Raw genomic sequence first — 110692 nt, 5'->3', positions numbered from 1 at the left:
CAGGGCCTTCGGCGGCGCCAGGGCCTAAGGCCGAGTGCGAGCCCGGGCCCGGGGCAGAATCCGGACCTGTGCCCGCCACGGTGGTGGCCGCCGGGAAGCAGCCCACGCCTGAGCCGCCCAGCCTGGTCAAGCCCGCCGGTGAACGCGATGCCCCGGCCGCGCCCGAGCCACCGGCCGGGCCGCAGAAGCCGGCCGTACCAAACCGGCCGGACGCACCGCAGGCGCCGGGCATGTCGGAAGCACCGAAGGAACACGCTCCCCGGCCCGAACCGTCCGCCGTTTCGGCACCGGCCTCCGCTGCCACCCCGGCCGCCAAGGTCACCGGAACCGGCGGAACCGGCGGAACCGGCGGAACCGGCGGAACCGGCGAAGCCGCCGAAGCCGCCGAAACCGGTGAGTCCGCGCCCCGACCGCCGTCCCCGCGACGGCCGTCCCCGCGCACGGCCTCCCAGCACCAACAGCCGTACCCCGTCCCGCACATCGGCGAGCGCCCGCCCACCTACGGGCCCGAGCCGACCACCCTGCCCGTTGCGGAGCCGGACGGCCTCGCCGCCCTCGCCCCGGACACGGTCATCGAGGGCGCGCAGTACGGCCCGGCGACGCTTCGGGCCGTCTCCGCACGCGGGGACTCCGGCCGCTACCGGGGCGAACCCCGGCGGGACTCGCTCCTGGTCACCCGTTTCGGCGAGGGCGAGGAGGGCCTGCTGCTGGCGGTACTCGCCGCGCCCGGTCGTGGGCGGCCGCAGTCCGCGGCGGCAGCGGCCGAGGCATGCCGTCAGCTCGCCGCCGCGATCGGCCGCAGTCGGCCCGAACTCGCCGCCGACCTCCGGACCGGTGCCCGCGATCGCCTCCGGTACGGCCTGCAGCGCCTCACCGCCCGTGCGGCCGCGCCGCTCCGAGCCGGCGAGCCGTCAGCCGGGCCGGCCGCCGCGGTGGACTCCGGAGCCGCTGCCCCCGCCGGCCCGGCAGCCCCGCACACCGCCGGATCGCTGCACTGCCTGCTGCTCTCGCTGGACCCGGAGGCCACCCACCGGGCCGCGTTCGGTACCGGACCGGGCGGCCTCTACCTGCTGCGCTCCGGCCACTGGATCGACGCGTACGGAGCCAGGCTGCTGCACCACCCCGACGGCAGCCAGCCCGTACCGCCGCCCTCGGTGGCGCCCCCGCGCCCGTTCCGTTTCAGGCTCGTCCCGGCCACCCCGGGCGACATCCTGCTGCTCTGCTCACCGGGTCTGGCCGAACCGATCGCCGAGGAACCAGCCGTAGCACGCTTCCTGTCGAGCCACTGGGCCCACCCACACCCGCCGGGAACGGTCGACTTCCTCCGCCAGGTCCAGGTGCGTGCCAAGGGCTACACCGACGACCGTACGGCGGCCGCCCTCTGGACGGAGTAGGGACGGAGCAGCCGGGCGGCAGCCCCGGCGCTGGTTCAGCGCGGGCCCAGCGCGGGCTCAGCGCGGGCTCAGCGCTTCGGCCCCAGCAACGCCGCCGTGACGGACATGACCTGTGCGGCGGCCTCGTCCCGGCTCGCCCCCGGGAGCCCGATCGCGATCGGCACCGAGAAACCGTCCAGCAGCGCGCGGATCTGGACGGCCCGGTCGTGCGCCCCGCCTGCCGTGAACTCGCCTTCCGCCACGCCCTCCTCGATCAGCGCGACCAGGTCGGCCTGCCAGGGCGCCTCGATCTCCAGCTGTCCCTGCCGGATCTCAGCGCTCGACGGTGAACGCCCCCACACCTCGACCCAGAGGATCCAGCGCGGATCCCCGGGCCCTTCGGGCAGGTACAGCTCCGTGTACGCCGCGAGCCGCGCCCACACGTCACCGCCGGCGCTCTCGCCACCACCGCCTTGACCGCCGCCGCGCTCCAGCGCGGCGCGGCGGCGTACGCCCAGTTGCTCCTCGCTCCAGCGCAGGGTCTCCAGCAACAACTGGTCCTTGCTGCCGAAGTAGTAGAGGAGGTGCCCGGCGCTCATCTGGAGCTGTTTGCCGAGCCCGGCCATCGTCAGCTTGGCGACACCGTGTTCCGCGATCGCGGCCCGAGCGGCGGCGAACACCTCCTCGCGCGGCCGCGCAGCCCGGCGCGCCCGTGCCTGCGCCATCTGCTCTTCCTCCTCCTGACCCGCTCCGACCGGCCTTCCACGATAAGGCTTCGACGACCTCGGGCCCTGGTTGGCCGGGGCCGGGGCCGACGCGGTTCGGGGCTCGTCCGGGATGGTGTGCCGTCAGAGCTGCCCGACCGCGCGAACACGGCACCCACTTCGCCGTCGCACGGTCGCCGGCGGTGATCAACGGTACCGGTGGAAACGCGCTCTCAAGGATGAGTTGAGGTGCGTCGCGGTTGACGTGCGCCCGCAGGGGATGTCGCCGCCCATGGCCCCTGCCGACCTGCGCTCGCCGCCCGGCCGTGGCCGCGACTCCCACGGGACAGTCGGCCGGTTCGTCGGTACCTACCGCCCTGAGCAGCACTGACCGGTTGCGGAGTGCCCGTCGACATAGGACGCGCCGTATCCCTTCAGCCGGACCGGTAGCGGCGGAGCGGGGCCGGCCGGGCACGGTCGCGGTCATGTCCGTGGCAGAACTCCGGTCGGCCGCAATGGAGTTAGGTTATGCAGGTGAAAGGTCAGCGATACGGTGGATGTCCAGAGCCGACCGCACCGAACTGGAGCTCAACCACCATGCCGAATCCGAACGACTCGACCGCCCCGGGGCCCCGCGAGGTCCTGACCCGCTTTCGGCAGGCGATAGTCGACAAGTCCGCCGACGCTCTGGCCGAGTTGTACGCCCTCGACGCCGTCCACGAATTCCCGTTCCTCTTCCCGGGCATGCCCGACAGCTACCAGGGCCGGGAGGAGATCCGGGCCGGCTACCGGGCAGCCTGGGGAGCGAGCCCCGCGCAGCCGACCGAAGTTCGCGAGGTCGCCGTGCACGAGAGTGCCGACGGCGAGGTGATCGTCACCGAGCAGATCGTCCTCGGGACGCTGGCCACAACCGGCCGCCCCTTCAGCCTCCCCGGCCTTCTGGTGCTCAGAATCCGCAACGGCCAGATCGTGCACGCCCGCGACTACATGGACGGCCTCGGTGTCGCGCACACGATGGGCCGGCTGACCGGCGTGGCCGCCCAACTCGACGGGACGGCCGCAGCGCTCCAGGCGTGACCGCTGGCCGGCGGCTGACAGGCAGGGCGGACCTGGCTCGTGGGGCTCAGGAAGTGCCGGTCCGCTCCCGAATGCCTGCGGAGTGGACCGGCCGGTTCGTGGCGTGCGCCGGAGCATGCCGAATCGACCGCGTGCTGCACGGGTGATCGGAGCGGCGGCGTGCGGCGAGGCAAGGCGGAGCAACTGCTCGCACTGCTCGGCTGTTGATCAAGTCCGTGCACCGATGGACATCCCGTTGTGCGGCTTCGTGCATCCAACTACCTTGATCTAAAAGAAATATGAGTTTTCATCCGCTTTTAATCCCCTAGGTGCAACCGATGGTCGAGTTACTCAAGTCCGTATGGGCACGCCAATGACCCGTTTGAGAGACAGGCAGCATGCGCAAGCTGTTCCGATTCGTTGACTGGACCCTGACGCCCGACCGCGAGCCGGACGCGCCCCCGATCCTCCACATGTACCGCTGCCTGGGGGAGGACGAGGACGGCAAGCCGTGCGGCGCCGAGGGGCCGGTCTGCGAGGACTTCGAGACCGCGCAGAAGTGGCCGTTCGAGCACATCAAGGAGCAGCAGGAGCACCGTAGTTACACCCATGTGGCGATCACGCCCTGGCTCATGGTGCCGGGGGAGGAGCCCAACTGAGAGACCCCGGCCTAGGGGGCTCGACGTGCCTTCTCAGCGGCCGAGCTGCTCGCGCTCCAGGTCGGCCGGTTTCGGGTGACCGTCCCGCCCCAGGGGCCCGGGGCGGGACGGGATGCCGAACGCCCGCTGCGGCCACGTAGGCACAATGGCGTGACCGGCCCAGCGCGCGACTGGCTGGAGCGGGGTCGTTGGCCGCTGGTGGCAGTTGCTGTGCTGACCGGTCTCGGTGCCCTGGTCGTCTCTGCCGTCGCCCTCGTGCGCCCCTGAACACGCTGCCCCCGCTCGGCTCCGGCCGGGCGGGGGCGACCTGCGTTTTGCACTGGTCCAGCTTCTTCGGAACCGGTAGCCAACTTCGTGTCGGCTGGTACGTTGAGAACAGCCTCCGCTGTGGGGGCTTTTGTTTCGCTCAGGCTGCCTTCAAGCGCGCCACCTCGGCCGCCCGCTGGTCGAGCTGCTGCACCGCTCGCAGGCCCGCGTACGGGGCGATCTCAGGCCGGAGCGTCCGGAAGTGTTCATCTCCCCGGGCCGAGCTGATCGTCACGTAGTCGTCGAGGAATGCGTTCCACGTCTCCGCAGCAGCTTCGACGTGCCGCATCTTCATCTGGCGGCGCGCGAGCAGCCCGTTCGCGTGCACCCTGCCCTGCTTCTCGTTCGTCGGTCGGGCCCGGTTCGACGCGCGAAGCGCCCTGACCGAACCGGCCTGGTCTCCGAGCTCCCACGGCACGTGGGATACGTGGAAGTGGTATGCCGCCTGGTCGTAGCCGCCTACGGCGTCATTCCGACCGTCGGCCCTCGACAGGGCGTCTTCGGTCTCGCGCAGGCGGGCGAACGCCTGCCGCTGGTCCTTCACCATCGCTGCCCCGTGGGCCTGCTGGCCGCGCAGGAACGCTGTCAGACGCGGGCCGGCGGCCGGGGCAGCCTCGGCGGCGCTGTCGGCCAGCTCCAGCGCCTTCGGACCGTGCCCAAGGCTGGAGGCTTGCAACGCCATCCCGCGCAGGGTCCGGCAGTAGGTGATGTGGTCACCAGCTGCAGCCGCCATTTCGAGCGCTCGTAGGTAGTAGCTCTGCCCGAGGCCGTGCGCGGTCTCGTACATCGCCATCCACCGGGAGACTGCGTCGTGTTCGACGGCGCGCTCACGCCGCACGGCCGGACGCCCCTCAGCGCCGGGGAGAGCGTCGTCCTCATCAGCTTCGGCTTCCGCGCGCGTGACCAGGCTCCGCGTACGGTCACCCACCTCCCTCCGGTCCCGCGCTGAGGGCGACGTGCAGCTGAACATCTTCCACCGCCCTTGAGAGAGCAGCATGCCCCGCAAACTCTTCCGCTTCCTCGACTGGACCCTGACGCTGGGCCGCGAGCCGGACGCGCCCCCGATCCAGCACCTGTACCGGTGCCTCGGCGAGGACGAGGACGGCAAGCCGTGCGGCGCCGAAGGGCCCGTCCACGAGGCCTTCGCGACGGCACAGAAGTGGCCGTTCGATCACCTCAAGGTGCAGCAGGAGCACCGGTCGTACGCCCACGTCGCGGTCACACCCTGGCTCATGGTTCCGCAGGAAGAGCCGTCGTGATGCCCGCCGACGAGTTGCAGGCCGAGTACCGCGAGGTCGCCGAGCGCCGGCGCCGCGGACTCCCGGACCCGATCGCCTCGATGGTGGCCTACGTGCTGTCCAGCGGCTGCATCGCCGGCCTGGCCACCCTCCTGCTCGTGTCCGCCCGGCGGCACTGAGTCCCCAGTCGCAGACCCGCGCGTTCCGGCGGCTCCTCCCTTCCATGTGGCTGGGCCCGTGCGCACCCTCCCGCCCTGCCGACCGGTCGGCAGGGCGGGGGTAACTCGCCCGTACGCCGGTCCAGCGCCAGACTCAGTGCGGGCTACAGAGAGGTTGTTGCAGATGAGTCGCACACCGCCGCTTGGCGCCAAAGGCCCGTCCTGGCCTGGTGGACGACGCGGAACCCGCGGCCCCGGAAAGGGCCCACGTCTCCCGTTCCACGGACCTGAAGATCCGACCGAGGAGGAGCAAGCTATGAACCCACAGCGCCCGCCGAGCAGTCCCCCGGCACCCGGCAGCCCGCCGTCGCCTCCGCCCGGGCCGAGCACCCCGCCCCCGCCGCTCCCGCCAAACGATCCCCCGAAGAGCTAGCAGGACCCCAGACTCCCGCTGCAGCCCCGTCAGCACACCGGCACAGCGGGACCAGCCCCGGCCAGCCGCACACCCCCGAAGCGGCCGGCCGGGGCACCGGACGAACCGGCCGTGTGCTCTCACCGGCTCACGGCAGCTGCTAGATCTTGCTAGGAGCTGCTAGCTCCTCCCAGGTCCGTTCGATGTAAATCCCTAGGTCAGCGCCATGGCCTCGAACGGCGTCAGCCCTTCGGCTGCTGCTGCGTGATGCAGTGGATGCCGCCGCCGTTGGCGAAGATCTCGCGGGCGTCGACCAGTTCGACCTTGCGGTCGGGGTAGGCGTCGCCGAGGATCGAGGCGGCGACCTGGTCGCGGGGGTCGTTGAAGCCGCAGAGGATGACGGCGCCGTTGGCGACGTAGTGGTTGATGTAGGAGTAGTCGACCGGCTCGCCGTCCTCGTCGGTCAGGACGGTGGGGGCGGGGAGTTCGATGACCTCCAGCTGGCGGCCGGCGGCGTCGGTGGAGGTGCGCAGGACGGTGAGGATCTCCTTGCAGACCTCGTGGTCGGGGTGGGCGGGGTCGGGCTGGACGTGGGCGAGTACGACGCCCGGGCGGACGAAGGAGGCGACGATGTCGATGTGGCCGCGGGTGCCGAACTCGTCGTAGTCGCGGGTGAGTCCGCGCGGGACCCAGATGGCCTTGGTGGTGCCGAGTTGGGCGTGCAGCTCGGCCTCGACGGCCTCCTTGGTCCAGTCGAAGTTGCGACCTTCGCCGAGCTGGACGGTCTCGGTCACCAGGACGGTGCCCTCGCCGTCGACGTGGATGCCGCCGCCCTCGTTGATCAGCTTCGAGACGAAGCGCCGGACACCGGTCAGTTCGGTGATCTTCTCGGCGATGTGCTGGTCGTTGTCCCAGCTGGCCCAGGACTGTGCGCCCCAGCCGTTGAACACCCAGTCGGTGGCGGCGACTTCTCCCTTGCCGTCGATCAGGAAGGTGGGGCCGATGTCGCGCATCCAGGCGTCGTCCAGCGGGCGCTCGACCAGCTCGACCTCGGCGGAGACGTAGCGGCGGGCGGCCTCGGCCTCGCCGATGTTGACGATCATCGTGACCGGCTCGTACCGGACGATGGTGTTGGCGACCTTGGCCCAGGCCTCACGGCCGGCGTGCAGGTGCTCCGGGGTGTCGAAGGTCTGGTTGGCGGTCGGGAACGCCATCCAGGTGCGCTCGTGGGGGTGCCACTCGGCGGGCATCCGGAAACCGAGGGAAGCGGGAGTCGTCATCAGGGGGATGTCCTAAGTCCGCGGCGGTGTGGGGGAATCGGGGGTTCGGGGGATTCGGCGGGGTCAGAGGAAGTACAGGCGGCTCAGCGAGACGCTGTCGGCGGGTGCGGAGCGCAGCGGCGAGCCGTCCAGGGAGACCAGTCCGGTGTCGGCCTCGACGTCGACACGGCCGATCCGGGCGTTGCGGACCATGTCGCGCGGACCGATGCCGCGGGTGTTCCGGACGCCCACGCGCCGCCTGCGGGTGGGGAGTTGGTCGGCGGCGACGTCCAGGTAGGAGGCCTCGGCCGCGGCCTGGGCGACGAAGGCGACCGAGATGTCCGCGGCCGTGGCGCCGTGGGCGCCGAACTGCGGTCCCAGTACCAGGGGTTCGCAGCGGTCGGTGGAGGCGTTGGGGTCGCCGACCACTCCGTACGCGGGGAACCCGGCCTTGAGTACCAGCTGCGGCTTGGCGCCGAAGTGGTCGGGTCGCCAGAGCACGATGTCCGCCAGCTTGCCGACCTCCAGCGAGCCGACCTCGTGGGCGAGGCCGTGCGCGATGGCGGGGTTGATGGTGAGCTTGGCGATGTAGCGCAGCACGCGCTCGTTGTCGTCGCCGCTCGCGCTGGTGCCGTACGAGCCGGTGCCGTCCAGCGGGCCGAGTTCGGCCTTCATCTTGCCGGCCATCGCGAAGGTGCGGCGCACCGTCTCTCCGGCCCGGCCCATGCCCTGGGCGTCGGAGGAGGTGATGCCGATGACCCCGAGGTCGTGCAGCACGTCCTCGGCGCCCATCGTGCCGGCCCGGATGCGGTCGCGGGCCATCTTGGCGTCGCCGGGCAGGTCGACCTTCAGGTCGTGGGCGGAGACGATCATGTCGAAGTGCTCGCCCAGTGCGTCCCGGCCGAACGGCAGGGTCGGGTTGGTGGAGGAGCCGATCACGTTCTCGACGCCGGCCATCTTCAGCACGTTGGGGACGTGTCCGCCGCCGCAGCCCTCGATGTGGAAGGCGTGGATGGTGCGGCCCTCCAGCACGGCGAGGGTGTCCTCGACCGACAGGCACTCGTTCAACCCGTCGGTGTGCAGGGCGACCTGGACGTCGTACTCCTCGGCGACCCGCAGCGCGGTGTCCAGGGCGCGGGTGTGTGCGCCCATGTCCTCGTGCACCTTGAAGCCGGAGGCGCCGCCCTCGGCCAGCGCCTCGACGAGCGGGGCGGCGTCGGAGGACGAACCGCGGCCCAGGAAGCCGATGTTGACCGGCCAGGCGTCGAAGGCGTTGAAGGCGTGCCGCAGCGCCCAGGGGGAGTTGACCCCGACGCCCCAGACCGGGCCGAACTCCTGGCCGATGATCGTGGTCACTCCGGAGGCCAGCGAGGCCTCCATGATCCGCGGGGACAGCAGGTGGACGTGGGTGTCGATGGCGCCGGCGGTGGCGATCATCCCCTCACCGGAGACGATCGTGGTGCCGGTGCCGACGACCACCTCGACGCCGTCGAGGGTGTCGGGGTTGCCCGCCCGGCCGATCGAGACGATCCGGCCGTCCCGGATGCCGATCGAGGTCTTGCGGATGCCCTGGACCGCGTCGATCACCAGCACATTGCTGATCACCACGTCGCAGGTGTCGCGGACGGCGGCGGCCTTGAGGTGCAGTCCGTCGCGCGCGGTCTTGCCGAAGCCGGCCAGGAACTCCTCGCCGGGCGCCTGCGAGTCGGACTCCACCCGGATGATCAGACCGCTGTCGCCGAGGCGGATCCGGTCGCCCGCGCGGGGGCCGTGGACGGAGATGTAGTCGTGCGGAGTGATCGCGGTCATGCTCCCGCCTCCGGGCAGTCGTGCGGGGTTCGGGCTGGGGTTGCGGGGGTCGTCCCCCGCGGGGCGGCTGCGTCGTGGGGGGTGATCGCGGTCACGACTCGATCTCCGCGTCGTCGAACTTGGTCAGGTAGCCGGTGGCACGGGCCTTGGCGAGGGCGGCCTCGCGGGCGCCGGGGGCGTCCAGCGGGCCGTCGACCAGGCCGGCGAAGCCGATGGCGACGCGCTCGCCGCCGATCGGGACCAGGCCGACTTCCACGGTGGCGCCCGCGTCGAAGCGGACGGAGGAGCCCGCCGGTACCGCGAGGTGGGTGCCGTAGGCGGCCTCCCGATCGAAGGCCAGGCGCGGGTTGGCCTCGAAGAAGTGGAAGTGCGAGGTGACGGAGATCGGCACCGGTGAGGTGTTGTGCACCAGCAGCACGACCGTCTCCTCGATCGGGTCGTAGCCCCTGCCCTCGCCGAGCAGGGTGGTGCCGGGTGCCTCCTCGCCGAGCGAGCCCGCGCCCTTGAACGGATCGTTGACCACCGCGAGGCGGGTGCCGTCGTCGAACACGGCCTCGACCTGGATGACGGTCACCACGTCCGGGACGCCCGGCAGCACGTCGTCGGCGGTGAGCACACTGCGGCCGGCCTCGATGGCCTCGGCGAGCCGGAGGCCGTCGCGGGCCGCCTCGCAGACGGTGTCGGCGATCAGGGCGGTGGCCTCGGGGACGTTGAGGCGGACGCCTCGGGCGCGCCGGGCGCGGGCCAGTTCGGCCGCTGTGAAGATCAGCAGCCGGTCCCGTTCGGTGGGGGTCAGTCGCACGGTTCCTCGCTCGCGGGATGCCGGTGGAGCCGGTGTCAGGGGCGGTCGGGGTGGGGGTTCTCGGACTGGTTAGAACGTCGTTCAAACAGCTCTCCGGTCATTGAACCCGGGCCGGGCCGCCATGTCCAGCGTTGCCCGTGGCGGGGCGATCGGCGCGCCGGATGTCGCAATCGAGTATTCGGCTACCCATGAATATCAGGGGCCTGATATAAACAAGGTGCCTTGCAATCATGAAGAGGCGCCTTGTAAACCGACCCCTGCAGGGTCGAGTACGTCCGAGTCGTGAGGAGCGCAGCCGTGCGCGCTGTCCGTTACACCCGTACTGGTGGCCCCGAGGTCCTGGAGATCGCCGAGGTGCCGGCCCCGCGGCCGGGAGAGGGCGAGGTCGCCATCGACGTCAGCCATGCGGGTGTCCACTTCGCCGACGTGATGTTCCGGCGCGGCCAGTTCCCGCTGCCGCTGCCCGCCGTCCCGGGGCTGGAGGTGGCCGGTACGGTCGCCGAGCTCGGCCCGGGCGTCACTGCGCTGCGGGTCGGCCAGCCGGTGGTGGCGGTGCCGACGGGCTTCGGCGGCAACGCCGAGCGGGTCATCGCGAGCGCCGTCACCACCATCCCGCTGGAGGGCGAACTCGCCGGTCTCGACCCGGCGTTGGCCGCCGGTGCGGCCTGCAACGCGGCCACCGCCGTCGGCACCCTGCGCAGCGCGGCCCGGGTCGAGAAGGGGGACCGGGTCCTGGTCCTCGGCGCCTCGGGCGCCCTGGGTCTGCTGCTCGGCCGGCTCGCCCGCACCCTGGGCGCCGCCCTGGTGGTCGGCGCCGCGAGCACCCCGGAGCGTGCCGCCCGGGCGGTCCGGGCGGGCTACGACCACGCCCTGACCTACGGCGAACTCGCCGCGAAGATCGATGAGTTGACCGACGGGCAGGGGTACGACGTGGTGATCGACTCGGTCGGAGGTGAGCCGCGCGAGCAGGTCAGGGGGCTGCTCGCGGTGTTCGGCCGGCACGTGGTGATCGGCAACGCCGCCGACCGGGACATCACGATGGACGCCAACCAGGTCTGGTACGAGAGCTTCACGCTCGCCGGCTACAACCTCGGCGGCGTCCTGGGGCGCCGCCCCGACCTGCTGCGCGCGCACCTGGAGGAGGGCCTGCGCCTGGTCGCCGACGGCACCCTGCTGCTGGACGTCGAGGAGATCGGCTGGGACGGCGTCGCCGAGGCGCACCGCAGGCTGGAGGGCCGCACGGCGATCGGCAAGTACGTGCTGCGGGTGCGCTGAACCTCCCCGGCCCGGGCGGCGATACTGGTCGGGGCCCGTCCGGGCCCCGACCGGTGCCGCAGTCGGCACCGGCGGAAGCGAGCGCAAGCTGAGGAGAGGCTGCGGCCCATGACCACCGACCCCGCCGAACTGCTCGCCGGACCTCAGGGCGCCCAGCTGCGCCTCGGGCTCGCGATCAAGCAGGCCGAGCAGGCCATGATGGCGGCCAAGGCCGACGCACTGCGCGAACTCGACCTGACCGTCCCGCAGTACGCCGTGCTACTGCAGCTGACCGAGCGGCCCGAGATGTCGGGTGCCCAACTGGCGCGCGGGGCGGCCGTCACACCGCAGACCATGGCGGGCGTGCTGGCCAATCTGGAGGCCAAGGGGCTGATCGAGCGTGAACCCTCCGAACTGCACGGGAAGGTCCTGGTGACCAGGCTCAGCGAGGCCGGCCGGGCAGTGGTGGCAGAGGCCGACGCTCGCGCGGTCGGGATCGAGTCTGCGCTCTGGACGGCCTTCGACGAGTCCGAACGTGACCTCTTCCGTGGCTTTCTCCGACGGGTAACTTCCGTACTGCACAAGTGAATGAAGCACCTGCCGGGGCCCGGTAGAGTGGCCGTCACCCATCTGGACGTCGCCGGGGCCCACGCTCGACACCGGCGTGGTGACGTTCGCGCCGCCGGAGCGTCATGCCTCCACCGGTTAAGCGGTGACGATCCTGCGGTGAAATAAGTGGTGACGCCCAGGTCGTCGGAGTGGTGACGGATCGGGGGGATGGTGCTCAATCGGCCGCTCGCGGAAGCGGCTTTCCAGCGAACCGAACGGTGGTCGAGAACCGTGTGCGGCGCGCGCAAACCTCCGACAGGCCCTGAAAAGGATCACTCGGGAGCCTCCGAGCTCCGCTTTCACACCATGTGACCGCCTACGCACTGTTGCGAACGTCGATGACTGGGCATGAGGATGGTCGGCAGAACGTTGGACGGACCGACCGATGGGGGACGCGGTGGCCGGCCGTCCGGACAAAGTGGGGGCGTACGGTGATGGATGGTCAGGCGAGGTTTCCGCGCCAGCGGACGGCTTCGAGCAGTGACACGGTCACACCCGTCGCAAGGAGCGGCGAGAACCTGCCGCCGGTGCACGAGCCGGGCTGCGCCCTGCACCGCAGGCTGCACGCCGCACTGGACCCGGCCGATCTGGTCGCGGTCAGCGCGGTACGGCACCGGCTGCGCGCCGCGCTGAACCGCTGGGGGGTGCCGGAGCTCGCCGACACCGCGGAGCTGCTCACCTCCGAGCTGGTCACCAACGCGCTGGTGCACACCGGCAGAGGAGCGGTCTTCGACGCCGTCCTCACGTCCGAGACCTCGGAGCGGCGGCTGCGCATCGAGGTCCAGGACGGTACCGCCCGGTTGCCGGGCCGCCGGACCCCGGCCGAGTTCGCCACCTCGGGCCGGGGTCTGCTGTTGGTGGAGGCGCTCGCCGACGACTGGGGCGTGCAGCTGCGGGGAGACGGCAAGGTCACCTGGTTCGAACTCGCCACTCCTTGACCGGCCGCTCTAGGCCGGGCAGCGATCCGCGGGGGCGAGGGCGAGCGATCCGGGCGCGGAGCTCCGTGCGACCGGCTGCAGGTGCGGCCGACTCGGCACCTGCGTGGATGCCCGCACCTGCGTAGACGCACCTTCGTAGGGTCTGCGCGCCCATAGGGCCTGTGCGTACGCAGGGCCTGCACCTTCGTAGTACCGCTCGGTGAACCCGAGCCCGCACTCGTCGCGGGCGAGCGGAGGACCGCGCCCTGGGCACTGCCGCGCCGGTCGACCCACTGGCTCCGGGCATTGCCGCCTTGCCGAACATTCGACAGGATAGTGAGAATGTGTGTCCGGGAAGGCAGCGGGGAGAGCCGAGCCTCGACTGACCGCCACCACCCGTGACACCGTCCCACGACCCCACGGCCATCGCAGTCCGCCCGGACGGCATGCCACGGCAGCGGCAGGAGAACCATGGCGACTGAGCCGGAGCCGCAAGGGCCCGCGCGCCGCACCCCACCGGCGCAGACCTCCCGCAGCACCGCGCCGAGCAGCGTGCTGCGCACCGCACCCGGTCTTCCGGCCGGCCGGATCGCGCCCGCGGCAGCCCGGGGGTTGCCCACCCGCACCGGCGACTCCACCCCGGACTGGCTCGAACCGGCGATGGCCGCGAACGGCATCGGCTCGTTCGACTGGGACATCCGCCGCGACGTCCTGGAGGGGGACCACCGGGCCTGCGCCATCCTCGGCCTGGACCCCAAGCGCTTCGACCGCAGCTCCGCAGCCTTCCTGGCCCTGCTCCACCCCGAGGACGCCCCGGTCCTCCGCCGCCGGGTCGAACGCGCCATCGCCGAACTCGGCCAGTGCGGCGCCTACTACCGCACGGTCTTCCCCGGCGGCGGGATGCACGCGGTGCGCTTCCGCGGGCGGGTGCTCGCGGACGCCTTCGGCCGCCCGTCCCGGATGGTCGGGTTCGTCTGGGACGCCACCGTAGAGCTGCACAAGCGGGAGCGGGCCGGCGAGCTGGCCGCGCTGCGCGAGGAGCGCTCACGCTTCATCAAGGAGGCCGCCCGCGCCCTCTCCGAGGCCGTCACGGTCCGTGACGTGGCGCGGGTGTTCACCGAACTGCCGCTGCCCGGACTGCCGCCGGACGGACTGCTGCTCGCCTCCCTGGAGGCCGGCCGCCTCCAGATCCTCGGCGCCACCGGCTACACCCCCGACAGCGTCCGCCCCTACGACCGCTCGCTGCTCGACCTGACCCACCCGGCGTCCGAGGCGATCCGCAACCGCGCCCCGGTCTTCATCGCCAGCCGGGACGAGTACCGCGAGCGCTACCCCGAGGCCTGGGCGCGGATCTCGCCCGACAACCCGCGCAGTTCCTGGGCCTTCCTGCCGCTGGTCGCCAGCGGCAGAGCCATCGGCGTCTGCCTGGTCTCGTTCGACGACGACCGGGAGCTGGACGCGGACGAGCGCACCCTGCTCTCCACCCTCGGCGGCCTGGTCGCCCAATCGCTGGCCCGGGCCCGGCTGCACGACGCCGAGCACGAACTCGCCGCCGGCCTCCAGCGCGTGATGCTGCCGCGCACGGTGCCGTCGATCTCCGGCGTCACCACCGCCGTGCGCTACCTGGCGGCCGGGTCCGGCCTGCAGATCGGCGGTGACTGGTACGACGTGGTGCCGCTCCCCGGCGGCCATGTCGGCCTGGTGATCGGCGACGTCCAGGGCCACGACGTGCACGCCGCCGGAATCATGGGCCAGTTGCGGATCGCGCTGCGCGCCTACGCCGCCGAGGGCCACCCGCCCGCCGCCGTGATGGCCCGGGCCTCCCGCTTCCTGGCCGACCTCGACACCGACCACTTCGCCACCTGCACCTATGCCGAGGTGAACGTGGACTACGGCGTGGTCTACGCGGTCCGGGCCGGCCATCTGGATCCGGTGGTCCGCCGCGCCGACGGCAGTGCCTCGCCCGTCCCGGTCGCGGGCGGGCTGCCGCTGGGCGTCGACCCGGACGAGGAGTACCGGGTCACCCGGTTCAGCCTGGACCCGGGCGAGACCGTCGTGCTCTGCACCGACGGCCTGGTCGAGGCCCGGGGCATGGACCTGGACACCGGCTTCGCCCGGTTCTGCGCCGCGGTCTGCGGTGACCTCCCCGCCCGGAGCGAATCGCCTTACGATCCACTGGAGTTGCTGGCCGACCGGATCACCTCGCAGGCGGCGGACTTCACCGAGCGCGAGGACGACATAGCACTGCTGCTGCTCCGCTGGGACGGTCCGGCCGGGGGACTCGCCGCTCAGCAACTGCGCCGCCGGATCGGACAGGCGGACCTGGCACGGATCTCCGAACTGCGCGGTGAGCTGCGGGACGCGCTGCGCCGCTGGGGCGTCGTCGAACTGGTGGACACCGCAGAGCTGCTGGCCTCCGAGCTGGTCACCAACGCGATCCGGCACACCGACCGGGACGCGATGTTCACCGCCCGGCTCTACCGGGAGGCCTCCCGGGACGGTGGGGCGACCGGCCGTGCCAGGCTGCGAGTCGAGGTAGAGGACGAGTCGGACCTGTGGCCGACCCGCCGCACACCCGGGGAGCAGGCATCCTCCGGACGCGGGCTGATGCTGGTCGAGGCACTCGCCGACGGCTGGGGTGTGGAGCCCCGCGGCACCGGGAAGCGGATGTGGTTCGAGCTCTCCGCCGAGAACTGATCACCGGCCGGGGTTTGAGAGCCGCCCGGAACTTTCACCTCGGCCGAGGCTCTCAGAACCGCCCGGGGCGAGGATGATCGGGCCGGATCCGTGCGGAGGCCCCCAGCGGATCCGGCCCCGAACCGTCCAGGGGCTGCGGCGGTCAGCCGAACTGCTGCTCCAGGTCCTTGAGTTTCTGCTCCAGGGTGTCCAGGCGCGGCAGGGTCATGGTGTCCTCGTCCGGGGTGAGGTCGATGGTGCGGCGGTCCGTCCGGGCCGGCAGGCCGGCGAAGCTGACCGCCCCCTCCGCGGGCCGGGCGGCGTCGGCCGCCGCTATGACGGGCTCCGATCCGCCGGACTCCAGCTGCGGTGCCAGCCGGCGGGCGTCGCGTGAGCGCCAGGCCCCGCCGTGTCGGCGGCCCAGGGCTCTGATCTCGGCCCGCTGCCGCCGGTTGGCGAGCCGCTGCCGCTCCCGGTTCCGGGCGGCCTCGCGCCTGTCGTCCCGGACCTCCTCGACCGCCTCGTCCAGGGTGCGGACGCCCTCCAGGAGCATCAACGACCAAGCGGCGTACGTCTCGCGGGGCGCGCGCAGCCAGCGGACGATCCGGATCTGCGGCAGTGGCCGGGGCACCAGGCCCTGCTCCCGGAGCGCGGCCACCCGGGTCTGCTTGAGGGCGCGGTCGAACAGGACCGCGGCCGACAGGGACATCCCCGCGAAGAACTGGGGTGCCCCGGCGTGGCCCCAACCGCGCGGCGCGTGCACCCAGTTGAACCAGGCGGAGGCCCCGGCGAACAGCCAGACCAGCAGCCGCGAGCCGAGTGCGGCGTCGCCGTGGCTGGCCTCCCGGACGGCGAGGACGGAGCAGAACATGGCCGCGCCGTCGAGGCCGAACGGGACCAGGTACTCCCAGCCGTCGGCGAGTCCGAGGTTCTGCACCCCGAAGCCGACCAGGCCGTGGAACGAGAGCGCGGCCGCGACGGCGGCGCAACAGAACAACAGGCCGTACGATGCCGCCCCGTACAGGGACTCCTTTCGGCGGCGGCGTTCCTCGGCGCGCTCCCAGGAATCCGGGCTCCCGACCGAGACGTTGGCCCTGGTGCGGACGAAGGCCACCAGCACGGCGGTCACCACCAGCGCGACCCCGCCCGCGACGGCCCAGCCCAGAGGTATGTCGGACAATTTCATGGCCGGAAACAGCCTCGCTTTCCTCCGCATTGACGGTGATGGACATCATGGCGGAACCGTGCGCGGGTTTTGGCTGGTTTGCCGTCAAAGCACCGAGGAGAGGGAATTCAGGGAAAAATCACGGCGGATGATATGACGAATATTTGGCGGGTATTCCGATGTCAGTTCTGATTCGAGCACGTGCGAGGGCAGCTGAAGCAGGCCTCCGCCGGCCGGACGGTGTAGAACAGGCAGCAGCTCACCCGGGCGCGCATCCAGGTGCTCGGGGAGTCCGGCCGTTTCGCCGGGCGGAAGCCGGCGCCACCGACGAACGGCGGACGGCGCTCGTCGTCCGGAAGCAGCAGTTCCAGGGCGGCCACCGCCCCGGCCTCTTCATCCAGCAGGCTGCCGATGTACCAGAGGCCCTCGACGACGTCGTCGGTGGCCATGCCCCAGAGGGTGCGCGGGCCGCGCCGCAGTTCCGGGCGGAACGCGGCCAGCACCGGGGCCAGATGCTCGGCCAGCGCGGCCAACAGCCCGTCCCGCAGCGCCTGTTCGTCCGGCACCACCCGGGCGCCGGGCAGGACGGCCGCCGGATCGTCCGGCAGGCAGGCGAACCCGTCCGGCTGGACGGTCAGTTCTCCCGAGCTGCGGCGGACCGACACCCGCTCCACCGGGATCCGGGGCACCCGCCGCTCCAGCAGCCACGGCAGCGTGAACAGCAGCGCGACCGGCCAGTTGTAGCGGTGCAGGCAGAACCCGGCCGCGACGTCCGGGCGCAGCGGCCGGCCGTACTCGGCCAGACCGAGCGCGGCGTCATGGGCGATCAGCTTCCCGAGGGCGTCCGGGTGCCGGACGAAGTCGGCGGTGCGGGCCCAGCCGTGACCGGTGCGCGGCGGGCCGGCGTGCACCCGCAGTCCGGGGAAGACCTGGCCCAGCCGGGCGTAGCTGCCGAGCAGCGGGGGCGGGGCCTGCGGGACGGGCACTGCCTGTGCGGCGGCCGCGGTGCTGCTCACGGTCATGGTCGGGCCCCATCGGGTGGACCGGAGCCCGGTGAGCTCCGCTACGGCAGGACTGAACCTGCCCGAGGCGCTGCTCCCCTCGGGCAGGTTAGGCTCACCTTAGCTGATGGAAGCTTAGCCTTCCCGCACGACGGACCCGTTCGGTGGAGCGGCGGGTGCGGGAACGGCGCCCAACCGGCGCGCGAGCCACACCGGAACCCCGCCCAGTGCCTGCACCAGCCGGGCCGCCTCGGCGCGCAGCCGCGCCGCCTCGACCGGCTCCGACACCTCCGCCAGCGCGGCCAGCGCGGGTGCCACACCCACCGTGAAGCCCAGGTCCTCCCGCAGCCGCAGGGAGGCCCGGAACCCCTCCCGGGCCCGCTCCACATCGCCCGCCGCCAGGGCCAGCGCGGCCAGGTGCCCCCAGGTGTACGAGCGCAGCAGTTCGTCACCGCGCTCCGTGGCGCCGTCGTGCGCCCGCCGGTAGGCGATCCAGGCGGCGGTCCGGTCGTGCAGCAGGTTCTCCGCGACCAGGCCGCGCCGGAAGTCCAGCAGCGGCCGTCCGGGGGCGCCCGGCGGCAGCAGGGCGGACGTCCGGCCCAGTGCGGCCTGGGCCTCGTCCAGCCGGTCGCGAGGCCCGAGCACGCTGGCCACGTACGCCAGGAAGCCGCGTGCGCAGGCGGCGGCCGCCCGCTGGTCGGGGGCGGCGGCCCCGGCCTCGGCGAGGCGCAGCGCGTGCTCCGCCTCCTGCCAGTGGTGCCCGGTGAACAGGCTCTGCTCGATGAGGAGTTCGGCCCGGCGCAGGGCGACGTCCGGATCCTGCGCCGCGGTCGGTGCGAGCAGCTCGGCAGCCTCCCGCCAGCAGCCGCGCGAGCGTAACCGCCACACCGTGTCGGCGCTTCCCCCCAGGTCCGTACCGTGCTCCGACAACGCCACCTCCTTGTGTGCGGTGTCCAGAAAACGGGACTCTGTGGCCGCAATTCAACACGGGGGCGAGCTTGTGCACCAGATCACGAGCGCCGGAGATTGCGGAAATCCGTGATCGATCTCACGGCGCCCTGATACCTGGGTTGACTGTGGGTCAGGTAGGGATTGACGGGTGCGTCAGCGGCGGTTGACGGCTGATCGGGCCGGGACGGGTGAGGCCGGGCCGGCGGCAGCGGGGCCGGTCAGGACGTCCAGCCGGTCTCCGCCAGAGCCTCCGCCGCGCCGTTGGCGGGCTGCGGGAGTCCCGCCTCGTCCAGTTGGAACAGGGCCACCAGCAGCTGCTCGCCGCGCACCGTCGCCTGGTGCGAGTACCCGCCGACGGTGAACATCGCGGCGGCGATCTCCTCGGCGTGCAGGGTCTGCAGCCAGAGGCACTCGACGGCCTTGACGTCCGCCGGCTCGATACCCGCGTCAACCTGGGCGACCATCCGGCTGCCCAGCATGGTGACGGCCGGCCCCTCCTGCTCCTCCGTCAACTCCAGGTCCTCGAAGCCCAGCCATTGGAGGTAGCGGGCCGCCGTGATCACCGCGTCCTCCTGGCCCTGCACCGGCTGCGGGCGGAACGGCGCCCGACCCGCGCCCGGCCCTCGGCCGCCCCGGTCGCGGAACTCGGAGCCGTACCCCTGCGGCGGCACCATCGGCACCGGACCGTGCGACCGTGCCCCGTACGGGCGGGGGCGCGGCGAGAACGGGGCGCTCTGGCCCGGCAGCGCCGCCGGTCCGGGCAGGGCGGTGCTCTGCGCCCGGGGCGAACGGTCCACCGGCAGACGGACGGTGGCGCCGCAGTTGCAGGTGAACTCCGGCTGCGGCCACTGGTCGCTGCGGCTGCAGTGCGGGCAGCGCATGCTCAGCCAGGAGTCCTCCCAGGAGCGGAACCGCACCTGCACCGGCACGCCGCCGCGCAGCAGCGGCACCCGCAGCTGCGCCCCGCACGGGCAGGGCAGGCTCGGCGGCTCGTACATGTGCTCGCGGCGGCAGGCCGGGCAGCGGATCGCGCCGGCGCCCGAGCCCGTGCTGGCGGCCCCCGATTCGGCCGGCGACCCGCTGAAGCCGGGGCCGTCGGCGGGCTCGGGCAGGGCGTCTGGGCCGAACCAGGCCGGATCGCTGAAGTCGTCGGGCAGCGGCACTGAGGCCATGGCGTGCACCGTCCGTTCGGGTCGGCTGGGCAGGTTCGCCCTCCATCGTCCCTGATCCGCAGGGGGCTTGGCGCCGAATGCGGCAATAGTTCAGGGGGACTTCAGGGGCGCGGGGGTGTTTCGGCGGAGGCGTTCCAGCGCGCGAGATCCGCCGGGGTGTCGAGGTCGTCCGGCACGGCGACGTCGCCGCACTCGACCAGGACGATCTCGGCGGCGTGCGCGGTGAGCAGCGCGCGGGCTCCGACGTCGCCGGTGGCACCGGCCGCGGCCTCGACGAAGTGGCGGGCGCTGATCAGCACCGGGTGGCCGCGCCTGCCGGCGTACGCGGCGGCCGCGAGCTCGGCGCCCGCACGGTGGGCGGCCAGCAGGCGGGCGACGGCGCACGGGGTCACCCCCGGGGTGTCCACCAGCATCACCAGTACGGCGCGTGCGCCCGGCGGCAGAGCTGTGAGCCCGGCGCGCAGTGAGGAGCCCATACCGCTCTCCCACTCGGGGTTGTCGACCAGCCGGCAGTCGCCGACGTCGGCGGTGGCCCTGACCCGTTCGGCCGCCGCGCCCAGCACCGCGACCGTCTCGGTGCAGCCCCCCGCCCGCACCACCGCCAGGGCGTGCTCGATCAGCGGCCGGCCGGCGTGCTCGATCAGCGCCTTGGGCCGCCCGCCGAGCCGCCGGCCGCCGCCGGCGGCCAGGACCAGGGCCACGGGGGTGGGGAGCGGTGGGGGGTGATCTGCCATGCGGCCAGTCTGGCGGTTCTCGCCGGGACCGGGCAGTTGGATGATCGGACAAGGCGGCGGTACGGCCGGCAGCGGTCCACCGACTCTTCCACCGCTGGTACTCCGCTCGGGAGGCCCCGTACTTGGTGGATGGCGCCTCGTAGTACGGAGCCGACGTACGGCGAGCGGCCGGCCCGCCCGCTGGTCGACCGGTCGGCGGCGCCCTCGGCGTGGCTGTTGCGAAACTATCTAGTTATTTACTTGTCTGCGTGCTGCCGCCGCACTACTTCCGGGGCTGCCGACTCCGTCGCACCCCTCGCTCGCTCTCGACCGGGGTGGACAGGTGCCCACCCTCGTCGACCAGGCGCAGCAGTGCGGCGGCGAAGATTTCGCGCTCCCCGGCGGGCAGGGAGGCCAGGGCCTCGCGGTGCACCCAGTCGGCGATCTTCGCGCCCCTGGCGACGGCCTGCTCGCCGGCCGGGGTGACCGAGACGATCCGGGCGCGGCGGTCGGTGGCCGACGGGCGGCGCTCGGCCAGGCCCGCCTTCTCCAGCTCGTCCACCGTCACCACCATGGTGGTCTTGTCGAGGTCGGCGATCTCGGCCAGCTGGATCTGGGTCCGCTCGGCCTCCAGGGCGTGGAACAGGACGCAGAACGCGCGCGGGGTGATGTCGATCTCGGCGAAGGCGGCGGCCATCCGGGTCGCCAGGACATGGCTGGCGTGCGCCAACTGGGCGGAGAGGTCCACGACGTGGCGCTTGGGGGCTGGGTTCGGCATGACGCCAGCCTAACAACTGGAAAGTTACTGGATTATCCGAATGTGGACGACTTGCCCGGATGTCGTGACCCCTCGGCCGCCCCCACGTCCGGCCCCTCCCGTGTTCCCCGGGCGCGCGCCCGGTCGGCCGGACGCCTCGGAGCACGGGAATGTGAGCCTCGACATGTCTGTGCGCACCCCGTTGTGGTGGCTTGACCGGCCCCGACGGCCCTGGTGTGCTGGTGCGCCGTCAGACGTCACACCATCGGGGGAGACCATCGTGCGCGCCGGCCGTACCACCCTGTCCGCGATAGCCCTGTTGCTCGTTGCCGCGCCGGTTCTGACGGCCTGCGGCGGCCACGGCGGCAAATCCTCCGACGACCCCGCGAAACCGGCCGCGCTCGGGACCAGTCCGCTGCGGAATCCGGACGGCACCAAGCCGGGCCTGGCGCCGATAGGGTCGGACGCCGACCGCAGGGCGGCCCGCGACCTGATAGACAAGGTCACGACGGCGTCCGCCGGCTCCAAGGCGGGCTACGACCGGGACCAGTTCGGCCCGGCCTGGACGGACAACGTGGACGGCGTCCCGCTCGGGCACAACAACTGCGACACCCGGGACGACATGCTCGCCCGGGACGGCAAGTCCGTGGAGCACAAGGACGCTTCGGCCTGCGTGGTCACCGCGATGACCATCTACGACCCGTACACCGGCAAGAACGTCAAGTGGACCAAGCAGCAGGCCACCCGGATACAGATCGACCACGTGATGCCGCTCTCCTACGACTGGAAGATGGGCGCGGCCAGGTGGGACCGGGCCAAGCGGCTCCAGATAGCCAACGACCCGCTCAACCTGATCCCGGCGGACGGCTCGCAGAACGCTTCCAAGGGCGATGCCGGGCCCGCCGGCTGGCTCCCGGCCAACGGGGCCGTGCGCTGCTCCTACGCGGTGCGCTTCGCCCAGGTCTCGCTCAAGTACCGGCTGCCGGTGACGCCGGACGACAAGAAGGCGATGCTTCGCCAGTGCGACGGTTGAAGAGCATCCGCCCAGCACGGCCGCACGCACTCGCATGAGCGCCGGCACCCCCGCCTCCACCACGGTGGCCTGCGGCTGCGGCCCTGGTACTGGGAGGAGCGCTAGCGTCGGCGGTGACGGGAGGAGCATCGGCTCCCGCCCGGAGGGTCGGCGTTGAGGGTGGCGGATCTTCATGTCGTCGACGCTGGCGACCGCGCCCTGACCGGGCTCGCGCTCTCCCCGGTGGGCTCCGATCGGCTCAGCCGCCGATCCGGGCCACGTACTTGCCCGTGCCGCGGCCCGCGGCGAGCAGGTCGTGGGCGGCGGGGATGCCGGCCAGGCCCGCTACCTCGGTGACCGGCATGGCGAGCTTGCCCTCGGCGAGGAAGCCGAGGATGCGACTGGTGGCGGCGGCCACCCTGGTGGGGGCGGTGGCGGCCAGCCCGCGGTGGCTGAAGCCGGTGACAGTGAGGTTGCCCCGGAGCAGTCGCCCCACCGGCGGCAGGGCCTCGACCGGTGCGCCGGTGGCGTTGCCGAACAGGGCCACCCGGCCGCCTGGCGCCGCCAGGTCCAGGTCGAGGTTGAGGGCGGTGGTGCCCAGCGGGTCGAGGATCAGGTCGACTCCCCGGCCGTCGGTGGCGGCATGAACCGCCTCGGTGAGGCCGGTGTCGCGGACGAGGGCCGGCGAGTAGCCCGCGCTCTCGGCCTCGGCGATCTTCTCGGGCCGGCCGACCGTGCCGATCAGCCGCCCGCCGCCCAGCAGCGGCACCAGCCGGGCGATCGCGTTGCCGATCCCGCCGCTCGCCGAGTGCACCAGAACGGTGTCGCCGGGGGTGAACCGTCCGGCATCGGTCAGCAGCAGCAGCGAGGTGGCCAGGCCGAGCGGCGTCGCGGCGGCCTCCGCGAGCGGTATGCCGTCCGGCACCGGTACCGTCAACTCGGCTCTGGAGAGCGCAACTTCGGACATTCCGGCACCCTTCGGCACGGCCGCCACGCGGTCGCCGACGGTGAAGCCCGTGACCCCCGGGCCAAGGGCGCGGACGGTGCCCGAGACCTCGAGGCCGGGGCGGTGCGGCCAGGTCGCGTAGCCGGCGTCGCCGCGGCGGGCCATCACGTCGACGAAGTTCAGCCCGGCGTACGCGACGTCGATGGTCAGCTCGCCCGGCCCCGGCGTGGGCTCGGCGGCCTCGACGACGGACGAGCTCTCGGCGCCGCCCGGCGCGGTCATCACCAAGGTACGCATCTGTGAACGCCTCCTGTGGGTACGATGTCCTTCGAAGTTCTACGAACGACGAAATTAGTAGCACCCCATTCGATGAATGTCGAACATCGCTGTTCAGGAGGCTCTCCTTGCCGCGCTCGCATCAGCGTCGTGCCCCGCTGTACCACCCGGAGCCCGAGGAGATCGACCTGCTCGACGTCCTGCACGCCCTCGCCGACCCCACTCGGATGACCATCGTCCGGACCCTCTGGGCCGAACCCGAGCGCGCTTGCGGCACCTTCCCGGTCGACGTCGCCCCCTCCACGCTCAGCCACCACTTCAAGGTGCTCCGCGAGTCCGGCGTCATCCGGCAGCGCGGCGAGGCCAATCGGCGGCTGAACGAGCTGCGGCGCGAGGAGTTGCAGCAGCGCTTCCCCGGCGTGCTGGATGCGATCCTCGCCGCGGCCGCCGGCCCGGCCGGGCCGGGGCCGGTCGCCCAGGAGGACTGAGGGGCCGACCGGCCGGAGGGTGGGGATCGTGCCGCCGCGCGGCGGATCGGCCGCCCGGCCGGGCCCGGTCAGGCGTCGGGGGCGGTCCGCGCGGGGGTGTCGAGGAAGCGGGTCAGGTGGTCGTTCAGCAGGGCGGGATCGGCCATCGGCACGGCGTGGTGCGAGACGCCGGGCAGCACGGCGACCTCGGCGTTCGGCAGCAACGCCCTTGCGTGGTCGGCGACTTGGCTGCTCCGGTGGGGGCGGCTCAGCTCCGCCGTCAGGATCAGGGTCGGAATATCGAGCGAGCGCAGCCGCTCAGTGGCGGGGCGCGGACCGGTGACCGGCTTGGAGCTCGGGAAGTGCGCCGTGCCGAGCGCGTGCACGGCCGACCAGGCCGGGTCGATCAGCCCTCGGGCGGGCGCGCCGCCGGTCTCCCAGTCGATGAAGGCGCGGGCGCGGGCGGCCGTCGGCCGGAGCAGCATCGGAAGGGCCCGCAGGAGGTAGCCGAATCGGAACCCGGCGAAGCACTGGGTCGGGTCCAGCAGGGCGAGCCGCTCCACCCGGTGCGGGGCGTGCAGCGCGTAGGTGAGCGCGATCCAGCCGCCGTACGAGTGGCCCACCAGGGCGGTCGAGTCCAGGCCGAGGTGGTCGAGAACGGTGTCCAGCCATGCCGTCATGTCCTCGGCGCGCCTGATCGGACGTCCGCCGTGGATGCTCCGGCCCGGATCGCCGATCAGGTCGACCGCGTACACGCGGTGGGTGGCCGCGAGTGCCGCGACGTTGGCGTACCAGACCGCCGAGGTGGCGCCGCCGCCGGACAGCAGCACCACCGGGCGGCCGTCCTCGGGGCCGCAGGCGTTGAGCCGGGTGGTTCCGAACTCGGAACGCGCGGTGGCCGGCGTCACCGGGACCGGCCAGCGGGCCAGTGCGGCTTCGTACGCGGAGAAGAAGGCGGTCTCGGCCTCGGGCGTCCCGAAAGCGGGCGGGCCGGCCGGTCGTGCACCCATGCTGCAACCCCCGGATCTGGCAGAATCCATCTGCCGAAAACAATCTCGCTGAGAAACACTCTCGCTCAGCGAGATACTAGATCCATCGGTGTTCCCGGTGGAAGCCCGGACGGGCCCGAGCGGACGGAAGAAGGAACATGGGAACGGAGCAGGGCTCCACGGGTGCCGTCGACAGCTCGATGCGACTGGTGCACCTGCTGCGCGCGCTCACCGTCGAACTCGACCTGCTCGGCGGCGAGTTCGCGAACGTGAACGGGCTGCATCCGACCGACCTGCGCGCCCTGATCCACCTGCTGGACGCCGCACGCGCCGGAATCGAGGTGACGCCCGGCCGGCTGGGCGAGCAGCTGCGCCTCAACTCCGCCGGGACGACGGCCCTGGTCGACCGGCTGGAGCGGCTCGGCCACATCCGCCGGGTGCGGGACACCCGGGACCGCCGCCGGGTGCTGCTCGTGGTCGAGGAAGGGGCGATGGAACTCGGGCAGTCGTTCTTCGGTCCGCTGATCAACGGGATGGTGGCGGTGCTCGGCGACTTCGACGCCGCGGAACTGGCGGTGGCCCGACGCTTCCTGCTGGCGATGACTCAGGTGGTCACGGCCGCCCGGGAGGGTTAGCGACTACGGGGCAGTGACGGCGGGTCGACTGACCGCCCGGCCGAATGACCGCCCTGCGGGTGTTCCACAGGGACCCTGAGGACGGCCGAGGGCCCACCGGTGGGGAGAACCGGTGGGCCCAGGGCGGTCAGCGGTGGTGCTTCAGTTGGTGGCCGGCGCCGTCAGGTCGTAGACCGTGGCACTGCCGACGGTCCTGGCGGTGTAGTGGGCGGCCACCCAGGCGGCGATCTGGTTGGACTGCGAGTTCGAACCGCCGCGCACGAGGCCGCCGTTGAAGCGGGAGCTCTCGCCGGCGCCGTCGCCCGCGCTCCTGCCCCCGCCCGCTGCGCCCATGCCGCCGCCCTCGCCGGAGCCGATGAAGTAGTGGATCCTGCCCTCCTTCACGTACTGCTGGAAGGCCGCCAGACTCAGCGAGGGATCGGTGCCGTTGAAGCCGCCGAGGGCCATCACCGGCTTTCCGGTGGCGAGTTGGTAGCTGGCCTGGTTCTGCGAACCGACGGTGGCCGCGACCCAGGTGTACGAGCCGGCGTTCTGCTTGAGCAGATCGGCGAGCTGGCTGCTGACCCGGGCGCCGTTGAGCAGCCCGCCCATTGCGCCGCCCATTGCGCCGCCGGGGAAACCGCCGCCCATGCCGCCCGGGAAGCCGCTGCGTCCGAACTCCCGCCAGGCTCCGGCAGTGCCGCCCTGACCGCCCTGACCGCGCTGTCCGCCCTGGTCGTGCTGCCCGGGCGCACCGCCGAAGCCGCCGGGGAAGCCGCCCGGGAAACCGCCGCCCGGGAAGGCGCCGTTCTGGCCGCCTGCCCGGCCCCCGCGCTGTCCACCGGGAGGGCCGCCCGGGAAACCGTGCCCGCCGCGTCCGAAGCCGTCGCCGCTCGCCACCCGGGGCCCGGCGGTCACGATCGAGCCGGTGTGCGCGGTCGACACGGTGTCCAGTGCGTACGCCGTCGGCCCGCCGAGGGCGGTGGCCAGCCCGGCCAGGCCGGCCACCGCGGCCACCCGCCCGGCCAGTCGGCCCGCAAGCAGCAGTGCGGCCGCCGCCAGCAGACCGCCGACCAGGACGGCCCACCGCAGCCACGGCAGGAACGACGAGCTGCGTCCCAGCAGTACGTAGGACCACACCGCCGTCCCGGCCGTCACCACGGCCAGCAGCGCCGCGTACGGCAGCTGCTTGCGGGCTCGCCACAGCCCGTCCACGCCCATGCCGACCAGTGCGGCGACGGCCGGGGAGAGGGCGACGGTGTAGTACTGGTGGAAGATCCCGGACATGAAGCTGAAGACCAGTCCGGTACAGACCAGCCAGCTGCCCCAGACCAGGAAGGCGGTCCGGGCACCGTCGGTGCGGGGGCGGCGCCGGGTCGCCCAGAGGCCGAGCGCCAGCAGCACCAGGGCGGCCGGGATCAGCCAGGCGATCTGGCCGCCGATGTCGGTGCCGAAGAGCCGGGTGATGCCGGTGGTGCCCCAGTGGCCGGTCGCGCCGCCTCCTCCGCCGCCCGCCGGGCCGCCACCGCCGACGCTGCCGGTCTCGTTGCCGGTCAGTCGGCCAAGGCCGTTGTAGCCGAGCGCGACCGAGATGAAGCTGTTGTCCTGCGAGCCGCCGATGTACGGCCGGGAGGAAGCCGGAACCAGCGCGACGATCGCGACCCACCAGCCGGCCGAGAGCACCAACGCCAGCCCGCTGAGCAGCAGTTGGCGCACCCTGCGCCAGAGGCCGGCCGGCGCGGCCACCAGGTGGATCAGCGCGAAGGCGGGCAGGACCAGGAAGGCCGCCAGCGTCTTGGTGAGGAAGGCGAAGCCGAACATCGTCCCGGTGAAGACCAGCCACCGGGTGCTCGCGGTCTCGGTGGCCCGCACCAGCCCGTACGCGGCGAGCGAGAGCAGCAGCACCAGCAGCGCGTCAGGGTTGTTGAAGCGGAACATCAGCGCGGCGACCGGGGTGAGCGCCATCGCCGCACCCGCGACCAGGCCGCCCAGCGGCGAGAAGCGCCGGCGCACCGTCGCGTACACCGTGGCGACCGTGGCCACCGCCATCAGCGCCTGCGGGGCGAGGATGCTGAAGGAGCCCAGCCCGAAGACGCGGGCCGAGAGCTCCATCGGCCACAGGAACATCGGGGGCTTGTCGACGGTGATGAAGTTCGCGGCGTCCGAGGAGCCGTAGAAGAACGCCTTCCAGCTCTGGGTGCCCGCCTGGACGGCGGCCGAGTAGAAGGAGTTGGCCCAGCCGGAGACCGAGATGTTCCACAGGTAGAGCACGGCGGTCGCCGCCAGCAGGGCGAGCAGCGCGGGCCGGGCCCAGCGGGGGTCGTCCGGGCGGCCGCGCCAGGCCCGGGCGGGCAGGGTCCGCAGCCGGCCGCCCCAGGACGCCGGGCCCTTGGGGCCGTGGGCGGGCAACTCGACCGGGGGGAAGAGCAGTTGTTCGGCTGCGACGCTCGTACCGCTCGACGGGGGCTCCGGCGGCGGGTAGTTCGCAGCCTCGGGCCACGGTTCGTCGGTCGGAGGAGCGGAACTGGTCGAGGTCATGGCACCACGCTCGGGGCCGTCACTGAGATTCTCATGAGCCCCAGCTATGAGCGTGGTGTGATCTCGCCCGGGCCGGACGGCCGGGGATCGCGATCGTCCTCCGGGCTGGTGCGAGCCCACCGGCCGGCAGTGTGGGGATGGCCGTGCGGTGCCGGCGCCGAAGGGCCGGTTACGCGGACTTCGCGGGCTGCGGCGGGGTGATCCGCTTGCCCAGCCACTCCAGCGCGGGCGGGATCTCGCGGGTCCAGGTGTGGAAGTTGTGGCCGCCGCTGTTCAGGGTGATGGTGGACATCGCGGTCGGGGCCTTGAACGCGGCGACCATCTTCTGGGTCGCGGCGTAGTTCTCCTCGTTGGGGCTGGTCGCCAGCAGCAGCGAGACGGGCTCGGCGGGCTTGTTCTTCAGCCGCCACAGCAGGTCGTTCTCCCGCTTGAGCTCGGCGCTGCCGCCGAACAGGTCACCGGTGGTGGGGTCGTTGGAGACGCTGTAGTAGGCGGAGTACGAGGCGGCCGCCCGGTACGCGTCGGGCTTGCGCAGCGCGAACTTCAGCGCGCAGTACCCGCCGGTGGAGTCACCCATCGCCGCGCGCGCGTCGGGCCGGTCAAGCACCCGGTAGTCGGTGGCCATCGCCTTCGGCAGGTCCTCGGTGAAGAAGGTCTCGACCTTGGGCCCGCCGGGGATGTCCATGCACTCGGTGTCGCGGTTTCCGGACAGCGTCGGCTGCATCATCACCAGTACGGTGGGCGGCAGTTGCTTGGCCTCGATCGCCTTGAGGGTGGAGGCCGGGTACTGCAGCAGGCTGATCAGCTTCTCGGCCGAGCCCGGGTAACCGGAGAGCACCAGTGCCATCGGGAACCGCTGCCCGGCGTACTCCGGCTGGAAGTACTGCGGCGGCAGGTAGACGTACGCCTTGCCGGCCATGCCCGAGGCCGCGCCCTGGATCCGGACCTGCTGGATCAGACCGGAGCGGTCCTTGGCCGAGCCCTGCGAGGAGTACATCTTCTGCTCGCCGGTCACCGAGATCGCCTTGCCGCCCGGCTTGTGGTCGACCACCGTACCGGGGGCGCCGTCCAGACCGAGCAGGTCGCTCCAGGTGCTGTAGAAGCCGAAGTACGAGTTGGCCACCAGCGCGAGCGCGGCCAGCACCGCGACCTGGGCCACGAGGAAGGCGCCGATCCTGCCCAGCCAGGCCCGCCAACTCCGCCCGCTCAGTCGGGGCCAGAGCCACAACGTGGCGGCGAAGACGGCGATCGCCATGACGATGGCGATGATCTGCAGTGGAAGTCCGGTCAGGCTGGGCACCCGCCGATGGTAATTGACCTCTCCACGGGCCCTCGGGCGGCCCCCTGTCCGGAGGCCCGGTGGGCCGCGCCGACCGGTCGGTCCGAGGGCGTGAGGCCGTACGGCTCGCCGGGCGTGAGGTCGTACGGCCTGACGGCGACGGACTGCGGTGCCCGGGCCCGCGCGGTGCCGACGCCGCGGTCAGCCGATCGGTGGACCGCCTCAGCCGTCCGGTTGGCCGGCCGGTTCAGCCGCGGTCCCATGGGATCGGCTGATGCGCGGCCTGCCGCGGTGTTGCGACGCTGGAGGCCGTCCAGCCGGCAAGGAGAAGGCCACCATGAACATCCGCACACCGCGACCCGCAGCGACGGCCGACGAAGCTCTGGACCACCCACGCAGCCTGGCGGCGTTTCGCACGGTGAAGCGCCTGATCGGCGGCTACGCCGCGATCAGCGTGCTCACCCTCGGAGCCGTCTACCTGCTCCGCCACGACACCGGGCTGGTGAACCAGACGGTCTGGATCCGGGGCGGGATCGTCGCCCTCACCTCCCTGCTGATGCTCGCCTTCGCCGTCGGCGCCTCCCGCGGCCGCCGCCGGGCGTACCTCCGGCTGCGGATCGCCTCGGGCGTCATGACGGTGGCCATCGCGGTCCTCGTCTCGCTGCCCGGCTTCCTGCCACTGTGGATGAGGGTCGAGCAGGGCGTCTGCGGGCTGCTGCTGGCGGGTGTCATCGCGGTCGCGAACGGCAAGCACCTGCGCACGCTGTTCGCGACCAGGTAGCCCGCGTCGGTTGAGACCGGCCTGACATCAGTGTGACTGAGCCGAGTCGGCGGCACCGCCACCTCCCCCCGCGACCACCACCGTCTCGCCTCCCGGGTCGGACCGGCGTCCGCCCGGCCCGTCGAGGTCGAGGGGCGGATCGGTCCGGGAACCGGCCCGGGAATCCAGCATGGAACCGGCCCTTACGCACGGTCCGGTCGACGTCTAGGTTCGGAGCCCAGGGGACCGGCGGAGGGAGACGGGCGTGAAACGCGTCGCTGCCAATGGACTTGGTGCCACGGATGTCGCTCGCCGGACGCGCGGCTCGCGCCGTCCGGGACCGTCCGGCCGTCCCCGCCCAGCCCGCATCCCGCGGACGACGACGGAGGAGACCGCCCGATGATCGTGATCGCCCACCTCAGCGACACCCACATCGACACCGGCCGGCGCAGTGTCAGGCGCACCCGGGCCGTCATGGACTACCTCGAAGACCTCCCCCACGACCTGGACGCGGTCCTGGTCACCGGAGACATCACCGACCATGCCCTGCCCGCCGAGTACGAGCAGGCCCGCAGCCTTCTCACCTCACGACACCCGGTCCTGATCTGCCCCGGCAACCACGACCGGCGCGCCGAGTTCCGGGAACACCTGCTGGGGCAGCCGGGATCGACGGCACCGATCAACCAGGTGCACCGCGCCGCGGACTTCGTCATCGCGCTGTGCGACTCCACGGTGCCGGAGAAGGACGAGGGCTTCCTGGCGGACGAGACGCTGGCCTGGCTGGCGGACACCCTGGCCCGGACCCCGTCCCAGCTGCCGGTACTGGTCGGCTTCCACCACCCGCCCACCCGGTTGCACGTCCCCTTCGTCGACGGGATCCGCCAGTTCGGAGCCGAGCGGCTCGCCGAGCTCGCGGACCGCCATCCCAACCTCGCGGCCTTCCTGTGCGGCCACGCCCACACGGCGGCGGCGACCACCTTCGCCGGCCGCCCGGTGCTGGTGGCCCCCGGAGTCGTCTCCACCCTGCGCCTCCCCTGGGAACGGCACGCCCATCCCCGGGATCACGTCCACCTGGACCAGCCGCCCGCGCTCGCCTTCCACGTCCTCGACGACGAGGGGCGGCTGACCACCCACTTCCGGAACGTCCATGACCGGCAGCTCGACGACTGACCGATCGACTTCCCGCCGCTCACACGGGACTTGTTCGTCTACATTGTCCGGGGGAGCCGCAATCCGGGGAGGGGACGCGGGTGAGCAGTCCGGTGCCGCGCTGGTCCGCGGCGACGAACGTCGTGCCGTACGTGCTGCTCGCGGTCCTGGTCGCCTTCACGGTGGTCGGCAAACGCTCGGAGGGCGAGTCGCCGCTCATCGATCTGGCCCTGTGCGCGCTGGCCGGGGCGTGGATGTTGTGGGTCCACACGCTGCATCCCGCCTGGCGTGAGCGCGAGTCGGTGATGGCGGTGTTCTTCACCGTGCTGATCGCGACCATGGCGGTCCTGGTCCTCAGGGACTCGTGGTTCGGGTTCTTCGCACCCGCGGGGTACCTGTACGCGTTCAGGGTGCTGCGCTGGCCGTGGCAGCAGGCCGGGGTCGCCGCAGTGGCGCTGGTGGCGGCCGCGGCGCAGGCGCACGGCCTGGACAAGACCACACTCTTCGGCCTGGCCTGTTACGTCGCCATCATCGCCGCGAACGTCCTGCCGATGTGCGGCTTCGCCTGGTTCGCCCGGCGCAGCGCCCAGCAGAACGCCGAGCGCGAACGGGCACTCGCGCAGGTACGCGAGGCGAACCGCAGGCTGGAGGCGACACTGGCGGAGAACGCGGCCCTGCACGAGCAGTTGCTGGCGCGGGCCAGGGAGGCCGGGGTGCATGCCGAGCGGCAGCGGATGGCACGTGAGATCCACGACACCCTGGCGCAGGGGCTCATCGGCATCGTCACCCAGCTGCACGCGGCCGAGCACGCCGGCGACGACCCGGCGGGCTGGCGCAGGCATGTCGCGGCCGCGACCGGGCTGGCCAGGGAGAGCCTGTCCGAGGCACGGCGGTCGGTGAACGAGCTGCGTCCCGAACCGCTGCGGACGGCGCGGCTGGGCGAGGCGCTGGCGGCTGTGGCCGAGCGCTGGTCCGCGCTGCACGGGATTGCGGTCCAGGCCACCACGACCGGCACGGTGCGGTCGGTGCGGCCGGAGGCGGAGGTCGCCCTGCTCAGGTGTGCCCAGGAGGCGCTGGCCAACGTGGCCAAGCACGCGCGGGCGACCAGGGTGGGGGTGACGCTGTCGTACCTGGAGCAGGAGGTGGCGCTGGACGTGCGCGACGACGGTGAGGGGTTCGAGGGGGCCCGGCTCGGTGAAGGTGCCGCCGACAGTGCGGATGCGGATCGCGGCGGGTTCGGCCTGGTCGCGATGCGGCAGCGGATCGAGGGACTGTCGGGGACGCTGCAGGTCGAGTCGGAACCGGGAGCCGGCACGGGCATCTCGGCCCGCGTCCCCGCCGAGCCCGCGGAGGTCCACGGATGAGCGGAGATCCATGCACGAGTGGAGTGGAGGCGTACACATGAGCCGCCCCGGCAGTGTGATCAGGCTGCTGATCGTCGACGACCATCCGGTGGTCAGGGACGGCCTGAGCAGCATGTTCGAGCGCGATCCGGAGTTCGAGGTGCTCGGCCAGGCCGCCGACGGGGCGGAGGCGGTCAGGCTCGCCGAGGAACTGCGGCCGGACGTGGTCCTGATGGACCTGCGGATGCCCGTGATGGACGGGGTCGGCGCGACAAGGGAGTTGGCCGCGCGGGGGAGCGGCGCGCGCGTGCTGGTGCTGACCACGTACGACACCGACAGCCATGTGCTCCCCGCGATCGAGGCGGGCGCCACCGGCTACCTGCTCAAGGACGCTCCCCGTGACGACCTCCTGCGGGCGGTCCGGTCGGCGGCCAGGGGCGACGCGGTGCTCGCGCCGGCGGTGGCCGCCCTGCTGATGGGCCGGGTGCGCACCCCGGTGAGCGCTCCGCAACGCACCCCTGACCCGGGGCCGCTCAGCCAGCGGGAGCTCGAAGTCCTCCGGCTGGTCGCGGCCGGGGCCACCAACCGGGAGGCCGCGGCCAGGCTGTTCATCACCGAGGCCACCATCAAGTCCCACCTGCTGAACATCTACGGCAAGCTCGGTGTGGGCGACCGCGCCGCCGCCGTGACCGAGGCGTTCAACCGGGGCCTGCTCCTTCCGCAGACCCCGGAGCAGCCCTGAGCCAGCCGGCTCGTACGAGCTGTCACGGCCGGCGTTCGGCTGGGTAGGTGACCGCTCGCAGGTACGCGTCGGCGAAGAGCTCGCAGGTCTGTTCGAGTGAGGGGAGCTCGTCGCCGAGTGCGGGGGCGAGGACGGGCCGCATCAGGATGTGGGTGACCAGCGGACCGAGCAGGAGCTGGATCATCACCGGCAGCGGCAGCGGCCGCATTCGGCCGGCCGCCACGTGGGGCAGCAGCAGCCGGCCGAGGCTGTCGGCCAGGCGCGGGAAGTTGGTCGCCATCATCCGCGCGGCGGGGCCGTCGGGCCGGCTGAAGATGTCCGCGAACACGGCGGGGAGCACGCGCGGTTCGTGGTTGAACGCCGCGACGAACGTCCGGTGAAGCGCCCGCACGGTGTCGTCGAGGTGTTCCGGCGGGTCGGCCGCCAGGGCCTCCAAGTCCGGTAGCGGGCCGTGGAGTTCGAAGACGGCGGCGAACAGGCCGTCCCGGCCGTCGAAGACGGTGTGCAGGCTGGGCAGCGAGCATTCGGCCCGGTCTGCGACGGCGTCCAGCGTCACTGCGCCGAGGCCGCGTTCGGCGACCAGTTGTGCGGCGGCCGCGATCGCGCGGTCGCGCACCGGCGGCCGCCCGCCGGGGTCGACTCCCGCCTGTCGCACCGCCTCGTCCAGCGCGGCCCGGGAGCCGCCGAGCCGGCGCAGCAGCGTGCTGCGTGAGATGCCGGCCGCCGCCGCGATCGCCGTCAGCGGGACGTCCGCGACGTCCTGCTGACGGTCCTTTGCCGCCGCCAGGGCCGCTGCCACCAGATCCTGCATGTGGAACATCGTACTACTTGACACCTGACACCGTTCCATAGACTCTATATGTAGGAGTTCCAAGCGGATGAGGGGAGCGTCCCATGAGCGTCGTCATCTCCGGTGGTGGGCCGGCCGGCATGATGCTGGGCCTGCTGTTCGCCCGGGCCGGAATCGAGGTGACCGTGCTGGAGAAGCACGGCGACTTCCTGCGAGACTTCCGCGGTGACACCGTCCATGCCTCCACCGTGCGGCTGATGGACGAGCTGGGCCTGGGCGAGAAGTTCGCCGCACTGCCGCAGAGCCGGCTCGGCAACATGGAGTTGCCGACGGCCGGCGGCGGCCTGGTGCAGGTGACCGACTTCGAGGGCCTGCCCGCGCCGTACAACTACATCTCGATGATCCCGCAGTGGGACCTGCTCAACTTCCTCGTCGAGGAGGCCCGGCAGGAGCCCTCGTTCACGCTGCGGATGAACACCGAGGCCACCGGACTGATCCGAGAGGGCGGGAAGACCGTCGGCGTCCGCTACCGCACCCGGGACGGCGAGGAGGGCGAGATCCGCGCCGACCTGACCGTCGCCTCAGACGGCCGGCACTCCGTGCTGCGCCAGGACGCGGGCCTGGTGCCCGAGGAGTTCCCGGTCCCGTTCGACACCTGGTGGTTCCGGCTGCCCCGGCACGAATCCGAGCAGACCGTCCCGCCCAACCTGCTCATGGCCTTCGAGCCCGGCGAACTGGCGCTGAGCCTCACCAGGACCGACTTCTTCCAGATCGCCTACTTCGCCGCGAAGGGCTCCGACGCCCGCCTGCGCTCCGAGGGCGTCGAGGCCTTCCGCGAGCGGATCGCCCGCCTGCTGCCCCGGTACGCCGACCGGGTCGACCACCTGCGGACCATGGACGACCTCCACCTCCTCGACGTCAAGCTCAACCGGCTGCACCGCTGGTACACCGACGGGCTGCTGTTCATCGGCGACGCCGCCCACGCGATGTCCCCGGCCGGCGGGGTGGGCATCAACCTCGCCATCCAGGACGCGGTGGCGGCCGCCACCCTGCTCGCCGAACCGCTGCGGCGGGGCCGCGTGACCACCGCTGACCTGGCCGAGGTCCAGCGCCGGCGCTGGCGGCCGGTGGTCATCATGCAGCGCATGCAGCGCGTTCTGCAGGACGCGATGTTCACGGCGACCCTCACCGGCCGACGGGTCGGTCCGCCCCCGCAGCTCGTCCTGGCCGCCAAGTACGTACCCGGGTTCCGCCAGCTCCCGTCCCGCCTGATCGCCCTCGGCCCGCGCCCCGAGCACGCCCCCGCCTTCGCCCGCCGCCCCCCGGCCCCGGTGGCACTTCGGTAGGCGGCCCGCCGGGGAGCGCGGCGGGGACCTCGGCCCGGTCCGTCGACCTCACTGCCGGCCACTCTCCTCTTGAAGAGCACGCCGTGGTGAGGTTTTCCGGACATGGTCGCAACCTCGGGGGGTGTCGCACGTCTGGTGGGTTGAAGGCGCCCTTCAGCTGTTGTTCCAGACCTGTTTCCATCACTTCCTCGGGAGGATCCCATGTCTTCGCACGCCAAGGTGAACCACCGCCCCCGCCTCCGGGGCCTGGGTCTCGCCACCGGTGTCGCGCTGCTGCTGGGCGGCGGGTTCGCTGCGCAGGCCGTCGCCGACACCGGCGCGAAGCCGGCCGTCACGCCGAAGGTCACCACGACCGGGGACGCGGCCCCGCAGACCGCGTCGAAGCCCGGCGTCTCGGAGCCCGGCGGCGCTCCGAAGGTCGTCGACGCGGGCAAGTCGGCCGGTGGTCCGAAGGTCGTCGACGCGGGCAAGTCGGCCGGTGCTCCGAAGGTCGTCGACGCGGGCAGGACCGGCGCCGGGTCCGCCCCGGCCGAGAACGCGCCCCGGGTGATCCAGCCGGGCAGCGGACTCCAGAAGTAGCAGTAGCGGCAGAACCACGGGGCGGGCCGGCCTCTCGACAGGCCCGCCCGCCCCTCCCGCAACGAATCGAGGCCCATGCAGTACGCCATTCCCGCAGCGCCGCCCTGGTGGTCCCGTCTGCTCTCCCGCATGTCCCGGACCGAGGATGTGCCGGTACGGGAACGCCGTCTACGGGCACTCGGTACGCCGTGCGACGACGAGTCGCCGCCCACGCTGACCGAGCTGTACCGGGCACGGCGACTCGACATGGTGCGGCTCGCCCTCTTCCTGGTGGACGATCTGCACACCGCCGAGGACGTCGTCCAGGACGCCTTCGCCGCCGTCTGTCGCACGCATGGCACCTCGCTGGACGGGCTCCAGGACCCCTGGGCCTATCTGCACACCGCCGTGGTCAACGCGGCCCGCTCCGTGCTGCGCAGACGTCGCACCGCCCGTGCCTACACCCCGCCCCACCAGGGCTACGGGCCGCCCGTCGACGAGGGGCTGCTGCTCGCCGAGGAGCACCGTCAAGTTCTCGATTCGCTGGCACAGTTGACACAGCGCCAGCGAGAGGTGCTGGTGCTGCGCTACTGGCTGGAGCTGACCGAGGTGCAGATCGCGCAGACGCTGGGGCTGTCGCGCGGCACGGTGAAGTCCACCGCGAGCCGCGCGCTGGACGTCCTGGAGAAGAAGCTGGGGGCGGCCCGATGAATCCGGATGCCGAAGACCGCCGACCTGCGACCGAGGACCGGCTGCGCGCCGCGCTGGCCGCCCGCGCCGCGCTCGTCACGCACCACGACCTGCGCCACGACGCGCCCCCGCAGGGACGCAGTTGGGGAGTGCACCGGGCGCGCAGGGTCGCACTGGCCGCGCTCGGTGTGGCTGCTGCCGTGGTGGCCGTGTGCCTGCTGGTCCTGCTGCCCGGCAGCCCGCTGGACCCGGCTCCGGCGCCGCCCGCCGGCACCCCGGGCATCACCGAACCGCCGCCGTCCGCACCTCCGCGCCCGGCCAGTCCGTCCGCTGCGGATCCCAGTGTGATCGGCCAGCCGTAGATCATGTCCGGATCGCGGCCGGTGCGGCATACTCGCCCGCCGGTCGGTGCTTTTGGCGCGCACTCCCGTTGCAGCTCCCTCCTCTTCCGGAACGACAATGTCAGGAAGCGGGGCCAGGCGATACCGGCGGTCACAACTGATCGCACTGGCCAGGGTGTCCCGGACGTCAGGCCAAGCCGCAACCGGCCTGGGCTTGGGATCGGCGATGCCCGCTGGCCGGCGGCGGCTTGGCCGTGAGGTCAGGCGTTGCCGAACTCGCCCGCCTTCACGCCTGTGAGGAAGGCGGCGAAGGCGTCGGCGGTGAAGACCAGGGCGGGTCCGTCGGGGTCCTTCGAGTCGCGGACGGGCACGAGGCTGGCGAACCCGGACGCGATCTCGACGCACTGCCCACCTTGGCCGCTGTATGAACTCTTGTGCCAGGAGGCACCTGAAAGGTCAATGTGCATGGTCCTCAAATTCCTTCCGTACAGCGTGGATCAGGTCGACCGATGCAGCCTGGGACAAGGCTTCGACCTGTAGTCGATCGTAATTCCTGGACCAGTCCGAAACCGTGTCGGCGTCCCGCTCCAGGAACCCCCGGTGCAGGGTTTCTGTGTACCCGAGGATCGTCCGGTTGGACAGGGTGAGCAGTGTGATCGCATGGGTGAAGGGCCTGGACTCGCCGAGACTGATCGGCGCTACTTGAAGGATCACGTTCGGTCTCTCGGACAACCGCTCCAGGTGCTTGAGTTGGCCAACCATAGTGTCTTGTCCTCCAATCGGACGCCGGATAGCCCACTCGTCCACGACGGCCTGAACCAGCGGAGGGGGTGTCCTCTCGATTCGCTCCTGCCGAGCCAGCAGGAAGCTCACGCGTTCGTCCGCCTGCTGTTGGCTGACCTCACCACGCTTGACCGGCGCTGCCTCGTAAGCGGCTGCATATTCGACTGTCTGGAGAAGGCCAGGGATCACGTCGAGTTCGAACAGGCGCATCGACCGGGCCTTCGCCTCCTCCGCCGCGAAGGCGGGAAAGCCCTCGATCAGTGCGGTGTGGTGCATCTGCCACCACATCAGCTCCAGGGTTCCGCCGGTCTCAAGCACATCGTCCGCCCGGGTGGCGAAGGCGTGTGTGGGATTACGTGTAGCTCTTTCGACGCACGACACGAAGCTGTCGCTAAACCTGATGAGCTCCCCGAAATCCACCTGTGAAAGCCCCTTGGCCTCCCTCGACCTGCGGAGCTGTGTCCCGAACGCCGCCGCCGGCGATGACGAAGGGTCGAGTGTCGTACGGCGCATGCCCGCTCACCCTTTCGGTTTCGAGTCCTACCTGGGTCAAGTGTCAAGTACGGAAGACTTCCAATCGTAGCTACGAAGCGCAACGCTTGAGCACAGAACGTGAGATTGGACCCCAATCCCGATTGATCGGAGTGCCCCATGCCTGCCGACAGCTGTCCGACTGCCGAGTGTTGGCCAGATCAACCATCCGTCCTGAGGCGGCTGTTGGCGGCGCGGCGTGAAGAGGCGGATGCCGCCGAGGCCGTCCTCCTGGAAGCGCTGCGGTTGGCCGGGATCGTGCTGCCCTCGGTGGGAGTGGACCGTGCGGCCGGCCGTCGTAGCGGGTTCTATCTGGTGGATCTCGGCAGTGCCCGGCCCGACGTGGTCGCTCAACTCGCGGCGGTGATCCGGCTCGGAGTCGAGGCTCGGTCGGCGAAGCCGGTCGGGGCGACCGCATGACCATGGAAGGGGCACGGGCCTGTCCCGTGCAAGAGTGCGACGGTCAGGTCGAGTTGTCCGCCCAGGCAGTCGATGGCGTGTGGGATTGGCGCTGCCTCGGCTGCGGGGCCTTCGGTTACACGCTCCCGCCTGGCTACGCGGCGGCGCATCCTGGCGAGCAGTTCCTGCAACTGGTCGGCCGCCGAGTGAACGCCAGCGCGAAGCCCGTTTCGTGAACCGCGAGTTGATGTCCGTCGCGCTGCTGGCGCGGCGCGTACCCCTGCCCTGCACGTTCCCGACGACGGAGACCCCTGTATGACGTACCGTCCCACCGCCTTCATGAACACGGACTACGGAGCGTGGGCGGATCACCCGGAGCCGGCCGCCCCGGACCGAATCGCAGCAACCGGCAAGCGGATCAGTCCGCCCGTCACGCCGTCGCAGCCAGGTGACCAGTACTCCCGGATCCGGATGGGGTGTCAGGCCCTGATCATCAACCCCCAGGGCCTCGTGCTGCTCGTCAACTCGGATCGCAGGGAAGGCTGGAGCCTGCCCGGCGGCACCGCTCGCGACGACGAGTTGCCGCACCTCGCCGCCACCCGTGCCGTACGCGCGGAGACCGGGCTTGACCTGCACTTCAGCGACGCCCTCATCGTGGACATCACGCCCCACCCGTACGAACCCCGGGGCGTCGACCACGTCTTCACGGCGCAGGTCACCGCCCGGACCGCAGCCACCGCGACCATTCCGGCGAGGGCGCTCGCCGAGGTCGGTGAAATCGCCTGGGTCGAGCCGGACTCCATTCCCGACCGGTGCACCGAGGAGCGGACCCGTCGCATCTGGTCCGCCCTGCTGCGTCTCACCGATCCGTTCGCACCCGTGTACCACGTCGACGGCCGTCCGATCGGCGTCTGACCCGGAACGTCGGGCGGGACTCGGAGCCGGCCCTCGTCGTCTCTCAGGGAGACCGGAACAGTTCGTCCAGGTGGTGGTTGAGGATCGCCAGTGCGGCCTCGCCGGTGCGCTGGTAACCCAACACGCTTGAGCCCAGGCCGTTGACCATGGCCAGCAGTCCGGCCGCGGTCATCTCGGGGTCCCGGTCGGGGGCGATCTCCCCGGCCTGCTGGGCCGCGCGGAGTTGCTTGGCGAGGAAGCCCTCGAGCAAGTCGGGCTGGGATGTGCCGTGCTTCCCCACCAGTTCGGGATCGTTGAGGACCAGGGTGTAGTAGGCGGCGTAGGTCCTGGTGATCCGGCGGCTCTCCGGGTCGGTCGGCAGGATGCTCGACAGGATCGCAGTCACGATGCTGCGCGGTGTGGGCGGGGAGCCCGCTGCTCTGATCCAGCTCTCCATGCGGGCCTGGAGCTGGGTGCCGAGCCTGGCCAGCGCGTCCAGCAGAAGCGCCTGCTTGGTGGTGAAGTAGTACTGCACCAGCCGCAGCGAGACGCCGGCTTCGGCGGCGACCGCCCGCATGCTGGCCGACTGCAGGCCCTGGGTGTCGGCGATGCGCAGCAGCGCCTCGGCGATCTGCCTTCTGCGCTCCTCGTGATCCACCCGCACGGTCATGACGCGACCTCTCTCTCCTGGTACACCCGTATCATGCCGTGATACACATGTATCATGAGAATCAGCGAGTTCAGGAACGGCCAGGCCAGGGACCGGTTCCGCGCCGCCTACGAGCGGACCCTGGAGGAACTGTGGCCGGGGCCACGGACGGCGCTCGACATCACGACCGCCTTCGGGACCACCCGCGTCTACCGGACCGGGCCGCAGGGCGGCGAGCCGATCGTGCTGCTGCCCGGCTCGGGCGGAAATGCTCTGATGTGGCATCGGTACATCGACGTGCTGGCTCGGCGCCGTCCGGTCATCGCCGTCGACACGGTCGGCGAGCCGGGCGCCAGCGTGCAGACCGCCCCGATCGGTGACGGCCGGGACGGCGCTGCCTGGCTGGACGAAGTCCTGGCCGCACTGGAGGTGCCGGCCGCCCATGTCGTCGGCTGCTCCTACGGCGGCTGGCTGGCGCTCAACCACCAGATCCACCGGCCCGGCCGGACTGCCGGCCTCACCCTGGTGGATCCGGCGGGCTTCGCCGATTTTGGCCCCCGGTTCTACGCCTGGCTGATCGCCGGCGGGCTCGCCGCAGCCGCGCCGCGTCCACTCCGTCCCCGCCTGGCCCGCCTGGTCGGCAACAGCGCCATCCTGGAGAGCGAACTCATGGGCCTGATGCGCGCGTCGATGGGATTCCGTCGTGCACTCCCGGTGCCCCTGGTCTTCTCCGACGAAGAACTGCGCCGCCTGCGCGTCCCATCGCTGTTCCTGCTCGGGGAACGCAGCGCCATGCACGACTCGCGCGAGGTCGCCGACCGCCTCGGCAGGCTCGTGCCCTCCGCCCGGGTGGAGATCGTGCCCGGCGCGGGCCACGCGCTGCCAACTGACCAGCCGGCCTTGGTGGCTGAGCGCATCCTCAACGTCGCCGGGCGGTAGCCCTGCTTGCTGGACCGGCTCCGGGCCATCGGCTCTCCGCACGGCCGAGACGGATCCAGGACGCGCTCCGGGACCCGGCACTACGGGTGCAGCCGGAGCCTGATCGCCGTGCGGGTGACGGTGCCACGGAACACGTGGGCGCGCTTCTCGTATCGGGCGGCCACCACCGTTCCTGAAGACTGAGCGGGAGTGAGTTCTGTTGCCAGAACCCATGCTCAGCCGGGGTCGAGCGGCTGGTGGAGGTGGTGCGGGAGGTCGGAGCCCGGGCCGCTCGCGGGGTAGCTGCACCGGTTCGGGTCGAGCGCAGCGGTCCGGCCGACCGCAGCCAGCAGTTCGAGCGGCAGCTCCTTGTCCCACTGGCCGATGGTGAGCGCGAGCCAATGGCCGCGATCGCGGAACTGCCACGCCTGCATGCTCACCGCCTGCTGGCTGAGGGAGTCGATCGGCTCGGGCACCGCCTCCCCCTCGTAGCCGGCCGTCAGATATGACCACAGGTCGACAACGAGCGGATCGCCCCAGCGCGTCGTGAACACTGTGGTCAGGGCGTCGAGATGGGCCTGCATCTCCGTGTCGGCCTCGTGCAAGGCACGGCCGTCGTCGTCATCCCAGAAGTCCCGGCTGACCCGCAGGACGCGTACCCGGTGGCCCGGGCCGCCATGGCCGGTGACGTCGTCGTAGCTCGTCTCCGGAAAGGGCTGTGCGAGCAACTCGTCGATCAACGAGAGGTACTCCTCGAGAGCCGCAGTCGAGAACGCTCCGGACTCAGCAGTGGTCATGGGCGCAGCCTACGGGGCCGCACGGACAACCGATCCTGGACCTGCGCACCGAAGCCGATCGGCTGGACAGGCCCTTGCGGCGCAGGCAGACCCCGCACACGCGCGTCCGCCGCCGCGGATCCGACCGGGAGGACCGCCCCGGCGCCCGAACGAAAACCGGCTCCAACTCCGGCTGCCAGTCTTCGACTTCAGACGCCCCACCATGGCGAGCAGAGCGAACCGAGCCAGCTCGAGACGAGGCTTCTGACTGATGTACAAGCTTTCGCGAGAGCTCGGCGCTGACCCCCGTGCGCCCTTGACGGGTATACATCACGCCGCTTGGAATCGCTATCAAGTCCGTAGCCGAACGAAAGAGGTGACGACGTGTCCGTCAAGCGCATACTCGCGCTGCTCTCCGCCGCGTTCACGGTGCTGGCAATGGCCGTGCTGCTTCCCGCGGCCGCCGCCAACGCGGCCTCCTGTGCAGCGCCGTGGAACCCGGCCACCGCGTACAGCGGCGGGTCCCCGGCCTCGTACGCCGGCCACAACTGGTCCGCGAAGTGGTGGACGCAGAACGAGACCCCGGGCGGTTCCTCCGGAGTCTGGGCCGACCAGGGGGGCTGCGGCGGCCAGGGTGGTCCGACCGCGCCGCCCAAGGACGGCTGCAACTACCCGGACTGGGTCGCCGGGCAGTACTACCAGGCCGGCTCGATCGTCCGGTACACCAACGGCGGTTTCTACCGGGCCACTCACGACAACCCCGGCTACGACCCGGTGATCAGCACCTGGTACTGGGAGCCGTACGCCTGCGGCCCCAGCCAGCCGCCCGGCCCGGGCCAGTTCCCGGTCAGTGAGGCCCAGTTCAACCAGATGTTCCCGAACCGGAACTCCTTCTACAGCTACTCCGGGTTGACCGCCGCGCTCGGCGCCTACCCGGCCTTCGCCGCCACCGGCAGCGACACCGTCCGCAAGCAGGAGGCCGCCGCCTTCCTCGCCAACGTCAGCCACGAGACCGGCGGGCTGGTCTACGTCGTCGAGCAGAACACCGCCAACTACCCGCACTACTGCGACGCCAACCAGCCCTACGGCTGCCCGGCAGGACAGGCCGCCTACTACGGGCGCGGACCGCTCCAGCTCAGCTGGAACTTCAACTACAAGGCCGCCGGCGATGCTCTCGGCATCGACCTGCTGCACGACCCCAACCTGGTGCAGAACGACTCCGCCGTCTCCTGGAAGACCGCGCTCTGGTACTGGAACACCCAGCGGGGCCCCGGCACCATGACGCCGCACGACGCCATCGTCAACGGTCGCGGCTTCGGCGAGACCATCCGCAGCATCAACGGCTCGATCGAGTGCAACGGCGGCAACCCCGCCCAGGTGCAGAGCCGGATCAACGCGTACCAGAGCTTCACCCGGATCCTCGGCATCGACCCCGGCTCGAACCTGGGTTGCTGACGATCAGTCATTGAGTCAACCCGTCGACTCCCGGATCGCCAGGGCGAGGCGGTCGGGGTGAACGGACCGGCGAGGCCGGCGCGAACATGGTCGTCGAGCGCTCCGAGTCGTGTTCGTCCGGCTCGCCGGTCCCGGGTCGACCCGAGTCGGATGTGCTGATGGGAAGCCGTCCGGGGGCGACCAGTTGTCGACGGCAAAGCGCTGGTGCAGGCCGGCGTCAAGGCCGGGGGTGGGTGTGCCCGCGCGGGTCGTGCGCTGTGGCGTCGGCGGGTGTGCGGGGCGGGAAGGAATCGGATCGTTTACGCACGATGTCGTGCGGATCTGATCTCTTGAGCATTGCTTGAGCAACGGTTTACCTTTGCTGACTACTTGTCAGTAGCATGCCGGTGCAGGCAAGTTCTGCCTTCCCTACCCTCGTAACGAAGGTGATCACCAGCTTGTCCATACGTACCTTCGCGCTGCCCGCGCTCGCCGCAACCGCGTTGTTCACGCTCTGCGGCTGCAATCCGACCACGCCGGCGGACCGGTCGACCGATGCCGCGGCCACGGCCGCCGAGGCCGCGTCCGCCCCGATCGCCCAGACCGCTTCGAGCCAGGTGACCGGCCTGGACTCCACTGGCGCCTCGAAGGTGGTGCTGGCGACTTCGGCTGCGGAGACCTCTACGGCCGGCCAGGCCACCACCGGCTCGCCGAACGTCGCGCTGGCCAGCCCGTCCCCGTCCGGAGCGCCCGCCGCGGTCGGCACTCCCGACCTGAAGCTGGACTCCTACGACCAGCGGACCGGTGAGGCCGTTCTCGCCGTCGCCGACAAGCCCGCGGCCGCACTCGGCCACAGCGCCTCGGCGTCAGCCCCGGCCTCGGCGTCAGCCCCGGCCTCCGCGTCCGCGTCGACATCCGCGCCCGCCTCGGCCAAGGCCGCGGCCCCGGCCTCCGCGTCCGCCTCGGCCAAGGCCACCGCGGCCGCCGCCGTGGCCGGTGTCCGTGCCGGTCAGCTGATCGACAGTCCGCCGTCCGCGGCCGCGCCGCGCGGTGCGCTGGTCGCGATCACCGACGTGCGGCCGGCCGACGACGGGAAGGTGGCGGTCAGTACCCGCCCGGCCACCATCTCCGAACTGCTCGGCGAGTCCACCGCCAAGCTCCGCAGTGCCCTCGACTCGCACAACATCCAGGTCCAGCCGCTGGTCAAGGACCTCAAGGTCTCCTTCGACGCGCACCCCGGCGGCGGGAGCGGCTCCGTCTCGACGGGGCTGCAGCTGAACGCGAACACCACCGTCCCGCTGCCGCACGGAGCTTCGGTCGGCCTCTCCGGCTCGCTCGAACTCGACCCGACCGTCGACTTCTCCTACCAGGGCGGCCGCGGGATCCTCGGCCCCCAGCAGGCCCGAGTCGGATTCGAGCTCGGCGCGCACGCCAACTGGCACGTCAACGCCGGACTCACCGCATCCGCCACCCCGATCCGGATCCCGGTGGCCAAGCTCCACGCCAGCCCCGTGCTGATGGTCGGACAGCTGCCGGTCGTGGTGAACCTGGACCTCACCCTCGCCGCGCAGATCAGTGCGGACGGCAGTGTCACCGTCGACGTCGAGCAGGACCTCGCCGGTAGCTGGGGCGTCCACGCCGACTACACCAAGGGGAGCGGCTGGACCAAGGCCACCGACCCCGGCACCACCACCATCTCCCCGGTCCGGGCCAAGCTCGCCGGCAACGCCTCGGTGCGCACCGGCCTGGTCGCCGAAGCGTCGGTCGCCCTCTACGACACCGTGGGTGTGAAGGCCACCATCGAGCCGTACCTGAAGACCACGCTGGACGGTTCGGTCGCCATCGACACCAGCGGTGCCGCACCGACCGTCAACGGGAAGTTCGGTCTTTACGGCGGGATCGACATCAACGGCGCCCTGATGGCGCGCATCGCCATCCTCGGCACCCCGATCCTGGAGAAGGACCTGCCGCTCCCGGTCTTCCACCGCGAATGGCCGATCGTGGTGCGCGGTGTCGGAAACGGCGCCGCCGGCAGCCCTGACGACGCCAAGGGTGGCACCATCAAGAAGAACTGACGTTCAGTCGGTTCAAGCCTGTCCGGGGATCGGTGATCAGGACGATCCCCGGACGGGCCGGAGCAAGGGGCCCCGGCGGTCCGGCGGCGGAGCCCGCGTACCGTCAGGCCGAGAGCGGATGCCGCGAGGCGGCGCCCGCCGTGCGCGCCTGGTGCCTGCCGAGCATGGCCGCCGCGACGCTCGTCGAGGAGCGCATGACTCCGGCGAGGAAGCGGGTCCGCCGCACCTGGAGTGCGTGCAGTGCCGGGCCGTGGTCCAGGATGACGAAGAGGGTGGCGGCCAGCAGCAGGAGGCGCCAGCCGAGTATCGCGACCGGCCGCAGGGCTGCGGGCAGTTCCTCGATCGAGTGGCGAAGGCGCCTGCAGTGGAAGGGGATGTGGCGCCGTTCGTCGGCCAGGATCCTGGCGGTGACCTCGCGGGTGAGCGGGTCCGCGACCCGGTCGCGGACGGTCCGGTAGTACTCGACGGCGACCAGCTCGGCGATCATCAGGACCATCAACTCCAGGCGCATTCCCAGCAGTCGGCGGAACCGCACGAAGATCCGGTCGCTCCAGTGGCCTTCCAGGGTGGCGACGCCACCGGCCGCCAGCAGGCGGGCCAGCTGGCGCCCGTGGTTCTGCTCCTCCGCGACGAACAGGCGGACCGCGGTCGCGTAGGTGTCGTCCCCGGCCTGGTCGGCCTTGCTGATCAGGTTCCGGCCGTCCCCGTCCTCGCCGACCTGGAAGCGCTGCAGGCTGCGCCAGACGGCGGCCGGCAGGGTCGCCCCCTGCGACCAGTCAGGGTCCCCGGCCCTGGCCCGGCGCTCCTTCTCGGCTTCGAACTCCGCCACCCAGTCGGCGAATCCGTCCGTACTCATTTCTTCCCCCTGTGTGTCGGCCGTCGAATGAAGGACGCCCGTCCGTACGGACCGGCCGGGACTCGCCCCGCCGGTCCGGGCGGCGTGCGGACACACCGGTCCCCAAGGCGGGTACGCAGCGGAAACGGCGCGCCGCCGCGGCGTCCTCGACACACCGTAACCTAACATTGAACGCGTTCAAATCCGTGGCCGGTCGACGCGCGGCGGACCCCGTACGGGCTCTGACCTGAGGCCGCGAGTCCGGGAGGACATCGACCACCCCGCCCCGGACGAAGCGGCCGCCTGCACCCCGCTGCCGCCGGCCGCCGGAGCGATCCCGCTCAGCCTCGTCGCGACCGCCCTCCCGACCCAAGCGCTGCTCCGCACCCGCCCGGTGCGGGCGGATGCGGAGCGGGCAGCAGCGGCCCCCGGGGGAGTGCGGCCCGAATCGTCGCCATCCGGTGGCTCAACGGGTGAACTCGTCCACCAGCTTGACGAACTCTTCGGGCTTCTCGAAGAGCGCCACGTGCCCCGCGTCGATCTCGGCGTAGTGGCTGTCCGCGATCGCCGCGTGCAGTGCCCTGCTGTTCTCGACGGGCACGGTGGCGTCCTGGGTGCAGCCGATGACCAGGGTCTTTGCCTGGATGCGGGGCAGCAGGGCGCGGATGTCGACGCGGAGGTCGTAGTCGACGTGGCGCAGGGTGCCCGGGGTGGGCGGCATGTTGGGGATCAGCTGCTCGATCTGCTCGCGGCCGATGGAGTTGAGGAAGTCGCGGCTGAAGCCGGTCATGGTGACGAGCCGTCCGAAGGCCTCGGAGTCGGTCCGCCCCAGCTGCTGCCACAGGGTGAACAGGTTGCGCAGGTACTCGTCGCCGTCGGTGTGGGCCCATCCGGCCACCAGGACCAGCCGCCGTACCAGGTCGGGGCGGAGCGCGGCGACCGCCGCGGTGACCGTGGAGCCCATCGAGAAGCCCAGCAGGTCGACCGGGCCGGTGCCCGCGTTCTCGATGACGGCGATCACCTGGGCCGCCAGGCCCTCCACGGTCAGCGGCGAGCCGTCGTCGGTGGTGCGGTCGGAGCCGGACAGGTCCGGGGTGATGACGGTGCGGTGCCCGGTGAAGGACGGGACGGTCTGGCCCCAGTTCACCGCCGCGCCGCCGGATCCGGTGCCGTGGACCAGGACGAGAGTCGGGCCGGAGCCGGTGCGCTCGTAGTGGACCTGGGCGCCGGCGACGGAAACGGTTGCCATGGTGGTACTCCTCGACTCTCCCGGCCGCTGCCGGGGTGCTGCCCGGCGCTGCCGGGGCCGGGCGTTCGCTCCGGCACCGCCAAGACTTCCGCCGACCGGTCCGGGGCGGGAGAGCTTCGTTGAGCCTGGGATCGGCAGTCCCTGGTTCGGCCCGGGCACGGGTCGGGCAAGATGTCCGGCATGATCATCAACCGTGCTGAGCTGGCCGACTTCCTGCGCTGTTCCCGGGACCGGGTACGCCCGCAGGACGTGGGCCTGCCCTCCGGTCCCCGGCGCCGGACCCCGGGGCTGCGGCGCGAGGAGGTCGCCCAGCTCGCCGGGATGTCGGCCGACTACTACATCCGGCTGGAGCAGGCCCGCGGCCCGCAGCCGTCGCCGCAGATGCTCTCCGCGCTCGCCCGGGCGCTGCGGCTGAACGTGGACGGACGCGACCACCTGTACCTGCTCGCCGGGCACCGCCCGCCCGCCGCCCACGCCGCCGGTGACCACGTCAGCCCCGGCCTGCTGCATCTGCTCGACCAACTCCCCACCACCCCGGCCCAGGTGCTCAGCGACCTCGGCGACGTCCTCGCCCAGAACGCCGTCGCCCAGGCGCTGCTCGGTGGGGTGTGCACGGTGTCCGAGCACGGCCGGAACGTGGTCTGGCGCTGGTTCGGCGACCCCGCCGTCCGCGCCGCGTACCCCGTCGAGGAGCACGACCACTACAGCCGCCTCCATGTGGCCGACCTGCGCGCCGCCACCGGCCGCCGCTCGGGCGACCCGGCCGCCGTCCGGCTGGTGGAGCGGCTGCGCGCCGCCAGCCCCGAGTTCGGGGCCCTGTGGAACCTGCACGAGGTCGCCGTCCGCCGCCACACCCGGATGCGGGTCCTCCACCCCGTGATCGGACCCGTCGACCTCGACTGCCAGGTCCTGCTCGCCCCCGAGGGCGACCAGCGCCTCGTCCTCTACACCCCGCCGCCCGGCACCGACGCGGCCAGCCGCCTCGCCCTCCTCGACGTGGTCGGCACCGAGCGGTTCAGCCCGACCGGCTGAGCCCGGAGGCATCCGGGGCGGACGGGCACGGCGAACTCGCGTTTCCCTGGCGGCTGGTGACAGGTCGGCACACCGTCGGCCCGGCCGTTGGACCGCGACAGGGACGCGAGGGTGCCAGACTGGTCGGCATGCGGCAGCTGTACCCCCAACCCGTGGTGGTGGCACCGGAGTCGGACCGGACCCGGTGGCTGGCCGAGGTGTACCGCTATCCGGCAGAGGCGGCGGCCGGGCGGCCCTGGGTGCGGGCGTGCATGGTGTCGGCGCTGGACGGGGCGGCGGTGTGGCGGGGCCGGTCGGGCGGCCTCTCGGGGCCGGCGGACGCGGAACTGCTGGGCGTGCTGCGGGCGTTGGCCGACGCGGTGCTGGTCGGTGCGGGGACGGCGCGCAGTGAGGGGTACGGACCTGCCGAGGTGCACCCGGAGCTGGTGCGGGCCAGGTCGGCCGCCGGGCAGGAACCGGCGCCCGCGATCGCGGTGGTGAGCGCCCGGCTGGACCTCGATCCCGCCTCGGACCTCTTCGCCCGCCCCGCGGCGTCCCCCGGCGCACGGACCATGGTGATCACCGCACGCCGGGCACCGGCCGCCGCCCGGCGGGCGTTGGAGCGGGTCGCCGAGGTGGTCGTCGCGGGCGAGGAGCAGGTCGAACCATCGCTTTTGATGCGCGAGTTGACGGCGCGCGGGCTGTGCCGGGTGCACTGCGAGGGCGGTCCGCGGTTGCTCGGCCGGCTGTGGGCGGCCGGGCTGCTGGACGAGCTCTGCCTGACCGTCTCCCCGCTGCTCACGGCGGGCGAGAGCCCGCGCATCCTGGATCAGCGGGGTGCGGCGGACCGGACCAGGATGGTCCTCGCCGCCGTGTTGGAGGAGGACGGCTTCCTCTTCACGCGCTACACCCGGAGCCGGGCGGCCGGCCCCTCCTCGCGGTAGGCGCGGCTGTCGCGTTCGACCTGGTCGAGCACCTCGCGCGCGGCGCGGATCCGAGCCTCCAGGCGGTCCAGCACCCAGACCCGGGCCGCCGTCACCAGGCCGATGTTGCTGCCGCCCTCGGCGATCTCGCCCGGTGGGGTCCAAAGCCCGTTCCTGGTGCGCCGCTTCATGATGTCGTCGGCCTCGCGCAGCACCGCGTTCACGGCGCCGTGGATCTCCACCCGGTGGTCGTGGGACCACTGCGGATCCGACGACCGTCCGAGCTGCTGCTCGAACCGGCTGAGCGCGGGTGGGCTCTGGCGGCGCCAGCCGGTGCGCAGCAGCGCGTCGGCCCGGCCGAGCGCCGCGGCCACCGCGTCTTCGGAGGGCGGGAGCCGGCGGCCGTTCCGGTGGATCGTGCCGGGCTCGGCGAGCATCCAGCCCTGGGCGACGGCCTCGCAGGCCAGCAGTAGCCCGAGCCCCGCCCCGCCGGGTTCGTCGAGCCGGTCGCCGAGAGCGCGCAGCAGCTCGGTCCGTACGGTCAACGCCGCTCCTGGGGCCGGGAGTTGACCGGAGCGGAGGGTGCCGGCCAGGATGCCCGGTGCGATCGGACCGGGCGGTGGACCGTCGGGGTCGGCCGCCGTGGTCCCGTCGGGCAGCAGCTGCAGGCCCGGCGAGAGGCACCAGCCGAGCTCGGGGCGCGCGGTCATGAGCTCGATGTCCCGCTTCAGCGCGTCCTGCGGGAGCAGCCCGTCGGCGTCCAGGGTCCGCAGCAGGCATCCGGTGGTGCGGGTGAGTGCGTCCCGGTCGCAGGCCGGCGCTGCCGCGGAGATCCGTCCGTCCTCGGGCAGCCCGGCCTCCGGCAGGTCCCGGACGCCCCGGAGGACCCACTGCCACTGCCAGCCGTCGGGCAGCCGTTGGGCGGACAGCGAGCGGTACGCCTCCGGGAGGCGGTGCTCGTCGGGCACGACGGTGACCACGCTGATGGTGGGCATTGCTGCCGCCTTTCGGGAGGCTGACCGGCCGCAGCCGATGCTAGGGGCTGGTGTGCCGGTTGGTGAAGAGGTGGCCACACTGGGTGGCCGGGGCTGGCGTGCGTGCCTGCGGTGCGACAACGTGCATTCCGCCATCTGTCCTTCACCGCAAGGGACTTGTACGCTCGCAGCATGGTGAGAAGCGGGGGAGTGTCGGTGTTCCTGGTCGTCGGGGTGGTGGTGTACTTCGTCCCGACTCTGGTCGCCTTCCTGCGCGGCACCTTGAACAAGGGGTCCGTGCTGGTCGTCAACCTGTTCCTGGGCTGGACCTTCCTCGGCTGGGTGGTCGCGCTGGCGATGTCCTTCAGCGGCTCGCGCTCGCAGCGGTAGCGGCGGCCCGGGGCCGTCAGGCCAGCCGCCGGAGCCGGAGCAGGTCCGGGCGGTAGCCGTCCTCCGGGTCGAAACCAGCCTCGGCCAACTCCTTCGCCAACTCGTCGTCGGCCAGCGGCCACTGGTGGAAGGTCTCGTGGGCCCGCCGGATCTCCCGGCCACGCCGGTGCACCAGGTAGAGGTAGTCGAGCCGGATGCGGTCGTGCTCCGGACGCTCGGTCAGCCAGGCGGTGTAGACGTCCGCTCCGACCCGGGCCTCGCCGACACGATGGCGTCCCGCCCCGGTGAGCAGCGCGGTGGGCGGGCGGTCCACGAACAGCAGGCCGTCCGGTAGCAACCAGTCGGCGAGGGCGTGCCAGACCTCTCGGCGCTCGGCGGGCGGCAGGCAGGCGATCACCCGGAGGCAGACGGCCAGGTCCACCTCCGCCGACAGCCCGAGCTGCTGGGCACGGCAGGGATGGACCGTCACCCGCCCGAGCGCTTCGCTGCCGGCCGAGGCCAGCCGGGAGAGCAGGACCGCCCGCATCGCGGCGGCCGGCTCCACCGCGTGCACCGGCACGGTCGAGGCGCCGAGCAGCACCGCGGTCACCAGCCCGGTGCCGGCGCCGAGTTCCACGATCCCGATCCGGGCGGCCGCGGCGGGACCGCGCAGCGCCAGTGCCTGGCGCCGGTACTGCGCACCGTGCAGGACGTCGTAGAACTCCGCGGAGACCGCGTACGGGGCCTCCGCGCCCGGCTCGCGGGGCGCCTGCTCCATCAGTCCATCATCGGCGCAACTCCACCGTCCCTCAATCGCTGCCGGGCAGCCGGACGCGCTCCGTTGCGCGGCCGTCGCCCTGTGTCGCCGCGCCGGACGGATGTGGTGAGGCGGCCACCGGGGCAGCCGGGAGGGCATCGGCCGCTTGCCGGGCGTGACCCGGCCGATGGATCCGCTGCCGGGTGAATCGCTGATGGACACCCATGACCAGGGGCCCAACAGCGAATTTTAGTATTGTTCCCCGAAACAGATCTTGACACGGGGACCCCCACTTCAGCGGAGCGCGGCCGACCCCGACACTGCCCAGGGGGACCGACCCGTGAGCCCGATTCCAGCCGCGCAGGACAGCGCGCCCGAAGCCGTACCGACCCGGCGGACCGCTCGTACGTGGGGCCGCCGGACCGTCATCGGCGCCGGGCTGGCCGCGCTCTCACTGACCGGCCTCGGCGGGATGTTCCGGGCCGGCCCGGACGAGGACGAGGCCGCTCTGACGGACCTGTCCAGGGCCGGCGGCGCGCCCACCGGAGAGCGCTGGCACGGCTCGCACCTGCAGATCATCGCGCACCCCGACGACGACCTGTACTTCATGAACCCGCTGCTCCAGCGCTCCATCGCGGAAGGCTCCACGGTGGCCACCGTGGTGATGACCGCCGGTGAGGCCGACGGCAAGAACAGCCCCACCGACGACGACCGGGAACACGAGAGGACCCCGACCGACAAGCCCGGCTACACCGAGGCCCGGCACAACGGACTCCGCTCGGCCTACGCGCTGATGGCCACCGGCAACCAGCGGGCCGCCTGGCGCCGCGAGGTGGTGACCCTCGGCGACGGTGCCCAGGTGGAGCGCTGCACCCTCGCCGAGCGCCCGGCGGTGCAGCTGTACTTCTTCAACCTCGCCCAGAACCTGCACGGTTCGGCCAAGGCGCCGGACGGCACCGGTGTGCGGATGCGCACCCTCTGGTCCCAGGACGTCCCGCTGGAGAGCACCCTGCCCGGCACCGGCTCGCCGGTCACCCAGCCGCAGGACTTCAGTCGCGACCGGGTCGTCGCCTGCCTGGTCGACCTGCTGAAGCAGCGCCGGCCCACCGTGCTGCGCACCCTGGACCCGGACCCCGAGCACGACCCGTACGAGCCGGGCATCTCGCTCGCCGACCACATCGACCACACCGCGACCGCCCAGTTCGTGCTGGCCGCGCTGCGCCAGTACACCGAGCAGACCGGCGAGCGCCCGGTGGTCGAGCACTTCCGCGGTTACACCAGCAAGTTCTGGCCGTCGAACCTGAGCTACGCGGCCAAGGCCGAGAAGCGCAAGTACCTGATGCCGTACGCGGGTTACGGCGCCCCGTGCCCGGCGAACGACTGCGGCGACTACCAGGTGCGCCCCGACCCCGGGGACTCCACCCACATCATCAGCACCGCCTACCGCTACACCCCCGACACCGACTGGCTGGTCAAGGACGGCACCGGCCGGCTGAACGCCTTCGCGGTGCTCGGCGGCCGGGTGGCGCACTGGGCCGAGCAGGCACCCGGGAGCGGGAGCTGGGGCGCGGTCCGCTACCTGGCCGGCGACTGGCTGATGCCCAGGCTCCAGGTGCGGCTGGACAAGGCGGGCCGGGTCCAGCTGGTCGCGCTGCGGCGCTGGGCCGGGGAGAAGGACGCGGTCGGGGTGGAGGTGGTGCGGGCGGTGCAGAGCACCCCCGGCGGCGACTTCGGCCCCTGGGAGTCGCTGGAGGGCCCGGACTACGGCAACTCCGACCAGCGGGTGCGCCGTGAGATCGGCGGTCCTGCCGCCGCCTTCGACGCGGACGGGCGCCTCCATGTCTTCGTCCGCAACTTCGCCCACGGGCTGAGCCACCGCCACGAGCTGCCGCAGGGCGGCTGGAGTCCCTGGCAGAAGCTCGGCGGAGCGCGGCTGCAGGACGCGGTGACCGCGTTCACCGGCCACGACGGTACGGTCCAGGTCTTCGCGACGGACACCTACGGCGTGCTGCGCTGGCGTCAGGCGCAGCCGGGTGGCGAGTTCCGGGAGGAGCGCATCGGCGTCCCGGTGCCGGTCGCCGGCTCGGTCACCCCGGTGGAGTCCGCTCCCGGTCGGCTCACCCTCTACTACCGGGAGGCCGGCAGCTGCGACGTGGTGGCCTACCGACAGGAGTCCGACGGCGAGCACTGGCCGCCGCTGCCGGCCGTCCTCGCCGGGCACGACGGCATCGGCGAGGTCGCGGTGGCCCGGCACGGCTCGGGCGGCCGCGGCGGCACCGCGGTCGCGGACCGGGCCGGGTCCGGGCTGCTGAGCCTGCTGGTCGCGGGTCCGGGCACGGGGGGGATCGCCTGGGCGGAGAGCGGCGGGCAGCTGGTGTACGCCCCGGCCCTCGCAGAGGACTCGACCGGCCGGATGGTGGCAGCGGTGATCGGCACCGACGCCCGCCTCCACCTCACCCGCCGGTCGGCCCCGGACGGCGGCAGCGCCTTCGGGCCCTGGACCACGGTCTGAACGCGCGCTCCCCGGGCGCTTCCCGGTTGGGTGCCCGGTCCGGCGCCGCTCGGTTCACCGCTTCTCGAAGGGGCTGGGCTGCGGGAAGTACGCGTTCAGGAACGGCTGCAGCAGCTCCAGCTGGTTCGCCAGGTCCTTGCGGTCCGAGACGGTGTCGTTGATGCAGAAGACGTCCAGGTCCCGGGCGGCGAGGATGCGGGCGAGCCGCCGCGATGTGCTCTGGTGCATCAAGTCCAGGTAGGCGTACTTGAGTTCGGACGGCACGGCGCGGGCGCTGTGGTAGCCGTAGTAGTGGTGCAGCGATGAGGCCACCGACAGGTCCGAGGGGCTGCGGAACTTGGCCTCCGAGGTGGCCTGGTGCAGCTCCTTGAAGTGCTCCTCGATCTCGGACAGCACCTCGCGTCGCAGCGCGTGCGGAACGTGCTGCATCTTCTGCACCAGCGTGCTGCCGAAGTCCTCCTCGATCAGCCGCCGGTTGTTCTTGGCCGCCGCCGAGACCGGCGAGTCCAGCAGCGAGGGGGTGGTGCCCAGCGGTACGGCCGCAACCGACGGGAAGAACTTGCTCAGCCCGTTGGAGTGGAAGAACAGCTGCGGCGAGATCGGGCGGCCCAGGAAGACGTCGTCGTTGAAGTAGAGGAACTGCTCGGACAGCCCCTCGATGTGGTGCAGCTGGCTTTCGATGGCGTGCGAGTTGAAGGTCGGCAGGACGTCCTTGTCGCGGAAGATCTCCCGGTGGCTGAGCACCTTGATCCGGGGGTTGGAGGTGTCCAGCCAGGGGGGAGTCTGGTCGTCGGTGACCAGGTAGACGGTGCGCACCCAGGGCGCGTTCAGGTGCAACGACCGCAGCGAGTATCGGAGTTCGTCCCGGCTCATGTAGCGCGCGTCGTTGGCGGCCTCGGGGTTGAGGTCCCGGGCGGAGCCGTCGGCCTCGGCGCGGCGGCGCTGCCAGGCCGGGTCGTTGCCGTCCACCCAGGTGTAGACGACGTCGATGGGGAAGCGGATGTCCTCGGGCAGCGCGCGGGCGAACTCGGGCCGGGTCGGGACCGGGTTCTCGGGGCGGTCCCAGGCCTCCAGCCGGGTGAACATGCCGACGGGCGCGGGGACGGTCTCGTGCCAGGCCGGGACCCGCTCGGTGATCCGGTTGCGGCGCGGGGCGACCAGCTCGCCGTCCTCGGGCGCCCAGAACTCGATGTCGCAGCCGTACTCGTGGCCCATCACATAGGTGGTGCCGGGGTCGGCGTGGAACCAGGTCATCCGGATGACCTCGGCCTGCGCGACGGTGGACCAGGTGTGCTTCTCGAAGCCGGGCTCGGAACGGGTCGGTACGGTGGGCCGGTCGGTCGGCATGACCGAGACGTAGCCGGGGACGGTGGCGCAGAGTGCCGCCAGCGCCCGGTGCGCGGCCGGACGGTCGGCGCGCGAGACGGCGACGGTGGCGGAGGTCTCCTGGAAGCCGCGGACGGCGAAGCAGTCGATCCCGGCCTCGGCCAGGGCGGTGCGGACCAGGGTGAGGTTGTCGTTGCGGGCCTGCAGCGGGGCGGCGTCCGGGCGGAGGCTGACGATCTTCCGCGCCCGGCCGACCTGGATCAGGGTGACCCGGCCCGACTCGAACAGTGCGGGGTGGCGCTTGGCCAGCAGACCGCCGTGCACCGTGGCGACCTTCTGCTGGACCGAGAGGCTGCGGGAGAGCCGGTGGATCACCTGGGTGCGGAGCTCGTACGGGACCATGCCGGCGATGGCCGCGCGGCTGCGCTCGGGGAGCAGTCGCCGGTACACCCGGACGACCTTCGAACGCTCCGACTGGAGCACGCCGACGGTGCTGGGGGCGGTCGGTGCGACGGCCGACTGTTTCTTGGCGGGGAGTGCCGTCTGCCCGCCAGGTTCGCCGTCTATTCGCGAGCCAGCCAACGTATCCCCCTGGTGCATGGATTCCGGAGCTCACCGTCCGTCAGTCGGATCGGACACTTAATTTCATCACATCTTCATCCCCCTCAGTCTTGAGTCAAGGGGCGTCTGTCGCTCCTTCGGGAGATGTCGAGGCTTATGTCCGGTTTGCTGACTTTCGATGTGGTGTCCCGGTGGCGTGGGCGAGGCTGCGCGCGGCCGGTCGTTCCGGCGCCGCGGGCCCATGCCGACCATCCGTCAGCAGGCTTTCCAGGGTACCTCCGCATCGGTCCGTCCCCGACCCGCTGTGGCGGGAAGGCCCAGGCCGGAGGCGGTGCGGGGGCAGGGTCGAGGTGCCTGCGGTGATCGTGAAATCCACCACATTCCATCCGTCGTCCGCCGGTGGCGGGCGGTTGGCGGAACTCCGCCAGGGGCCCACCGTGGCGTTGGTGGAACCGGGTCCTCCGTGTGCGTCGGGAGGGGATGGGGGTCCTCGATGCGGGAGGTCGGGCAGGGAAGGGGTTTGCGGGGTGCCAAAAAGTGATATCACTTTGCTAGGTTCGTGCCATACCGCAGGAGAGGAACCCGGTCCCATGACCACGCCGCACAACAACATCGACTCGGCGGACGACTTCGCCCTCGACGTCCCCACCCCGAAGGTCACCGAGCGCACCATCTCCGGTCTGCCGGGGCTGCCGATGCTCGGGCTCGTCCTGCTCTGCGTGCTCGGCGGCATCGGCCTGGCCATCGCCGGCGGCAACCTGCAGCAGGACGGTACGACCGGGGCCGGTATCGCGCTACTGGTGCTCGGGCCGGTGCTCGTCCTGTCCGGGCTCCTGCTGTCCCGGGGCCTGCACGTCGTCTCGCCCGGGCAGGCCCGGGTAGTCCAGCTGTTCGGCCGCTACCGGGGCACCATCCGCGCCGACGGACCGACCTGGATCAACCCGTTCACCAGCTGCCGCCGGATCTCCACCCGGATCCGCAACCACGAGACCGAGACCGCCAAGGTCAACGACGCCGACGGCAACCCGATCGAGATGGCCGCGGTCGTGGTCTGGCAGGTCGAGGACACCGCGAAGGCCATCTTCGAGGTGGACGACTACACCGAGTTCGTCGCCATCCAGACCGAGACCGCGGTGCGCCACATCGCCAACAGCTACCCCTACGACTCGCACAGCGAGGGGGAGATGTCGCTGCGCGACAACGCCGACGAGATCACCCGGAAGCTGTCCGCGGAGATCGCCGCCCGGGTCGCCTCGGCCGGTGTGCGGGTGATCGAGTCCCGGATCACCCGCCTCGCCTACGCTCCCGAGGTCGCGCAGGTGATGCTCCAGCGCCAGCAGGCCGGCGCGGTGGTCGCGGCCCGTCGCCTGATCGTGGAGGGTGCGGTCGGTATGGTCGAGGCGGCCCTGGACCGGCTCGCCGAGCGCGACGTGGTCGAGCTGGACGAGGAGCGCAAGGCCGCGATGGTGAGCAACCTGCTGGTGGTGCTCTGCGGCGACCGGGGCACCCAGCCGGTCGTCAACACCGGCTCGCTCTACCAGTAGAACCAGTGAGGAGCAGCACGCGGTGGCGACGGAGCGGAAGAAGATCCTGCTACGCCTGGACCCCGCGGTCCACGACGCGCTGGCCAGGTGGGCCTCGGACGAGCTGCGGAGTACCAACGCGCAGATCGAGTTCCTGCTCCGTCGGGCGCTCACCGAAGCTGCCCGGATGCCGGGCGATGCGGCCCGCCTGCCCCGCCGTGGCCGCCCGCCGAAGGCTCGCCTGGAGCCGGAGGGCCAGGAACCGGGCGACTCCTGAAGCCGAAGAGCTGCGGCCGGGACGGCCCGGCCGGGTGCCCGGCCGCGAGGTCCGGTGACCCAGGAGCCCCGACCCGGCCTTCCCCGGCTGCCGCTCTGCTCGCTCCCAGTACCGAGACCGACCCGTCGGCACCCAGCCGAGTCAAGCCGAAGCCACCCGGAGTCCGTCATGGAACTGCCCGAAACCCTCGCCGGAAAGCTCTACCTGCTCGCCTACGACCCGGAGCGCGAGCGCCTCACCTGCCGACGCAACCTGGACTTCCTGATGCGTGCGGCGATGCTCACCGACCTGCTGCGCCGGGGCCTGCTGCGCGAGGACGGGCGCACGGCCGCCGCCGTGGGGATCGTGCCCGCCGGGCTCGACCCGCTGCTCGCCGACCTCTGGCGGCAGATCCACGATGGCCGGACGCGCAGCTGGCAGCTCTGGATAGGCTGGCGCCGCCACCGGACCGCGCGCACCGTACGGGACGGCCTGGCCGCGGCGGGCTGGATCACGGTCGAGGAACACCGCGTCCTCGGCCTGTTCCCCGCCGCCCGGATCACCCTGCGCGAGCCGAGGGTGCGCAAGGCGCTGGAGGCAGCGGTCTCCTCGGCGCTGCGCGGCCCGCTCTCCCGGGTGGACCCGGACGACGCGGCGCTGGTGGCCCTCGCCGACGCGGCCCAGCTGCGCACCGTGCTGACCTGGCGGCAGAGGCGCGAGTTCCGGTCGCGGATCGAGAAGCTGGCCCCGGCGGCCGGTCCGGTGCCGCGTGCGCTGCGGCGGGCGATCCAGAGCCGCGACGCGATGACCGCGTCGTAGGGCGCGTCGACCGGCCCGACCTGACGGAGGGTCGCGCGTGCTGCGGCGGGAGTCCGGAGGCGGGAGTCCGGAGACGGAGAAGGCGTACCGCCGGTGGCTCAGACGACCTCCAGGCGCTCGCCGCACCGGCTGCAGAAGGCCGGCGCCGCGCCCTCGGCCAGCCGCCCGCAGGCGGGGCAGACCCGGTCCAGCCAGCAGGCCGGATCGCCGCCCCCGGTGGGCCGGTCGGCCGGGGCGGGGTCGGCCGGTGGTGCGGACCGGATGGTCATCCCGGGGCGCCGCCGGTGCACGGTCAGCCAGGCCAGTCCCCGAGAGGAGGCGTGCAGCGCCCGCCGGGAGCCGTGCGGCAGCCAGGCCAGCGCACCGGGGGTCAGCGGCTGGGGCCGCCCCTCGGAGTACAGGGTGCCGCTGCCCTCGACCACCAGCAGCAGGACGTCCAGGTCCGGCTCGGCGTGCTCCTCGACCGCGCCGTCCGCCGGGAGGCGGACCAGGTTGGCGTCGAGCTGCCGTCCCGGCTCGGCGAGCCGCCAGAGCGCTCCACGCTGGTCCGGGGAGGCCGCGGCGACGCACTCGGTGAGGTCGGCCAGCAGGCGGGGGACGTCGGAGCCGGTGGGCGGCATGGGCAACTCCTGCTCTCGGGGACTGTCTCGGTGGGCCGGTCCGGGGACCGGTCCGCGCCGGTGCCGCCCGGCGCGTGCCGGACGGCCCCTGGACGACTACGACTGCTACGACTGCTTTCCGCCGCGGCCCGTTCCGCTGCGGCTCCTTCCGCCGTGGCCGCCCAGCCGGTCGGCGAGGACCGCGGCCTGGCTGTGGTCGACGTCGCGGCTGGCGGTGAGCAGGGTCAGCGGCCCGCTGTCGGCGATCTCGGTCAGGCTGCGCAGGGCCTCCTGATGATCCGGATCACGCAGTTCGGCGAGGTAGCGGCGGCGGAACTCGCCATAGCGCTCGGGATCATGACCGTACCAGCGCCTGAGCTCGGTGGACGGTGCCACCTCCTTCATCCAGACGTCGAACGCCCCGGCGTCCTTCCGCAGCCCGCGCGGCCACACCCGGTCCACCAGCACGCGCACACCGTCATCGGCGCCGGCATCTGAGTAGATCCTGCGGTACTCGACGTGTCTGGCCATGACCGGCCTCCGTGCAGCTCCTCGGGTACGCCCCCTACGGCCACTATGCCCCGCACCGGACCACCGCGCCCCGCCCGGGCGTTCTCGGCCCTCACCTCCGGCTTCCCGTCCGGTCCTCCTCCAAGGTGGCGCCATGTCGTCGCCGTTCGGCCCGAGTTGGCCGGACCGGGAGCTGTCGGCGGCCGCTGCTACGGTGTGCGGCATGAGTGCACGGGTACCGCTCACGGGCGGGGAGAAGGAGAGCCTTCGCGCCAGCCTCGACCGGCACCGGGACGTGGTGCTGTGGAAGCTGGCCGGCCTCGACGAGGAGCGGGCCCGGCGGCCCATGACACCGACGGGGACGAGCCTGCTGGGCCTGGTCAAGCATCTGGCGGCGGTCGAGTACGGCTGGTTCTGCACGACCTTCGGCGTCGAGGCGGAGCCGCTGTGGTTCGCCCCCGAGGACGACATGCGGGCGGGCCCGGACGAGAGCACCGCCGACATCGTGGCCTTCTACGGCCGCGCCCGGGCGGCCGCCGACCGGGTCATCGACCGCCTGGACCTCGACACCCTCGGCTCCTCCTGGTCCGGTGAGCGGGTGTCGCTGCGCTGGGTGCTGATCCACATGATCGAGGACACCGTCCGCCATGCGGGCCACATGGACATCGTCCGCGAGCTCATCGACGGTTCCACCGGTGACCACCCCCGGGCCGCCGACCCGGCGTCCCAGGGCTGAGATCACCGCGCTCCGGGGCACGTCAACCCACCGGGCGGCCACGGAAGTTCGCCGTTCCGTGGAACACCATGGTGTCCGGCTGGGACCGCGACTTCGAGTTGACGGCCAACCAGGTCAGGCTGCCCGGGCCGGATCCCGGTGGTCGGCGGGGGAGACCGGGGCGTCCCAGTCGATGCGGTGGTCGAACATCCAGGCCGCCTTCTCAGGCCTGACCAGCCTGGTGACCACGCGCATCAGCACGTTGTTGACCACGCGGCCGACGGGCCCGGCGGCCTTGTTGCCGTTCTTGCGGGTCGTCTCGTCGATGATCCGCTCGACGCGGGGTCGTCGCAACTGCTCGTAGGCGGCGAAGGCTTGGTCGTGCGGCAGGTCGCGCAGGCAGCGGGCGAGCTGGACGGCGCTCTCGACGGAGAGTGAGGCGCCCTGGCCGGAGCTGGAGGAGGGGGCGTGGGCCGAGTCACCGACCAGGACCATGCGGCCCCGGCTCCACGCGGGGACCTTGGGCATGTTCTCCATCGGCCCGGCGATCACCAGGTCGGCCGGGTCGGTCGCCGCGATCAGCCGCCCGGCCGGCGTGCGGTCCTGGGTGAACTTCCGTTGCAGTAGCGCCAACCACTGCTCGGCCGAGGTCCGTTGGGCTTCAGCCGTGGTCATCGGCTCGCGGTGGGGCAGGTTGACGAACCAGACGGCCGAGGAGTCGTCGAAGACCTGGTAGCCGATGAAGGCCTGCTTGCCGAAGCTCATGTTCATCTTGCCCCGGGTGGCGGGCACGCCGGGATGGCACACCCGTGCGCCGAAGCTGATCAGGCCGGCGTACCGGGGGCCGGGTGCGGCAGGGTCGATCAGGGTGCGGACGGTGGAGCGGATGCCGTCGGCGCCGATCAGTATGTCGGCACCGGCCGTGGTCCCGTCGGCGAACTGCGCGGTCACCGCTTCCGGGGCCTCCCGCACGCCGACCAGCCGCTTGCCGTGCTCGATGCGGACGCCGCGGCGGGTCGCCTCGTCGTACAGGGCCCGGTAGAGGTCGGTGCGCCAGACGAACTGCGTCGGCGGCACCCCGGGCGGGTTGCCGAACTCGCCGAGCCTCTTGCCGGCCCAGTCCTGCAGCACGATCCCGGTCGTCGGGATGCCGATGGGCCGCACCAGGTGGCCGACGCCGACGACGTCCAGGGCGTCCAGGCCGTTGGGCGCGATGCCCAGACCGCCGCCGACGCCGTCGGCCGTGCGGTGGTGGGCCTCGTGGACGGTGGCCTCGATCCCAGCCTGCCGCAGGGCCATCGCGCAGACCGGGCCGGCGATGCCGCCGCCGATGACCAGGGCGGTACGGGTCTTGCTGGCCATGATTCCTCCTGCCTTCGCCCGAGGGCGTTCCGTTGGTTCGATAGTTGCACTGAAACTAGTAACGGGTCAACTAGATACCAAAGAACTAGTTTCGGTGTGGATAGGATCGATGCATGAGCAGTCACCGGAGTTCCCCACTCGCCCTGACCGTCCTGTCGCTGCTGCACTACAAGCCGCTGCACCCCTACGGGATGCAGCGGCTGATCAAGGAGTGGGGCAAGGACGTGGTGGTCAACGTCGGCCAGCGAGCCAGCCTCTACCGGACCATCGACCGCCTGCAGGAGGTCGGTCTGGTCGCCGTCCGGGAGACCGGGCGGGAGCAGGCGTACCCGGAGCGCACCGTCTACGAGATCACCGACGCCGGTCGCGAGACCGCCCGCGAGTGGCTGATCGACATGCTGGCGGTACCCAGGCCGGAGTACCCGCAGTTCCCCGCGGCTCTCTCCAACCTGCTGATGCTCGACCCGGACGAGATCCCGGCCGTCCTGGAGCGGCGACTGCGCGCCACCACCGAGAAGCTGGCCGGACTGGAGGTCTCGCTCGCTGACGAGCCCGCGGACGGGCTGGGGCGGGTCAGCCTGTTGGAGATCGAGTACCTGCGCGCCGTGACCGAGGCGGAGGTCCGCTGGCTGCGCGCGGTGATCGAGGACTTCCACTCCGGCCGGCTGTCCTGGACGGCCGCCGACCTGCCGGCCGAGGATGCCCCGGAGCCGTCGGCCGGTAGCTGACCGCCTTGCTTCGCGGCGCCTCGGGAGGTCTGGTCCAGTGGAGATTAACGAGGGAGAACTTCTGTGCCAATGGCTGGCTTTGACGGATGCTCCGGCTTCCCGCCCGCCGGTGTGCACACGTAGCGTTGGACCCGGTGACGATCATTCAGCACGAGTCCCGCGGGGGCAGTGGTGGGTTCCGGACGTTCCGGAGAGCGTGGAACGGCCGGCGCCGGCCGGGAGGGGCTGCGGACCGAACGGGTGCCGAGCGGCCGCTTCCGGTGGCAGCTGAAGGCTCCGAACGGGCGGGTGGTCGCGGTCTCCTCACCTGTGTACGACTCCGCCCCCGCAGCCGAGCGCGCCTTCGCCGAACTGGCCGCCGCCGGGCCGGAGCTGGTGGCCAGGATCACCCACGTCCGGGAGGGCCTGGGCTGGATCTGGGCGGTCCCAGGCGCCCGGGACGATCCGGTGGCACGCTCCAGCCGGGCGTACGAGCGGTACGCGACCTGCCAGAACGCCTTCCGCCGGTTCGTCGCGCTGCTGACCAAGCCGGACCTCCCCGGGAACAGGGGCCTTCCCGCCGGGCCCGGTCTTCCCGCCGGGCCCGGTCTTCCCGCAGAGTCCAATCATTCCGCCGGGCCCGGACTGCCGCCATGACCGGCGGGCGCCGACCCCGGCTGCCGGCGCTCCAGGTGCCGGACCGCACGGTCGACTGGGCACTCGGCGCGGCCACCGGGCGGCAGCTCGGAACGGCCGGGGCTCTTCACCGACCCGGCCGCCCCATGCACCTTCGACTACGTCGAGGGCCGCTTCGGCTGAGGCGGCCACCCGTCGCACCGAGGAGCGGGGCTACCGCCCGCCGGGCGCCGGACCTACCGACCGTCAGCGCTCGCTCCGCCCCGGTGGAGCGAGTCCAGCAGCGCCAGTTCGTCCGCACCGAGGCGCAGTGCGCCGGCGGCCACGTTGGCGGCCAGGTGATCCGGGTCGCCGGTACCGGGGATGGCCAGTACGTGCGGGCCGCGGTGCAGTGTCCACGCGATCCGCACCTGCGCCGCGCTCGCTCCGTGCGCACGGGCGACGGAGAGCACCTCCGCGCTGTCGGTGCCGCTCGCGCCGGCCGTACTACCGGCGCCGGCGATCGCGTAGAACGGCACGAACGCGACGCCCTGCTCGCCGCAGCCGCGCAGGAACTCGTCCTGCTCGGGCCCTGCGCCGAGGCCGTACCGGTTCTGCACGCAGACCACCGGTGCGATGGCCCGGGCCTCGGCGAGGTGGTGGGGGTGGACGTTGGACAGGCCCAGGTGGCGGATGAGCCCGGCATCGCGCAACTCGGCCAGTGCGCCGAAGCGCTCGGCGATCGAATCCGTCCCGACGATGCGCAGGTTCACCACGTCGAGGTGGTCGCGGCCGAGCTGGCGCAGGTTCTCCTCGACCTGGCCGCGCAGTTGCTCCGGCGTGGCATGGGGCAGCCACGCGCCCGACGGGTCGCGGCCGGGACCGACCTTGGTGGTGATGACGAGGTCGTCCGGGTAGGGCGCCAGCGCCCGGTTGATCAACCCGTTGGCGGAGCGCAGCGGCGAGAAGTAGAAAGCAGCGGTGTCGATGTGGTTCACACCGAGTTCGACCGCTCGGCGCAGTACGCCGATCGCCTGGTCGCCCTCGCGCGGGACGGCGTCCGGGACGAGCGCTCTGCCGTGCTGCGGCAGGCGCATCGCGCCGAAGCCGATCCGGTTGACCGTCAGGTCGCCGAGCTTCCAGGTGCCTGCCGCCGCAGCGGTGATCGTCTGTGAGGTCATGCCGGAATGATCAGCGGACCGTAGACTGGCCGCCAATGATTCGGACATGGCTGAATCCTCGCCGGAGGCGCGGTGGCGGAGCTGGTGTTCTCGGTGCGGGATCTGGCGCAGATGCGCTTCGCCGTATCGCCGATGTGGGAGGTCGGTCCCAGCTTCCGGCTGCTGAGCTCCGGAGTCGTGCATCCCGTGCACCGGGTCTGGACCGGGCAGGTGCGGCCGCGGGTGACGGCCGCCGGGTTGGACCGGGGATGGCTGGCCGAGCTGGTCCCGCCGTCGGGCTACGTCCCGGACTTCCTCAACCCGACACCTCCCGGCCCGGCCCCGACCCTGGCGGCCGAGCTGGACGGCATCCTGGCCGCAGACACCGAGCGGGTGCGCCACGACCTCGACCGTCTCCGCCGCGAGCAGGGCGGTCTCGGTCCCCGCTCGCGCGCCCTGTACGCCAAGCCGCAGACCCGCCTGGCCAAGGTCGCCGAAGAGATCCGGACCTACTGGGAGGTGGCGCTCGCCCCGTACTGGGCGCGGATCCAGGCGGTGCTGGACGCCGACGTCTCCCACCGGGCCCGGCAGATCGCCGAGCGCGGGGCGGCTCACCTCCTCAACGACCTGCACGCCTCGATGCGTTGGGACGACGACACACTGCGGCTGCTCCGCCGGTCCAAGGCCCTCTCCCGGCAGACGGCGGGGCAGGGGCTGCTGCTGATCCCCTCGGTCTTCACCGGACCGGTCCCGTTCACCAGGGTGACACCGCCGGACCCGCCGCAACTCGCCTATCCCGCACGCGGCATCGGCTCGCTGTGGGAGGAGCGGACCGCCACCGGGACCGCCGCCCTCGCCGCGGTGCTCGGCCGCTCGCGGACCCTGCTGCTGACCGAACTGGGGAACCCCGCGTCCACCACCGAACTGGCCCGGCGCAGCGGGCTCTCCCCGGCCGGGGTCTCCCAGAACCTGACCGCGCTGCGCGACGCGGGCCTGGTCAGCGCTCACCGGGCCGGCCGCTCGGTGATCTACGCCCGCACCCTGGTCGCGGAATCCCTGCTCGCCGCAGTCCCTTAGCGCTCGGTCGCCCGGACGACTACCGCAGCGGGGCGGTGGGGCGGTCGTCGCGGAGGCGGTAGACGCTGTTCTCGCGGTCGAGGATGCGCTCCTCCACCAGGTCGCGGCGCAGGCCGGCATGGTCGGCGTCGCCGCCCTCGCACCAGCGCCGCAGGATCTCGTTGACCTCGGGCTCGGCGTACTCGACACCGGGCGTGAACGACTGTGCGGCGACGTGCTCCAGGACGACCAGTCGCTTGCCGCGCTTGACGGGAAGCCGGTTCAGGCGGCCGTCCCGGACGAAGGAGCGGAGTACGGCCCCCGTCTGCGGGGCGGCAGGGCTCGCCGGGGCGGTCGGATGCGCCGGGGACCCGGAGTCCTGCTGGTCGGTGGGGCCCTGCGCGGTGTGGGAGGTCATGTCGGGGGTCCTCGTCTTCGACTGGTCGGGTGCGGAGGTGGTCGACTACCGGAGCGGTCGCCGAGTCGCCGTCATCCTGCCGTTGCCGCTCGCGCCGGCGCACCCGAATAACGGGCCGCCCGCCCGAACGCCGGGTACGTGCCCGGCCGCCGGCGCCCGCCCGCTCCCGACTCCGCCGCGCCGGGTGCACCGCCCCGGCCACGGCGATCCGGACCGTCGGGCATCCGGGTGCCGACACCGTCGATGGGCCGAGTGGCGGCGCAGTCTAATGCATCATCAGTATTCCCTGCACTGCGACAAGTTGATCAGAATCGCGGAGGGGTGACGGGATGCATAATCCATCGCGTGATCGCTTCTCTTGATGACGTCGAGCGCCTGCTGCGCCCCGCCGGGTACCTGGGGTTCGCCGCGCGCCCGCTCTACCTGCTGCCCTTGCTGCGCACGGGCTGCCTCTCCGAGCTGTTGACCGTGGAGGGGGCGGACGTGGGCTGGGCCGAGCGGTTCGGGGCCCGGGTGCACTCGCTGGAGGAGCAGATCGCACGCCGGGAGGACACGCTCAGTGGACGACATCTGGAGGAGCTGATGGACCTCCTGCCGGCCCTGATCGGAAACCGTTGGCGCGGACGGGAGTTCGGGCTGGCCGCCTATGGCACGTACCGCGAGCACTGGCGCCAGGCGATCGAGCGGACCGGCGCGAGCCTGCTGGTGCCGCCCGCGCCCGGTGGCGGGGACCTGCTGACGGACAAGGTGCTGATGCGCGACTGGTTCGAGCACCTGGGCGTTCCGGCGCCGGCCAGTGTGGTGGTCGACAGCATCGACTACCAGCTGCTGAGCGGGAAGTTCGGGCCGGTCTTCGTCGCCCAGAAGCCGAAGGGCAGTTCGGGCGGCAACGGCACCTACCTGGTCACCGGCGAACAGGAGGCCCGTGAACTGCCGCAGCGCAGCCGCTGGTTGGTGAGCGAGTACGCGGGCGACACCACCTTCAGCTTCAGCGGCTTCGTGCCCCGGGAGGGGTTCCCCGAGGTGCTTCGGCCCGCGCTCCAGCTCACCGGCGTGGAGGGGCTGGGCTCGGGCTTCGGCGGGTACGTCGGCACCGACTTCCAGGCACCCGCCCTGCTGCCGGCCGATGCGCTGGCGACCGGGCGCGACGCGATGGAGCGGATCGGCCGCGGCCTGGCCGAGCTCGGCTACCGGGGCATCTACGGCGGCGACTTCGCGCTGCGCGCGGACGGCTCGGTGGCCACCCTGGAGATCAACTGCCGGGTGCTGGGCTCCACCTGGCTGCTCGGTGAGCTGGAGTTCGGTGCCGGTCTGCTGCCCACCATGGTCCGACACTTCGCCGAGCGGCACGGCCATGACACCATCGGGAAGCCGGACCTCGATCCGGTCGACGCAGTGCAGTTGACGATCCGTCACATCGACTCGGCGGCGGTGCTGCTGGAGGCGCCGACCGGCGGCGTGTACGCCCTGGAGGGCGACCGGCTGGTCTTCCGGCGGCCGGGGGCCGGGCTGCTGGAGTGCGGGCCGGCACGCACCCAGGAGTGCGTGCTGGTCAACCTGCCCCGTGCCGGGACCCTGCTGAACCCCGGCGGCATCCTCGGTCGGCTGGTCACCCGCCGCCCGCTGACCGTTGCCGACGGCCGCTCGCTCAACCCGCATGGTCAGGTCCTCGTCAACGCGATGCGCCGTCTGTACTCTTTCGTGAACCCGGCGAGTTGACACGGACGCCCGGCGGGACGGGTGGATCAGCGGGTCGCCGACGCGGCCGGCCGGTGGCTTCCCTGGTCAGGGCGCGGCCCCGGATCACCCTGCCACGTGCGGGCGCCCGACGGAATCGATGGAACCGACGGCATTGCTGATTCCGGCCTCCAGGTTTGGGGGTGGCGCTCCGGTGGGAGGTGTTTCATGATCGCTTCGGCCGGGAGAGCGACGATCATGGAAAGGGGTGGGCCGACGATGGCTTCCATGGGGACGGTCATGAGTACACCGGGTGGGGACCTGTTCGGGGCGCCACTGCCGGAGTCCGATCTCGCCCGAGGCGCCGACCGGTTCGAGGGGGATGCGCACGAGAGGCTGCGGCAGTCGCTACGGGCCGTCGAGCGGGCCTTCGGAGAGCTGGACGCCTGCGACGCCGTGCTCGACCGGGCCACCGCCCGGGGCCGGGAACTCGCTGGGGAGCTGGGAAGGCTGGTCGCCGCGGAGAGCGAACAGGACGTCCCACCCCTGTTGGACGCGCTGAAGGAGCTCGCCGACGAGGTCCAGCGCTCGGAGGAGAGCCGCCGGGTGGTCGGCCGGATCCTCGGCCAGGACGAGCCCGCGGCGCGGCCGGGCGCGCCCGTCCCACACCTCCCGGAGGAGCAGCTGCCGCCCGTCCCGTCGGTGTACGACGAGCAGCCGGCCCGCTCGGACGGGCCGAAGGGCGTGTCGGGGCTGCTGGCCGAGTTCGAGCCGCGCCTCAGGGTCGCCCATGCCGAGCGGATCCGGCAGGCGGCCGACCACCTGGTGGGGACGGTACGGCGGCTGGTCGGGCCGGAGTTCATCGACACCGGGTTCGTCCACGACTCGCTGGTGGAGGCCGATCTGACCTTCGAACTGTGGCGGCGCTGCCTCGCGGACCGCCGCCTCGACCTGGACTGAACGGCCGCAGCACGCCGACCAGCCACGGCAACCCCGGTCGAGCGCGGGCTGCGCTTGCGGGCACCGGTAGCGGCAGGCGACGGTGGGCTCAGATCAGCCGGTCGCGGTGGCGGGCCGCCCTGGCCCGGACCAGGTGGGCGAACTCCGCCCGGCTCAGGGCCTCCTCTCCCGTCGGCCCCTCCTCGTCGTCCGGGGCGTTCTCGACGTGCTCGGCGTACAGCAGCCAGCAGCCGTGGACGGCGGAGACCAGGTCCTCCAGGAGGTCGCGGGCCGGGCGGCGGGGGTCGAGCGGGGTGAGGCGGACCCGGGAGAGCTCGGCGCGGAGTTTGGGGTCGTCGGCACCGTACTTGGCGATCAGCTCCTCGACCGGTGCGATCTGCGCGCGGAAGGCGACCAGGTCGGGCAGGACGCCGTCGGCGACCTGGAGGGCTTCGCCGACCAGGGCGGTGACCGCGTCGTACGGGGTCACCCCGGTCTCCAGCAACTGCAGGACGTGGGTGGGACTTTCGTGTGGGAGGGCCTCGATGTCGTCGGCGAAGCGGATCACGGCGGCGGTCGGGTGCCCGGACCGCTCGGCGGCGACCTCGGCGGCGGCGTGCAGCCAGTGCGCCGCCGCGACGGCCGCGGAGGTCGGGTCCACCGCGGTGAACAGCGCCTCCTGGCCGAACGGGTCCTGGCTGAAGAGCTGGTCGGCGGCGGCCACCTGGACCGGTGACGCGTCTTCCAGGCTGAGCAGTACGGCCTGCCCGGCCCGCCCGGTGAGACCGCCGAGCTCGGCGCTCTCCACGGCGGCGAGCTCGACCCCGACCTCGGTGCGTACGGCCGCGGTCAACTCCCGGTCGGCCAGGACGTGCAGGGCCCGGCCGACCTCGTGTGCGGACTCCAGCAGCGGGCTGTACTCCAGGATGATCCCCTCCTCGTCCGGGAGGTTCGGGCGGGTGATCGCGCGCAGCGCCTCGCCGAAGGCCCCGCGCTCCTGTTCGCGCCGCCAGTCCTCGCCGGTGGGCTCGAGCGGGTCGAGGGCCGCGGCCGGGTGGGTGTAGGTCTGCCAGGCGGCGGTGGAGAGCCGGGCGAGCGCCGCCGTCAGCCGGCTCAGCCGCGCGGGCTCGGACGCGTCGGGCACGGTGGCGACGCGGGTGGCGAGTTCGCCCTCGCCGGTCTCCCAGGTGGCGATGAGTTCATGGCGCGCCGGGTCGATGGCGTAGCGGGTCATGCGGACTCCTCTCCCAGTCGCCTCCGTGATACCACCTGTCGTCGGCGCTTCGGGGGCCGATCGCGACTTCACCGGCCGGAGGCCGAAAAGGATCCCCAACCCCGTTCTGAAGTACGGCTGTTGTGCGACTCTCGTACAGCCCTTCGATCAGCCTAGCGGGGTCCAGCGCCAGGGGCGGGGGCCGTGCCGGCCCTGGAGGCAGGCGAGCCGGTGGTGCGCCTGCTCCCGGTGGCGGTGCGGGGCGTCGGCGGCGCACTGGAGGGCGTAGCAGACGGCGCGGAGTTCGCGGATGGAACGGAGCAGCGGGTATCCGGGCCACGTCGTGACGTCACTGCCGTAGGTCGCACAGAAGGCGGTGTACTCGCGGTCGGAGTGGAGGCCGAAGGTGCGGTGGTCCACCGCGGTCGAGACCAGGTCCCACTCGGGCGGGCCCAGGGCGGTGCGTTCGAAGTCGAGCAGGTAGGCGGCGTCGGAGGTGACGGCGACGTTGCCGCCCCAGGCGTCCCCGTGGATCACCGTCGCCGGCCGGCCCGCCGGCAGCTCGGCGGCCCAGGCGGCGGTCAGGTCGGCGAGTCGCCGCCGTAGCCAACTCCGTTGGGATTCGGCCAGGGTGGTGGCGCCCTCGATGCGCTCGGCGAGGCGGACGAAGGGGTCGAGTCGACCGAGTCGGAGGCCCGCGGGAGGCGCGGGCAGGCCGTGCAGGCGGCGGAGCAGCGGTGCCAACTCGGCCGCGCGAGCACTCCGGTGGGGTGGCAGTTCGTGCCAGAAGGTGACCGGGCGCAGGTCCACCTCGACCGGGCCGGGGCAGTCGTCGAGCGGCCGTACGGCGGGGAGGCCGCAGCAGCGCAGCCAGTGGGCGACGGCGACCTCCCGTGCCGCGGCGGACCATTGGCCGGGTCTGGAGATCCTGGCGACGACTCCGTGCGCGAGGCGCCAGATCTCGTTCTCGCCGAGCCGGATCGGTACGGCACCGGCGGCGTGGGCGGCGGACAGCCCGGCGGCAGCGCAAGCCCGGGGCAGCAACGCGCGGGATGCGGTGGTCACGCCGTCCAGGGTATCGGCCGTGGCCCGCGCTCATGTGCGTTGTCGTCAATAGGTACTGGTGGCAGCCGAGTCGGCAGTCGGGTGGCACGAGGAAGGGCAGAGCTTCTCGTACTCGGTCAGCACCTCGTCGATCACGTGCTTCCGCTTGGCCTCGCAGGCGGCCGTCCTGGCCGCGTCCTGGCACTCCAGCCCGGCCTTGGCCCCCTCGAGGACGGCGATGGCCTGCCAGCCCTTGAGGATGCAGACCAGCTCGCGGCAGAGGCGGTCGACATAGTCGGCGACGGTGGTGAAGCCGTGCCACACCGCCCTCCGCTGCCGGGCCAGGGACTCGAGGACGGCCGTGCGGGGCCGAGGAGTTGCGATCGAGAAGTGGACGCCGGCCGAGTGTGCGCGCCGGACTGTCACCGGCGCGTCGCCGGACGGTCCCCGGCGGTCGGCAACGCGGTGGTGACGCTTGACGGCGCAGCATCGGGCCATGGCTGGATACCGGGCACTCGCCGCCGTCGGGCGCAGCGTCGTCGCGCTGCTCGACCGGCGCTTCGCCGAGCGGATCCCGGTCGGCCGCCGGCCGGAGGCGGTGCTGGCCGGGCCGCTGGACTTCGAGAAGGTGGACACCCCCGGGGCGGTGATCCGGCACCCGGCGGTGTCGGTCTACTGCTACCGGCTGAGTATCGACAAGGAGACCAGACCCGGTTGGTCGGCGGTGGCTGCGCGGGACGGCGTACCCCGGTTGCCGCTGCGGATGCATCTGATGGTCGCGGCCTGGGACCAGTACGTGGAGGCCGAGTTGGAGTGGTCGGGCCTGGCGGCGCAGGTGCTGGAGAGCGACAGCATCCTCACCGGGCCGCTACTTGACCCGACCGGGGACTGGGAGGCCGGGGACATGATCCAGCTGGTCGCGGACGAACTCGCGATGGACTCGCTGAGCGAGGCGTTCCAGGCGTTCACCACCGAGTACCGGCTCTGCCTGCCGTACCTCGCGCGGGTGATCCGCATCGAGGGGCCGGCTCAGGGAGCCTCCGGACAGGTCGCCACGGTGGCGGCCGGGGTGTCGGAGGTGCGGCGATGACCGGCCGGCCGCCGGGCCGCGGGACGAGCGGAGCGGTGGGCGGCGGAGCCATGGGTGGAGAACCGGTCTACGGCGGGGCACCCGGCGGTGGAGCCCTCGACGTGCTGCACCGGCTCGCGCTCGCGGTGTCCCCGGTCGACGCCAGGACGAACGGGCCGGTCGCGCCCGGCGTCCGCGCCGACCGGGAGGCCGAGGGCCCGGTCGACCGGTTCGGCCGCTCGCTGCTGCGGGTGCTGCCGCTGGAGGCGCACGGCGGTGGTACGGCCTTCGTGCTGCGCTACGGCAGCGGCAGTTGCGGCGGTGGCGGGGTGCGCGGCCGGACGGTGAGCCTGCGGATCGCGGACCCGGCTGCCCGCTGGGTACCGCGCCGGTTCACCCTCCCGCTGTGGAGCCGGGCCGAGCTGGCCGAGGCCGACCGGCAGCCGCCGGGCATGTTCGTACCGGTGGCGGCCCGGCTGCTGCGGCCGTGGCTGCTGCCCGGGGTGGCCTACCCGGTGGCCCGGGGGGCGACCGGGCTCCGGCTGCGGGTCACCCTCGAGGGGGCACCGGTGCGCTGGCCCAGGGTGGAGGCGTTCGGCCCCGGCGGCCTGCGGGTCGGCTGGGCACACGGCGACCAGTACGGCCAGCTGCTGCTGCTGGTGGACGGCACCGGCGCGCTGCCACCGCCGGCGCCCTCGCACTTCGACGTCGCGCTGCGCGCCCACATCCCGGATCCGGCGGCCGCGCCACCGCCCGAGGCGCTGGACCGGCTGGACGCGCTCGACCCGCTGGACCCTCTGGGGGACTTGGTGGTGGAGGCCGTCGACCGTTCGCACAACCCGCCCCGGCCCGAGGACCTGGACAACGACGTGCTGCGTGGCATCGCCGTCCCGCCCGGCTATCTGACCGCCACCGGGGACGCCGTCCGGTCGCTCACCGTCGGCCAGGTGGTCCGCGCGCCCGACCTGCAGTTCAGCTGACGTGCCGACCCAGCGACCCGCGACCGAGGAGGTCCGCCCGTGCCCGAGTACCTGACCCCCGGTGTCTACGTCGAGGAGACCAGCTTCCGCTCACGCTCCATCGAGGGAGTGCCCACCAGTACCTTCGGCATGGCCGGGCGGACGGAGTACGGCCCGGTCCCGTACAGCGTGGCCGGTACGACGGTGGTGCCCGGGCCCGCACTGGTCACCAGCTTCACCGAATACGAGCGGGCCTTCGGCGGTCTGAGCATCGACGGCGATCCCTGCTGGCTCGCCCTCGCGGCGCGCGCCTTCTTCGCCAACGGCGGTCGGCGGCTGTACGTCTCGCGGGTGTTCAGCTACACCATGACCGGCACCGGGCCGAGTCAGGTGATCGACCAGGACCGGAACTTCGCCGCGCTCGCCCTTCCGCTCGGGGCCAAGACCCCGCTGCTGCGCTGGCGGGCCCGCCGGCCCGGTACGGCCGGCGCCCGGATCAACGTCTCGGTGGCGTTCCGGCGCAGCAAGAACGTGCTGGTCGGCGGCCGGCTGACGGGGGTCCAGCCGGCCACCCATGGCTCCGCCGCCCACCGCTCCGCTCGTCCCGCGGCCCGGCGGCCGGCCGGTCATCGCCGCACCTGGTCTGCGGCCTGGCGCCCGCGCTGCTCGGCGCGACCTCGCGGCCGGACGCCGGCGGGCCGCGCCTGGAGGTGGGCTCGGTGCACTTCTCGCGCGGTGACACCTGCCTGAGCTTCTGCGTCACCGCACCGCTCGCCGAGGGCTCGCTGGAGCACGCGATCGAGATCCACTCGCTCTCCGACCGCGGCCTGGGCTGGTCGCGGGACGAGGTGCAGTCGATCCGGCTGACCGACGGCGGGCTGCGGGTGGTGGTGGACCTCGACCGGGCGCCCGCCTACGAGCTGGTGCGGGTCCTGATCCGGGGCACCGGGCCGGCGCCGTGCTACGGGCGGGACCCGAGAGTCCCCTTCGCCGGGCTGCGCGGCGGCCCGCCGGGGAGTCCCGACGACGGCCACGACGCCGTGTTCACCGCACAGTTGACCCGTACCGACCGCGCCGGGAGGGCAGACTCATGACCACAGCGGCCGGCACCGGCGACACCACCGGTCAGCCTTCGTCGGGTTCGGACGGCACCCCGTCGACGGCCGACGGCGGCATCGACCGGCTCAACCCCTTCGACGGCCTGTTCCTGCGCGTCGAGCACCTCGTCCGGATGCAGGACTACGCCCTGGCGCTCGCCACCGCGGTCGGCGCGGCCGGCGGCCCCGGGGTGGTGGAGGGCTTCGAGGTCACCAACAGCCAGGGGGTGCTGCAGATCGGCGGCGGCCTGGCGATAGACGGGTACGGCCGGCCGCTGCGCTCCGGCCGGGCGGTCGCGCTGCCGCTGGCCGATCTCAGGCCCGACACCGACACCTACTGGTGGGTCGAAGTCACCTCCGCCGCCTGGGAGTACGGCGAGAGCGCGGTCCAGGGGACGCTCTGCGACGACCCCTGCTCGGGCGGCGCCACCCGCCGTCCGTACCTCGCCGAAGGGGTGCGGCTCAGGCTGACCCCCGCCACCGAGGGCGCCCTGGGCAGCCGGCCGCCCGCTGACCGGCGGGGCTGGCTGGCCTCGCGGCTGTTCGCCGCCGAGCGGGCCGAGGCGTCCCCGTGGCCCTACGATCCCGCCGGATGGTCCGTCCTGCCGGGGAATTGGGCCCCGCCGCCGGCCGCCGCGACCAGGCCGACCGCGGTGCGGCTGGCGGTGGTCCTCCCGGTCGGCGACGACCACAAGGCCTGGGAGGTGGACATCTGGGCGGCCCGGCGGGAGCGGGGCGCACCGCCGCCGCAGCGCTACTGGCAGGGCCGGCTCGGGATGCGCCCCTGGGACGTCTTCATCGCCTAAGTCCTCCAGTTCCAGGCCCTGTTGGCGGAGCGTGCGCTGGCGCGTCCGCTGCCCGTCTCGGGTCTGGCCGCGCTGACCGAGCGGCTGGCCCGGCTGGACGATTCCTATCTGCGGCGGCACACCAAGACCGAGCTGGGAGAGGAGATCGCCCGGATGGTCGAGCAGTCGGGTGCCGGTCTGCTCGACGGCGCACCGGCTGCCGGCCAGGACCAGGTCGCCCTGTCGGCGCTGGGCATCCACGAACTCCCGCCCGCGGGCTACCTGCCGTGCAGCTACAGCACCACCGGCGACCTCCGCGCGGTGCTGGACCGCCTGCTGGGCGACGGGGTCGACCTGCGGATCTGCCAGTACGGCCTGGCCGAGATAGCCCAGGCGGTCCAGGAGGCGCAGCGCCGGGACCGGATCCCGCTGGCGGCGGCGTGCCGGCCGGGCGTGGACATCCTGGTCCCGACCGACCCGTGCGGGGAGCAGCAGGGGAGTTGGGTGGCCTTCGTGCGGCGCGCGGTCCGGTACTGCGGCGGGGAGGGCGCGGTCGCGGCCGAGTCCGCTGTGAATTGAGGTGCGCAGCGGTACCGGAGGTCAACCGGTTACCCTCGGTTGCCGAAAGGTGACGTTGGGGTGACGAAGTGCGCATACCATCTGCAGGTCGGGCTTCGAGCAGGAGGGCCGTCCATGCACGCACAGTTCCCGGAGTCGCCGGTACTGATCCCCGGACAGGGGCAGGCGCCGACTCTGCATCTCTTCGGCGGGCCGCGGGTGGTCCAGGCAGGGCGACGGCTGGAGGTTCCCGAGGGGAGCAAACGGCTGCTGGCCTTCGTGGCCCTGAACGGCGGCCGGGTCGAACGGCGGCATGCCGCAGGAGTGTTGTGGCCACTCGGCGACGACCTGCGGGCCGCGGGCAATCTGCGCTCCGCGCTGTGGCGGCTGAGAGCCGCCGGCATCGACATCCTGGACTCCGACAAGTACGCGCTCAAGGTGCGCGAACACACCGTGGTCGACCTCTACGTCCTCTGCGACTGGGCGGGCCGGCTGATCGACGGTACGGCCACCGCCGGGGACCTCTGCGCGCTCAAGTGGCGGGCGGACGCGCTCGATCTGCTGCCCGGCTGGTACGACGACTGGGTGCTGATCGAGCGCGAGAGGATCAGGCAGCGGCTGCTGCACGCGCTGGAGGCGCAGAGCCGCCATCTGGTCCGGGCCGGGCGGTTCGCGGAGGCGGTGGAGTCCGCGATGGTGGCGGTCGGTGTGGAGCCGCTGCGCGAGAGCGCCCAGCGCTCGCTGATCGAGGCGCACCTAGCCGAGGGCAACCTGGTGGAGGCGCTGCGCAGTTACGACGCCTACCGCAGCCTCACCCGGCGTGAGCTCGGGGTCGAGCCCGGCGGCGAGCTGGCGGCGCTGCTGCGGATGTACTGCGAGTCCGGCCGCCGCCGGCTGCGGACGGAGGGGGCGGGCCGCTCCTGAGCCGGCGCCCGCGGAGCTCCCGCACGCCGGTGCGCCGGGCCCGCCGAGTCCGTCGACCTGCTGGTCCGGCGTTCAGGTCCCGTTCGGCGGTGTCGGGTTCCGTGTCGGCGTCAGGCTCCCTACGGCAGCGCCACTTCCGGGTGGCGCTAGTTGCCGGGTGGCGACGCCGGGTCCGGTTCCCCGGTCGTGTCGAGTTCGCCGGGCAGGCGTCACGTCCCGTACATCAGCAGGCTCAGCGCGGCGAGGGTGACGGCGGCGCCGGAGGTGAGGAAGACGTACTCCAGCCAGCGGCGCTCGCGCCCGTCCAGCAGTACCTGGGCCGGATCGGCGGGGTCGTAGGTGATCCACACCCGGCTGCCGTCGGTCAGGCAGCGGGAGCGGCTGGACGGTACCGGGGAGAACACCTCCACCACCTCGCCGTCCGCGGTGGTGAACTGCAGCAGCGGGCGTGGGCTGCCCAGCAGGTCCTCGGCGCTCAGCGCCCGGTACCTGACCAGCGCCCGGGCCGGCAGCCCCACCCGCCGCAGCCGCCGGATCTCCCGCAGCCCGGCCCGCCCCGCGAGCAGGGCCAGCAGGCCGCCGAGCCCCGCGAACAGTGCCGGACCGATCCAGAGCGTGCCGCCCATCGTCCCATCCCCCTGCTCCAGTGAACTTCCGGTGAACTCTGCCGACTTTCCGGGCGGTGGAATTCCCGGTTCTGATGTGACCTTCCCCTCGCCGAACCGGGGGGCTCGTCGATTTCCGCTAATTTCCGCGGACCAAGGAAGCGGTGCGGCCCTCTCCAGTCTGCGCCCGTTGCCGCCGGTCCACCCCTCTGTCCTGCGGATATTCCGGACCGCCCGGTCCGGGGCCGGGCCGGGGAGCGGCCGGGACGCGTCAAGACGGCGTCAGGAGAGCAGTGTTCATGGTCAACACGCCGTCAGGAGGTCTTGCGATACCGTGGATCCGGCCTAGCGTCGGTGGTGCCCTTCTCCGGGTCGAGGACGATCCGCAGAGCATTCCGCAGAGCTTTCCTTCGCAGCAGGAGGCCCGCTGTGACCAGCACCGAAACCGCCCCGGAAGAGCCTGACGAACATACCGCCAGGTACGTCCCGGTCCGGAGCGTCGGAACCGCGAGCGTGCTCCGGTTCTTCCGCCGACGGGACGGCAGCCGCTGTGTCCTGGCCTTTGGTTCGGCCGCGGATGCGCGCGAACTGCTCGGTCCCGAACAGGAGTTGATCGATCTGGCGCTCCCCGCACTGCGGGAGATGATCGCCCCTCTGGGCGTCCGGCACATCGTCCTGGATCCCAAACTGGTCGCCCCCGCCGTCACCGACACCCCGCAGCGCCCGTTCACCGCACTGGAGCCCCAGCGGTGAGCGCACTGCCGGTGCCCGCCGCGCGGCTGGACGAGCTGGATGTCGCCTTACTGCGGGCGCTGCGCGCCGACGGACGTGCCCCGGCGGGCATGCTCGCCGAGCGGCTGTGCGTGACCGAGGCCGCCGTGAACGCCCGGCTGCGGCGGCTGGCCGCCGACGGGGTCCTCACCGGGGTGCGCGCCGAGGTGGACCCCTCCGCCCTGGGGCGGCCGCTGCTGGCGGTGGTCCGGGTCCGCTACGGTCCGAACCCACTGGATTTCACCCGTTTGGCGGAACATTTCCCGGCCGTCCAGTCCGGGCTCGCCCTCGCCGGCGAGGCCGACCTTGAACTGCACCTCGCCTGCGTCGACCGGTGGGAGCTCCGCGCGGTGGTGCACGGGCTGCGCCAGGCCGGAGCCGCTCACGTTCACGCGGAACTCGTCCTCCGCCGTCTCACCGCCCACTGAACCGGCGGGGTGCCGGCCCCGCGGGGTGCGGCGGGGAAGTCCCCTGCGGGGCGCGGGAGACCGCGCCCCGCAGGAGCTGGTGCCCCGCCCCCGAGAAGGTCCGCCGGGGCCCGCGAGGTGATGCGCCGCCCTGCCGCCCGGCAGATGCTGAGGACATGTCCCACCACCTCAGCGGACCCGGCGGCCGCTCTCCCCGTGGCGACCCGAGACTCGACCTCACCGACGTGTACGCGTTCGCGGTGCACGGCGGCCGCACCGTGCTGATCATGAACGTCCATCCGGACGCCCCGGCCAAGGGAGCCGCCTTCCACCCGGGCGCGGTCTACCGTCTCAACATCGACACCGACGGCGACCACCGCGCCGACGTGGCCTACAGCTTCGTCTTCTCCGACCCCGCGGACGGCCCGCAGACCGCCGCCGTGCACCGGGCCACCGGCGAGCAGGCCCGCGCGCACCAGGTCGGCGGGAAGCAGCTGCTCACCGGCGTCCCGGTCGGTCTGGACATCGAGCCCGCCGTGGTCGTGGACCACACCTTCAAGTTCTTCGCCGGGCTGCGCAGCGACCCGTTCTTCGTCGACCTGGACGGCATCGTCAAGGGCTTCCAGTGGACCGGCGTGGACTGGAGCGGCGACAAGAACGTCCTGGGCATCGTGCTGGAGCTGGCCGACGAGGACCTGGGCACCGAGGGGCCGTTCGGCGTCTGGGCCAGGGTGAGCCTGCACGAGAACGGGCGGCTGACCCCGGTCGACCGCGGCGCCCACCCGTCCCTGATCGCGTACTTCGCCGAGAACGACGACGCCAGGGCCGCCTACAACGCCGGGGAGCCCGCCGACGACCTGGCGACCCATCTGGCGCCGTTCGCCGCCGTGCTGCAGCACACCGGCGGCTACGAGCGGGCCGCCGCCGAGCAGGCCGTGCGCACCGTCCTGCCGGACATCCTGCGCTACGACCGCAGCAGGCCCGCGGCCTACCCGAACGGCCGGACCCTCACCGACGACGTGACCTCCGCCCGGCTCGCCATGGTCACCGGCGGCAGGATCACCACCGACCACATCCCCGCCCACACCGACCTGCTGCACGACTTCCCCTACCTCGGCAACCCCCACCACGCCAGACGCCCGTAGCACTCCGGGCGCCTGGCCGGCTTATCGTGGGACCGGACGTACACGCGAGCGAGGAACGATCCCCCGTGGCCGCTGGTGGCGGAACCCTGCGCGTCTACCTCGGCGCCGCGCCGGGAGTCGGCAAGACCTACGCCATGCTGGCCGAGGGCCGGCGGCTGCGTGCGGGCGGCCTGGACGTGGTGGTCGCGCTGGCCGAGACGTACGGGCGGCGCGGCACCGAGGAGCAGCTCGGCGACCTCCCGGTGGTGCCGCGCCGCGCCGTGCACTACCGGGGCATGGCGCTCACCGAGATGGACCTGGACGCGGTGCTCGCCCGCCACCCGGCCCTGGCGCTGGTGGACGAGCTCGCCCACACCAACGCCCCCGGCAGCCGCAACACCAAGCGCTGGCAGGACGTCCGGGAGCTGCTGCGGGCGGGCGTCGACGTGGCCACCACCCTCAACATCCAGCACCTGGAGAGCCTGAGCGACGTGGTCGAGCAGATCACCGGGATCGTGCAGCGCGAGCAGATCCCCGACGCCGTGGTGCGGGCCGCCGACCGGATCGAACTGGTCGACCTCAGTCCGGAGGCGCTGCGCACCCGGATGGCACAGGGCGAGCTCTACCCGAGCGACCGGATCGACGTCGCCCTGGACAACTACTTCCGCGCCGGGAACCTGGGCGCGCTGCGTGAGCTCGCGCTGCTCTGGCTGGCCGACCGAGTGGAGGAGGAACTCGCCGACTACCGTGCCAGGCACGGCATCCGGGCACCCTGGGAGACCAAGGAGCGGATCCTGGTCGCGCTCAACGGCACCCGGCAGGGCGAGCACCTGGTCCGGCGCGGTGCCAGGACGGCCGCCCGGGTCCACGGCGACCTGATCGGCGTTCACGTCCGCACGGACGACGGAGCCATCCAGCACGAACCGCCGGGCCTGGCCGCGCAGCGCGCCCTGCTGCGCGAACTGCACGGCAGCTACGTGGAGATCGGCGGGACCGACGTCGCCAGGACCCTGGTGGACTTCGCCCGGACGGAGAGCGCCACCCAGATCCTGCTCGGCCCGACCGGCCGGTCCCGGTTGCGGGAGCTGCTGACCGGCTCGGTGATCAACCGGGTGATCCGGATGGCCGGACCGATCGACATCCGGGTACTGCCACCGCCGTCCCCCGAGCAGACGGCGCTGCCGAGGGCCCCGCGCCCCCGCCGGCCCGCCCGCGTCCCGGCCCGGCGGTGGTGGACGGCCTGGCTGCTCGGGCCGCTCGGGGCACTCGCGGTGGCTGCCGCGCTGTCACCGCTGCGCGGCTCGCTGGGCCTGTCCGAGATCCTGCTCTGCCTGCTGCTGCTGGTCGCCGGGGTGGCCGGGCTCGGTGGACTGGCACCGGCCGCCGGGACGACCCTGACCTCGGTCCTCGCCGCGGACTACTTCTTCACCACGCCCTGGCACAGCCTGGTGGTCAGCCAGGGCGCCGACCTCGCCCCGCTCGGGGTGTTCCTGTGCGTCGCGGGGATCATCAGCCATCTGATCGACGGGCTGACCCGCCGCTCCCAGGAGGCGGCCCGGGCGCGGGCCGAGGCCCAGGCCCTGATCAGGCTGGCGGGGGAGACGGTCCGGGGCGAGGGCCGCACGCTGCGCCGCCTGCTGTCCGAACTGCGCCGGGCGTTCCGGCTGGAGGCGGCGGGCATCCTGGCGCCGACCGGTGCGGGCTGGCGCCCGGTGGCCTCCTCCGGCGGTCCGCTGCCCGCCCGCCCACAGGACGCCCCGTTCGCTGCCGAACTCGGCCAGGGCACCGTGCTGGTGCTGGCCGGCGGGCCGATCGACGAGGAGAACACCCGGCTGCTGGGCCCGTTCGTCACCCAGTTGCGGCTGGCCGAGGAGCACGAGCGGCTCACCCGGGAGGCGGCCGCCGCCCAGTCGCTGGCCCGTACCGACGCGCTGCACACCACCTTGCTGGAAGCCCTCGCCCATGACCTGCGCGGACCGCTGGCCGCCATCCGGGAGGCCGCGGCCCGGCTCGATGCCGCGCCCGAGGCCGAGACCATCGCCGCCGAGACCGAGCGGCTGAACCACTCCGTCGCCAACCTGTTGGACCTCAGCCGGCTGCGGGCCGGTCGGGTCCCGGTCGCACTCCGCCCGACGTCGCTCGGCGAGGTCCTGCACGCGGCCGTGGCCAGCCTGCCGGGTACGTGGGCGGAGCTGGCGCTCGGTCCCACCACCGGACTGCCACCGGTCGAGGCCGATCCGGGACTGCTGGAGCGCGCGCTCGCCAACGTCCTGGTCAATGCGCGGGCCTGGTCGCCACCGGGCGCGGCGGTCCGGGTCGACACCGGGACCGTGGCGGACCGGGTGCACCTGCGCGTCATCGACCGGGGGCCGGGCATCGCCCCCGAGGAGCGCGAGCGGATCTTCCAGCCCCTGCGCGGGCGCCGGACCGGGCCGGGCGGAGCACGGGAGACCGGTACCGGGTTCGGACTCGCGGTGGCCAAGGGCTTCGTCGAGGCCATGCGCGGCGAACTCTCCGTCGAGGGGACCCCGGGCGGCGGCGCGACCTTCGTGTTCAGCCTCCGCCGGTCCGACCGCTGAGCCGACTGCCGATCCGACCGCAGGACTGCCGATCCGACCGCAGGTTGGTCCGCCGGGTTGGCCGGTCAGCTCGCGGTCGTGCCCGCCGGACGGGCCCAGGCCGCCGCCCGGCCCGACAGGCGGGGCATCGGCGCCCCGCTGCGCACGGTGAACTCCAGGCTCTCCAGCAGTTCGGACGGTGAGACCACCAGGACCTCGCATCCGGCGTGCGAGCGGCAGTGGCGGGTCACCGAGCCGTGGATCACGTGCTGCAGGCGGCCACCGCGGCTCGAGCCGAGCACCAGCAGGTCGGTGGGCCGGTCGGCGGCCGCGACCAGGGCCGGGCCCGGATCGGCGCGCACCACCACCGGGCGGATCACCAGGTCGCTCGGGTAGCCGCCGAAGGCCTGCTCGAAGACGGTGTCCATCATCCGGTGTGCGGAGTGCTCCAACTCCGAGAGCGGGCGCAGCCGTTCGGCGTCGGCACGGCTCCAGGCCGTGACCGGGACCAGCACCGCGCTGCGCCGGGCGGCCTCCTCCACGGCCCGGTGCACCGCCGCCAGGCTGCTCAACGAGCCGTTGACCCCAACGACCACCCGGACACTCTCGACCATTGCCATCCGCTCCCATCGGGATCCTGGACCAGTGCCGGCATTCCACCTCCATTCGACCTCGAACGGCCCGCCCGGCAGCGCGGTTTGACGCGGACCGTACGCCGTGACCGGCAACCTTGACGCGGTCTTGACGCAGCGCGCCCGACGGGCGGGCCGAGGGCGTCAAAGCGGTGTCAAGGTTTTCTGACGCGACATCAGGAATGCGTCAGAACCAGGGAGGACGCCCCGGCCCGCGCGGTTGGCTGCGGCTTGGCCCGTACCCGTACCGATTCGCCGCCCGCCTCGCACTTCCCCGCCGCGGGCCCGTCCGAGAAGGTCGCCCGATGTTCCAGCAGGCTCCCGAGAGGGACGTCAACGTCCGTACCGTCACACCCCGTGCGTCCCAGATGCCCGCCGGGAGGCGACATCGGGCGGCAGGCGGGCTCTTCGATCCCAAGCAACTGGTCACCTCCTTCCCGGAAGCGCTGCGCAAGCTGCACCCCCGGCTGATGCTGCGCAACCCGGTGATGTTCGTGGTCGAGGTCGGCTCGGCGCTCACCACCCTCTCGGCCGTGGTCTCGCCGAGCGTGTTCACCTGGTTGATCAGTGTCTGGCTCTGGCTCACGGTGGTGTTCGCCAACCTGGCCGAGGCGGTCGCCGAGGGGCGCGGCAAGGCGCAGGCGGAGTCGCTGCGCAAGGCGCGGACCGGGACGGTCGCCCGGCGGCTGCTCAGGTGGCGGGTGGGCCTGGAGCACTGCGCGGAGGAGCGGGTACCGGCCGAGGCGCTGCGGCAGTACGACTTCGTGGTGGTCGAGGCGGGGGAGACCATCCCCGGTGACGGCGACGTGGTCGAGGGCATCGCGGCCGTGGACGAGTCCGCGATCACCGGTGAGTCCGCGCCGGTGATCCGCGAGTCCGGCGGTGACCGCAGCGCGGTGACCGGCGGAACCAGGGTGCTCTCCGACCGGATCGTGGTGCGGATCACCTCCAAGCCCGGGCTGACCTTCATCGACCGGATGATCGCCCTGGTCGAGGGCGCCGAACGGAAGAAGACCCCGAACGAGATCGCGCTCAACCTGCTGCTCGCGACCCTGACCGTGGTCTTCATCCTGTGCATCGTCAACCTCCAGCCGCTGGCGATCTACGCGGGCGCTGAGCAGAGCCTGACCGTCCTGGTCGCCCTGCTGGTGGCGCTGATCCCGACCACCATCGGCGCGCTGCTCTCCGCGATCGGCATCGCCGGCATGGACCGGCTGGTGCAGCGCAATGTGCTGGCGATGTCCGGCCGGGCGGTGGAGGCGGCCGGCGACGTGGACGTCCTGCTGCTGGACAAGACCGGCACCATCACCTTCGGCAACCGGCAGGCCACCCGATTCGTCCCGCTCCCGGGCGTGGACGGTGCCCAGCTCGCCGAGGCCGCCCAGCTCTCCTCGCTCGCCGACGAGACCCCCGAGGGTCGCTCGATCGTCGTCCTCGCCAAGCGCCACGGGCTGCGCGAACGGGCCGAGGGTGAGCTCGGGCGGATGGAGTTCGTCCCGTTCAGCGCGCAGACCCGGATGAGCGGGGTCGACCTGAGCTGGCCCGACGGCAGTCCGACCGTCCGGGTGCGCAAGGGCGCGTCCGCCGCCGTCTCCGCCTGGGTGTACGAGCTGGGGGGACAGGTCCCGCCGCAGGCGCACCAGGCGGTCGAGATCATCTCCTCCGGCGGCGGCACCCCGCTGCTGGTCGCCGTCCACGACCGGCACGGTGCCCGGGTGTTGGGCGTGATCCAGCTCAAGGACGTGGTCAAGGACGGCATCCGGGAGCGCTTCCTGCAGCTGCGCCGGATGGGCATCCGCACCGTGATGGTCACCGGGGACAACCCGCTGACCGCCAGGGCGATCGCGGACGAGGCCGGGGTGGACGACTTCCTCGCCGAGGCCACCCCCGAGGACAAGATGGCCCTGATCAAGAAGGAGCAGGAGGGCGGCAAGCTGGTCGCGATGACCGGCGACGGCACCAACGACGCCCCCGCGCTGGCCCAGGCCGACGTCGGTGTCGCGATGAACACCGGCACCATGGCGGCCAAGGAGGCCGGCAACATGGTCGACCTGGACTCCAACCCGACCAAGCTGATCGAGATCGTCGAGATCGGCAAGCAGCTGCTGATCACCCGTGGTGCGCTCACCACCTTCTCGATCGCCAACGACGTCGCCAAGTACTTCGCGATCATCCCCGCGATGTTCGCCGGCGTGTACCCGGGTCTGCACCACCTGAACATCATGGGGTTGCACAGCCCGACCTCGGCGATCACCTCGGCGATCATCTTCAACGCACTGATCATCGTGGCGCTGATCCCGCTCGCCCTGCGCGGCGTTCGCTACCGCCCCTCCTCGGCCTCCGATCTGCTCGCCCGCAACCTGAGGGTGTTCGGGCTCGGTGGTCTGGTGCTGCCGTTCGTCGGGATCAAGCTGATCGACCTGGTGGTGCAGTTCATTCCCGACCTGTGAGCCAACCCGCCCGAGGCGCCCTTGGGTTCGACACTCCCCGGAGCGGCAGCCGGTGGCGTGCCTGCGGCGCTTCGGAGCGGCCGTACCGAACGGTCAGGGCTGTCCGGCGGGCTCGCGCTGCGGGCTGCGGCCACTGGTCTTCGGCCGGAGCGCCGAGCTGTCCCCGCCGCCCGGTTGTGCGGTCGGGGTCTGCCGCGTCCGGGCTCCGGGCGGGCCGGCCAGGCGGGCCCAGGTGACCAGGACGAGCGGAAGTGCCAGGTAGCCGAACCGGCCCGCCGGGGCGAGCGAGAAGGCCAGCGTCAGGCCGAGGGCCAGCCGATCCGCGGCCGCGACCAGGGACGCGGGCGGGCGCAGGAACAGCGACACGGCGAGAACGGCACCACCGGCGGCCAGCATGGCGACGGCCGTGGACCACCCTGCCGGACCTGACCCGGCCAGCAGACGGCCCGGCAGCGGGCTGCCGGCCGGGGTCGGCACGGCGGCGCGGCCGGTGGGGAACGCCAGTACCTGCTCGGCCATCTCGTGCGGCGCGACGAGTGCCACCGGCAGCACCAGCGCCGCCGTGGCGGCCAGGCAGACAACGGCGCACCGGACCGCCGGCCGTCGGCCGTGCACGGCGGCGAGCAGTGCGAGCGCCACCGGGAGCGCAGGCCAGGCCGACCACTTGATCGAGCAGGCCAGCGCCAGTGCCAGTCCGGTCGCGACCGGACGTCCGCGCGCGGCGAGCGCCAGACCGAGACAGCACGCACCGGTCAGCGGCAGGTCCACCCCGCTGACGCAGAGCGGCAACGCCACCACCGGCGAGGCGACAAGCGCCACCAGTCCGGGACCGAACGGCGGCCGGCCGTCGACAGGCCGCCGACCCGCGGACCCTCCGGCTGCCACTCGCCCGCCCGGCAGCCGACCGGCGCCGGTCCGCCCGTGCGCCGTCTGCCGCCCGAATGGCGTCCGCCCGGAGCCCACCGCCTGCCCGAATCCCGTCCGGCCGCCCGCACTCCGCCGACGGCGCGGGCGCTGCACCAGCCGGCCGGCCACCAGACACCCCGTCAGTACGGCGGCGCACCACAGCCGAGCGTCCGCGAGCGGGGTCGCGCCCAGCAGTACACGGGGTAACCCGAGCAGGGCCACCCCCGGCAGGTAGGGGGTGAAGTCCTCCACCTGCCGCGGGTCCGGGTGGTACGGGCTGCCGCTGTGGATGAGCAGGTCCGCCGAGCGTTCGATGACCGCGACCTCGGACTGCCCCTGCCCGGTGGCGACCAGTACCGTCAGCGGCAGCAGCACCGCGCCGGCCAGCGCCACCAGCGCCGAAGCGGCGCGAGAGCGAGAACCGGGCGCCCAGGCCGCCACGGCGGCCGCCAGCAGATAGCCCATCGCCGCGAACAGGCCCCAGCGCCGGTGCGTCGCCAGCCCGGACAGCAGCGGGAAGGACCCGGCCCAGGCCGCCGAGAGCAGCCACCCGGCCGCCCAGAGGGCCGGAGTGTCCCGCCAGGTACCGTTGCGGCGGCCGGTCGGACCGGGAACGGTGTCGGTGCGTTTGAGTCGGTAAGTCGTCACCTGCTCATTGGACTGTCGAAGCCGACGGATGGTCAGGAGACCTGCCTTGAACATCGATGGTCGACTTTTCCCCACCCTCCCTGTCCCTTCCCGCTCCGGACGCGGCCGCCGTCACCCGCCCGGCCGTCGACTAGGGTCGAGTGGTCCGAGCGGCATCGACGGAGAGGGGGCCGCATGTCGGGAGAGCCGGCCGCCGAGCCGTCCGGGCTCGCGCTGTGGAACTCGCTGAGGTCGCGCCCGGTGCGCTTCCTGTGCTCGGGTTGGCCGTGGCGCTGCTGGGCCTACCTGCTGAGTGGCGCGCTGCTGGGTGCGGTCACCCTCGTGTCGGCCGCCTGACCCCGCGCGAGCGCGAAGTCCTCGCGCTGATGGTCGAGGGCTGCAACAACCAGTCCATCGCCCGCCAACTGGTCGTCACCGAGGCCGCCGTGGTCAAACACGCGGGCAGCATCTTCACCTTTGTTCTCCCAGGATGCCCCGGGCTTAAGGCTGGGGAGATGGGGGTCCCCCCGCCCGGAGGGTGGGGGAGGGTCCTTGGGTCGGAGCCGTGAAGCGGCGGAGTGATCTTCGGAGGTTTGGACGTGAGCTGTTGTCAGTGACCTTCGGTAGGTTGACCGTGTGCACCTCCGGTACCCCTACCGCGTCTGCCCGATGCTGGGTCAGCGTGCCGCGCTGGCCCGGACGTTCGGGTGTGCGCGGGTGGTGCACAACGACGCCCTTGCGGCGCGGAGGGAAGCCCGGAAGGCCGGGCAGCCGTACCCCAGGAGCACCGACCTGCAGAAGCTGGTGATCACGGAGGCGAAGAAGACCCCGGAGCGGGCGTGGCTCGCTTCGGTCGGTGTGGATCCGCTGATCCAGTCCCTGCGGGACCTGGACACGGCATACCGGAACTTCTTCGATTCCGTGTCCGGCAAGCGCGCCGGAAGGCCGGTTGGGCTCCCCGGATTCAAATCCCGCAAGGAGTGCGACACGAAGTCGCTGCCCATCAGTGGTTCTACAGGAAGAGAGGAATAGTCAACGACTGGGCCAGGTGGTTCACGGCCTCGATGAGAGGCATCAACGTGCACCACCTTACGTACCGCAGCAAGGGCGGCAGCGACCTCCCAAGCAATCTGGAACTGATTCACACGCAATGTCACCGGCAAGTACACGCCGGAGACCGGAAGATGAGTTCCTGACTAGCGGGCAGAGACCTGCCCGAGCCGGATGCGGTGAAAGTCGCACGTCCGGTTCCTAGGGGGCCGGGGCACAGCAATGTGCCCCGGCTACCCGACCAACCGGCAGTCGCTTCGCTTCTCCCGCAACGGGTTCCGTATCCGCTCGAACGGGAAGCTGAACTTGGCGAAGATCGGCGACGTGCGGGTGAAGTGGTCCCGTTCCCTTCCGGCGGAACCGTCGTCCGTGACGATCGTGCTGGATCCGGCGGGCCGGTACCACGCTTCGTTCGTCGTGGACGTCGAACCCGAGCACATGCCGGAGGTCCCCTCAACAAGCTCGACCTCGACCCGGCCGACGGCAACCGACGCGTCCTCGCCCACCTGCGCGCGGACTCCGGGTAGCGGTCAGCCGCGGCCCTGGCCGAAACGCAGCTTCCACGGGGTGAGCGCGGATTCGAGCTGCACGCCGAGGCTCATCTTCGATGCGCCCTGCACCCGCTCCTCGAACCGGATCGGCACTTCGAGGATGGCCAGCCCGCGGCTGACCGTGCGGTAGTTCATCTCGACCTGGAAGGAGTAGCCGTTGGAGTGGACCGACGGCAGGTCGATCGCCCGCAGCGTGTCCGCCCGCCAGGCCTTGAACCCGGCGGTGGCGTCCCGGACCCGCAGTCGCAGGATCGCGTTGACGTAGAAGTTCGCCCAGGCCGAGAGGGCTTTGCGGGTCCAGGGCCAGTCCGCGGCCGTCGAGCCGCCCGGGACGTAGCGCGAGCCCAGGACCACGGCGGCATCCTGGGACAGCAGGGTGTCGATCATGGCCGGGATCGCCGAGACCGGGTGCGACAGGTCCGCGTCCATCTGGACCACCACGTCCGCGCCTTCGTCCAGTGCACGCGCCATGCCGGCGAGGTAGGCGCGCCCGAGTCCGTCCTTCGCGGTGCGGTGCAGCACGCCGACGGTGTCCGGCGACTCGGTGGCGAGCTTGTCGGCGACCTCGCCGGTGCCGTCGGGTGAGTTGTCGTCCACGACGAGCAGGTGCAGGTCGGGCACCGGCAGGTCCGCGAGCAGGGCGGCGAGGGCGGGCAGGTTCTCCCGCTCGTTGTACGTCGGGACGACGACGGTGACCTTGGGGGAGGAGACAGCCATGATCAGCCCTTCGGGTGCGGGAGGTCGTGGTGGTTTCGGCCGGGTCGCTCAGCCGGCGGTCGCGGACCACGGGTGGCGACGGCCGCGACGGCCGAGGGCGCTGCCCGTTCCCGGGGCCTGGCGGTCCCGGCGGCCCCGGAACGCGCCGGGGCAGCGGCGGACCGGGCCGTGGTGAGGGCTCACGCCGGGCTCACCCCGAGGCTCCGCAGCCCCACCGAGGCGACCTTCGCCATGGAACGCAGCTCGTGCTCCAGTACCTGGCGGCCCTTGCGCGTCAGCCGGACGGGCCGCTGGCGCCCCTGCTCCTCGGCGGCCTCGATCAGCTCCTTGGCCTCCAGGCGGGCAAGTGCCCCGTAGAGACTCCCGGGCCCCAGCCGCTCCCCGACCAGTTCCTCGATCGCCGTGTTGATGGCGTAGCCGTGCAGCGGTCCGTCGGCCAGCACGCACAGCACCAGCGTCTGGGCGTCGTTCGCCTGCATCCGCCGCGCCTCCTTTCCTTGCCCTCCGGCGCCACGCTACTACGCGCCTGGTACTACGCGCCAGGTAGTACGTGGCAAGTAGTACGCGCCGTGTACTCTGCCGTCATGCGTGACACGGCGGCCCCTTCACCTCCTTCGTCGGACCGGCCGCGCTGCGGATCCGGGCGGGGGCGCCGATGCGACGCGCCGGCTGGTGGCACTGCTCCAGGCCGACGGGATCCGCCCGGAACGGACCCCGGACGGTATCCGCACGGCCCCGAGCCGGGTCGAGCAGGTCGACCTGACGGTCCGGCGGGTCTTCGCCGCCTCGGCCGCCCTCGCCGGGGGCTTCGCCGTCACGGCGGGGCTGGCGGCCTCAATCCCGGTCTCCGGAGCGGGGGTTGACCACGAGCGGGGTGGACGAGCCCGCCCCGCCCGTTCAGTGCGGGATGGGCGGGGCGGCGGCGGGGAGGCCCTGCCGCAGGCGCGGCAGACCCTCGGCGATCCGGTCCCGGTCGATCGCGCCGAAGCCGAACACCAGCCCAGGCCGGGTCGGTTCCCCGGCGCTGAAGTCGGCGACGGTGTTCACCGCGACCCCCGCCCGCCGCGCGGAGGCGAGCACCGGTCCGAGGTCCACGCCGGGAGCGGTCCGCGCGCAGACGTGCAGTCCGGCGGCCGAGGGCACCGGCTCCAGCCAGGGGGCGAAGTCCCGGGCCAGAGTGGTGGTGAGCAGCGCGTGGCGGGCGGCGTACTCCCGGCCGGCCCGGCGGATGTGCCGTGCCAGCAGGCCCTCGTCGATGAAGCGGGCCAGTGCCGCCTGGGCGACCGGGTCGCCGTGCCAGTCGGACAGCTGCTTGGCACTGTGCAGCGCCGCTTGCAGCGAGGCCGGGGCGACCAGGAAGCCGAGGCGCAGCGCGGGCAGCAGGGTCTTGGAGTAGGAGCCCACGTAGACCACCCGGCCGCCGGGGTCCAGGCTCTGCAGGGGCTCCAACGGCCGCCCGGTGAAGCGGAACTCGCTGTCGTAGTCGTCCTCGACGACCACCGCGTCGTGCCGTTCGGCCCAGTCCAGCAGGGCGGCGCGGCGGGCCAGCGACATCGGGGTCCCCAGTGGGAACTGGTGCGAGGGAGTGGTGTAGACCAGTCGGGCTTCTCGGGGGAGGGCGTCCACCATCAGCCCCTCGGTGTCCACCGGTACGCCGACCACCCGCGCGCCCAGTGAGCCGAACAGCAGCCGCGCCGGCGGGTAGCCCGGGTCCTCGACGGCCACGCAGTCCCCGGGCTCGATCACCACCCGGCCGACGAGGTCCAGTGCCTGCTGCGCCCCCTGGGTCACCAGGACGTCCTCGGCCGTGGCCCGAACCGAGCGGGAGAGGCCGACATGGCGGGCGATGGCCGCGCGCAGGTCGGCGTGGCCCTCGGGCGGCCCGTAGTCGGCCCGGCCGAGCCCGCTCGGCCGCAGCTCGTCGGTGATCAGCCGCCGCCAGGTCCGGAAGGGGAACAGTCGCCCGTCGGGCGTGCCCACGCGGAAGTCGTAGGTGGGTTCCGGGGATTGCCCCCGGGCGGCCGGCACGGACTGCCAGACCCGCCTCGGCTGTGCCCCGGGGCCGGCCGGCGCACGGCGGGCGGCCAGCGTGCCGACGGACTGCCCGGACACGAAGGTGCCCGACCCCGCCCGGCCCTGGAGGAAGCCCTCCGCGGCCAGCCGCTCGTAGGCCGAGGCCACGGTGTTGCGGGACACTCCGAGCCGGCGGGCCAGCTCCCGGCTGGGCGGCAGCCGTTCGCCGGGGCGCAGCCGTCCGTCCAGCACCGCGTCCAGCAGTTGCCGGTAGATCCGGGCGGCCCGGTCGCCCCGTCCGCCGAGGGTGACATGCACATCCACAATTGGCCCAATCAGATCGATCCGAATTGGAGCTTAGCCAAGGCCAGTTGGTCACGTAGCGTCTCCTCGGACACTCAAGGAGCAGGAGATTCGTACATGACGACTGTCGAGACGACCGTTGAGACGACGGCCGTGGACATGTGGTTCGACCCGGTGTGCCCGTGGGCGTGGATCGGCTCGCGCTGGCTGCTGGAGGTGGAGCAGGTCCGTCAGGTCCGCAGCCGGTTCCGGGTGTTCGGCCTCGCCGCGCACAACGACGGCCGCGAGGTGGACGACTGGTACCGCCAGTGGCTCGCCGAACGGCGGGGCCCGGCCAGGGTGGTGCTGGCCGCCGAACGCGCGCACGGCAGCGAGGTGCTGCGGGACCTGTACACCGCCCTCGGCAACCGGATCCACCTCGAGAAGGCCCCCATCGGCCGAGAGCTGTACCTGGCCGCGCTGGAGGAGGCGGGCCTGCCCGCCGGACTCGCCGACGCCGCCGACGACGCCGGGCTCGACCCGGTCCTGCTGGCCGGCAACCGGGCGGCCCTCGACCCCATCGGCGAGGACCTCGGCGTGCCCGCGATCCACATCGCCGGTCCCGACGGCTCGGTCAACGCGTTCTTCGGTCCGGTGGTGAGCCCGATCCCCCGCGGTGAGGCGGCCGGGCGGCTGTGGGACGGCATACTGCTCGTCACGGAGGCCGAGGGGTTCTTCGAACTCAAGCGCGGCCGCACATGCGGGCCGATCGTCGACTGACGCGCGCCGGCCGCCTCGTCCGCCCCCCCCGGGGGGCGGTGGCCGCCGTGACCGCCATGGACAGTCGAGAGATTTGTCCGATTAGGGCACTTATGCAGCATTGTGTCAGTGAATATGGCAATCCATCAGATCTTCACTGGATGTCCATGTGATGCGCATGATACGAACTTGTGTCTTCCGGGTCGATCTGCCTAGCGTTCAGGCTGTTCGCACCTGCGGACCCTGCCGCCGGGACGCCGAGTCCTGTCCACCGGTCGGCCGGACGTCGAGCAGTGCACCGGGCAGGAGCGGGGGAACCAGGTAGTTTGCCGCGCCCTGCTCGACCCGTTCGCGGGCGAGACGAGCGCGGCTAGGGGTGAAGCCGCCGTGTGCGGCCGGGCTACCTCACGGCCCGAACCCGACAGCTCACCTCGCAGGCGTCGCAGAGGGACGCCCCATGCTGACTTCAGGTACCGGCCGGCATCGCCGCGCGCGCCGGAGGCACACCCCGCGGCTGGCCGCCACCGCCGGGATCGCCGGCGCCGGCCTCATGCTGCCGCTGCTGAGCGCGAGCGGAGCCTCCGCCGCGCCCGGCTCCCACACCTACGCGAGCCATGCCGGGTGGCAGGAGCACCACCAGTACCGGCACCAGGACGACTCCGATCAGCACCACCACCAGGCCGGCCCGCACGCCGCGCGGCCCTCCGCTCCGGCCTCGGCCGAAGCCTCGCACGCCTCGCCGTCGCCGTCCGCCCCGGCCTCCCACGCCTCGGAATCCGCGACCGCGCGCCCAGGCGGCGAGTCCCAGGGCTCCCACTCCGTGCGGCCCTCCGCTCCGACTTCGGCCCCGGCGTCGCACACGTCCGCGCCGTCGTCCCCGGCCGCCTCTCCGTCCGCCCCGGCCACGCACGCCCCCGCCCCCGCGGCCACCACCCCGGCCGCGCAGACCGGTTCGAGCTCGGACGCCGTGCAGCAGGTGCTCGGCCTGATCAACCAGGCGCGGGCCGCCCAGGGTCTGCCGGCCTACACCATCACGGCAGGGCTGACCAGCAGCTCCGAGGCCCACAACCAGACGATGGCCGGCGGCTGCGGCATGTCCCACCAGTGCCCGGGCGAGGCCGAGTTGGGTGCGCGGGTGACGGCCGCGGGCGTCCAGTGGAACGCCGTCGGGGAGAACATAGGCTACGGCAACGGGGTCTCCACCTCGGCCCAGGACATCGCCGCAATGGCGGTCAGTCTGACCCAGGACATGCTGAACGAGACGCCGCCGGACGACGGCCACCGCAAGAACATCCTCAGCAGCGAGTTCACCCACATCGGCATCGCCGTCTACCGGGATGCCAGTGGAACCGTCTGGCTCACCCAGGACTTCTCCAACTGACCCGTCCGTCAAGGACGTAGGCCGAGGTCGACCCGCCCCCCCGGGGGCGGGTCGGGTGCCTCCGCCTCGCGGGCGCCAGGCCCGTGGGGCGGAGCGCGCGCGGCGGAACCTCGCACGGTCGGGCGGGTCGGCGGTCGCCGGCCCCTCGGCGACGACCCCGATAGCCAAGTGGGGATATTTCCTCAAATATTTGTCGATGTACCGTCATTTCAGTGCGAGGGGGTGGTTAGCGGCCCGGCCCGGGTGGGCAGAATGCATCCGGTTCGTGCTCGTACGCTCCCCGCGTGCGCTGCGCGCCCACTCACGCCGTACGTCCGCCGTCCAGTACCACCGCACGCCGAGCCGCGCCGCCGCGCACTGCACCACCCCGCCGTGCGCGGGCGCCGCTTGCACCGCTCGCGCCGCGCGATCCGCACCGCACCACCCGCTGAACAGCGTGGGGCTCGACGCCGTGAGCTCCGCCGGCCGAAGGGGGAATCGAGATGCCGCTACCGGTTGGCAGAGCCGCTGTGCTGGGAGGCAGCCTGGCCGGACTGCTGCACGCCTGGGTCCTCGCCGAGGCGGGCTGGCGGGTGACCGTGGTGGAGCGCGACCGTCGGCCGGGCAAGGCCGAGTTCGCCGGGGGAGTCCCGCAGGCCCGGCAGGCGCACCTGCTGATGCCGGCCGGCCTGTACGCCATCGAGCGGCTGCTGCCGGGCACGACCGAGCTGCTCACCGGTGAGGGCGCGCAGCGCTTCGGCCTGGCCACCGACATCCGCTGGCTCACGCCGGCCGGCTGGCTGGACTCCTTCTCGCCCCGGCACACCATCGTGAGCTTCACCCGCCCGTTGATCGACTGGGCGCTGCGTCACCAGGTCCTCCTCCACCCGGGCGTCGAGGCGCGGGATGGCGTCGAGGCGGTCGGACTCGCCGTCGCCGGAACGCGGATCGCCGGAATCCGCTGCCGTGAGCGCGGAACCCGCGACCGCACCGAGTCGGTGCTGCCCGCTGAGGTGGTGGTCGACGCCACCGGCCGGACCTCCCGGGCCCCGCACTGGCTGACCGAACTCGGGCTCGGCGCACCGGAGGAGAGCGTGGTGGACGGCGGTGTCGGCTACTGCACCGGGCTGTTCCGCCGGGCCGGGGCGGACCTGGCCGGCGGCCGTGCGATGTACCTGCAGCCCAGGCCCGGCCGCAATCCCCGGTTCGGGATCCTGGTCCCGGTGGAGGGTGATCGCTGGATGGTGACGGTCGGCGGGATGCGCGGCTTCACCCCGCCCACCGATCCCGATGGATTCCTCTCCTTCGCACGGGAGTTGAGCGTCCCGGAGTTCTACGAGGTGGTCCGGGGACTGGAGCCGGTAGCCCCGATCCACGGCTTCCGTCCGCCGCCCAGCCGGCGGCGGCACTACGAGCGCCTGGCCGACCTCCCCGAGGGGCTGCTCGTGGTCGGTGACGCGGCCTGCACCTTCAATCCGATCTACGGGCAGGGCATGTCCGTGGCGGCCCGGTCCGCGCTGGTGCTGCGCGAACTGCTCCCGGCCGGCGCCCGTCCGGCACGCGGGCCGGGCGCGGCAGGAAGAACAGGTGTCGCACTCCCGGTGGACTCCCGGAGGATCCAGCGCGCGGTGTCCCGCGAGGCGGGGGCGGCCTGGCAGATGGCCTCCTCGGAGGACCTGCGCTACGAAACCACCGTCGGCGGCCGCAGGAATCCGCTGCTGAAGCTCCAGCACGCCTATATGGACCGGGTGTTGAGTGCCGCCCTGAGCCACCGGGCCGCACAGGGCGCCTTCATCGACGCCCTCTCGCTGACCGCACCGCCGAGCGGGCTCTTCACACCCGCGGTGCTCTGGCAGGCCGCCCTGCACGGCGGTTCGAGGGGCCGGCGCGCCGAATCCCGATCTCGGAGCGGGCGGTAAATCGGCTCATTGATACCGGAGTTGCGCGGGGTGGCACCGGGGTTCCCGTTCGGACCGAGAGGAACGGTCAAAATTCGGTAAATGTGTTCGGCGCGCCCTTCCGGTGGGTCTACGCTTGACGAGGTTTGAAAAGGCACCTCGTTCGGTGAGGCGTCTTCACGGACACAGGCCACTGATCCCAACCGTCGAGAGACGCTCCGGATCAGGACAGATCCTCCCGACCTAAGGGTTGATCCCAAGTGGCTTCCGACCTGCGGGCCGGATCACGCCGTGGAGTGCCAAAGCTCTGACGAGTTGGGGTGAGCCGGCCGCTGAGGCTGGTCCGCTCCTTGCCGTGTCGATACGACGCACCGCTGCGTCCCGGCCGGAAGGAGGCGAGAGACATGGATTCGAGTTGCAGTAGTCCGGGCCATAAACGGGCCCATAACCGCATGTCCTCGTTCTCCATCGGCACGCGGTAACAACCCCCTCCACGAGAATTTCTGACATACCGTCGGCTCAGTGCGGCGCCATGCCCTCATTTCCTTATGACCTCATGGCGTTATTTCGCCATGGGCTGCCGCGGTATGCCCTGGTGGCGGGGATTGCTGCTGCGCGCCGCCCGAACTCTCCCCCTGAACCGGGGGGCAAGGGAGGTTCGCCATGACCGACACCACCATGACCCCACCGACGATCCCGGCGCCGCGCGCCGCGGTCCTCGACGACGCCCACATCGGCGACATCCAGGGCGCCCTGGGCACCATCAGCCTCAGCGACACCGCGCCGCGGCAGGGCCTCTCCGCCAAGCTCAAGACGCTGCTGGCGATCGTCGGCCCCGGCCTGATCGTGATGGTCGGCGACAACGACGCCGGCGCGTTCTCCACCTACGGCAGCGCCGGCCAGAACTACGGCACCCACCTGCTGTGGACCCTGCTGCTGCTGGTTCCCGTGCTCTACGTCAACCAGGAGATGGTGCTCAGGCTGGGTGCGGTCACCGGTGTCGGCCATGCCCGCCTCATCCTCGAGCGCTTCGGCAGGTTCTGGGGCGCGTTCAGCGTGATCGATCTTTTCCTGCTCAACGCGCTGACGTTGGTGACGGAGTTCATCGGGGTCACGCTGGCGGCGGGCTACCTCGGCCTGCCGAAGGTCGCCTCGGTGGTCCTGGCCGCCGCGGTCATCATCGCCTCCGCCTTCACCGGGTCGTTCCGCCGCTTCGAGCGGATCGCGGTCGCGCTGTGCGTCGGCTCGCTGCTGCTGGTGCCGATCTACTTCATGGTCCACCCGAAGACCTCGCAGATGGCGCACGACTTCTTCGTCCCCGGCATGCCGGGCGGCGGTGGCGAGTTGGCCACCGTGATGCTGCTGATCATCAGTATCGTCGGCACCACGGTCGCCCCCTGGCAGCTCTTCTTCCAGCAGTCGTACGTCATCGACAAGCGGATCACCCCGCGCTTCATGAAGTACGAGAAGGTCGACCTGTGGATCGGCATCGTCATCGTGGTCGTCGGCGCCGCGGCGATGATGGGCTTCACCGCCGCCGCGTTCGCCGGCACCGACGGCGCCGGCCAGTTCACCGACGCGGCGGGCGTGGCCAAGGGACTGGAGGAGCACGCGGGCAAGCTGGTCGCCGTGCTGTTCGCGATCGCCCTGCTGGACGCCTCGATCATCGGCGCCTTCGCGGTCTCCCTCTCCACGGCCTACGCCATCGGCGACGTCTTCGGCATCAAGCACTCGCTGCACCGCGGGGTCGGCGGCGCCAAGGGCTTCTACGCCGTCTACGCGGGTCTGGTCGCGGCCGCCGCCGTCATCGTCCTGGTCGCGAGCGACGGCACGCTGGGCCTGCTCACCCAGGGCGTCCAGGTCCTGGCCGGTGTGCTGCTGCCCTCCGCCTCGGTCTTCCTGCTGCTGCTGTGCAACGACAAGGAGGCCCTGGGCCCCTGGGTGAACGGTCCCAGGACCAACGCCTTCACCTCCGCCGTGATCGGCGTCCTGGTCACCCTGTCCGTCATCCTGACCGCCTCCGTCCTGTGGCCGGACATCAGCTCCGGGGCGATCCTCGACATCATGGCCGGCTGCGGTGTCCTCGGGGTGCTGGCCGCCGGGTACTCCTTCACCCGCCGGCGCACCGCCACCAAGGAGGATGAGATCGACCGCACCGGGCGCGAGAACTGGCGGATGCCCCCGCTGGAGACCCTGGCCAAGCCGAAGGTCTCCACCGCGTACAAGATCGGCATGGGCGCGCTGCGCACCTACCTGCTGGTCGCGATGATCCTGGTCGTCGTGAAGCTCATCGAGGTGGCCCTCTCCCGCTGACCCCGGCGGTGACGGCCGGCCGCGCCTGGAGGCCACCCGGCGTCCGGCCGGCTGAGCCGTCCGCCGACCGCCCCGGGGCCGAGCTTCGATCCGAACCCGTACTCGTACCGCCAAGGAGGCCGACATGGTCGTGCGCTACCCACGGCTGAACGTCATCTTCTCGGACCACCACACCACACGCCACCAACCCGCGCCGCCCGCCGCCCACGGGCAGCCCGCGCACTCCCCGCTGGTGGTCGACCAGGCGCTCCGGACCGCCACCGTCGGGAGTGCGAGCGGAAGGCGGAGACGCAGATCCGCGCGCTGCTGCTACAGGCCTTCGCGGCCTCGGGGCTGGCGCCGATCGCGCTGCGTGCCCACCGCGAGCACGGCGAGGTCACCGCGGTACGGGCGACCGTGGCGGTCACGGGCGACGTCACCTCCGCCCTGGAACAGGTCGTCTCCCGGCTCTCGCTCGAACCCGCCGTGCGCGACCTGCACTGGCACCTGGAGGGCGGCAGCGCCGGCGCGGACGAGGAAGCCCTCGCCTGAACCCCCTCGCCCGATCCCCTCGCCGGGGTCGCCGGTCCCGGGCGGCGGTTCCGGCCCGTACCGCTGGTGACCGGGGACCGGGGACCGGGGACCGGTGCGAGACTTGAATGCGGAGGCACTCCCATGAGGCCGCTCATCAGCTCCCGGGCCACGCCGCCCCGAGGCAACCGCCCGCACATCCGGTACCTCCACCCCCGTACACGGGAGGGGGCGGCGGTGCTGTGCGCACTCGCCCTGCTGCTGGTCGAGGTGATCGTGCTCGGTCTGGTCCCGAGCCACGCCCGGCCGCTGATCGGCACCCTGCTGCTCGGGGCCTGGGTCATCGCGTTCGTGCTGGTCGCGGCGGTGCTGCGCGGCCGGCGCTCGGCCGCCCGAAGGGCCGGCCGCCCCACCTGGCCCGTCCCGCCGCCGGGTGGCCAGTGGTACGGCGAGGACGCTCTGGAGGGCTACCCGTCCGAGGAGGTCGCCCGCCTGCTCCCGGCCTCGGCCGATCCCGGGCAGAACCGGCTGCAGACAGCCTGGGTGCTGGCCAGCCACGGCCACGATGCCGCCTGGATCGCCCACCACCTCGACCTCCCCGCCGATCTGGCCCACCTCCTCGCCGACACCGCCGCCCACCGGGCCACGGCACACAGGGCGTGACAGGCCTGCCACCGGTCGCGGGCGTCCCCGCGCAACCGGGCGCAACAGGGGCTGAAGGGGCGTCAAGGAGCCGTCAGGGATGCGTCAGAGGGGGCGAACCGTCCTTGCCCGGACGATCCGAGGTCGACTTGAATGCGGGTATGACCTGCTCGACGCGCCACCACGACCGCCCGCCGCATCCGCGGGCGGAGGCTGCAGTCGCGGTCTTCGCCGCGGTCCGGTAGCGCTTCCTCCCCGCGAAGTCCGCTCCGGTCGCGCCGTGGGCGGGCTCCCGGTGCTGTGGCCGGGGCCCGCCCTGGTTCAGTCACCCTGCGCACCGCCGTACGCGCGGGGCGACATGGTCCCCGAGGGCAGTGGATCACGGTGATCGGCCTCGACCCGGGGCTGTGCGCCACCGCCCTGCCGCCCCTGTACGGGCGGGTGGGCGCACCCGCCGGCGGAGGGCACGGCCGCGGTGGTCCGACTCTGCCTGCCGGAGGTAGAGTTGGTGGACGGTGAGTACCACGAGGGCGGTGGCGTCGCACCGACCGCCCTGGCCGCGCACGAGGAACGCTCCCGTCGCCGGCTGTCCGGGCTCGCCGACCGGTTGGTGAGCGGCGTCTGAGAGTCCGCCATGCCTGACGGCGCGTCAGGAAGCCTCCATCATCGCGGAATGCCGTCGCGCGTTCGCCATCTCCCGTTGCAGAACGCCGGAAGGGGAACTGGCATGTCCAAGCGCGCCCGGAAGCAGAAGGCCCGTAAGAAGAAGAGGGCGAACCACGGCCGCCGTCCCAATCAGTAGGCCCGATCAGTAGGTTCGGTCAGCAGGCCGCCACCGCGGTAGGCCCTCGCTCCGCTCTCGGTCATTCCACCCGGCCCCGGGAGGCCGTCCGTCCCCGCCTCGAACAGCGCGGACGGGCCGTCTCCCGGGGCCTTCGCCGTTCCCGGAGCGCGTTGCGGCACGGTCCGGCCAAGGTCAGGTCTCAGGTGTGTGAAGCACGCATCAAGGCTGCGTCAATGTTTTCGATACGCCCGTATGGACGGCGTCAGGGGCGCGCAAACGGCGCTCGGTGGCTGGTTTGCTCCTGGTGCCGGCCTCCCGCCGGCGTCGTGAGGGGCTTCCGGGGCGCCTGCGACCTCAATCCCTGAACCACTTTGGTGGAACCCATGCCCGATCTCATCTACGTCGGCGTCACGGTTGCCGTGTTCGTCGTCCTGGCCCTGATCGCGAAGGGGGTGGAGAGGCTGTGAGTGCCGAGAACATCGCAGGTCTCGTCGTCGCCGTCGCGCTGGTCGGCTACCTCGTCGTGGCGCTGATCTACCCGGAGAAGTTCTGACATGAGTTCTACGCTCGCGGGCTGGTTGCAGGCCATCGCCCTGGTCGGCGCCCTGGCCCTGTGCTACCGCCCCCTTGGCGACTACATCGCCAAGCTCCTCACCACCGCCAAGCACCTCAGAGTCGAACGCGGCCTCTACCGCGTGATCGGCGTGGACGGCGACGCCGACCAGCGCTGGCCGGTCTACCTGCGTTCGGTGCTGGCGTTCTCCGCCGTCTCGGTGCTCTTCCTCTACCTGCTCCAGCGGATCCAGGACAAGCTCCTGCTGAGCCTGGGCGACAAGGCGGTCGAGCCGCACACGGCGTTCAACACCGCCGTCTCCTTCGTCACCAACACCAACTGGCAGTCCTACGGCGGCGAGTCCACCATGGGCCACGTCGTGCAGATGGCCGGTCTGGCGGTGCAGAACTTCGTCTCGGCCGCCGTCGGCATCGCCATCGTGGCCGCGCTGATCCGGGGCTTCACCCGCAGCAAGACCGACCGCGTCGGCAACTTCTGGGTGGACCTCACCCGGATCTCGCTGCGCCTGCTGCTGCCGCTCTCGATCGTCTTCGCCGTGGTCCTGGCGGCGAACGGCGTGATCCAGAACTTCCACGGCTTCCACGACATCGCCACCCTCGGCGGCGACACCCAGTCGATCCCGGGCGGCCCGGTGGCATCCCAGGAGGTCATCAAGGAACTGGGCACCAACGGCGGCGGCTTCTTCAACGCCAACTCCGCGCACCCCTTCGAGAACCCCAACGGCTTCACCAACTGGCTGGAGATCTTCCTGCTGCTGGTGATCTCCTTCGCCCTGCCGCGCACCTTCGGCAAGATGGTCGGCGACAACCGCCAGGGCTACGCGATCGTCGCGGTGATGGGCCTGTTCTGGGTCGCCTCCGCCGCGCTGATGACCCTCGCCGAGCAGCACCACGGCGGTGCCGCGCTGCAGGCGGCCGGCGGTGCGATGGAGGGCAAGGAGCAGCGCTTCGGCATCGCGGCCTCCAGCCTGTTCGCGGCCTCCACCACGCTGACCTCCACCGGTGCGGTCGACGCGGCGCACGACTCGCTCACCCCGTTCGGCGGCGGCCTCACCATCTTCAACATGATGCTCGGCGAGATCGCCCCCGGCGGTACCGGTTCGGGTCTGTACGGCATGCTGATCCTGGCCGTCGTGGCGGTCTTCGTCGCCGGCCTGATGGTCGGCCGCACCCCCGAGTACCTGGGCAAGAAGCTCGGCGGGCGGGAGATGAAGTTCGCCTCCCTGTACATCCTCACCACCCCGGCCCTGGTGCTGATCGGCACCGGTGTCGCGATGGCGCTGCCGGGTGAGCGGGCCGGGATGCTGAACTCCGGTGCGCACGGCTTCTCCGAGGTCCTGTACGCGTTCACCTCGGCCAGCAACAACAACGGTTCGGCGTTCGGCGGTATCACCGTGAACACCGAGTGGTACGACACCGCGCTGGGTCTGGCGATGCTGTTCGGCCGCTTCCTGCCGATGATCTTCGTCCTGGCGCTGGCCGGCTCGCTCGCCCAGCAGCAGCCCGTTCCCGCCACCCCGGGCACCCTGCCCACCCACAAGCCGCTGTTCGTGGGCCTGCTGTCGGGCGTCGTCCTGATCGTCGTCGGCCTCACCTACTTCCCGGCCCTGGCTCTCGGGCCGATCGCGGAAGGTCTCCACTGATGTCGTCCACCCTTACCCCCGCTCCGGCCGATCAGGCCGACACGACCGAGGCAGCCGCCGCTCCGCACAGAGTCTCGGCCGGCCTGCTCGACCCCAAGCTGATCGTCTCCTCGCTGCCCGACGCGGTGAAGAAGCTCGACCCCCGGGTGATGGTCAAGAACCCGGTGATGTTCGTGGTCGAGGTCGGCTCGGTGGTCACCACCGTCTCCGCGATCGCCCACCCGTCGGTCTTCGCCTGGGCCATCACGGTCTGGTTGTGGCTGACCACCGTCTTCGCCAACCTGGCCGAGGCCGTCGCCGAGGGCCGCGGCAAGGCGCAGGCCGACACCCTGCGCAAAGCCAAGACCGAGAGCGTCGCCCGCCGACTGGTCAACTGGCCCGCCAGCGACCAGGAGGAGGAGGTGCCCGGCACGGCACTCCAGCTCGGTGACCACGTGGTGGTCGAGGCCGGGCAGATCATCCCGGGCGACGGCGACGTCGTCGAGGGTGTGGCGAGCGTGGACGAGTCGGCGATCACCGGTGAGTCCGCGCCCGTCATCCGCGAGTCCGGTGGTGACCGCAGCGCCGTGACCGGCGGCACCAAGGTGCTGTCCGACCGGATCGTGGTGAAGATCGCCACTGAGCCCGGCAAGTCGTTCATCGACCGGATGATCGCGCTGGTCGAGGGCGCCGCCCGGCAGAAGACGCCGAACGAGATCGCGCTGAACATCCTGCTGGCGTCCCTGACGATCGTCTTCCTGATCGCCGTGGTCACCCTGCAGCCGATGGCGACCTTCGCGGGCGCCCCGCAGACGATGATCGTCCTGGTCGCGCTGATCGTGGCACTGATCCCGACCACCATCGGCGCGCTGCTCTCCGCGATCGGTATCGCCGGTATGGACCGGCTGGTGCAGCGCAACGTGCTGGCGATGTCCGGCCGCGCGGTCGAGGCCGCCGGTGACGTCAACACCCTGCTGCTGGACAAGACCGGCACCATCACCTACGGCAACCGCCAGGCAGCCGAGTTCCAGCCGGCCCAGGGCGTGACCGAGGCGGAGCTGGCGGATGCCGCCCAGCTCTCCTCCCTCGCGGACGAGACCCCCGAGGGCCGCTCGATCGTGGTCCTGGCCAAGAACGAGTACGGCCTTCGGGCCCGCGCCCAGGGCGAGCTCACCCACGCCACCTGGGTCCCGTTCACCGCCCAGACCCGCATGTCGGGTGTGGACCTGGACGAGGCGGAGGGCGTGCACTCGGTCCGCAAGGGTGCGGCCGGGTCGGTCATCAAGTGGGTGACCGAGAACGGCGGCACGGTCGGCGACGACATCGCCCAGCTGGTCGACGGCATCTCCGCCGCCGGTGGCACCCCGCTGGTGGTCGCCTCCCGGATCGGGGAGGCCAACCCCCGCGCGCTCGGCGTCATCTACCTCAAGGACGTCGTCAAGGACGGCATGAGGGAGCGCTTCGACGAGCTCCGCCGGATGGGCATCAAGACCATCATGATCACGGGTGACAACCCGCTGACCGCCAAGGCGATCGCGGACGAGGCCGGCGTGGACGACTTCCTCGCCGAGGCCACCCCCGAGGACAAGATGGCCCTGATCAAGAAGGAGCAGGAGGGCGGCAAGCTGGTCGCGATGACCGGCGACGGCACCAACGACGCCCCCGCGCTGGCCCAGGCCGACGTCGGTGTCGCGATGAACACCGGCACCATGGCGGCCAAGGAGGCCGGCAACATGGTCGACCTGGACTCCAACCCGACCAAGCTGATCGAGATCGTCGAGATCGGCAAGCAGCTGCTGATCACCCGTGGTGCGCTCACCACCTTCTCGATCGCCAACGACGTCGCCAAGTACTTCGCGATCATCCCCGCGATGTTCGCCGGCGTGTACCCCGGTCTGAAGCACCTGAACATCATGGGGCTGCACAGCCCGACCTCGGCGATCACCTCGGCGATCATCTTCAACGCGCTGGTCATCATCGGGCTGATCCCGCTCGCCCTGAGGGGTGTGAAGTACCGTCCGGCCGACGCGAGTTCGCTGCTGGCCCGGAACATCGGGGTCTACGGCATCGGCGGTCTGATCGTCCCGTTCATCGGGATCAAGCTGATCGACCTCGTCGTGCAGTTCATCCCCGGCCTGAGCTGAGAGAAGCAGGAAATGTCCAAGCCACTGCCCACCGCCGTGCGTACGCACGCGACCGCGCTGCGGATGCTGCTGGTGATGACCGTGATCCTCGGCATCGCCTACCCGCTGCTGGTCACCGGGATCAGCCAGGTCGCCTTCGCCGACAAGGCCAACGGTTCCATCGTCAGCTCCGACGGCAAGGAGATCGGCTCCAGCCTGCTCGGCCAGAACTACAACCTCCCCAAGAAGAACCCCGACGACCCCAACGAGCAGGCCCAGCCGGACCCCAAGTGGTTCCAGCCGCGCCCCTCCGCCGCGGGTACCGGCTACGACGCCAAGAGCTCCGGCGCCAGCAACCTCGGCCCCAACAGCGCCGACCTGCTGAAGGCGGTCGAGGACCGCCGGTCGTCGGTCGCGGCCTTCGACGGCGTCGACCCGGCCACCGTCCCGGTGGACGCGCTGACCGCCTCCGGCTCCGGCCTCGACCCGCACATCTCGGTCGCCTACGCCAAGGAGCAGGTCAACCGCGTCGCCAAGGCCCGCGGCCTGTCCGCCGACACCCTCAACCACCTGATCGACAAGTACACCGACGGCCGTTCCCTCGGGTTCCTCGGCCAGAGTGGAGTCAACGTCGTCCTGCTCAACAAGGCGTTGAGCGAAGAGAAGTGACAATGTCACCCACAAATCGGTGACCGACCGACCCGGGTACGGGGGCCACGCCCCGCACCCGGGTCGGTCGCCCGTGTACCCGCTCGTGTGCTATCCGCTTGTGTGCCCGGCCCTCTCCGGGGCCGGGCACACCCTCCGTATGGAAAGAGCAGCGCTCATGTCCCGTGACCTCAACCCCGGCACTCCCGTCCGCCGTGGGCAGTTGAGGGTGTACCTCGGCTCGGCACCCGGTGTCGGCAAGACGTACCGGATGCTGGACGAGGCGCGCAGACGGCGGGACCGCGGGGCGGACGTGGCGGTCGGGTACATCGAGTGCCACGGGCGCCGGCACACCGAGAACATGCTGGACGGGCTGGAGCTCATCCCGCGACTGAGCCGCACCTACCGGGAGACCGAGTTCCAGGAGATGGACCTGGAGGCGGTGCTCGCGCGCAGGCCGACCCTGGTCCTGGTGGACGAGCTGGCCCACACCAACATCCCCGGCGGGCGCAACGCCAAGCGCTGGCAGGACATCGACGACCTGCTGAACGCCGGCATCGACGTCATCACCACCGTCAACATCCAGCACCTGGAATCGCTCAACGACGTGGTCCAGAAGATCACCGGCATCCCGCAGCGGGAGACCGTCCCCGACGAGGTGGTCCGCCGCGCCGACCAGATCGAACTGGTCGACATGGCCCCGCAGGCACTGCGCCGCCGGATGGCGCACGGCAACGTCTACAAGGCGGAGAAGGTGGACGCCGCGCTCTCCAACTACTTCCGGGTCGGCAACCTGACCGCGCTGCGCGAACTCGCCCTGCTCTGGGTCGCCGGACGGGTGGACGAGGGCCTGCGCGACTACCGGGCCAGCCACAACATCGACCGGGTCTGGGAGACCCGGGAACGCGTCGTGGTCGCCCTCACCGGCGGGCCCGAGGGCGAGACCCTGATCCGCCGCGCCGCCCGGATCGCCGACCGCACCGCCGGCGGCGAGCTGCTCGCCGTACACGTCACCAGGAGCGACGGCCTGGCCGGCGCCTCACCCGGGGCACTGGCCCAGCAGAGACAACTGGTGGAGACCCTCGGCGGCAGCTACCACGTTGTGGTCGGCGACGACATCCCCACCGCGCTGCTCGCCTTCGCCCGCGGCCGGGACGCCACCCAGCTGGTCCTCGGCACCAGCCGCCGCGGCCGGATCAACCGCTTCCTCACCGGACCGGGGAACGGACAGACCACCGTGGACGCCTCCGAGGACATCGACGTCCACATGGTCACCCACGAGTTCACCGGCCGCGGCAGGCTGCCCTCGCTCGGCCGGCGCCACTCCAGGCGGCGCACCGTCGCCGGCTTCGCCTCGGGCCTGGCGGTGCCCAGCCTGCTGACCTTCGTGCTCTCCCAGTTCCACAGCCAGGTGAACCTCACCACCGACGCGCTCATCTTCCAACTCGGCGTCGTGGCGGTCGCGTTGCTCGGCGGCGCGGTCTCCGCACTGGTCGCCTCGCTGGTCGCCTCGCTGCTGCTCAACTACTTCTTCATCCCGCCCATCCACACCTTCACCATCGGCGAGCCCAACAACGTCATAGCGCTGCTGGTCTTCGCGGCCGTCGCACTCACGGTCTCCACCGTGGTCGACCACGCCGCCAGACTCACCTCACGGGCGGCCCGCGCCACCGCAGAGGCGGAGACCCTGTCCACCCTGGCCGGCAGCGTGCTGCGCGGCGCCGACGCGGTGCCCGCGCTGCTGGAGAAGTCCAGGACGGCCTTCGGGATGGACTCGGTGGCGCTGCTCGACCGGGCCGGCGGCGAGGTACTGGCCCGAAGCGATGCCGAGACGGAGGCGGGCTTGGCCGAGAGCCCCGCGATCACCGAGATCGCGGTCGGCAAGGACGCGGTGATGATACTGACCGGCCGCCGGCTCCCGGCCGCCGACCAGCGGGTGCTCACCGCCTTCGCCGCCCATGTCGCCGCCGCCCTGGAACGCGACCGGCTGGCCACCGCCGCCGCCGAGGTCGAACCGATCAAGGCCGCCGACCGGATGCGCACCGCCCTGCTCGCCGCCGTCAGCCACGACCTCCGCACCCCGCTCGCCGCCGCACTCGCCTCGATCGGCTCGCTGCGCAGCCCCGACGTCGAGTTCTCCCCGGAGGACGAGGCCGAACTCCTCAGCATGGCGGACGCCTCCCTGGTCAAACTCACCCGCCTGGTGGACAACCTGCTCGACATGAGCCGGCTCCAGGCCGGCGCGCTCACCCTCCACCTGGCGCCCACCCACCTGGAGGAGGTCCTGCCCCGAGCGCTGGACTCCCTGTCCGACCCGGACGCCCCCGTCCAGCCGCTCGACCTGGACACCGCACCGCCCGTCCTGGCCGACCCGCCGCTGCTGGAGCGCGTCCTGGCCAACGTGATCACCAACGCGCTGCGCCACAACGCCCCCGGCGCGCCCGTTCTGGTCGCCGCCTCCGCCTACCAGGACCGGGTGGAGGTCCGGATCGTCGACCGCGGCCCGGGCATCGCACCCGAGGACCGCGACCGGGTCTTCCTGCCCTTCCAGCGCCTCGGCGACACCGACAACACCACCGGCGTGGGCCTCGGCCTGGCGCTCTCCCGCGGCCTCGCAGAGGCCATGGGCGGAACCCTGGAGGTCGAGGACACCCCCGGTGGCGGTACCACCATGCTCCTCACCCTGCCTGCCGCCGGAACGGGAGAACCCCAGCCATGAACCACATCCTGGTCGTGGACGACGAACCCCAGCTGCTGCGCGCACTGCGGATCAACCTGCACGCCCGCGACTACGCCGTCCTCACCGCCGCGACCGGCGCCGAAGCACTGGAGTCCGCCGGACGCCTGGCCCCCGACGCGGTCCTGCTCGACCTCGGCCTGCCCGACCTGGACGGGATGGACATCATCCGCGGCCTGCGCGCCTGGAGCTCGGTGCCGATCATCGTGCTGTCCGGCCGGAGCACCACCACCGACATGGTGAGCGCCCTCGACGCGGGCGCCGACGACTACCTGACGAAACCGTTCGTCATGGACGAACTGTTCGCCCGGCTGCGCGCCGTGCTGCGCCGGCCCGGCAGCGAGGACGCCCCGAGCACGGTCACCATCGGCAGGCACGTGGTCGACATGCCCGCGGGCACCGTGACCGGCCCGGACGGACCGGTCCGGCTCACCCCGACCGAATGGAAGATCCTGACCCTGCTGCTCGCCACCCCGGGCCGGCTGGTGCCCGGCCGCCAGATCCTGCGCGAGGTCTGGGGCCCGCAGGCCGAGGAGCACGGCAACTACCTGCGCGTCTACCTCGCCGCCCTGCGCCGCAAGCTCGAACCCAACCCCACCCGCCCCCGTCACCTGATCACCGAACCGGGCATCGGCTACCGCTTCGAACCCTGACGGGTAGCCGGTCCAGGGCACGCGGAGCCGAGGCGCGAGGACGGGTGTGCGGCCGACGCGCCGGGCCCGCGCGGAGCAGACCTCGCACCTCGGCCCGGCCCGTCGTACGGCCTCGCGCACCGGCCGCCACACGGCTCCCCGCGCCCCGGACCAGCCGCCCGTTAACAAGGTGTCAAGATCGGTCCCGGAGGTGCCAAAGGCGCGTCAGGGAGCGCGAGTATGGGCTCCGCACGCCGTAGCGTCAGCGGTACGGACGCGGCTGTTCCTCGGGGGAGAGACAGGCCGCGACCACCGCCGGTGATGAGCTTCACCGTTCGACAGCCGGCGGCCAGGTGATGGGGAGGGGACGCGCGGCGATGGCAGCGGGTGTATCGGGCAGACCGGTCAAGCCGGCAGGGGAGACCAGTCCGCCGGGGGCGGCGGACGACGGCCAGCCCGGTCCGATACCCGCACCGCGCGTCCCACGCACCTCAGCCGAAGCGCATGGAGCACCTCCGGGACCGGCCGTGGAAACCTCACCGCCGCGGTCGGTCCCGCGAGGCCTGACCGGGCTCGTCGAAGTGCTCAAGTCCACTGCCCGGAAGCCGGGTTCCTGGACCACCCCACGGCTGGTCCGGGCCCTCACCGCGCTCTGCCTCGCCGCCCTCATCACTGCAGGCGCCATCGCCGCCACCGTCCTCGACGGCGCCCGCACCGGCACCGACACCATCGGCCACGACAAGGCCCCGCAGGCCGTCCGCGCCGCCGACCTCTACTTCGCGCTCGCCGACATGGACGCCCAGGCCGCCAACCTGCTGCTGGCCGGCGCCGACCCCGACTACGCCAAGCTGCGCGCCGAGACCCAGCAGACCTACGAGCAGCGCCGCGTCCAGGCCGACTCGGACCTCCAGCGCGCCACCGAGGCCGCCGCCGGGGACCCCGCCGGCGAGCAGGCCGTCCACACCGTCATCGACGACCTCGGCCAGTACGAGAGCCTGGTCGCGCGAGCCCGGCTGCTGGAGGAGCAGGCCCACGCCCCGGCCGGCCGCCCCTCGCCCGACGCGCTCGCCGCCTACCGCCAGGCCACCGACCTGCTGCGGCAGCAACTCCTGCCCGCCGCGGACCGGGTGAGTTCGGACAACGCCACCATCGTCGACCGCGTCTACGCCAGCCGGCGCGCCGACCTCGCCGCCGGACGCTGGTGGCTGCTCGCGGCCGGACTGGCGGCCGTCGCCGCCCTGGTCCTGCTGCAGCGCACGCTCGCCGTCCGGTTCCGCCGGGTCCTCAATCCGGCCCTGGCCGGCGTCACCCTGCTCACCGTCGTGGCCGTCGCCGCCGGCTACACCCTCGCGGGCACCGCCGACCGCAACCTGGTGGTGGCCAAGAGCAACGCGTACGACTCGGTGATCGCGCTCAGCCGCGCCCGCGCCGTCGCCTACGACATGAACGCCGATGAGAGCCGCTACCTCACCGACCCGACCCGCGCCGCCGCGTACGAGCAGACCTACCGCGACAAGAGCCAGTCCATGGCCCGCGTCGGCGGCTCCACCCTCGCCGAGTACGACCTCCGGCTGGCCCAGGCGGTCGACTCCCACCGGGCAGACCCGCACGGCACCGTGCCCTTCGACGGCTTCCTCGGCGACGAACTGCGCAACATCACCTTCCCCGGCGAGGGGGAGGCGGCGGAGAAGGTGCTGACCGACTACCACCAGTACCAGCGGGACGACCGGGAGATCCGCCAACTGTCCGTCCAGGGGCGGCTGAAGGAGGCGGTCACCTACGACACCGGCAGCGCGCCAGGTCAGTCCAACGCCGACTTCGGCCTGCTCTCCGACGCGCTGGACGGGGTCATCGCGATCAACCAGAAGTCCTTCGAGGGCGCCGTGGCCGCCACCGACCGCGACCTCGGCGCCGGCCTCGCCGTCGGCGGCGGGGTGCTGCTGGCCGCCGCCCTGGCACTGACCGTGCTCGCCGTCCGGCCCCGGCTGCGCGAGTACCGCTGAGCGCGGGCCGGCCCGTCGGCCACCGTTCCACCCTGGACGCGGGCCCCTGGGGAGAGCAGCCCTGCGAGGAGCTCAGGGCGCGAAGCTCATGATCATCAGCTTCTCGGGATCGGGGAACGGGACGAAGCCGACCCTGGCGTAGACCTCGTGGGCGTCGACGGTCGACAGCAGCACGCGTTTGAGCGCGTAGGGGGCGAGGTGGTCGCGGACGGCGGCCGCCAGCCAGGTGCCGAGGCCCAGGCCCCGGTGGTCGCGGTCGATGTAGACGTCGCAGAGCCAGGCGAAGGTGGCCAGGTCGGTGACCACCCGGGCGTAGCCGACCTGCGAGCCGTGGGCCGCGTAGACACCGAAGTTGACCGAGGCCCGGACGGACCGCTCGACCGTCTCGCGGGAGCGGCCGAGCGCCCAGAACGCGTCGGTCGACAGCCAGTGGTGGACCAGGTCCTTGTCGAGGCGCTCCGGGTCGGTGTCGACCTGGTACCCGTCCTCCCTACGAGTGATCATGGATCCGGACGGTAGCACCGGGAGCCAGTCCGTGTCCGTGACTTCGACCGGCCGGAGCGGTCACGCCGGGGCCACGGCCGTGGCGCGGTGCTCGCGCAGCGGGCCCAGGCGCAGCCCCCGGGCGCGGCAGGTGTCGACGAGGCGGGGGAGGGCACCGAGGGCGGAACGCCAGGAACCGGGGGCGGCGGTGCAGTCGGTGTCGTGGAGGAGGACGGTGCCGCCGCCGGCCAGTCGGCGGGTGACCGTGCGGTGGACCGAGTCCGGGGTGGCGGTGGCGGTCCAGTCGCGGCCCCAGGTGCTCCACAGGACGGGGGTGAGCCCCAACTCCCGGGCGGTGGCCAGGGCTCCGGCGGTCAGGACACCGTACGGCGGCCGGTACCAAGCGGGTTGAGTGCCCGTCAGATCCGCGATCACGTCGCGGGCCCGGGCGATGTCGTCGCGGACGGCGCTCGGCGTGCGGGCCAGCAGGCAGCGGTGCTGGTAGCCGTGCACGGCGATCTCGTGGCCCGCCGCGACCAGTTCACGGCCGAGGCCCGGATCGCGGACCAGCATCCGGCCGAGCAGGAAGAAGGTCGCCCGGACGCCCGCCCTGTCCAGTTCCGCCAGGAAGTGGGGAGTCGAGGCCGGGTCGGGGCCGTCGTCGAAGGTCAGGGCGACATGGTCGGTGTCCCCGTACCCGCACAACTCGGGGGTGAGCCAGGGCCGTACGGCGTTGAGGGCGCTGAGCGCGGGCGCGGCGTGGGCGACCGCCAGGGAGCCGGCCGCCAGCACACCGGAGACGGCCAGGGCCTTGGCCACGGGGTCGATCAGGTTGCTCACGAGGCCAGCTCCCGGGTGTTCTCGAGGTGGTGCACCGGCTCTGCGGCGGCGCGGTCGCCCGGTGCGGCCACGGTCGCGCCCGCCAGGGCGGCTATCACGTGGTCCGCGGGGACGGCGGCCTCCGCCGGGCGGGCCGGGGTGGCGCGGAGTGCCTCGCGCAGCCGCGGGGCGAGTTGTCCGGGCGTGCGGATCCACGGGGCGAGCCCGGCGTCGTCGAGGGCCGCGGCGTTGGTGACGCCGTGGCCGGGCAGGCAGCGGTA

Annotated in this window: 109 protein-coding genes, 2 pseudogenes and 2 riboswitches; of the genes and pseudogenes, 68 read left to right on the top strand and 43 right to left on the bottom strand. The window is 72.3% G+C overall.

The genetic code is table 11. From position 1 onward, the window contains the following. Positions 1 to 68: 68 nt before the first annotated feature. Entirely contained in the window at positions 69 to 1394 is a 1326-nt protein-coding gene (locus ABD369_RS12895; RefSeq protein ID WP_344636476.1) for a protein phosphatase 2C domain-containing protein, read from the top strand. Positions 1395 to 1462: 68 nt separating this feature from the next. On the opposite strand, the gene ABD369_RS12890 is transcribed toward ABD369_RS12895, so the two are convergent. Beyond that, positions 1463 to 2098: a TetR/AcrR family transcriptional regulator gene (locus ABD369_RS12890; protein ID WP_344636475.1), complete on the bottom strand. Its 636-nt coding sequence runs from the start codon at positions 2096 to 2098 to the stop codon at positions 1463 to 1465. Between the two features lie 576 nt (positions 2099 to 2674). Here ABD369_RS12890 and ABD369_RS12885 point away from each other — a divergent pair. Together ABD369_RS12885 and ABD369_RS12880 are read left to right on the top strand one after the other, a co-directional pair. Continuing rightward, a complete protein-coding gene (locus ABD369_RS12885) occupies positions 2675 to 3154 on the top strand; it encodes a nuclear transport factor 2 family protein (protein WP_344636474.1) in 480 nt (159 codons plus the stop codon). 377 nt (positions 3155 to 3531) lie between these two features. After that, entirely contained in the window at positions 3532 to 3792 is a 261-nt protein-coding gene (locus ABD369_RS12880) for a DUF7848 domain-containing protein (protein ID WP_344636473.1), read from the top strand. 406 nt (positions 3793 to 4198) lie between these two features. On the opposite strand, the gene ABD369_RS12875 is transcribed toward ABD369_RS12880, so the two are convergent. Beyond that, positions 4199 to 4891, bottom strand: a complete 693-nt coding sequence (locus tag ABD369_RS12875; RefSeq protein WP_486327244.1) for an NsdA family TPR-like regulatory protein — start codon at positions 4889 to 4891, stop codon at positions 4199 to 4201. 202 nt (positions 4892 to 5093) lie between these two features. On the opposite strand from ABD369_RS12875, the gene ABD369_RS12870 reads away from it, so the two are divergent. Further along, positions 5094 to 5357, top strand: a complete 264-nt coding sequence (locus ABD369_RS12870) for a DUF7848 domain-containing protein (RefSeq protein ID WP_344636472.1) — start codon at positions 5094 to 5096, stop codon at positions 5355 to 5357. Continuing rightward, positions 5357 to 5515: a hypothetical protein gene (locus ABD369_RS12865; RefSeq protein ID WP_344636471.1), complete on the top strand. Its 159-nt coding sequence runs from the start codon at positions 5357 to 5359 to the stop codon at positions 5513 to 5515. The genes ABD369_RS12870 and ABD369_RS12865 overlap by 1 nt, the downstream gene beginning before the upstream one ends. 633 nt (positions 5516 to 6148) lie before the next feature. Here ABD369_RS12865 and ABD369_RS12860 read toward each other — a convergent pair. From ABD369_RS12860 to ureA, 3 genes are all read right to left on the bottom strand, one after another. Next, positions 6149 to 7186 (bottom strand): agmatine deiminase family protein, encoded by a 1038-nt coding sequence (locus tag ABD369_RS12860; protein ID WP_344636470.1) that lies wholly within the window; start codon positions 7184 to 7186, stop codon positions 6149 to 6151. Between the two features lie 63 nt (positions 7187 to 7249). Further along, positions 7250 to 8974 carry an urease subunit alpha gene (locus tag ABD369_RS12855; protein WP_344636469.1) on the bottom strand — a complete coding sequence of 575 codons (1725 nt, stop codon included), beginning with the start codon at positions 8972 to 8974 and terminating at the stop codon, positions 7250 to 7252. Between the two features lie 91 nt (positions 8975 to 9065). Next, complete coding sequence (gene ureA, locus ABD369_RS12850) at positions 9066 to 9776, bottom strand: urease subunit gamma (protein ID WP_344636468.1); 711 nt, start codon at positions 9774 to 9776, stop codon at positions 9066 to 9068. A gap of 297 nt (positions 9777 to 10073) precedes the next feature. Between ureA and ABD369_RS12845 the strand changes: the two genes are divergently transcribed. The 4 genes from ABD369_RS12845 to ABD369_RS12830 all read left to right on the top strand — a co-directional run bounded on the left by ABD369_RS12845 (position 10074) and on the right by ABD369_RS12830 (position 15253). Further along, positions 10074 to 11051, top strand: a complete 978-nt coding sequence (locus tag ABD369_RS12845; RefSeq protein ID WP_344636467.1) for a quinone oxidoreductase family protein — start codon at positions 10074 to 10076, stop codon at positions 11049 to 11051. 108 nt (positions 11052 to 11159) lie between these two features. Then, on the top strand, positions 11160 to 11618 hold the full coding sequence (locus tag ABD369_RS12840; RefSeq protein ID WP_344636466.1) for a MarR family winged helix-turn-helix transcriptional regulator: 459 nt from the start codon (positions 11160 to 11162) through the stop codon (positions 11616 to 11618). 548 nt (positions 11619 to 12166) lie between these two features. Next, positions 12167 to 12577 carry an ATP-binding protein gene (locus ABD369_RS12835; protein WP_344636465.1) on the top strand — a complete coding sequence of 137 codons (411 nt, stop codon included), beginning with the start codon at positions 12167 to 12169 and terminating at the stop codon, positions 12575 to 12577. Between the two features lie 450 nt (positions 12578 to 13027). Continuing rightward, complete coding sequence (locus ABD369_RS12830; protein WP_344636464.1) at positions 13028 to 15253, top strand: SpoIIE family protein phosphatase; 2226 nt, start codon at positions 13028 to 13030, stop codon at positions 15251 to 15253. A gap of 142 nt (positions 15254 to 15395) precedes the next feature. Here ABD369_RS12830 and ABD369_RS12825 read toward each other — a convergent pair whose 3' ends face one another. From ABD369_RS12825 to ABD369_RS12800, 6 genes are all read right to left on the bottom strand, one after another. Next, a complete protein-coding gene (locus ABD369_RS12825) occupies positions 15396 to 16418 on the bottom strand; it encodes a DUF2637 domain-containing protein (protein WP_344636463.1) in 1023 nt (340 codons plus the stop codon). 161 nt (positions 16419 to 16579) lie between these two features. After that, a complete protein-coding gene (locus ABD369_RS12820; protein WP_344636462.1) occupies positions 16580 to 17419 on the bottom strand; it encodes a (2Fe-2S)-binding protein in 840 nt (279 codons plus the stop codon). Positions 17420 to 17533: 114 nt separating this feature from the next. Beyond that, on the bottom strand, positions 17534 to 18328 hold the full coding sequence (locus tag ABD369_RS12815) for a hypothetical protein (RefSeq protein ID WP_344636461.1): 795 nt from the start codon (positions 18326 to 18328) through the stop codon (positions 17534 to 17536). A gap of 239 nt (positions 18329 to 18567) precedes the next feature. Continuing rightward, positions 18568 to 19521 carry a hypothetical protein gene (locus ABD369_RS12810; protein ID WP_344636460.1) on the bottom strand — a complete coding sequence of 318 codons (954 nt, stop codon included), beginning with the start codon at positions 19519 to 19521 and terminating at the stop codon, positions 18568 to 18570. A gap of 101 nt (positions 19522 to 19622) precedes the next feature. Continuing rightward, a complete protein-coding gene (locus ABD369_RS12805) occupies positions 19623 to 20255 on the bottom strand; it encodes a nucleotidyltransferase family protein (RefSeq protein WP_344636459.1) in 633 nt (210 codons plus the stop codon). Between the two features lie 262 nt (positions 20256 to 20517). Then, on the bottom strand, positions 20518 to 21012 hold the full coding sequence (locus ABD369_RS12800) for a MarR family winged helix-turn-helix transcriptional regulator (protein WP_344636458.1): 495 nt from the start codon (positions 21010 to 21012) through the stop codon (positions 20518 to 20520). 259 nt (positions 21013 to 21271) lie between these two features. Between ABD369_RS12800 and ABD369_RS12795 the strand changes: the two genes are divergently transcribed. Next, complete coding sequence (locus tag ABD369_RS12795) at positions 21272 to 22024, top strand: HNH endonuclease family protein (RefSeq protein ID WP_344636457.1); 753 nt, start codon at positions 21272 to 21274, stop codon at positions 22022 to 22024. Between the two features lie 238 nt (positions 22025 to 22262). Here ABD369_RS12795 and ABD369_RS12790 read toward each other — a convergent pair whose 3' ends face one another. Further along, entirely contained in the window at positions 22263 to 23246 is a 984-nt protein-coding gene (locus ABD369_RS12790) for a quinone oxidoreductase family protein (protein WP_344636456.1), read from the bottom strand. 107 nt (positions 23247 to 23353) lie between these two features. Between ABD369_RS12790 and ABD369_RS12785 the strand changes: the two genes are divergently transcribed. After that, a complete protein-coding gene (locus tag ABD369_RS12785) occupies positions 23354 to 23713 on the top strand; it encodes an ArsR/SmtB family transcription factor (RefSeq protein WP_344636455.1) in 360 nt (119 codons plus the stop codon). 68 nt (positions 23714 to 23781) lie between these two features. Here the strand turns inward: ABD369_RS12785 and ABD369_RS12780 are convergent, their stop codons facing one another. After that, positions 23782 to 24702 (bottom strand): alpha/beta fold hydrolase, encoded by a 921-nt coding sequence (locus ABD369_RS12780; protein ID WP_344636454.1) that lies wholly within the window; start codon positions 24700 to 24702, stop codon positions 23782 to 23784. A gap of 137 nt (positions 24703 to 24839) precedes the next feature. Here ABD369_RS12780 and ABD369_RS12775 point away from each other — a divergent pair, with 137 nt between their 5' ends. Beyond that, on the top strand, positions 24840 to 25316 hold the full coding sequence (locus ABD369_RS12775) for a MarR family transcriptional regulator (RefSeq protein WP_344636453.1): 477 nt from the start codon (positions 24840 to 24842) through the stop codon (positions 25314 to 25316). Positions 25317 to 25457: 141 nt separating this feature from the next. On the opposite strand, the gene ABD369_RS12770 is transcribed toward ABD369_RS12775, so the two are convergent. Further along, a complete protein-coding gene (locus ABD369_RS12770) occupies positions 25458 to 27833 on the bottom strand; it encodes a glycosyltransferase family 39 protein (RefSeq protein ID WP_344636452.1) in 2376 nt (791 codons plus the stop codon). Between the two features lie 169 nt (positions 27834 to 28002). Beyond that, positions 28003 to 29133, bottom strand: coding sequence for an alpha/beta hydrolase (locus ABD369_RS12765; RefSeq protein WP_344636451.1), 1131 nt, complete (start codon positions 29131 to 29133; stop codon positions 28003 to 28005). Between the two features lie 316 nt (positions 29134 to 29449). On the opposite strand from ABD369_RS12765, the gene ABD369_RS12760 reads away from it, so the two are divergent. From ABD369_RS12760 to ABD369_RS12745, 4 genes are all read left to right on the top strand, one after another. Next, a complete protein-coding gene (locus ABD369_RS12760; protein ID WP_344636450.1) occupies positions 29450 to 29893 on the top strand; it encodes a hypothetical protein in 444 nt (147 codons plus the stop codon). 378 nt (positions 29894 to 30271) lie between these two features. After that, a complete protein-coding gene (locus tag ABD369_RS12755) occupies positions 30272 to 31042 on the top strand; it encodes a metallophosphoesterase (protein WP_344636449.1) in 771 nt (256 codons plus the stop codon). A gap of 80 nt (positions 31043 to 31122) precedes the next feature. After that, positions 31123 to 32385, top strand: a complete 1263-nt coding sequence (locus tag ABD369_RS12750; protein WP_344636448.1) for a sensor histidine kinase — start codon at positions 31123 to 31125, stop codon at positions 32383 to 32385. Positions 32386 to 32422: 37 nt separating this feature from the next. Next, positions 32423 to 33106 (top strand): response regulator transcription factor, encoded by a 684-nt coding sequence (locus tag ABD369_RS12745; protein WP_344636447.1) that lies wholly within the window; start codon positions 32423 to 32425, stop codon positions 33104 to 33106. Between the two features lie 22 nt (positions 33107 to 33128). Here the strand turns inward: ABD369_RS12745 and ABD369_RS12740 are convergent, their stop codons facing one another. Then, positions 33129 to 33917: a TetR/AcrR family transcriptional regulator gene (locus ABD369_RS12740; RefSeq protein ID WP_344636446.1), complete on the bottom strand. Its 789-nt coding sequence runs from the start codon at positions 33915 to 33917 to the stop codon at positions 33129 to 33131. 83 nt (positions 33918 to 34000) lie between these two features. On the opposite strand from ABD369_RS12740, the gene ABD369_RS12735 reads away from it, so the two are divergent. From ABD369_RS12735 to ABD369_RS12720, 4 genes are all read left to right on the top strand, one after another. Further along, positions 34001 to 35242: an FAD-dependent oxidoreductase gene (locus tag ABD369_RS12735; protein ID WP_344636445.1), complete on the top strand. Its 1242-nt coding sequence runs from the start codon at positions 34001 to 34003 to the stop codon at positions 35240 to 35242. A gap of 201 nt (positions 35243 to 35443) precedes the next feature. After that, positions 35444 to 35821 (top strand): hypothetical protein, encoded by a 378-nt coding sequence (locus ABD369_RS12730; RefSeq protein ID WP_344636444.1) that lies wholly within the window; start codon positions 35444 to 35446, stop codon positions 35819 to 35821. A 129-nt stretch (positions 35822 to 35950) separates the two neighbouring features. Next, positions 35951 to 36511, top strand: coding sequence for an RNA polymerase sigma factor (locus tag ABD369_RS12725; protein ID WP_344636443.1), 561 nt, complete (start codon positions 35951 to 35953; stop codon positions 36509 to 36511). Continuing rightward, a complete protein-coding gene (locus ABD369_RS12720; RefSeq protein WP_344636442.1) occupies positions 36508 to 36852 on the top strand; it encodes a hypothetical protein in 345 nt (114 codons plus the stop codon). The genes ABD369_RS12725 and ABD369_RS12720 overlap by 4 nt, the downstream gene beginning before the upstream one ends. 239 nt (positions 36853 to 37091) lie before the next feature. Here ABD369_RS12720 and ABD369_RS12715 read toward each other — a convergent pair whose 3' ends face one another. Continuing rightward, complete coding sequence (locus tag ABD369_RS12715; RefSeq protein ID WP_344636441.1) at positions 37092 to 37298, bottom strand: DUF397 domain-containing protein; 207 nt, start codon at positions 37296 to 37298, stop codon at positions 37092 to 37094. Next, a complete protein-coding gene (locus ABD369_RS12710; protein WP_344636440.1) occupies positions 37288 to 38127 on the bottom strand; it encodes a helix-turn-helix domain-containing protein in 840 nt (279 codons plus the stop codon). The genes ABD369_RS12715 and ABD369_RS12710 overlap by 11 nt, the downstream gene beginning before the upstream one ends. Before the next feature lie 204 nt (positions 38128 to 38331). Here ABD369_RS12710 and ABD369_RS12705 point away from each other — a divergent pair, with 204 nt between their 5' ends. Further along, on the top strand, positions 38332 to 38565 hold the full coding sequence (locus ABD369_RS12705) for a hypothetical protein (protein WP_344636439.1): 234 nt from the start codon (positions 38332 to 38334) through the stop codon (positions 38563 to 38565). Between the two features lie 294 nt (positions 38566 to 38859). After that, on the top strand, positions 38860 to 39459 hold the full coding sequence (locus tag ABD369_RS12700) for an NUDIX domain-containing protein (RefSeq protein ID WP_344636438.1): 600 nt from the start codon (positions 38860 to 38862) through the stop codon (positions 39457 to 39459). A gap of 43 nt (positions 39460 to 39502) precedes the next feature. Here ABD369_RS12700 and ABD369_RS12695 read toward each other — a convergent pair whose 3' ends face one another. Continuing rightward, positions 39503 to 40102: a TetR/AcrR family transcriptional regulator gene (locus ABD369_RS12695; RefSeq protein ID WP_344636556.1), complete on the bottom strand. Its 600-nt coding sequence runs from the start codon at positions 40100 to 40102 to the stop codon at positions 39503 to 39505. A gap of 60 nt (positions 40103 to 40162) precedes the next feature. Here ABD369_RS12695 and ABD369_RS12690 point away from each other — a divergent pair, with 60 nt between their 5' ends. Then, positions 40163 to 41026, top strand: a complete 864-nt coding sequence (locus tag ABD369_RS12690; RefSeq protein WP_344636437.1) for an alpha/beta fold hydrolase — start codon at positions 40163 to 40165, stop codon at positions 41024 to 41026. A 215-nt stretch (positions 41027 to 41241) separates the two neighbouring features. On the opposite strand, the gene ABD369_RS12685 is transcribed toward ABD369_RS12690, so the two are convergent. Continuing rightward, positions 41242 to 41802 carry a hypothetical protein gene (locus ABD369_RS12685; RefSeq protein WP_344636436.1) on the bottom strand — a complete coding sequence of 187 codons (561 nt, stop codon included), beginning with the start codon at positions 41800 to 41802 and terminating at the stop codon, positions 41242 to 41244. A 363-nt stretch (positions 41803 to 42165) separates the two neighbouring features. Here ABD369_RS12685 and ABD369_RS12680 point away from each other — a divergent pair, with 363 nt between their 5' ends. Beyond that, on the top strand, positions 42166 to 43236 hold the full coding sequence (locus tag ABD369_RS12680; RefSeq protein WP_344636435.1) for a glycoside hydrolase family 19 protein: 1071 nt from the start codon (positions 42166 to 42168) through the stop codon (positions 43234 to 43236). 437 nt (positions 43237 to 43673) lie between these two features. Further along, complete coding sequence (locus tag ABD369_RS12675; RefSeq protein ID WP_344636434.1) at positions 43674 to 45290, top strand: hypothetical protein; 1617 nt, start codon at positions 43674 to 43676, stop codon at positions 45288 to 45290. Between the two features lie 103 nt (positions 45291 to 45393). On the opposite strand, the gene ABD369_RS12670 is transcribed toward ABD369_RS12675, so the two are convergent. After that, positions 45394 to 46146: a ferritin-like domain-containing protein gene (locus ABD369_RS12670; protein ID WP_344636433.1), complete on the bottom strand. Its 753-nt coding sequence runs from the start codon at positions 46144 to 46146 to the stop codon at positions 45394 to 45396. Positions 46147 to 46591: 445 nt separating this feature from the next. Then, positions 46592 to 47374 (bottom strand): alpha/beta fold hydrolase, encoded by a 783-nt coding sequence (locus ABD369_RS12665; protein WP_344636432.1) that lies wholly within the window; start codon positions 47372 to 47374, stop codon positions 46592 to 46594. A 171-nt stretch (positions 47375 to 47545) separates the two neighbouring features. On the opposite strand from ABD369_RS12665, the gene ABD369_RS12660 reads away from it, so the two are divergent. Beyond that, a complete protein-coding gene (locus ABD369_RS12660) occupies positions 47546 to 48406 on the top strand; it encodes a helix-turn-helix domain-containing protein (protein ID WP_344636431.1) in 861 nt (286 codons plus the stop codon). A gap of 128 nt (positions 48407 to 48534) precedes the next feature. After that, positions 48535 to 49329: a pyrimidine reductase family protein gene (locus tag ABD369_RS12655; protein WP_344636430.1), complete on the top strand. Its 795-nt coding sequence runs from the start codon at positions 48535 to 48537 to the stop codon at positions 49327 to 49329. Here the strand turns inward: ABD369_RS12655 and ABD369_RS12650 are convergent. Further along, positions 49290 to 50303: a hypothetical protein gene (locus ABD369_RS12650; RefSeq protein WP_344636429.1), complete on the bottom strand. Its 1014-nt coding sequence runs from the start codon at positions 50301 to 50303 to the stop codon at positions 49290 to 49292. The two genes, ABD369_RS12655 and ABD369_RS12650, sit on opposite strands and share 40 nt — an antisense overlap. Before the next feature lie 171 nt (positions 50304 to 50474). Here ABD369_RS12650 and ABD369_RS12645 point away from each other — a divergent pair, with 171 nt between their 5' ends. Then, positions 50475 to 50672 (top strand): superinfection immunity protein, encoded by a 198-nt coding sequence (locus ABD369_RS12645; protein ID WP_344636428.1) that lies wholly within the window; start codon positions 50475 to 50477, stop codon positions 50670 to 50672. Between the two features lie 16 nt (positions 50673 to 50688). Here the strand turns inward: ABD369_RS12645 and ABD369_RS12640 are convergent, their stop codons facing one another. Next, positions 50689 to 51429, bottom strand: coding sequence for a class I SAM-dependent methyltransferase (locus ABD369_RS12640; protein WP_344636427.1), 741 nt, complete (start codon positions 51427 to 51429; stop codon positions 50689 to 50691). A 319-nt stretch (positions 51430 to 51748) separates the two neighbouring features. On the opposite strand from ABD369_RS12640, the gene ABD369_RS12635 reads away from it, so the two are divergent. Next, positions 51749 to 53920, top strand: coding sequence for a PIG-L family deacetylase (locus tag ABD369_RS12635; protein ID WP_344636426.1), 2172 nt, complete (start codon positions 51749 to 51751; stop codon positions 53918 to 53920). 54 nt (positions 53921 to 53974) lie between these two features. Here ABD369_RS12635 and ABD369_RS12630 read toward each other — a convergent pair whose 3' ends face one another. Continuing rightward, positions 53975 to 55828 (bottom strand): stealth family protein, encoded by a 1854-nt coding sequence (locus ABD369_RS12630; protein WP_344636425.1) that lies wholly within the window; start codon positions 55826 to 55828, stop codon positions 53975 to 53977. A gap of 569 nt (positions 55829 to 56397) precedes the next feature. Here ABD369_RS12630 and ABD369_RS12625 point away from each other — a divergent pair. The 3 genes from ABD369_RS12625 (at position 56398) to ABD369_RS12615 (ending at position 58405) form a co-directional block, all read left to right on the top strand. Then, complete coding sequence (locus ABD369_RS12625) at positions 56398 to 57351, top strand: SPFH domain-containing protein (RefSeq protein WP_344636424.1); 954 nt, start codon at positions 56398 to 56400, stop codon at positions 57349 to 57351. A gap of 22 nt (positions 57352 to 57373) precedes the next feature. Beyond that, complete coding sequence (locus tag ABD369_RS12620; protein ID WP_344636423.1) at positions 57374 to 57607, top strand: type II toxin-antitoxin system antitoxin; 234 nt, start codon at positions 57374 to 57376, stop codon at positions 57605 to 57607. 168 nt (positions 57608 to 57775) lie between these two features. Continuing rightward, complete coding sequence (locus ABD369_RS12615) at positions 57776 to 58405, top strand: GOLPH3/VPS74 family protein (RefSeq protein WP_344636422.1); 630 nt, start codon at positions 57776 to 57778, stop codon at positions 58403 to 58405. A gap of 98 nt (positions 58406 to 58503) precedes the next feature. On the opposite strand, the gene ABD369_RS12610 is transcribed toward ABD369_RS12615, so the two are convergent. Beyond that, positions 58504 to 59025 (bottom strand): cupin domain-containing protein, encoded by a 522-nt coding sequence (locus ABD369_RS12610; RefSeq protein WP_344636421.1) that lies wholly within the window; start codon positions 59023 to 59025, stop codon positions 58504 to 58506. A gap of 105 nt (positions 59026 to 59130) precedes the next feature. After that, positions 59131 to 59535 (bottom strand): DUF488 domain-containing protein, encoded by a 405-nt coding sequence (locus ABD369_RS12605; protein WP_344636420.1) that lies wholly within the window; start codon positions 59533 to 59535, stop codon positions 59131 to 59133. 202 nt (positions 59536 to 59737) lie between these two features. On the opposite strand from ABD369_RS12605, the gene ABD369_RS12600 reads away from it, so the two are divergent. Next, positions 59738 to 60250 (top strand): DinB family protein, encoded by a 513-nt coding sequence (locus ABD369_RS12600; RefSeq protein WP_344636419.1) that lies wholly within the window; start codon positions 59738 to 59740, stop codon positions 60248 to 60250. Between the two features lie 114 nt (positions 60251 to 60364). Here the strand turns inward: ABD369_RS12600 and ABD369_RS12595 are convergent, their stop codons facing one another. Further along, the gene (locus tag ABD369_RS12595) at positions 60365 to 61591 is read right to left on the bottom strand and encodes an FAD-dependent oxidoreductase (RefSeq protein ID WP_344636418.1); all 1227 of its coding nucleotides are present in this window, start codon (positions 61589 to 61591) and stop codon (positions 60365 to 60367) included. 113 nt (positions 61592 to 61704) lie between these two features. On the opposite strand from ABD369_RS12595, the gene ABD369_RS12590 reads away from it, so the two are divergent. Both ABD369_RS12590 and ABD369_RS12585 read left to right on the top strand, forming a co-directional pair. Beyond that, positions 61705 to 62319 (top strand): helix-turn-helix transcriptional regulator, encoded by a 615-nt coding sequence (locus ABD369_RS12590; protein ID WP_344636417.1) that lies wholly within the window; start codon positions 61705 to 61707, stop codon positions 62317 to 62319. 240 nt (positions 62320 to 62559) lie between these two features. Further along, positions 62560 to 62955, top strand: coding sequence for a DUF1508 domain-containing protein (locus tag ABD369_RS12585; RefSeq protein ID WP_344636416.1), 396 nt, complete (start codon positions 62560 to 62562; stop codon positions 62953 to 62955). A gap of 215 nt (positions 62956 to 63170) precedes the next feature. Here the strand turns inward: ABD369_RS12585 and ABD369_RS12580 are convergent, their stop codons facing one another. Then, a complete protein-coding gene (locus ABD369_RS12580) occupies positions 63171 to 64094 on the bottom strand; it encodes an aldo/keto reductase (RefSeq protein WP_344636415.1) in 924 nt (307 codons plus the stop codon). Between the two features lie 111 nt (positions 64095 to 64205). Between ABD369_RS12580 and ABD369_RS12575 the strand changes: the two genes are divergently transcribed. Continuing rightward, the gene (locus tag ABD369_RS12575; RefSeq protein ID WP_344636555.1) at positions 64206 to 65150 is read left to right on the top strand and encodes an ArsR/SmtB family transcription factor; all 945 of its coding nucleotides are present in this window, start codon (positions 64206 to 64208) and stop codon (positions 65148 to 65150) included. A gap of 19 nt (positions 65151 to 65169) precedes the next feature. On the opposite strand, the gene ABD369_RS12570 is transcribed toward ABD369_RS12575, so the two are convergent. Next, on the bottom strand, positions 65170 to 65547 hold the full coding sequence (locus ABD369_RS12570) for a DUF2087 domain-containing protein (protein WP_344636414.1): 378 nt from the start codon (positions 65545 to 65547) through the stop codon (positions 65170 to 65172). A gap of 345 nt (positions 65548 to 65892) precedes the next feature. Between ABD369_RS12570 and ABD369_RS12565 the strand changes: the two genes are divergently transcribed. Together ABD369_RS12565 and ABD369_RS12560 are read left to right on the top strand one after the other, a co-directional pair. Then, positions 65893 to 67266 (top strand): hypothetical protein, encoded by a 1374-nt coding sequence (locus ABD369_RS12565; protein ID WP_344636413.1) that lies wholly within the window; start codon positions 65893 to 65895, stop codon positions 67264 to 67266. Between the two features lie 258 nt (positions 67267 to 67524). Beyond that, on the top strand, positions 67525 to 68184 hold the full coding sequence (locus ABD369_RS12560; protein ID WP_344636412.1) for a hypothetical protein: 660 nt from the start codon (positions 67525 to 67527) through the stop codon (positions 68182 to 68184). Positions 68185 to 68272: 88 nt separating this feature from the next. Here ABD369_RS12560 and ABD369_RS12555 read toward each other — a convergent pair whose 3' ends face one another. The 3 genes from ABD369_RS12555 to ABD369_RS12545 form a co-directional block, all read right to left on the bottom strand. Next, positions 68273 to 69397, bottom strand: a complete 1125-nt coding sequence (locus ABD369_RS12555) for a hypothetical protein (RefSeq protein ID WP_344636411.1) — start codon at positions 69395 to 69397, stop codon at positions 68273 to 68275. A gap of 147 nt (positions 69398 to 69544) precedes the next feature. After that, complete coding sequence (locus tag ABD369_RS12550; protein WP_344636410.1) at positions 69545 to 70441, bottom strand: phosphotransferase family protein; 897 nt, start codon at positions 70439 to 70441, stop codon at positions 69545 to 69547. Positions 70442 to 70486: 45 nt separating this feature from the next. Then, entirely contained in the window at positions 70487 to 70744 is a 258-nt protein-coding gene (locus ABD369_RS12545; RefSeq protein ID WP_344636409.1) for a hypothetical protein, read from the bottom strand. Positions 70745 to 70916: 172 nt separating this feature from the next. Here ABD369_RS12545 and ABD369_RS12540 point away from each other — a divergent pair, with 172 nt between their 5' ends. The 7 genes from ABD369_RS12540 (at position 70917) to ABD369_RS12510 (ending at position 75812) form a co-directional block, all read left to right on the top strand. Next, entirely contained in the window at positions 70917 to 71510 is a 594-nt protein-coding gene (locus ABD369_RS12540) for a Pvc16 family protein (RefSeq protein WP_344636408.1), read from the top strand. Positions 71511 to 71560: 50 nt separating this feature from the next. Beyond that, on the top strand, positions 71561 to 72469 hold the full coding sequence (locus ABD369_RS12535) for a hypothetical protein (RefSeq protein WP_344636407.1): 909 nt from the start codon (positions 71561 to 71563) through the stop codon (positions 72467 to 72469). A gap of 39 nt (positions 72470 to 72508) precedes the next feature. Next, the gene (locus ABD369_RS12530) at positions 72509 to 73198 is read left to right on the top strand and encodes a hypothetical protein (RefSeq protein ID WP_344636406.1); all 690 of its coding nucleotides are present in this window, start codon (positions 72509 to 72511) and stop codon (positions 73196 to 73198) included. After that, the gene (locus ABD369_RS12525) at positions 73168 to 73542 is read left to right on the top strand and encodes a hypothetical protein (RefSeq protein WP_344636405.1); all 375 of its coding nucleotides are present in this window, start codon (positions 73168 to 73170) and stop codon (positions 73540 to 73542) included. Before ABD369_RS12530 ends, ABD369_RS12525 begins: the two co-directional genes overlap by 31 nt. Next, on the top strand, positions 73539 to 74351 hold the full coding sequence (locus ABD369_RS12520; protein WP_344636404.1) for a hypothetical protein: 813 nt from the start codon (positions 73539 to 73541) through the stop codon (positions 74349 to 74351). Before ABD369_RS12525 ends, ABD369_RS12520 begins: the two co-directional genes overlap by 4 nt. A 21-nt stretch (positions 74352 to 74372) precedes the next feature. Further along, positions 74373 to 74909, top strand: coding sequence for a hypothetical protein (locus ABD369_RS12515; protein ID WP_344636403.1), 537 nt, complete (start codon positions 74373 to 74375; stop codon positions 74907 to 74909). A gap of 114 nt (positions 74910 to 75023) precedes the next feature. Beyond that, the gene (locus ABD369_RS12510; protein ID WP_344636402.1) at positions 75024 to 75812 is read left to right on the top strand and encodes an AfsR/SARP family transcriptional regulator; all 789 of its coding nucleotides are present in this window, start codon (positions 75024 to 75026) and stop codon (positions 75810 to 75812) included. Between the two features lie 209 nt (positions 75813 to 76021). Here ABD369_RS12510 and ABD369_RS12505 read toward each other — a convergent pair whose 3' ends face one another. Then, entirely contained in the window at positions 76022 to 76438 is a 417-nt protein-coding gene (locus ABD369_RS12505) for a DUF3592 domain-containing protein (protein ID WP_344636401.1), read from the bottom strand. Positions 76439 to 76846: 408 nt separating this feature from the next. Here ABD369_RS12505 and ABD369_RS12500 point away from each other — a divergent pair, with 408 nt between their 5' ends. From ABD369_RS12500 to ABD369_RS12485, 4 genes are all read left to right on the top strand, one after another. After that, positions 76847 to 77170, top strand: a complete 324-nt coding sequence (locus tag ABD369_RS12500) for an SAV_915 family protein (RefSeq protein ID WP_344636400.1) — start codon at positions 76847 to 76849, stop codon at positions 77168 to 77170. After that, entirely contained in the window at positions 77167 to 77616 is a 450-nt protein-coding gene (locus ABD369_RS12495; RefSeq protein WP_344636399.1) for an Lrp/AsnC family transcriptional regulator, read from the top strand. Before ABD369_RS12500 ends, ABD369_RS12495 begins: the two co-directional genes overlap by 4 nt. A 155-nt stretch (positions 77617 to 77771) precedes the next feature. Then, entirely contained in the window at positions 77772 to 78740 is a 969-nt protein-coding gene (locus ABD369_RS12490) for a DUF4331 family protein (protein WP_344636398.1), read from the top strand. Positions 78741 to 78805: 65 nt separating this feature from the next. Then, complete coding sequence (locus ABD369_RS12485) at positions 78806 to 81298, top strand: ATP-binding protein (RefSeq protein WP_344636397.1); 2493 nt, start codon at positions 78806 to 78808, stop codon at positions 81296 to 81298. Between the two features lie 65 nt (positions 81299 to 81363). On the opposite strand, the gene ABD369_RS12480 is transcribed toward ABD369_RS12485, so the two are convergent. Next, positions 81364 to 81891 carry a universal stress protein gene (locus ABD369_RS12480; protein ID WP_344636396.1) on the bottom strand — a complete coding sequence of 176 codons (528 nt, stop codon included), beginning with the start codon at positions 81889 to 81891 and terminating at the stop codon, positions 81364 to 81366. 386 nt (positions 81892 to 82277) lie between these two features. Between ABD369_RS12480 and kdpB (ABD369_RS12475) the strand changes: the two genes are divergently transcribed. Next, a complete protein-coding gene (kdpB, locus tag ABD369_RS12475; RefSeq protein ID WP_344636554.1) occupies positions 82278 to 84359 on the top strand; it encodes a potassium-transporting ATPase subunit KdpB in 2082 nt (693 codons plus the stop codon). Between the two features lie 93 nt (positions 84360 to 84452). Here the strand turns inward: kdpB (ABD369_RS12475) and ABD369_RS12470 are convergent, their stop codons facing one another. Then, a complete protein-coding gene (locus ABD369_RS12470; protein WP_344636395.1) occupies positions 84453 to 85913 on the bottom strand; it encodes a hypothetical protein in 1461 nt (486 codons plus the stop codon). A gap of 174 nt (positions 85914 to 86087) precedes the next feature. On the opposite strand from ABD369_RS12470, the gene ABD369_RS12465 reads away from it, so the two are divergent. The 4 genes and pseudogenes from ABD369_RS12465 to ABD369_RS41110 all read left to right on the top strand — a co-directional run bounded on the left by ABD369_RS12465 (position 86088) and on the right by ABD369_RS41110 (position 87088). Beyond that, positions 86088 to 86249 (top strand): hypothetical protein, encoded by a 162-nt coding sequence (locus ABD369_RS12465; RefSeq protein ID WP_344636563.1) that lies wholly within the window; start codon positions 86088 to 86090, stop codon positions 86247 to 86249. Then, positions 86243 to 86461 (top strand): annotated as a pseudogene (locus ABD369_RS12460) (response regulator transcription factor); the annotation flags it as partial. The gene ABD369_RS12465 and the pseudogene ABD369_RS12460, both read left to right, overlap by 7 nt. 67 nt (positions 86462 to 86528) lie before the next feature. After that, on the top strand, positions 86529 to 86924 hold the full coding sequence (locus ABD369_RS12455; protein WP_344636394.1) for a helix-turn-helix domain-containing protein: 396 nt from the start codon (positions 86529 to 86531) through the stop codon (positions 86922 to 86924). A 32-nt stretch (positions 86925 to 86956) separates the two neighbouring features. Continuing rightward, a complete protein-coding gene (locus ABD369_RS41110; RefSeq protein WP_425557601.1) occupies positions 86957 to 87088 on the top strand; it encodes an HNH endonuclease in 132 nt (43 codons plus the stop codon). Positions 87089 to 87175: 87 nt separating this feature from the next. On the opposite strand, the gene ABD369_RS12450 is transcribed toward ABD369_RS41110, so the two are convergent. The 4 genes from ABD369_RS12450 to pdxR form a co-directional block, all read right to left on the bottom strand. Continuing rightward, the gene (locus ABD369_RS12450; protein ID WP_344636393.1) at positions 87176 to 87448 is read right to left on the bottom strand and encodes a hypothetical protein; all 273 of its coding nucleotides are present in this window, start codon (positions 87446 to 87448) and stop codon (positions 87176 to 87178) included. Positions 87449 to 87472: 24 nt separating this feature from the next. After that, positions 87473 to 88210, bottom strand: coding sequence for a polyprenol monophosphomannose synthase (locus tag ABD369_RS12445; RefSeq protein ID WP_344636392.1), 738 nt, complete (start codon positions 88208 to 88210; stop codon positions 87473 to 87475). Positions 88211 to 88389: 179 nt separating this feature from the next. Further along, positions 88390 to 88689 carry a PadR family transcriptional regulator gene (locus tag ABD369_RS12440; RefSeq protein ID WP_344636391.1) on the bottom strand — a complete coding sequence of 100 codons (300 nt, stop codon included), beginning with the start codon at positions 88687 to 88689 and terminating at the stop codon, positions 88390 to 88392. Between the two features lie 418 nt (positions 88690 to 89107). Next, entirely contained in the window at positions 89108 to 90541 is a 1434-nt protein-coding gene (pdxR, locus tag ABD369_RS12435) for a MocR-like pyridoxine biosynthesis transcription factor PdxR (protein ID WP_344636390.1), read from the bottom strand. Positions 90542 to 90643: 102 nt separating this feature from the next. Between pdxR and ABD369_RS12430 the strand changes: the two genes are divergently transcribed. The 14 genes from ABD369_RS12430 (at position 90644) to ABD369_RS12370 (ending at position 109109) form a co-directional block, all read left to right on the top strand. Beyond that, positions 90644 to 91285 carry a mycothiol-dependent nitroreductase Rv2466c family protein gene (locus ABD369_RS12430; protein WP_344636389.1) on the top strand — a complete coding sequence of 214 codons (642 nt, stop codon included), beginning with the start codon at positions 90644 to 90646 and terminating at the stop codon, positions 91283 to 91285. Positions 91286 to 91586: 301 nt separating this feature from the next. Next, positions 91587 to 91719, top strand: a riboswitch (cyclic di-AMP (ydaO/yuaA leader). Positions 91720 to 91721: 2 nt separating this feature from the next. After that, complete coding sequence (locus ABD369_RS12425) at positions 91722 to 92645, top strand: CAP domain-containing protein (RefSeq protein ID WP_344636388.1); 924 nt, start codon at positions 91722 to 91724, stop codon at positions 92643 to 92645. A gap of 482 nt (positions 92646 to 93127) precedes the next feature. Next, positions 93128 to 94543, top strand: a complete 1416-nt coding sequence (locus tag ABD369_RS12420; protein ID WP_344636387.1) for an NAD(P)/FAD-dependent oxidoreductase — start codon at positions 93128 to 93130, stop codon at positions 94541 to 94543. A 130-nt stretch (positions 94544 to 94673) separates the two neighbouring features. Next, positions 94674 to 94849, top strand: a riboswitch (M-box (ykoK) riboswitch). Positions 94850 to 95185: 336 nt separating this feature from the next. Next, on the top strand, positions 95186 to 96835 hold the full coding sequence (locus ABD369_RS12415) for an NRAMP family divalent metal transporter (protein ID WP_344636386.1): 1650 nt from the start codon (positions 95186 to 95188) through the stop codon (positions 96833 to 96835). Between the two features lie 51 nt (positions 96836 to 96886). Further along, a complete protein-coding gene (locus ABD369_RS12410) occupies positions 96887 to 97366 on the top strand; it encodes a hypothetical protein (protein ID WP_344636553.1) in 480 nt (159 codons plus the stop codon). Positions 97367 to 97489: 123 nt separating this feature from the next. Further along, positions 97490 to 98008: a hypothetical protein gene (locus tag ABD369_RS12405; RefSeq protein ID WP_344636385.1), complete on the top strand. Its 519-nt coding sequence runs from the start codon at positions 97490 to 97492 to the stop codon at positions 98006 to 98008. Positions 98009 to 98621: 613 nt separating this feature from the next. Continuing rightward, a complete protein-coding gene (locus ABD369_RS41105) occupies positions 98622 to 98789 on the top strand; it encodes a 50S ribosomal protein bL37 (protein ID WP_425557600.1) in 168 nt (55 codons plus the stop codon). A 445-nt stretch (positions 98790 to 99234) separates the two neighbouring features. Further along, positions 99235 to 99324: a K(+)-transporting ATPase subunit F gene (kdpF, locus tag ABD369_RS12400; RefSeq protein WP_266275987.1), complete on the top strand. Its 90-nt coding sequence runs from the start codon at positions 99235 to 99237 to the stop codon at positions 99322 to 99324. 1 nt (position 99325) lies between these two features. Beyond that, on the top strand, positions 99326 to 100987 hold the full coding sequence (kdpA, locus tag ABD369_RS12395) for a potassium-transporting ATPase subunit KdpA (RefSeq protein ID WP_344636384.1): 1662 nt from the start codon (positions 99326 to 99328) through the stop codon (positions 100985 to 100987). Beyond that, positions 100987 to 103110 (top strand): potassium-transporting ATPase subunit KdpB, encoded by a 2124-nt coding sequence (gene kdpB, locus ABD369_RS12390; protein ID WP_344636383.1) that lies wholly within the window; start codon positions 100987 to 100989, stop codon positions 103108 to 103110. The genes kdpA and kdpB (ABD369_RS12390) overlap by 1 nt, the downstream gene beginning before the upstream one ends. 12 nt (positions 103111 to 103122) lie before the next feature. Beyond that, positions 103123 to 103758 (top strand): K(+)-transporting ATPase subunit C, encoded by a 636-nt coding sequence (gene kdpC, locus ABD369_RS12385; protein ID WP_344636382.1) that lies wholly within the window; start codon positions 103123 to 103125, stop codon positions 103756 to 103758. 157 nt (positions 103759 to 103915) lie between these two features. Further along, positions 103916 to 106456 carry an ATP-binding protein gene (locus ABD369_RS12380; RefSeq protein WP_344636381.1) on the top strand — a complete coding sequence of 847 codons (2541 nt, stop codon included), beginning with the start codon at positions 103916 to 103918 and terminating at the stop codon, positions 106454 to 106456. Further along, positions 106453 to 107127 (top strand): response regulator, encoded by a 675-nt coding sequence (locus ABD369_RS12375; protein WP_344636380.1) that lies wholly within the window; start codon positions 106453 to 106455, stop codon positions 107125 to 107127. Before ABD369_RS12380 ends, ABD369_RS12375 begins: the two co-directional genes overlap by 4 nt. A 560-nt stretch (positions 107128 to 107687) precedes the next feature. Continuing rightward, the gene (locus ABD369_RS12370; RefSeq protein WP_344636379.1) at positions 107688 to 109109 is read left to right on the top strand and encodes a hypothetical protein; all 1422 of its coding nucleotides are present in this window, start codon (positions 107688 to 107690) and stop codon (positions 109107 to 109109) included. Between the two features lie 72 nt (positions 109110 to 109181). Here the strand turns inward: ABD369_RS12370 and ABD369_RS12365 are convergent, their stop codons facing one another. The 3 genes and pseudogenes from ABD369_RS12365 to ABD369_RS12355 all read right to left on the bottom strand — a co-directional run. Continuing rightward, positions 109182 to 109613 carry a GNAT family N-acetyltransferase gene (locus tag ABD369_RS12365; protein WP_344636378.1) on the bottom strand — a complete coding sequence of 144 codons (432 nt, stop codon included), beginning with the start codon at positions 109611 to 109613 and terminating at the stop codon, positions 109182 to 109184. A 60-nt stretch (positions 109614 to 109673) separates the two neighbouring features. Then, positions 109674 to 110432, bottom strand: a complete 759-nt coding sequence (locus tag ABD369_RS12360; RefSeq protein ID WP_344636377.1) for a polysaccharide deacetylase family protein — start codon at positions 110430 to 110432, stop codon at positions 109674 to 109676. Continuing rightward, positions 110429 to 110692, bottom strand: a pseudogene (locus ABD369_RS12355) (hypothetical protein); the annotation flags it as partial. The gene ABD369_RS12360 and the pseudogene ABD369_RS12355, both read right to left, overlap by 4 nt.

The organism is Kitasatospora cystarginea (genome assembly GCF_039533515.1).
Lineage (GTDB): Bacteria > Actinomycetota > Actinomycetes > Streptomycetales > Streptomycetaceae > Kitasatospora > Kitasatospora cystarginea.
The sequence above is the reverse complement of the archived record's forward strand: the minus strand, read 5'-3'. Positions and strand labels throughout refer to the sequence as shown.

What these genes read in the sequence shown, in the direction of transcription:
- ABD369_RS12865 (WP_344636471.1), top strand. Translation starts at nt 5,357, where the DNA reads ATGCCCGCCGACGAGTTGCAGGCCGAGTACCGCGAGGTCGCCGAGCGC.
- ABD369_RS12590 (WP_344636417.1), top strand. Translation starts at nt 61,705, where the DNA reads ATGAGCAGTCACCGGAGTTCCCCACTCGCCCTGACCGTCCTGTCGCTG.
- ABD369_RS12510 (WP_344636402.1), top strand. Translation starts at nt 75,024, where the DNA reads ATGCACGCACAGTTCCCGGAGTCGCCGGTACTGATCCCCGGACAGGGG.
- ABD369_RS12605 (WP_344636420.1), bottom strand. Translation starts at nt 59,535, where the DNA reads ATGGCCAGACACGTCGAGTACCGCAGGATCTACTCAGATGCCGGCGCC.
- ABD369_RS12420 (WP_344636387.1), top strand. Translation starts at nt 93,128, where the DNA reads ATGCCGCTACCGGTTGGCAGAGCCGCTGTGCTGGGAGGCAGCCTGGCC.
- ABD369_RS12405 (WP_344636385.1), top strand. Translation starts at nt 97,490, where the DNA reads ATGAGGCCGCTCATCAGCTCCCGGGCCACGCCGCCCCGAGGCAACCGC.
- ABD369_RS12770 (WP_344636452.1), bottom strand. Translation starts at nt 27,833, where the DNA reads ATGACCTCGACCAGTTCCGCTCCTCCGACCGACGAACCGTGGCCCGAG.
- ABD369_RS12645 (WP_344636428.1), top strand. Translation starts at nt 50,475, where the DNA reads ATGGTGAGAAGCGGGGGAGTGTCGGTGTTCCTGGTCGTCGGGGTGGTG.
- ABD369_RS12465 (WP_344636563.1), top strand. Translation starts at nt 86,088, where the DNA reads ATGTCGGGAGAGCCGGCCGCCGAGCCGTCCGGGCTCGCGCTGTGGAAC.
- ABD369_RS41105 (WP_425557600.1), top strand. Translation starts at nt 98,622, where the DNA reads ATGCCTGACGGCGCGTCAGGAAGCCTCCATCATCGCGGAATGCCGTCG.
- ABD369_RS12825 (WP_344636463.1), bottom strand. Translation starts at nt 16,418, where the DNA reads ATGAAATTGTCCGACATACCTCTGGGCTGGGCCGTCGCGGGCGGGGTC.
- kdpA (WP_344636384.1), top strand. Translation starts at nt 99,326, where the DNA reads ATGAGTTCTACGCTCGCGGGCTGGTTGCAGGCCATCGCCCTGGTCGGC.
- ABD369_RS12575 (WP_344636555.1), top strand. Translation starts at nt 64,206, where the DNA reads ATGCGCTTCGCCGTATCGCCGATGTGGGAGGTCGGTCCCAGCTTCCGG.
- ABD369_RS12665 (WP_344636432.1), bottom strand. Translation starts at nt 47,374, where the DNA reads ATGGCAACCGTTTCCGTCGCCGGCGCCCAGGTCCACTACGAGCGCACC.
- ABD369_RS12415 (WP_344636386.1), top strand. Translation starts at nt 95,186, where the DNA reads ATGACCGACACCACCATGACCCCACCGACGATCCCGGCGCCGCGCGCC.
- ABD369_RS12560 (WP_344636412.1), top strand. Translation starts at nt 67,525, where the DNA reads ATGAGTACACCGGGTGGGGACCTGTTCGGGGCGCCACTGCCGGAGTCC.
- ABD369_RS12600 (WP_344636419.1), top strand. Translation starts at nt 59,738, where the DNA reads ATGAGTGCACGGGTACCGCTCACGGGCGGGGAGAAGGAGAGCCTTCGC.
- ABD369_RS12725 (WP_344636443.1), top strand. Translation starts at nt 35,951, where the DNA reads ATGTCCCGGACCGAGGATGTGCCGGTACGGGAACGCCGTCTACGGGCA.
- ABD369_RS12700 (WP_344636438.1), top strand. Translation starts at nt 38,860, where the DNA reads ATGACGTACCGTCCCACCGCCTTCATGAACACGGACTACGGAGCGTGG.
- ABD369_RS12880 (WP_344636473.1), top strand. Translation starts at nt 3,532, where the DNA reads ATGCGCAAGCTGTTCCGATTCGTTGACTGGACCCTGACGCCCGACCGC.
- ABD369_RS12520 (WP_344636404.1), top strand. Translation starts at nt 73,539, where the DNA reads ATGACCACAGCGGCCGGCACCGGCGACACCACCGGTCAGCCTTCGTCG.
- ABD369_RS12740 (WP_344636446.1), bottom strand. Translation starts at nt 33,917, where the DNA reads ATGCAGGATCTGGTGGCAGCGGCCCTGGCGGCGGCAAAGGACCGTCAG.
- ABD369_RS12580 (WP_344636415.1), bottom strand. Translation starts at nt 64,094, where the DNA reads ATGACCTCACAGACGATCACCGCTGCGGCGGCAGGCACCTGGAAGCTC.
- ABD369_RS12790 (WP_344636456.1), bottom strand. Translation starts at nt 23,246, where the DNA reads ATGCGTACCTTGGTGATGACCGCGCCGGGCGGCGCCGAGAGCTCGTCC.
- ABD369_RS12490 (WP_344636398.1), top strand. Translation starts at nt 77,772, where the DNA reads ATGTCCCACCACCTCAGCGGACCCGGCGGCCGCTCTCCCCGTGGCGAC.
- ABD369_RS12885 (WP_344636474.1), top strand. Translation starts at nt 2,675, where the DNA reads ATGCCGAATCCGAACGACTCGACCGCCCCGGGGCCCCGCGAGGTCCTG.
- ABD369_RS12735 (WP_344636445.1), top strand. Translation starts at nt 34,001, where the DNA reads ATGAGCGTCGTCATCTCCGGTGGTGGGCCGGCCGGCATGATGCTGGGC.
- ABD369_RS12810 (WP_344636460.1), bottom strand. Translation starts at nt 19,521, where the DNA reads ATGGCCTCAGTGCCGCTGCCCGACGACTTCAGCGATCCGGCCTGGTTC.
- ABD369_RS12870 (WP_344636472.1), top strand. Translation starts at nt 5,094, where the DNA reads ATGCCCCGCAAACTCTTCCGCTTCCTCGACTGGACCCTGACGCTGGGC.
- ABD369_RS12570 (WP_344636414.1), bottom strand. Translation starts at nt 65,547, where the DNA reads ATGACCTCCCACACCGCGCAGGGCCCCACCGACCAGCAGGACTCCGGG.
- ABD369_RS12855 (WP_344636469.1), bottom strand. Translation starts at nt 8,974, where the DNA reads ATGACCGCGATCACTCCGCACGACTACATCTCCGTCCACGGCCCCCGC.
- kdpB (WP_344636383.1), top strand. Translation starts at nt 100,987, where the DNA reads ATGTCGTCCACCCTTACCCCCGCTCCGGCCGATCAGGCCGACACGACC.
- ABD369_RS12375 (WP_344636380.1), top strand. Translation starts at nt 106,453, where the DNA reads ATGAACCACATCCTGGTCGTGGACGACGAACCCCAGCTGCTGCGCGCA.
- ABD369_RS12800 (WP_344636458.1), bottom strand. Translation starts at nt 21,012, where the DNA reads ATGCCGAACCCAGCCCCCAAGCGCCACGTCGTGGACCTCTCCGCCCAG.
- ABD369_RS12775 (WP_344636453.1), top strand. Translation starts at nt 24,840, where the DNA reads ATGGGAACGGAGCAGGGCTCCACGGGTGCCGTCGACAGCTCGATGCGA.
- ABD369_RS12610 (WP_344636421.1), bottom strand. Translation starts at nt 59,025, where the DNA reads ATGCCGCCCACCGGCTCCGACGTCCCCCGCCTGCTGGCCGACCTCACC.
- ABD369_RS12670 (WP_344636433.1), bottom strand. Translation starts at nt 46,146, where the DNA reads ATGAGTACGGACGGATTCGCCGACTGGGTGGCGGAGTTCGAAGCCGAG.
- ABD369_RS12830 (WP_344636464.1), top strand. Translation starts at nt 13,028, where the DNA reads ATGGCGACTGAGCCGGAGCCGCAAGGGCCCGCGCGCCGCACCCCACCG.
- ABD369_RS12445 (WP_344636392.1), bottom strand. Translation starts at nt 88,210, where the DNA reads ATGGCTGTCTCCTCCCCCAAGGTCACCGTCGTCGTCCCGACGTACAAC.
- ABD369_RS12715 (WP_344636441.1), bottom strand. Translation starts at nt 37,298, where the DNA reads ATGCACATTGACCTTTCAGGTGCCTCCTGGCACAAGAGTTCATACAGC.
- ABD369_RS12655 (WP_344636430.1), top strand. Translation starts at nt 48,535, where the DNA reads ATGCGGCAGCTGTACCCCCAACCCGTGGTGGTGGCACCGGAGTCGGAC.
- ABD369_RS12755 (WP_344636449.1), top strand. Translation starts at nt 30,272, where the DNA reads ATGATCGTGATCGCCCACCTCAGCGACACCCACATCGACACCGGCCGG.
- ABD369_RS41110 (WP_425557601.1), top strand. Translation starts at nt 86,957, where the DNA reads ATGAGAGGCATCAACGTGCACCACCTTACGTACCGCAGCAAGGGCGGC.
- kdpB (WP_344636554.1), top strand. Translation starts at nt 82,278, where the DNA reads ATGCCCGCCGGGAGGCGACATCGGGCGGCAGGCGGGCTCTTCGATCCC.
- ABD369_RS12745 (WP_344636447.1), top strand. Translation starts at nt 32,423, where the DNA reads ATGAGCCGCCCCGGCAGTGTGATCAGGCTGCTGATCGTCGACGACCAT.
- ABD369_RS12505 (WP_344636401.1), bottom strand. Translation starts at nt 76,438, where the DNA reads ATGGGCGGCACGCTCTGGATCGGTCCGGCACTGTTCGCGGGGCTCGGC.
- ABD369_RS12660 (WP_344636431.1), top strand. Translation starts at nt 47,546, where the DNA reads ATGTCCGGCATGATCATCAACCGTGCTGAGCTGGCCGACTTCCTGCGC.
- ABD369_RS12535 (WP_344636407.1), top strand. Translation starts at nt 71,561, where the DNA reads ATGGGTGGAGAACCGGTCTACGGCGGGGCACCCGGCGGTGGAGCCCTC.
- ABD369_RS12760 (WP_344636450.1), top strand. Translation starts at nt 29,450, where the DNA reads ATGAACATCCGCACACCGCGACCCGCAGCGACGGCCGACGAAGCTCTG.
- ABD369_RS12425 (WP_344636388.1), top strand. Translation starts at nt 91,722, where the DNA reads ATGCTGACTTCAGGTACCGGCCGGCATCGCCGCGCGCGCCGGAGGCAC.
- ABD369_RS12380 (WP_344636381.1), top strand. Translation starts at nt 103,916, where the DNA reads ATGTCCCGTGACCTCAACCCCGGCACTCCCGTCCGCCGTGGGCAGTTG.
- ABD369_RS12615 (WP_344636422.1), top strand. Translation starts at nt 57,776, where the DNA reads ATGGAACTGCCCGAAACCCTCGCCGGAAAGCTCTACCTGCTCGCCTAC.
- ABD369_RS12595 (WP_344636418.1), bottom strand. Translation starts at nt 61,591, where the DNA reads ATGGCCAGCAAGACCCGTACCGCCCTGGTCATCGGCGGCGGCATCGCC.
- ABD369_RS12890 (WP_344636475.1), bottom strand. Translation starts at nt 2,098, where the DNA reads ATGGCGCAGGCACGGGCGCGCCGGGCTGCGCGGCCGCGCGAGGAGGTG.
- ABD369_RS12730 (WP_344636444.1), top strand. Translation starts at nt 35,444, where the DNA reads ATGTCTTCGCACGCCAAGGTGAACCACCGCCCCCGCCTCCGGGGCCTG.
- ABD369_RS12710 (WP_344636440.1), bottom strand. Translation starts at nt 38,127, where the DNA reads ATGCGCCGTACGACACTCGACCCTTCGTCATCGCCGGCGGCGGCGTTC.
- ABD369_RS12625 (WP_344636424.1), top strand. Translation starts at nt 56,398, where the DNA reads ATGACCACGCCGCACAACAACATCGACTCGGCGGACGACTTCGCCCTC.
- ABD369_RS12780 (WP_344636454.1), bottom strand. Translation starts at nt 24,702, where the DNA reads ATGGGTGCACGACCGGCCGGCCCGCCCGCTTTCGGGACGCCCGAGGCC.
- ABD369_RS12365 (WP_344636378.1), bottom strand. Translation starts at nt 109,613, where the DNA reads ATGATCACTCGTAGGGAGGACGGGTACCAGGTCGACACCGACCCGGAG.
- ABD369_RS12685 (WP_344636436.1), bottom strand. Translation starts at nt 41,802, where the DNA reads ATGACCACTGCTGAGTCCGGAGCGTTCTCGACTGCGGCTCTCGAGGAG.
- ABD369_RS12555 (WP_344636411.1), bottom strand. Translation starts at nt 69,397, where the DNA reads ATGACCCGCTACGCCATCGACCCGGCGCGCCATGAACTCATCGCCACC.
- ABD369_RS12650 (WP_344636429.1), bottom strand. Translation starts at nt 50,303, where the DNA reads ATGCCCACCATCAGCGTGGTCACCGTCGTGCCCGACGAGCACCGCCTC.
- ABD369_RS12875 (WP_486327244.1), bottom strand. Translation starts at nt 4,891, where the DNA reads ATGGCGATGTACGAGACCGCGCACGGCCTCGGGCAGAGCTACTACCTA.
- ABD369_RS12805 (WP_344636459.1), bottom strand. Translation starts at nt 20,255, where the DNA reads ATGGCAGATCACCCCCCACCGCTCCCCACCCCCGTGGCCCTGGTCCTG.
- ABD369_RS12860 (WP_344636470.1), bottom strand. Translation starts at nt 7,186, where the DNA reads ATGACGACTCCCGCTTCCCTCGGTTTCCGGATGCCCGCCGAGTGGCAC.
- ABD369_RS12480 (WP_344636396.1), bottom strand. Translation starts at nt 81,891, where the DNA reads ATGGTCGAGAGTGTCCGGGTGGTCGTTGGGGTCAACGGCTCGTTGAGC.
- ABD369_RS12820 (WP_344636462.1), bottom strand. Translation starts at nt 17,419, where the DNA reads ATGACCGTGAGCAGCACCGCGGCCGCCGCACAGGCAGTGCCCGTCCCG.
- ABD369_RS12840 (WP_344636466.1), top strand. Translation starts at nt 11,160, where the DNA reads ATGACCACCGACCCCGCCGAACTGCTCGCCGGACCTCAGGGCGCCCAG.
- ABD369_RS12690 (WP_344636437.1), top strand. Translation starts at nt 40,163, where the DNA reads ATGAGAATCAGCGAGTTCAGGAACGGCCAGGCCAGGGACCGGTTCCGC.
- ABD369_RS12440 (WP_344636391.1), bottom strand. Translation starts at nt 88,689, where the DNA reads ATGCAGGCGAACGACGCCCAGACGCTGGTGCTGTGCGTGCTGGCCGAC.
- ABD369_RS12540 (WP_344636408.1), top strand. Translation starts at nt 70,917, where the DNA reads ATGGCTGGATACCGGGCACTCGCCGCCGTCGGGCGCAGCGTCGTCGCG.
- kdpC (WP_344636382.1), top strand. Translation starts at nt 103,123, where the DNA reads ATGTCCAAGCCACTGCCCACCGCCGTGCGTACGCACGCGACCGCGCTG.
- ABD369_RS12640 (WP_344636427.1), bottom strand. Translation starts at nt 51,429, where the DNA reads ATGGAGCAGGCGCCCCGCGAGCCGGGCGCGGAGGCCCCGTACGCGGTC.
- ABD369_RS12720 (WP_344636442.1), top strand. Translation starts at nt 36,508, where the DNA reads ATGAATCCGGATGCCGAAGACCGCCGACCTGCGACCGAGGACCGGCTG.
- ABD369_RS12430 (WP_344636389.1), top strand. Translation starts at nt 90,644, where the DNA reads ATGACGACTGTCGAGACGACCGTTGAGACGACGGCCGTGGACATGTGG.